General features: G+C 33.0%; 68 protein-coding genes, 1 pseudogene and 1 other annotated feature. Of the genes and pseudogenes, 61 read left to right on the top strand and 8 right to left on the bottom strand.

Annotated features, from left to right (window positions below; translation table 11 throughout):
* Positions 1 to 216 (bottom strand): transposase (locus BMZ74_RS04130; protein ID WP_177181358.1); only part of this gene is annotated, 216 nt, incomplete at its 3' end.
* Between the two features lie 141 nt (positions 217 to 357).
* Between BMZ74_RS04130 and BMZ74_RS04125 the strand changes: the two genes are divergently transcribed.
* The 30 genes and pseudogenes from BMZ74_RS04125 (at position 358) to melA (ending at position 34,887) form a co-directional block, all read left to right on the top strand.
* Entirely contained in the window at positions 358 to 879 is a 522-nt protein-coding gene (locus BMZ74_RS04125) for an extracellular solute-binding protein (RefSeq protein ID WP_089860142.1), read from the top strand.
* A 47-nt stretch (positions 880 to 926) separates the two neighbouring features.
* Complete coding sequence (locus BMZ74_RS04120; protein WP_089860139.1) at positions 927 to 1,829, top strand: carbohydrate ABC transporter permease; 903 nt, start codon at positions 927 to 929, stop codon at positions 1,827 to 1,829.
* Positions 1,819 to 2,640 (top strand): carbohydrate ABC transporter permease, encoded by an 822-nt coding sequence (locus BMZ74_RS04115; protein ID WP_089860136.1) that lies wholly within the window; start codon positions 1,819 to 1,821, stop codon positions 2,638 to 2,640. The genes BMZ74_RS04120 and BMZ74_RS04115 overlap by 11 nt, the downstream gene beginning before the upstream one ends.
* A gap of 22 nt (positions 2,641 to 2,662) precedes the next feature.
* Positions 2,663 to 4,144, top strand: a complete 1,482-nt coding sequence (locus tag BMZ74_RS04110; protein ID WP_089860133.1) for a glycoside hydrolase family 32 protein — start codon at positions 2,663 to 2,665, stop codon at positions 4,142 to 4,144.
* A gap of 120 nt (positions 4,145 to 4,264) precedes the next feature.
* A complete protein-coding gene (locus BMZ74_RS04105; RefSeq protein WP_089860130.1) occupies positions 4,265 to 5,221 on the top strand; it encodes a carbohydrate kinase family protein in 957 nt (318 codons plus the stop codon).
* 13 nt (positions 5,222 to 5,234) lie between these two features.
* Positions 5,235 to 6,326 (top strand): RNA polymerase factor sigma-54, encoded by a 1,092-nt coding sequence (locus BMZ74_RS04100; protein ID WP_089860127.1) that lies wholly within the window; start codon positions 5,235 to 5,237, stop codon positions 6,324 to 6,326.
* A gap of 64 nt (positions 6,327 to 6,390) precedes the next feature.
* Positions 6,391 to 6,605: a binding site (T-box leader), on the top strand.
* A 127-nt stretch (positions 6,606 to 6,732) separates the two neighbouring features.
* Positions 6,733 to 7,944, top strand: a complete 1,212-nt coding sequence (locus tag BMZ74_RS04095) for an argininosuccinate synthase (RefSeq protein ID WP_089860124.1) — start codon at positions 6,733 to 6,735, stop codon at positions 7,942 to 7,944.
* A 2-nt stretch (positions 7,945 to 7,946) separates the two neighbouring features.
* Positions 7,947 to 9,350 carry an argininosuccinate lyase gene (gene argH / locus BMZ74_RS04090; protein WP_089860121.1) on the top strand — a complete coding sequence of 468 codons (1,404 nt, stop codon included), beginning with the start codon at positions 7,947 to 7,949 and terminating at the stop codon, positions 9,348 to 9,350.
* 136 nt (positions 9,351 to 9,486) lie between these two features.
* Complete coding sequence (locus BMZ74_RS04085; RefSeq protein ID WP_089860118.1) at positions 9,487 to 10,236, top strand: M48 family metallopeptidase; 750 nt, start codon at positions 9,487 to 9,489, stop codon at positions 10,234 to 10,236.
* A 5-nt stretch (positions 10,237 to 10,241) separates the two neighbouring features.
* Positions 10,242 to 10,787, top strand: coding sequence for an ECF transporter S component (locus BMZ74_RS04080; protein WP_089860115.1), 546 nt, complete (start codon positions 10,242 to 10,244; stop codon positions 10,785 to 10,787).
* A gap of 94 nt (positions 10,788 to 10,881) precedes the next feature.
* Positions 10,882 to 11,742, top strand: coding sequence for a PfkB family carbohydrate kinase (locus BMZ74_RS04075; protein WP_089860112.1), 861 nt, complete (start codon positions 10,882 to 10,884; stop codon positions 11,740 to 11,742).
* Between the two features lie 25 nt (positions 11,743 to 11,767).
* Complete coding sequence (locus BMZ74_RS04070; RefSeq protein WP_089860108.1) at positions 11,768 to 12,823, top strand: HD-GYP domain-containing protein; 1,056 nt, start codon at positions 11,768 to 11,770, stop codon at positions 12,821 to 12,823.
* Between the two features lie 211 nt (positions 12,824 to 13,034).
* Positions 13,035 to 15,233, top strand: a complete 2,199-nt coding sequence (locus BMZ74_RS04065) for a cell division protein FtsA (RefSeq protein WP_089860104.1) — start codon at positions 13,035 to 13,037, stop codon at positions 15,231 to 15,233.
* An 81-nt stretch (positions 15,234 to 15,314) separates the two neighbouring features.
* A complete protein-coding gene (locus tag BMZ74_RS04060) occupies positions 15,315 to 16,292 on the top strand; it encodes a type I phosphomannose isomerase catalytic subunit (RefSeq protein WP_089860101.1) in 978 nt (325 codons plus the stop codon).
* Between the two features lie 68 nt (positions 16,293 to 16,360).
* A complete protein-coding gene (locus BMZ74_RS04055; RefSeq protein WP_089860097.1) occupies positions 16,361 to 16,996 on the top strand; it encodes a DUF2238 domain-containing protein in 636 nt (211 codons plus the stop codon).
* A 67-nt stretch (positions 16,997 to 17,063) separates the two neighbouring features.
* Positions 17,064 to 17,840 carry an IclR family transcriptional regulator gene (locus BMZ74_RS04050; protein WP_089860093.1) on the top strand — a complete coding sequence of 259 codons (777 nt, stop codon included), beginning with the start codon at positions 17,064 to 17,066 and terminating at the stop codon, positions 17,838 to 17,840.
* A gap of 160 nt (positions 17,841 to 18,000) precedes the next feature.
* On the top strand, positions 18,001 to 19,047 hold the full coding sequence (locus BMZ74_RS04045) for an acyl-CoA dehydratase activase-related protein (protein ID WP_089860090.1): 1,047 nt from the start codon (positions 18,001 to 18,003) through the stop codon (positions 19,045 to 19,047).
* A gap of 1 nt (position 19,048) precedes the next feature.
* Positions 19,049 to 20,131, top strand: coding sequence for an acyl-CoA dehydratase activase-related protein (locus BMZ74_RS04040; RefSeq protein WP_089860087.1), 1,083 nt, complete (start codon positions 19,049 to 19,051; stop codon positions 20,129 to 20,131).
* A pseudogene (locus BMZ74_RS04035) lies at positions 20,132 to 21,097 on the top strand (acyl-CoA dehydratase activase); the annotation flags it as partial.
* A 248-nt stretch (positions 21,098 to 21,345) separates the two neighbouring features.
* Entirely contained in the window at positions 21,346 to 22,740 is a 1,395-nt protein-coding gene (fumC, locus tag BMZ74_RS04030; RefSeq protein WP_089860081.1) for a class II fumarate hydratase, read from the top strand.
* A gap of 400 nt (positions 22,741 to 23,140) precedes the next feature.
* Positions 23,141 to 24,430: an HD-GYP domain-containing protein gene (locus tag BMZ74_RS04025; protein WP_089860078.1), complete on the top strand. Its 1,290-nt coding sequence runs from the start codon at positions 23,141 to 23,143 to the stop codon at positions 24,428 to 24,430.
* A 46-nt stretch (positions 24,431 to 24,476) separates the two neighbouring features.
* Positions 24,477 to 25,094, top strand: a complete 618-nt coding sequence (locus BMZ74_RS04020; protein WP_089860075.1) for a hypothetical protein — start codon at positions 24,477 to 24,479, stop codon at positions 25,092 to 25,094.
* A 155-nt stretch (positions 25,095 to 25,249) separates the two neighbouring features.
* Entirely contained in the window at positions 25,250 to 26,422 is a 1,173-nt protein-coding gene (locus BMZ74_RS04015; protein WP_089860071.1) for an FprA family A-type flavoprotein, read from the top strand.
* Between the two features lie 185 nt (positions 26,423 to 26,607).
* Positions 26,608 to 27,897, top strand: coding sequence for a nickel-dependent lactate racemase family protein (locus BMZ74_RS04010; RefSeq protein ID WP_089860068.1), 1,290 nt, complete (start codon positions 26,608 to 26,610; stop codon positions 27,895 to 27,897).
* Between the two features lie 195 nt (positions 27,898 to 28,092).
* Positions 28,093 to 29,133, top strand: coding sequence for a LacI family DNA-binding transcriptional regulator (locus BMZ74_RS04005; RefSeq protein WP_089860065.1), 1,041 nt, complete (start codon positions 28,093 to 28,095; stop codon positions 29,131 to 29,133).
* Between the two features lie 88 nt (positions 29,134 to 29,221).
* A complete protein-coding gene (locus BMZ74_RS04000; protein ID WP_089860062.1) occupies positions 29,222 to 29,512 on the top strand; it encodes a hypothetical protein in 291 nt (96 codons plus the stop codon).
* Entirely contained in the window at positions 29,478 to 31,277 is a 1,800-nt protein-coding gene (locus tag BMZ74_RS03995; RefSeq protein ID WP_089860059.1) for an ABC transporter substrate-binding protein, read from the top strand. Before BMZ74_RS04000 ends, BMZ74_RS03995 begins: the two co-directional genes overlap by 35 nt.
* 100 nt (positions 31,278 to 31,377) lie before the next feature.
* A complete protein-coding gene (locus BMZ74_RS03990; protein ID WP_089860056.1) occupies positions 31,378 to 32,373 on the top strand; it encodes an ABC transporter permease in 996 nt (331 codons plus the stop codon).
* Between the two features lie 26 nt (positions 32,374 to 32,399).
* Positions 32,400 to 33,503, top strand: coding sequence for an ABC transporter permease (locus BMZ74_RS03985; RefSeq protein WP_089860052.1), 1,104 nt, complete (start codon positions 32,400 to 32,402; stop codon positions 33,501 to 33,503).
* A gap of 40 nt (positions 33,504 to 33,543) precedes the next feature.
* A complete protein-coding gene (gene melA / locus BMZ74_RS03980) occupies positions 33,544 to 34,887 on the top strand; it encodes an alpha-glucosidase/alpha-galactosidase (RefSeq protein WP_089860049.1) in 1,344 nt (447 codons plus the stop codon).
* A gap of 111 nt (positions 34,888 to 34,998) precedes the next feature.
* Here the strand turns inward: melA and BMZ74_RS03975 are convergent, their stop codons facing one another.
* Positions 34,999 to 35,814: an aldo/keto reductase gene (locus tag BMZ74_RS03975; RefSeq protein WP_089860046.1), complete on the bottom strand. Its 816-nt coding sequence runs from the start codon at positions 35,812 to 35,814 to the stop codon at positions 34,999 to 35,001.
* Positions 35,815 to 36,065: 251 nt separating this feature from the next.
* Here BMZ74_RS03975 and argC point away from each other — a divergent pair, with 251 nt between their 5' ends.
* The 10 genes from argC (at position 36,066) to BMZ74_RS03925 (ending at position 46,720) form a co-directional block, all read left to right on the top strand.
* The gene (gene argC, locus BMZ74_RS03970; RefSeq protein WP_089860043.1) at positions 36,066 to 37,175 is read left to right on the top strand and encodes an N-acetyl-gamma-glutamyl-phosphate reductase; all 1,110 of its coding nucleotides are present in this window, start codon (positions 36,066 to 36,068) and stop codon (positions 37,173 to 37,175) included.
* 50 nt (positions 37,176 to 37,225) lie between these two features.
* Positions 37,226 to 38,095 (top strand): acetylglutamate kinase, encoded by an 870-nt coding sequence (gene argB / locus BMZ74_RS03965; protein ID WP_089860160.1) that lies wholly within the window; start codon positions 37,226 to 37,228, stop codon positions 38,093 to 38,095.
* Between the two features lie 64 nt (positions 38,096 to 38,159).
* Positions 38,160 to 39,353, top strand: a complete 1,194-nt coding sequence (locus tag BMZ74_RS03960) for an aspartate aminotransferase family protein (RefSeq protein ID WP_089860040.1) — start codon at positions 38,160 to 38,162, stop codon at positions 39,351 to 39,353.
* Positions 39,354 to 39,714: 361 nt separating this feature from the next.
* Positions 39,715 to 41,616 (top strand): SEC-C metal-binding domain-containing protein, encoded by a 1,902-nt coding sequence (locus BMZ74_RS03955; RefSeq protein WP_089860037.1) that lies wholly within the window; start codon positions 39,715 to 39,717, stop codon positions 41,614 to 41,616.
* 245 nt (positions 41,617 to 41,861) lie between these two features.
* Positions 41,862 to 42,344, top strand: a complete 483-nt coding sequence (locus BMZ74_RS03950) for an ECF transporter S component (protein ID WP_245750806.1) — start codon at positions 41,862 to 41,864, stop codon at positions 42,342 to 42,344.
* Positions 42,345 to 42,470: 126 nt separating this feature from the next.
* Entirely contained in the window at positions 42,471 to 43,208 is a 738-nt protein-coding gene (locus tag BMZ74_RS03945) for a hypothetical protein (protein ID WP_089860031.1), read from the top strand.
* Between the two features lie 5 nt (positions 43,209 to 43,213).
* Entirely contained in the window at positions 43,214 to 43,792 is a 579-nt protein-coding gene (locus tag BMZ74_RS03940; RefSeq protein ID WP_089860022.1) for a hypothetical protein, read from the top strand.
* A 202-nt stretch (positions 43,793 to 43,994) separates the two neighbouring features.
* On the top strand, positions 43,995 to 44,594 hold the full coding sequence (locus tag BMZ74_RS03935; RefSeq protein ID WP_089860019.1) for an HAD family hydrolase: 600 nt from the start codon (positions 43,995 to 43,997) through the stop codon (positions 44,592 to 44,594).
* A gap of 161 nt (positions 44,595 to 44,755) precedes the next feature.
* A complete protein-coding gene (locus BMZ74_RS03930) occupies positions 44,756 to 46,093 on the top strand; it encodes a mechanosensitive ion channel family protein (RefSeq protein ID WP_089860016.1) in 1,338 nt (445 codons plus the stop codon).
* A 78-nt stretch (positions 46,094 to 46,171) separates the two neighbouring features.
* Positions 46,172 to 46,720, top strand: coding sequence for a DJ-1 family glyoxalase III (locus tag BMZ74_RS03925; protein ID WP_089860013.1), 549 nt, complete (start codon positions 46,172 to 46,174; stop codon positions 46,718 to 46,720).
* 49 nt (positions 46,721 to 46,769) lie between these two features.
* Here BMZ74_RS03925 and glgP read toward each other — a convergent pair whose 3' ends face one another.
* Both glgP and BMZ74_RS03915 read right to left on the bottom strand, forming a co-directional pair.
* Positions 46,770 to 48,383 carry an alpha-glucan family phosphorylase gene (glgP, locus tag BMZ74_RS03920; protein WP_089860011.1) on the bottom strand — a complete coding sequence of 538 codons (1,614 nt, stop codon included), beginning with the start codon at positions 48,381 to 48,383 and terminating at the stop codon, positions 46,770 to 46,772.
* Positions 48,384 to 48,491: 108 nt separating this feature from the next.
* A complete protein-coding gene (locus BMZ74_RS03915; protein ID WP_089860008.1) occupies positions 48,492 to 49,343 on the bottom strand; it encodes a glycosyltransferase family protein in 852 nt (283 codons plus the stop codon).
* 321 nt (positions 49,344 to 49,664) lie between these two features.
* Between BMZ74_RS03915 and pulA the strand changes: the two genes are divergently transcribed.
* From pulA to gtfA, 6 genes are all read left to right on the top strand, one after another.
* Entirely contained in the window at positions 49,665 to 51,584 is a 1,920-nt protein-coding gene (gene pulA / locus BMZ74_RS03910; RefSeq protein ID WP_089860005.1) for a type I pullulanase, read from the top strand.
* 19 nt (positions 51,585 to 51,603) lie between these two features.
* Complete coding sequence (locus tag BMZ74_RS03905; RefSeq protein ID WP_089860002.1) at positions 51,604 to 52,581, top strand: helix-turn-helix domain-containing protein; 978 nt, start codon at positions 51,604 to 51,606, stop codon at positions 52,579 to 52,581.
* Between the two features lie 267 nt (positions 52,582 to 52,848).
* Positions 52,849 to 54,639: an ABC transporter ATP-binding protein gene (locus BMZ74_RS03900; RefSeq protein ID WP_089859999.1), complete on the top strand. Its 1,791-nt coding sequence runs from the start codon at positions 52,849 to 52,851 to the stop codon at positions 54,637 to 54,639.
* Positions 54,632 to 56,374, top strand: a complete 1,743-nt coding sequence (locus tag BMZ74_RS03895) for an ABC transporter ATP-binding protein (RefSeq protein WP_089859996.1) — start codon at positions 54,632 to 54,634, stop codon at positions 56,372 to 56,374. Before BMZ74_RS03900 ends, BMZ74_RS03895 begins: the two co-directional genes overlap by 8 nt.
* A 205-nt stretch (positions 56,375 to 56,579) precedes the next feature.
* Complete coding sequence (locus tag BMZ74_RS03890; RefSeq protein ID WP_089859993.1) at positions 56,580 to 58,481, top strand: DUF4914 family protein; 1,902 nt, start codon at positions 56,580 to 56,582, stop codon at positions 58,479 to 58,481.
* A gap of 25 nt (positions 58,482 to 58,506) precedes the next feature.
* Positions 58,507 to 59,958, top strand: a complete 1,452-nt coding sequence (gene gtfA / locus BMZ74_RS03885; protein ID WP_089859990.1) for a sucrose phosphorylase — start codon at positions 58,507 to 58,509, stop codon at positions 59,956 to 59,958.
* 143 nt (positions 59,959 to 60,101) lie between these two features.
* Here gtfA and glgD read toward each other — a convergent pair whose 3' ends face one another.
* From glgD to glgB, 3 genes are all read right to left on the bottom strand, one after another.
* The gene (glgD, locus tag BMZ74_RS03880; RefSeq protein WP_245750805.1) at positions 60,102 to 61,334 is read right to left on the bottom strand and encodes a glucose-1-phosphate adenylyltransferase subunit GlgD; all 1,233 of its coding nucleotides are present in this window, start codon (positions 61,332 to 61,334) and stop codon (positions 60,102 to 60,104) included.
* Positions 61,258 to 62,433 (bottom strand): glucose-1-phosphate adenylyltransferase, encoded by a 1,176-nt coding sequence (locus tag BMZ74_RS03875; RefSeq protein ID WP_089859987.1) that lies wholly within the window; start codon positions 62,431 to 62,433, stop codon positions 61,258 to 61,260. Before BMZ74_RS03875 ends, glgD begins: the two co-directional genes overlap by 77 nt.
* Before the next feature lie 69 nt (positions 62,434 to 62,502).
* Complete coding sequence (gene glgB / locus BMZ74_RS03870) at positions 62,503 to 64,419, bottom strand: 1,4-alpha-glucan branching protein GlgB (protein WP_089859984.1); 1,917 nt, start codon at positions 64,417 to 64,419, stop codon at positions 62,503 to 62,505.
* 258 nt (positions 64,420 to 64,677) lie between these two features.
* Between glgB and glgA the strand changes: the two genes are divergently transcribed.
* The 15 genes from glgA to BMZ74_RS03795 all read left to right on the top strand — a co-directional run bounded on the left by glgA (position 64,678) and on the right by BMZ74_RS03795 (position 80,592).
* Positions 64,678 to 66,480 carry a glycogen synthase GlgA gene (gene glgA / locus BMZ74_RS03865; RefSeq protein WP_177181357.1) on the top strand — a complete coding sequence of 601 codons (1,803 nt, stop codon included), beginning with the start codon at positions 64,678 to 64,680 and terminating at the stop codon, positions 66,478 to 66,480.
* A 295-nt stretch (positions 66,481 to 66,775) separates the two neighbouring features.
* Positions 66,776 to 67,999 (top strand): fucose isomerase, encoded by a 1,224-nt coding sequence (locus tag BMZ74_RS03860; RefSeq protein ID WP_089859981.1) that lies wholly within the window; start codon positions 66,776 to 66,778, stop codon positions 67,997 to 67,999.
* Positions 68,000 to 68,029: 30 nt separating this feature from the next.
* Positions 68,030 to 68,779, top strand: coding sequence for an ABC transporter ATP-binding protein (locus BMZ74_RS03855; RefSeq protein WP_089859978.1), 750 nt, complete (start codon positions 68,030 to 68,032; stop codon positions 68,777 to 68,779).
* Positions 68,779 to 69,717 carry a SufD family Fe-S cluster assembly protein gene (locus tag BMZ74_RS03850; protein WP_089859975.1) on the top strand — a complete coding sequence of 313 codons (939 nt, stop codon included), beginning with the start codon at positions 68,779 to 68,781 and terminating at the stop codon, positions 69,715 to 69,717. Before BMZ74_RS03855 ends, BMZ74_RS03850 begins: the two co-directional genes overlap by 1 nt.
* A 30-nt stretch (positions 69,718 to 69,747) precedes the next feature.
* Entirely contained in the window at positions 69,748 to 70,695 is a 948-nt protein-coding gene (locus BMZ74_RS03845; protein WP_245750804.1) for an ABC transporter substrate-binding protein, read from the top strand.
* A complete protein-coding gene (locus BMZ74_RS03840) occupies positions 70,676 to 71,428 on the top strand; it encodes an ABC transporter permease (RefSeq protein WP_089859972.1) in 753 nt (250 codons plus the stop codon). Before BMZ74_RS03845 ends, BMZ74_RS03840 begins: the two co-directional genes overlap by 20 nt.
* Positions 71,421 to 72,197 carry an ABC transporter ATP-binding protein gene (locus tag BMZ74_RS03835; RefSeq protein ID WP_089859969.1) on the top strand — a complete coding sequence of 259 codons (777 nt, stop codon included), beginning with the start codon at positions 71,421 to 71,423 and terminating at the stop codon, positions 72,195 to 72,197. The genes BMZ74_RS03840 and BMZ74_RS03835 overlap by 8 nt, the downstream gene beginning before the upstream one ends.
* Before the next feature lie 21 nt (positions 72,198 to 72,218).
* Complete coding sequence (locus BMZ74_RS03830) at positions 72,219 to 73,418, top strand: SAM-dependent methyltransferase (RefSeq protein ID WP_089859966.1); 1,200 nt, start codon at positions 72,219 to 72,221, stop codon at positions 73,416 to 73,418.
* A gap of 33 nt (positions 73,419 to 73,451) precedes the next feature.
* Positions 73,452 to 74,855 (top strand): dihydrolipoyl dehydrogenase, encoded by a 1,404-nt coding sequence (gene lpdA, locus BMZ74_RS03825; RefSeq protein WP_089859964.1) that lies wholly within the window; start codon positions 73,452 to 73,454, stop codon positions 74,853 to 74,855.
* A gap of 74 nt (positions 74,856 to 74,929) precedes the next feature.
* Positions 74,930 to 75,703: an IclR family transcriptional regulator gene (locus BMZ74_RS03820; RefSeq protein ID WP_089859961.1), complete on the top strand. Its 774-nt coding sequence runs from the start codon at positions 74,930 to 74,932 to the stop codon at positions 75,701 to 75,703.
* 170 nt (positions 75,704 to 75,873) lie between these two features.
* Positions 75,874 to 76,518 carry a bifunctional 4-hydroxy-2-oxoglutarate aldolase/2-dehydro-3-deoxy-phosphogluconate aldolase gene (locus tag BMZ74_RS03815; protein WP_089859956.1) on the top strand — a complete coding sequence of 215 codons (645 nt, stop codon included), beginning with the start codon at positions 75,874 to 75,876 and terminating at the stop codon, positions 76,516 to 76,518.
* 11 nt (positions 76,519 to 76,529) lie between these two features.
* Positions 76,530 to 77,528: a 2-dehydro-3-deoxygalactonokinase gene (locus BMZ74_RS03810; protein WP_089859953.1), complete on the top strand. Its 999-nt coding sequence runs from the start codon at positions 76,530 to 76,532 to the stop codon at positions 77,526 to 77,528.
* Between the two features lie 37 nt (positions 77,529 to 77,565).
* Positions 77,566 to 78,558, top strand: coding sequence for a tripartite tricarboxylate transporter substrate binding protein (locus BMZ74_RS03805; protein ID WP_218142044.1), 993 nt, complete (start codon positions 77,566 to 77,568; stop codon positions 78,556 to 78,558).
* Between the two features lie 71 nt (positions 78,559 to 78,629).
* Complete coding sequence (locus BMZ74_RS03800) at positions 78,630 to 79,073, top strand: tripartite tricarboxylate transporter TctB family protein (RefSeq protein ID WP_089859949.1); 444 nt, start codon at positions 78,630 to 78,632, stop codon at positions 79,071 to 79,073.
* A 40-nt stretch (positions 79,074 to 79,113) separates the two neighbouring features.
* On the top strand, positions 79,114 to 80,592 hold the full coding sequence (locus BMZ74_RS03795) for a tripartite tricarboxylate transporter permease (protein WP_089860145.1): 1,479 nt from the start codon (positions 79,114 to 79,116) through the stop codon (positions 80,590 to 80,592).
* 63 nt (positions 80,593 to 80,655) lie between these two features.
* Here BMZ74_RS03795 and BMZ74_RS14610 read toward each other — a convergent pair.
* Positions 80,656 to 80,938, bottom strand: a 283-nt coding sequence (locus BMZ74_RS14610; RefSeq protein ID WP_218142043.1) for a hypothetical protein, incomplete at its 5' end; no start/stop codon positions are given.

The following is an 80,938-nucleotide window of genomic DNA, read 5'->3' as shown; positions in this document are numbered from 1 at the left end:
ATTTTCAATGACACCGTATTTAGTCTGGAAGTTACGAGAATAATTACCATTGCGGTTGTTGCCAGAGTTTTTACCAGTAACTTCATATTTATCGTAATTTAGAAATTCGGTTAATTCAGACTTAAGCAATTTTTCGAGAAAATTTTTGATCAAATCATTAATCATGTCATCAAAATTCACTTGACCATTGTTGGGTTTTTCAGGTATACTTTTCATGAGGAGTCCTCCTAGTGGTTTGATTTTTTATTTTCGTCGATAAATATATTCAACCACTTAAAGAAGGATTCCTCTTTTTTTATTTTAAAAAAATATCGATATTTAATTTACACAACTTATTGTACATTACTTCCAGCTGTAATGAAACAATTTGGTGGCTCACAATTTTTTATGACTGGAAAAGTTGCTATGGCTCATTATGGCCGATATATGGTTCCTGCTTTTAGAAAAGCTAATTTTGATTGGGATGTACAAGAACAGCCGTTTGGGCCTAGTGGTAAAAGGGGAGTTCCATTTGGACTAGCAGCAATTAGTGCAGCTAAAAACACTGAATATCCAAAAGCTGCTTATAAGTTCATAAAATACTTTTCTTCCCCTAAAGCAGTAGCTGTTTTAAATGAATTAGGAAGTTCTATGCCTGTGTTAAAGTCGCTAACAGAAAAACCTGAATTTAAAAATCCAGAACTTGCTCCTCAAAATCAGCAGGCAATGATTGCTGAGATAAAATATTCTCATTTAATTCCATCTCCTCCAGGAAATAGCGAAATTATTAATGCATCAACTTCAGTACTAGATAAATTATTAGTTACTAATGATTTAACACCTCAAGAAGCAGCAGATGAGATTGCTAAGCAGATCGATAATATTCTTAAAAATAATTAAAATAATAGGGGTTCCAAATGGAGCCCCTAATTTCAGGAGTGATATGATTGCTTTTATATAAAAAGTTAGGTCAAAACGATCTTGAAAGAAAACAAGCAATTGCCGGGTATTTATTTATCTTACCAAATTTAATTGGATTTTTTATTTTTGTATTTGTGCCATTAATTGCTTCATTTATTTTAAGTTTTTTTAGTTGGGATCTAGTAAATGAACCTACATATGTTGGTTTAGAAAATTTTAAAATGATGTTTTCTAGACCATTGTTCTGCAAAACTTTGCTTAATACAATTTATTATACATTCGGTGTAGTCCCACTGACTATTATATTAGGCCTTTTTTTAGCTGTTTTAGTTAATAATACTAAGAAAAATTTCGTTTATAAATTTAGTTTTTTTATGCCTTATTTAATTCCTATGGTGGGAGCAGCTTTAATTTGGCAGTCTATTTATATGCCTAATTTTGGCATATTGGTTTATTTATTGGATAAAATTGGTATAAATTCTCCGCAATGGCTTTCTGATCCAAATTGGGCTATGCCAGCAATTATTATAATGAGTGTCTGGAAAAGTATAGGGTTTACTTTTATAGTATTACTTGCCGGGTTGCAAGGGATTCCAGCCCGATATTATGAAGCTGCCCGTATAGATGGGGCAAGTCCTATACAACAGTTTTTTAAAATTACTGTTCCATTATTAACTCCAACCATCTTCTTTGCAGTTGTAATTTCTATGATCGATTCTTTTAAAGTTTTTGATCAAGCCTTTATTTTAACTAAAGGGGGACCGGCAGATGCAACTAAAACTTTAGTTTATTATATTTATACACAGGGGTTTGAATATTTTAGAATGGGTTATGCAAGTTCAATTGGCTGGTTTTTATTAATTATTATTTTTACTATAACAGTCTTTCAATTTATTTATCAGAGGAAGTGGGTGTCTTATGACCTTTAATCTTAAAAAAATAATCAAACATTTAATTTTATTAATATTTTTATTTATTATGTTGGGACCTTTTTTATGGTTAATAAGTACGTCTTTAAAAGAATTTGGAGATGTTTTTAATTACCCTCCCGAAATAATACCAAAAACCATTTCCTGGCAAAATTTCGAGCGAGTTTTTACATCATTTTCTTTAGTTAGATATTTTTTAAATTCTATATTTGTCACTTTTGTTCGTACTCTTGGTACTTTATTAACTTCTTCTTTGGCTGCTTATGCATTTGCAAGACTAAAATTTCCTGGTCGAGATAAAATTTTCATTTTATATCTAGCCACATTAATGATTCCTTTTCAAGTTGTAATGATACCTCTTTTTATAATAATGAAATATTTTGGTTGGGTTGACAGCTATCAAGCATTAATTTTGCCAGGTGTTTTTAATGCTTTAGGAGTATTTTTGTTAAGACAGTTTTTTATCAGTTTGCCAAAAAGCCTTGAAGAATCGGCTTTTATTGATGGAGCTTCTTATTTTGTCATATTTAGCAGAATAATTTTACCTTTAGCTAAACCGGGTTTAGCTACCTTATCTGTTTTAAGTTTTTTATGGAGTTGGAATGATTTTCTCTGGCCATTGATAATTATTGATTCTGACACGATGAATACTATAACCTTAGCAATCTCTAAGTTTCAGGGGTATTATTTTACGGAATGGAATCTCTTAATGGCAGCTACTTTGATTGCTTTATTGCCAACAATTATAGTCTATATATGTGCTCAAAATTATTTTGTAGAAGGTATTGCAGCAAGTGGAACTAAATATTAAATATTATTTGAGGATGATTTGAATGACAGAAAAAACACTAAAAAATAGAGATTATTATAAAGAAAAATATAGACCACAAATTCATTTCTCTCCTGTAGAAAATTGGATGAATGATCCTAATGGCTTGGTTTACTACAAGGAGAAGTATCATCTTTTTTATCAGTATCATCCTTATAGTAATGTTTGGGGCCCTATGCACTGGGGACATGCTATTAGTACAGACCTTTTACACTGGCAGCATCTGCCAATTGCACTTGACCCCGATAAAAAAAATGGGATGGCATTTTCAGGAACTGCAGTAGTTGACTTTCACAATAGTAGCGGTTTTTTTAAAGATAAATCAGGATTAGTTTTAATTTACACAAGTACTCTTCCAGACTCTGCAGGTGGTCATCAACAACAGTGCATTGCTTACAGCCAAGATGATGGTCTAACCTGGCAAAAATATAAGTCTAACCCAGTAATCAAAAATAAAAGCAAAAAAGATTTTAGGGATCCAAAAGTATTCTGGCATCAGCAGACAAATAAGTGGATTATGGTTTTAGTAGCTGGTGACAGGGTTGAATTTTACAATTCATCAAACTTAAGGGAATGGAAATATTTAAGTGAATTTGGTCAAAATAGAGGTTCTCATGGTGGTGTCTGGGAATGTCCAGATTTTTTTCCTTTGCAATTAAAAAATCATAAATACTGGATTTTGAAGGTTGATGTACAGCAAGGAGCTTACGCTGGTGGCTCAGGTGGACAATATTTTATAGGAGAGTTTAATGGTTATGATTTTGTAGAAATTAATGATTTTAATCAGGTTAATTGGCTTGATTGTGGCCAAGATTTTTATGCAGCGCAGTCGTGGAATGAGCTGCCTGAAAATTCTGGAAGAAAAATTTGGCTTGCCTGGATGAGTAATTGGGATTATGCTAATCAAGTTCCCACAAATATCTGGAAAGGTGCAATGAGTATTCCGCGTTATTTAGAGCTTACTAAAGAAAAAAATATAATTAGTCTTGTACAAAAACCAGTTAAAGAGTTAGAAGATTTAAGGTGTAAAGAATATATATACAAAGATTTATCAGTTAAAAAAAAGGGGAATTTATATTTTCATAATTTAAAAAACCCTTTAGAAATAGATACCGCAATTTCTTTAGATGAAAATACTAAGTTTGATATTATTTTTGAGTTTAAGGGAAATAATTTAAACTTAAGTTATGATAATAATACTAGGCAACTTATCTTAGATAGAAAAGATTTATCTGATGGAATTAATTCTATATCTAAAACAAAACAAATTACAAATTTAGATAATAATAACCAGATTAAGCTTCATATCTTTATTGATTGGTCTTCAATTGAAATATTTATTAATGAAGGTAAAAAAGTTATTACTGCTTTAATTTTTCCAGAAAAAGTTAAACTTGATCTTAATTTTAAAAATGATGGAAATTCATTTTTGATAAATAATCTCAAAATTTATGAGTTAGAAAGTATTTGGAAAAATTCTTATTAATAAAATTACATAGTCAGGTCAATATGAATAAAACTCTAAAATGAATTTTTAAACAATGTTGATCTGACTTTATTTATGTTATAATAAAAAAAGAGATTAAATTTGATAAGGAGGTTAAATATGGCGAAAAATAAAACAGGTGTGATAACTTTAGGTGAAGCATTAATTGATTTTACTCCTCTAGATAAAGAGAACTTGGATTTTCGTAAAAACCCAGGAGGAGCCCCAGCTAATGTAGCCGTAGCATTAAGCAGATTGGGAGTTAAAACAACAATGATTGCTAAAGTAGGAGATGACGTCTTAGGCAGGTTTTTACAGCAGAAATTACAGTCTGAAAATGTTAATGTTGATAATTTTATTTTAACTGAAGAGGCCAAAACAGCAATTACTTTTGTAACTTTAACTGAGTCTGGTGAACGCAGTTTTGATTTTTACATAGAGCCAAGTGCTGATAGGTTTTTGCGGGAATCTGAAATTGATCAAGCAATCTTCACAGCAAATAAAATCTATCATTTTGGTTCGATTTCTTTAATTGATGAGCCGGCTAGATCAGCTACTAAAAAAGGAATTGAGCTTGCTCAAAAAAATGGGATGTTAATTTCCTATGATCCTAATTTGCGCGAAATGCTCTGGAATTCTTTAGCAGATGCTAAAAAAACTATTTTATCTGTTATGGATCAAATTGATATTTTAAAAGTTTCGGCTGAAGAATTAGAATTTTTAACTGGAGAATCTAAAATAGAGTCAGGAGCAAATATATTAACTCAAAAATACCAAATACCAGTAATTTTTATTACAGACGGTAGCCAGGGTGCTTATTATTATTATCAATCTGAGCTGGGATTTGTAGCTTCTTATCCAGCAGAAGCTGTTGATACTACTGGAGCTGGTGATGCTTTTATGTCAGCTGTGCTTTATTGTTTTAATAAAGCAAAACTTAGTTTAGATCAACTTAATAAATCATTTTTAAGAGATACCTTAAAATTTGCTAATTATTCTGGTTCATTGGCAGTTGCTGTTAGTGGAGCTATGTCTGCACTACCTATGCTGGCAGAAGTAGAAAAATTTAAAGCATAAAGGAGAATTTAAAATGGCTCTGGATTTTAAACTCGAATTAAGTCAGCAGCAGGAGTTAATTATGACCCCTGAGTTGCAAACTGCTATTGAAGTTTTACAATACAGCAGCCTTGAATTAAAGGAGTTTTTGGAAGCAGAAGAGGAAAAAAATCCTCTCTTAGAATTAGAATCTTTTACTGATAATAATTATTATAACTACAATCAAACTGGAGGAAATGATTTTGATTATGAAAATTTAGTTGCTGCTCAACCTGATCCCTGTCAATATCTTTCGGAACGTTTATTTGAAGTCCTGACTGAATCAGAAATTAAATTGGGAAATTTTATTGTTGGCTGTTTAAACCGTGAAGCTGAGTTAAGCTTTACTTTTGCAGAAATAGCTCAAATGTTTTCTGAACAGTTCAATCAGATTGAACAAGAAGAAGTAGAATTAGTTTATAATAAAGTTAAAGAGCTAGATTTAGAGTCAGCATTTAAAGTAAAAGAGAATATTTCTGAATATGTAATTCCAGATTTAATTGTAAAAAAAATTGCCGGGGAATTTATAGTAGAATTTAATCAGTCAGCTCTGCCTAATCTACAAATTAGTTCTTATTATTATAATCTCTGGCAGCAGACTAATGATTCTGAAACTATGAAATATCTTGAAAAAAAATATAAAGCAGCAGTCTGGTTAATTAAAAGCATTAAACAGCGCCAGCAGACAATTAAAAAAATAGCTGAAGCAATTGTTGCTGAACAATCTGCTTTTTTAGAGGCTGGTTTTAAATTTCTTTCAGTAATGACAATGAGTGATATAGCAGACTTAATCTCAATGCATGAATCAACAGTAAGTCGAGCCAGTACCAGTAAATATATTCAAACAGATCGTGGGACTTTCCCATTAAAATTTTTTTTCAATAGTGGGGTTGCAGGTATATCTGCTGTTAGTTTAAAAGCAATTATTGCTGAAGAAATAGCTGCTGAGAAAAGAGCTAACCCTTTAAGTGATAAACAGTTAGCTGGTCTTATAGCTGAAAATTATCAGCTTAACATTTCCCGGAGGACTGTAGCTAAATATCGTAACTCACTTGGTATAGCCGGATCTAGAAGCAGAAAAAAATAATTAAATTTTTGCTTGCATTACTTAAATAAATACTATATAATACTAAAAAATAAACGAATAAAAATAATTACCTGCGAACAGAAGAGTAAGAAACTGATAGTTGAAGCGAATCAGGGATGGTGAGAGCCTGATCTTAATCTTTTTCTGAAACGCATCTGGGAGGTTTTTCTCTGAAAATATTTACTTAGGAGAAAACGTAGAATTGCGTTAAATTACCTGAAAGTGGATAAATTTATTTATCAAGCAGAGTGGTACCGCAGTTATTAACCTGTCTCTATTAATAGAGACAGGTTTTTTTGATTTTTAGGAAATTATTGTTAAGGTTTTGTTAAATGCAGATTGACTTGTTTACTGGCGAGAATTTAAAAGAGAGAAGTTACAGAAAACTTGAGGAGGAATAATTAAAATGACAGACAAAAAAATTAACAAAATTTTGTTGGCGTATTCAGGTGGTCTTGATACATCAGTGGCGATTAAATGGCTGCAGGATAAATATGATGCTGAGATTATTACATATACGGCAGATCTTGGTCAGCAGCAGGATTGGAAAGCTGTTGAGCAAAAAGCTCTTGCAACAGGAGCGAGTAAAGCCTATATTGATGATATTCGAGCAGAATTTATCAATGAATATGTTTTCCCTGCTTTAAAAGTAAATGCTCTATATCAGGAAAAATATCCACTGGCAACAGCTCTGGCCCGCCCGTTAATTGCTAAAAGAATGGTTGAAATAGCTAAAAAAGAAGGCGTAGATGCACTGGCACATGGTTGTACTGGTAAAGGAAATGATCAGGTTCGTTTTGAAGTTTCTTTTAAAGCACTAGCACCTGAACTAGCGATTATTGCTCCCTTAAGAGATTGGGAATTTGTTTCCCGGGATGCAGAAATAGAATATGCAGCAGCTAATGATATACCAGTTAAAGCAACAAAAGATAGTCCCTATAGTATAGATCAAAATCTCTGGGGAATTAGTATTGAGTGTGGTATTTTAGAAGATCCCTGGGCTGAACCACCAGCTGATGCTTATCAGTGGACAAAAGCAGTTGATGAAACACCAGCTGCAGCAAAATATATTACAATTGATTTTGAAAAGGGAGTTCCTGTGGCATTAGATGGTAAACAGCTTGATTCTGTGACAATGGTAAATAAACTTAATCAATTCGGATCAGATTATGGAGTCGGCAGAATTGATATGCTGGAAGATCGTCTGGTAGGTATTAAGTCAAGAGAAATTTATGAAGCACCAGCTGCTGAAATATTAATTAAAGCTCATAAGGCTCTGGAAGATTTAACTCTTGACCGTGAAACTAAAAACTATAAAGCAGCAATGGCAGCAAAATATGCTGAAATGACTTATTATGGCCTCTGGTTCTCACCGTTGAGAAACGCTCTTGATGCTTTTATTGATCAATCTCAGCAGACTGTAACAGGTAGTATTAAAGTTAAACTATACAAAGGTAGCTGTACTCTTGCTGGTAGAAAGTCAGCTCATTCTCTCTATAATCATGGTCTGGCAACTTATGATGAAAGTGATAACTTTGATCACAAATCTGCACCAGGTTTTATAAATTTATGGGCTTTACCAGTTCAGGTTGCTAATCAACAACAGAGGGAAGAATAATAATGGTAAAAGCTAAATTATGGGGAGGTAGATTTGCTGCAGCTACTTCTGAATTAATGGATAAATTCAATGCATCTTTACCGTTTGATATTAAATTAATGCCCTATGATATTCAGGGCAGTCTGGCCCATGTAACTATGCTGGCTCAACAGAAAATAATTGAGCCAGCAGAAGCTGAAAAGATAAAAACAGGTTTACAGGCAGTTAAAGCCGATCTGGAAGCAGAATTAGCTGCTGGAAAACTTAATTTAAGCGAAGCAGAAGATATTCATAGTTTAGTTGAAGCTCGTTTAACTGCTAAAATTGGTCCGGTAGGTGGTAAATTACATACTGGTCGCAGTCGTAATGATCAGGTGGCTGTTGACCTTCGTCTTTATTTGCGTCAGCAGACAATAGATATTAGAGAACTATTATTAGATTTTATGCAGCAAATTCTAGTATTAGCAGATCAGTATAAAGAAACAATAATGCCTGGTTATACTCATCTGCAGAGAGCACAAGCGATTAGTTTTGGTCACCATTTAATGGCATATTATTTTAAATTGAAACGTGATTATGAGCGATTTGCTGATGCTTTAAAAAGGATAAATATTTCACCGCTTGGCTCAGGAGCTCTTGCAGGAAGCTCTTTTCCTCTTGATCGTAATTTTACTGCTGATCAGCTGGGGTTTAGTGGGATTACTGCTAATTCGCTTGATGGAGTAAGTGATCGCGACTTTGTGCTAGAATTTTTAGCTGTAGCAGCTAATGTGATGCTGCACTTAAGCCGATTAAGCGAAGAAATTATTCTCTGGAACTCAGCCGAGTTTTCTTTTATTGAATTGGCTGATCAATATACTACAGGTAGTTCAATTATGCCTCAGAAAAAAAATCCTGATCTAGCAGAATTAGTTAGGGGGAAAACGGGACGAGTTATTGGTAATTTAAACCAGATGATGATTACTATTAAAGGACTTCCCCTCGCTTATAATAAGGATTTACAAGAAGATAAAGAAGGTTTGTTTGATACTGTAGATACTTTAAAGATAATCTTAAAATTATATCCTGAAATGCTTAAAACAATGACTGTAAAAACTGAAGCAATGGTTAGAGCAGCAAAAACAGGATTTCTTAATGCAACTGAACTGGCAGATCTACTGGCAGAAAAAGGAATTCCTTTTCGAGAGGCTCACACAATAGTTGGTCAGGCAGTTATTGCAGCTGCTGAGCAAAATAAAGAATTAGAGGACTTAACTTTTGCTGAATGGGAAAATATATTGCCGGAAAAAATTAATTTTAGTCTGCCAGAGTTGCAGAATAGACTTGCTGTTAAAGCAGCTGTTAATTCTCATGCTACTGCAGGAGGACCGGCCTTTAAAGAAGTTAGCAAAGTCATTGCAAGAGAAAAATTATTTTTAGCAGATTAATTTAAAAACAGATTTATCAATAAATCTCATAAACTCCCCTATTTAGAAGCATTTTAATTCTAAATAGGGGTTTTATTTTTGCCCGAAAAGTATTACAATTAAGAGTAAATAGATTATTCGGCTGGGAGGTTTTAAAATGGAAAAGATTGCAGTTTGTCAGGTATCCTGGCGTAAATACTGTTTTATTTGTATTTTAAGCTTTGTTTTCAGCTTAGCTCTAATACAATCAGCTGCTGCTTTTTCAGATTATGAACAAAAAACTGCTGCTAATGTTTATCAGCAGCTCCAAAAAGAATATCAAATTAGAGATTTTCAAGATTCTTCGGCAGCAGAGCAGATTTTAACTAAGTTGACTAAAAATATAACTAATTCTGAATTTGAAAATGCAGAATTTAAACTACATTATGTTGATGATAAAATAATTAATGCCTATTATATTGGGGATGGCAACATAATGATTTTTGCCGGTCTTTTACAAGAATTAAATAATAACAATCAATTAGCAGGTATCATTGCTCACGAAATGGGTCATGCAGTTAACAAGCATTTATCCGAAGATATGAAGCATAATCTTGGTTTATCTTTACTCAATATATTATTTAATCACTTTACTGAGAATCAATACCAACAGATGACTAATATAACTCAGAATTTAATTGAAAATGGCTTTTCACGTGATCAGGAAAAAGAAGCAGATCTTTATGCAGTAGATTTAATGATGCGCTCAGGTTATAATCCAGATGGTTTAATAGAATTAATGCAGATTTTTAAAAGAAATAGTAATAATAGTAAATTACTTGAGTTTACTCAGACTCACCCTATTCCTGAAAGTAGGATAAAATATTTAGAAGACTATATTAAAGATAAGCAATCTAAACAGGAGTGAAAATAATGAATAATAGAACAAGAAAATTAGTCTGGGCCAGTTTTTTATTAATTTTAGGTCTGCTTTTGCCACGTATAGTTAATTTTGCTGGCAGTCAGACAATTGGCAATTTGCTATCACCAATGCATATTCCAGTCTTTTTAACTGGTCTAATCTTAGGACCATTTTATGGAGTTATAGTTGGTTTTTTTACCCCTTTGTTTAGCACTTTAATTTTTGCAAGGCCTCCTTTAGCACCACCAATTGCAATTTTAATGTCTTTTGAGCTGGCAGCTTTTGGCTTAACTGCTGGTTATCTTTATAATAAAAGAAAAATTAATATTTATTTAAGCTTAGTCTTTGCTATGCTGTTTGGCAGATTAGTTTATGGTCTTGCTCTTTTATCTATTGGTCCTATTTTTTCTTTTAGGCCTCCCTTTGTGCCATTTATGCAGGGAGTATTTCTGACTGGAATTCCCGGGATGATCATTCAGCTAATTATTATTCCTTTAATTATTAGTAAACTTAGCTTTGTTAAAGAATTTACTGAAACAAATAGATTAGAGGCTTAATCTTAAAATGATCTTAAATTAGTATAAAGTTAGCAACATTAAAATTCAGCAGTAATAACTGCTTAAAATTACTAAAGTGAGAGGAGTGGCTGATATGCAATATGATATTTTTGCAGTTGGTGACAATGTAGCAGATTATTATCCAGAGCAGAAAAGAATTTATGCAGGTGGTGGTGCCTACAATACAGCTGTAATTGGAAAGCGGCTTAATCTTAAAACTGCTTATTATGGTGCCTTTGGAACAGACGAAAATGCAAAATTTATGTATAATACTCTCAAAAAAGAAAAAGTAGCTTATCCAGTTAGTGATATCAGAAAAGGAAGAAATGCAGTTTCTATAGTAGAAAAAAATTCAGGGGAAGCAAATATTAAAGCTGTTGATAAAGGTGTTTATAAAAATCTTAGTCTTAATGAGAATGTATTAGATTTAATTAAAAAAAGTAAAATTGTTCATACAAATATCTATAGTTATTTTGAAGATTATCTGGCTAAACTTCATTATCAAACAAAATTGTCCTTTGATTTTTCTTATTTAAGAAATAAAGAGTATCTGGAGGAAATTCTTAAAAAGGTTGATATAGCTTTTTTTTCTGAAGCTAGACAAAAAGAGGATCAGACAGCTTTTATTGATTGGGCTTTACAGCAAGGACCAGAAGTAGTTGTTTTAACTAGGGGGGGGAATAGCGCACTTTTAAAAAGCGGTCAAATTGAGCTTGAAATTGAAACTCAAACAATAAAAACTGTCGATACTTTAGGAGCAGGAGATGCTTTTATAAGCGCTTTTTTAACTAGTTTGATTAGGGATTTTAAACCGGATGAGCCAGAAAAATATTATCAATTAGCTTTAAAAAAAGCTGAACAGATAGCAGCTAAATATTGTCAAATTAATGGTTCTCTTGGTATCTTTGCAGATAGGCAAGAAGATGTAATTATTTATAATAATATTCATGCTTAAATAATTTGGGGAAAGGATTTATAATATGCGCCTAGTTTTGACAGAAAATTTAAAAGAAGATATGAAACTTGCTAAGCCAATTTATGAAAAGGGAAGTATATTACTTAATAAAGAAGTAACTGATCTTTTTAAATATAAAGATAAATTACTTGAACTAGGAATTAAGCATCTTTATGTAGAAGATCGCTATTCTCATGATATTAAAGTGAATGATATAATAAAAGATACTACTAGACGGCAGGGTAAAAAAATAGTTAAAAAAACTTTTAATAAAATCAAAAAGGGTTTTATTGATTTAAATATAGGTGAGTTAAAAGCTGTTATAGAAGAAATAACTTCTGAATTAGTTAAAAATGAAGATATTTTGTTGAATCTAGTTAGTTTAAAAAGTGCTAGTGACTATACTTATGAACACTCAGTTAATGTTAGTATAGTTTGTATTTCACTCGGCAAGATGCTTGGCTATAGTGAATCTGAATTATTTAAATTAGGTATGGGAGGGATGTTGCATGATATTGGCAAAACCCTTATTCCAGAAGAAATTTTAAACAAGCCTGGTCCTCTAACAGATTATGAATATCAGCTGATGAAAAATCACCCTGAACTAGGTTTTAATTATCTACAACAGCTTGATACAGTAAGTCCTCTTTCAAGAATTGTGGTTTTTTCTCATCACGAGAGAGTAGATGGTTCTGGTTATCCCCGGGGATTAATGGGAAGTGAAATCCATGAATTTGCTCGAGTAGCAGCTATAGCAGATGTTTTTGATGCTTTAACCAGTGATCGAGTTTATCGTGATAAATGGCCTACCTATAAAGCGGCTGAGTATATTATGAATAATACAGAAAGATTTTTTGATTATCAGCTGGTAAAAAAATTTCTGCCGCAAATTTCTTTTTATCCGAATGGAGTAGAAGTCATTTTAAGTAATGGTTATCGGGGGATTGTTAAAAATCAAAACATTGGTTTTCCTACCCGCCCACTTATTTATTTAATTGAAGATGATCAAGGGAATGAAATAACTAAAGAGATGGATCTTCTAAAGCATATGAATATTGTAATTACTAAAGTAATTGTTTAAATAATGTTTAAAAATTAAATAGTTATAAAAAAACTACTGGTCTAAAAATATTTTTAGACCAGTAGTTTTTTAGCAATGAAAGTTTAATTATCAAGTTATTAAATTTTATTTTTTAAAGGGAAATTGCTTTTAATATAGAATAATATTAGCAGGTGGGCCAATAAATCTAGCTATGATTTTTAGAAAATGTTCATATAGGAGGATTTAAAAAATGACTGATGAGATTACTTTTGCTCTGGATATAGGTACAAGAACTATAGTTGGAGTTTTATTAGAAAGAAAGGAAAACGGTTATCGAATTGTTAACTCTGCAGTACGTGAGCATCAGACCAGAGCAATGTTAGATGGTCAGATACATAATGTCGGCAAAGTTGCAGAATCTGTGCAGGCAGTTAAAAATGAGCTAGAAGAAAAATCAGGCCTCAAACTAACAAAAGTAGCAATAGCTGCAGCTGGTCGTGCTTTAAAAACAGTTACCCAGCATTATGAGATAGAACTTGATAAAAGTAGATATATTGAAGAAGAGGACTTAAAAAAATTAGAATTAAGTGCTATTAAAAAAGCTCAGTTAAGTTTGCAAAAGATAGAAAATAGCACAACTAACAATGGGCAGTCGGATTCTCAGCTTGAATCTGGCTTAAGAACAAAAATAAATATCGATTATCACTTTGTAGGTTATACAGTTAGAAAGTATAAACTTGATAGTATGGAAATTGGGTATTTACTCGGTCAGCGAGGCAAAGTGATGGAAGTAGAATTAGTAGCAACCTTTTTACCTCGTATAGTTATTGATTCACTTTTTTCAGTGATTAATAGTGTAGAGCTTGAAGTCGAACATTTGACTTTGGAGCCAATTGCTGCTGCTCAGATAGTAATTCCAGAAGCAATGAGCAATTTTAATTTAGCTTTAGTTGATATTGGAGCTGGTACTTCTGATATTGCAATTACTAAAAGTGGTGCTATTTCTGGTTATGATATGGTTCCAATAGCCGGTGATGAGATAACAGAGACTATTTCCGAAAAATTTTTAATAGATTATAATCAGGCTGAAAAAGTTAAGTGTAATTTAACTGCTGAAGATATAACAGAGGTTAAAACTATTTTGGGAGAAAAAATCACTTTAAAGCAAGCAGAAATTATTGCAGCTGTAGAACCTCAATTGGAGATGCTGGCAGAATCAATTGCTGAAAGTATTTTGAAAATTAACAGTACACCACCACAGGCAGTAATTTTTATTGGGGGAGGTTCTTTAACTCCAGGTTTAAAAGAAAAATTTGCTGAAAAAATAGATATTATTGCCAGTCGAATTGGAATTCGCAAGCGAGAAGATCTTAATAATCTAGAAGGCGAAATAACTGGAGTTAACACAACTCAGACTCTTACTCCTCTCGGAATAGCAGTAACTACAATTGAAACTAAAAGTAAGGCAGTCTTTATTGAAGTTGAGGTTAATGGAACTATGATTAATTTGTTAACTTTATCAAAGCCAACTGTGGGTGATGCTTTGCTTGCTGCAGAGATTGAAGTTGATCAATTAACTCCCCGACCGGGAATGGGAATTACTGCAACAGTAAATGATGAATTAAAAACTGTTCCGGGGGAAATGGGAAGTCAGGCTAAAATACTAGTTAATGACCAGCCAGTTGGATTGGAAGAATTAGTAGACAATGGTGATCAAATTACTTTTCAGCCTGGCAGACCAGGTAGAAATGCAGCAGCAGAAATTAGAGATTTGATTCCAGATTCTGAACTTAAAGAATATACAGTTTATCTTAATGGGAGTAAAAATAAAGTTGGAACAAGGATCTTTCAAAATAATAAACTTGTTAATTTAGATGAATCAGTCAGTGATGGTGCAGAAATTACTTATACAGTACCTGAAACAATTAGAGAAGCTTTGGCTCAAATTATGGATTTACCAGCAGCTAGTTTTGCTAATCAAACAATTAAATTTAACTTTAATGGCCAGCAGGAAGAAATAGTGCTTTCAAATTATTTAGTTAAAAAGGCAGGGCAGCCAATTGACTTTGATAGTGAATTAGTCGATAACATAGAGTTAGAGATAAAAGAGAAAAGTAAAACAGCCTTCACTATTCGTGATTTATTACAAAAAAAAGGTAATCAAAATATAACTTTTTATTTTAATGGGAGTGAATTGACTATTCCAGATCAAATTTGGGAAGTAGAAGTTAATACTGAACAAGTAGAGCTTGATTATCAGATTAAAGCTGATGATCAAATTCAGGCTTTTTCACGAACTTTAACTGTAGCTGGGGTTTTTAATTATATTAACTATAATATTTCCGATAATTTAAAAGAAAAAATGAAAATTATGCTTAATGGAAAAGAAGTAAATTTAGCTGCTAAGATTAAAGCAAATGATAAATTAAAGGTTAAATTAAATGGCTAATTTTAGAATTAATAAAAATTGAAGATCTGGGTGATTAAAAACTTAAAAGCAAATTCTGAAATTTAATTTAGGAGGAATAAAATGTTTTATCCATTAAAGTTTAATCATTTATATATAGAAAAGATTTGGGGAGGAACAAGATTAAATAATTATCGTGATGATCTACCGCCTGGGAAAATTGGAGAAAGTTGGGACGTTTCTGCTCAATCTGAAAACCAAAGTGTTGTAAAAAATGGTAAATTGGCTGGTAAAACACTGGGTCAATTAGTAGAAATGTACCCAGTTCAGCTTTTAGGAGATGCAGTAACTGCAGAAGAATTCCCTTTGCTTTTAAAGATTATTGATGCTCAGGCACAGCTTTCTATTCAGGTTCATCCTGATGATGAATATGCAGCTAATTATCCCGGTGAGGCAGGTAAAACTGAAGCCTGGTATATTATAGATGCAGAAGAGGATGCTTACTTAATCATTGGAACAAGTGATTGTTCAGAAAGTGAGTTTAAAAAGGCAATTCAAAATGAAGAAATTAGTGAATATGTTAATAAAGTTAAAGTTAAAAAAGGGGATGTTTTTTTCATTAAAGCAGGTCTTTTACATGCGATTGGACCAGGAATAATGCTGGCTGAAATTCAGCAGAGTAGTGATACAACTTATCGAGTTTATGACTATGGTAGAGGAAGAGAACTTCATCTTGGTAAAGCAATGGATGTAATTGATTTTAAACTTCAGGCCCGGAAAAGACAGGGCTTAAAAATAGCTAATTCAGATTATGATTATAGTTATTACTGCTTAAATGATAAATTTGCTCTAGATATTCTTGATATTAGAACAGAGTATAAAGCCAGTGGTGATCGAGATAGATTTTATATTATGACAGTAGTTGAAGGTAAAGGTAAAATTAGCTGGGCTAATGGTGAACTAGATCTTTTGGAGACAGATAGTGTCTTAATACCTGCCTATGCAGATGAATTTACTATCTCAGGTGCTTTAAAAATAATGAAAAGCTATGTTCCTGATTTAGAAAAAAACCGAAAAAATATTCTGCAGGTAATAGAATAAATTCTGACTGGTTGCTTAACTATTTTGTGATATATTAAATAGCCTGTTCAACCAGGAGGAGATAAAAGATGGATTCTGATAAATTTCAAATTTATATTACTAGATTTTTCTTATTTCTATTAGTGACAGCTGTTATAGCAAATATAGTTGCTCAGAACTGGCTTAATTTATTTACGTCAGTTCTTGCTATTATTTTAATTTATTTACCTTCTTATTTGATTGATAATCATTATCTTTATTTACCAAATAGTCTGCAGTTAGTAATAATAATTTTTATTTTTGCTGCTCTTTATCTAGGGGAGCAGCATGACTTTTATTACCACTTCTGGTGGTGGGATAGCATGCTTCACTCTATTTCCGGGGTGGTTTTAGGTTTTATTGGTTTTGTTTTAGTTTATATTCTTAATCGTAATGAAAATATAGATGTTGTTTTAAGTCCAATTTTTATGGCTATCTTTGCTTTCTCTTTTGCTGTTGCTTGTGGTGTTTTCTGGGAAATTTTTGAATTTTGGATGGATAGACTTTTTGCAACTAATATGCAAAAGTCTGGTCTAGTTGATACAATGTTTGATTTAATGGAGGATTGTGGAGGCGCTTTTATAACATCAATTATTGGCTATTTTTATGCACGCGATAAGCGGCCTTCCAGATTTCAAGAATCTTTGAATGATATATTGGAAAAAAACAAAAGATTTTTTAATTAAAAAAACAGAAAAGATTTAAAATAATATTTGCAGATTATCTGTTAAGTAGGAGAAAGGATTTAGAAAAATGGCAGCTAAAGAACCGAATCAGCTTATCAAATCTCTTGATAGAGCAATTGATATTTTAGAAATTATTTTGCAGCAGGAAAATGGAATGGGTGTTACTGAGATTAGTCGAGAACTTGATCTTCATAAAAGTACAGTTTATAGACTGCTTGATACGCTTAAATTTAGAGGTTATTTAGAGAAAAATGAAGAAAATCATAAATATTTTGCCGGCATTAAGTTATTTGAATTAAGCAGTCTTGTTTTAAATGATATTGATAATAGAATGAGACTCCGACCATATTTAGAGGAATTGATGCAGGAAACTCAGGAAACAATTCATCTGGGAATACTTGATGAAGGAGAAATTATTTATTTAGATAAAGTTGAAAGTAATGCTACAATTAGAATGTATTCTCAAGTTGGGAAACGTGTCCCAGCACATTCTACTAGCCTTGGTAAAGCTATTTTGGCCTATTTACCAGTTGAAAAAGTTATTAATTTACTGCAGGAAAAAGGAATGCCAGCTAAAACTAAAAATACAATAACTGATCTTGAGCAGTTTATTGAGCATTTAAATAAAGTCAAAAAACAGGGATATGCAATTGATGATGAAGAATTAGAAGCTGATATTCGCTGTCTTGCTGGTCCAATTTTTAATCATCGAGGAGAAGTGATTGCTGCTTTTAGTGTTTCGGCTCCGATAACCAGAATGACAGAGCAGAGGATGGTTAAACTAGAAGAATTAGTGGTTAAATACTCTCAGAAAATGTCGCGTTCTTTGGGATTTAACGGTTAATCCTTACCTTGATCTTTCCTCAAGGCTTGAGATTGTCAATTAGGGTTATTTAACTCTGCTGACAGGATTTACATTGATTTGATTTATAATTACTTTTCATATAAAATACTTGTAAATTGATAATGATTTTTGATAAATAGTTGATTTTGGAGGATTTTTTATGGTCAAGAAAAAAATAGGAATACCACGCGCTTTATTATATTATTATTATTTTCCTTTCTGGCTTAAGCTTTTTGCAGAGCTGGGAGTTGAAGTAATTATTTCTGATAATACAGCCAGAGATTTACTTGATAAAGGGGTAAAAAAATCACTTTCAGAAATTTGTGTGCCTATGAAGATTTTAGTAGCACATGTTTTAAATCTAGATGAAAAAAATTGTGATTATATATTTTTACCACGTTTTAAATCAATTCGCAAAGGTGTAGTTTTATGTCCTAAATTTTTAGGGCTGCCGGATATGATTAGTCACTCTTTACCTGATCTAAAAGCAGAATTAATTGCTGATCAAATCGAGTCAAAAAATGATGATATTTCTGCATATGTTAATCATAAAAAGTTAGCTAAAAAACTTAAAATTAAAAAAAGTGAAATGAAAGCTGCTTTAAGAAAAGCAGCTAAATTTTGGTGGCGGTATCGTCAGCTTCTCTTTGCTGGATATTCGATTGATGACTTTTTAGGTGTAGAAAAAATTGAAGTTTTAGAGAAATTAATTACTAAATTTGAAAATAGCAAACAGCTTCCGCAGAGCAAACGCTCAGAACTAAAAACAGCTGGAAACGAGGAAGTTGTAGATATTGCTTTAATTGGTTATGTTTATAATGTTTATGATAAATATATAAATATGGATATAATTAATAAGCTGAAAGAAATGGGAGTCAGAGTTCATACATTTGAAATGGTAGCTCAGGAAATAATTGAGCAAGAACTGGCAAGGTTACGTAAACCAATGTTCTGGGAATTTACTAATAAATTATATGGAGCAGCGCGCCATTATTTTGCCAGTAAGAATATTGATGGAGTTATTCATCTTACTGCCTTTGGCTGTGGTCCAGATTCGATTCTTGGTCAGATTTTAGAAATTGAGTCAAAAGACTATGAAAAAGCTTTTATGACTTTAAGAATTGATGAACAGACTGGTGAAAGTCATATTATAACTAGAATAGAAGCATTTATTGATTTGCTAAGATTAAAAAAGGAGAGAAATTAAAATGAGATTGTCTTTCCCTTATATGGGTCCAACTATTGTCTATGCAAAATTGCTTGAACTTTTAGGACATGATGTTGTAATGCCCCCCAGGCCGAATAAAGAAATTATTGACCTGGGAGTTAAATATAGTCCAGAATTTGCTTGTTTCCCTTTTAAAGTTATAACTGGAACCTACTTAAAATTGATGGAACAGGGAGTTGATACCCTGGTTACCAGTGGTGGTCATGGACCATGTCGGGCAGGTTATTATGGTGAGGTTCATAAAAAGATTTTACATGAGCTCGGTTATGATGTGGAAATTATAGTTATTGACTCTGTTCGTGATGATTATAAATATTTTTATCAAATTGCCAAACGTTTAAAAGGCAATAATTCCTGGCTAAAGGTAGTTCAGGTATTAAAGATAGTTTATGAGTTGACAAAAGCTCTTGATGAAGTTGAAAAGAAAGTAGAAATTTTGCGTGCTTATTATGATAATACTGTAATAAATAAAATCTGGCTGCAGGCTCAGGAAGATTTTTATACAGTGAAGGATAACAGTGATATTAAAAAATATAAACAGCGCTATTTAAAAAAACTTGCTGCTTACAGTGATCAGATTCCAGCAGCAGAGGATAGACTTAAAATTGGTATTATTGGAGAAATTTTTGTTGTTTTAGAGCAGTCAATTAATAATCAAATTGAAGAAAAAGTTAATCGCTTTGGCTTTGAAGTTGAAAGATCACAGTATCTTTCTGACTGGATAAGAGAAAATATTTTACCTTTTACAGCAAATGATTTAAAAGAAATAGAGCATAAAGGCGAAGAATTTATTGAAATAAACATCGGTGGTCATGCCAAAGAAAATATTGGTCATGCAATTGATTTTAAAGAAAGAGGATTTGATGGAATTATCCATTTAAAACCATTTGCCTGTCTACCAGAACTCATTTCTCAAAGTGTAATGGATGATTTATCCAATAAGTATGACATACCAGTTTTGACAATTTCAATTGATGAACAAACTGCAGATGCTAATGTTTTAACAAGAGTAGAAGCTTTTTTAGATATGATCAAGGAAAAAAACTACAGGGAGGTTATGTAGATGGAAAATCTCTATCTGGGAGTAGATATAGGTTCAGTTAGTATTAATATTGTAGCTATTGATGAGCAAAATGAGTTAGTTTTTAAATTATATACCCGTAATTCAGGAAATCCAATTCAGCTGGTAAAGAAAGGTCTTGCAAAATTTAAACAGGAAGTTGAAATTGATCAATATAAAGTTGCCGGAGTTGGTGTCACTGGAAGTGGTAGACAATTAATTGCTTATGTGCTTGGAGCAGATACAATCAAAAATGAAATTACTGCCCATGCAAGAGCTTCTACATTTTACCATCCAGAAGCAGGAACTATTTTTGAAATAGGTGGTCAGGATTCGAAGTTAATTATAGTTGAGGATGGAATTGCTGTTGATTTTGCTATGAACACTGTCTGTGCAGCTGGTACTGGCTCATTTCTTGACCATCAAGCTGAGCGGCTTGGCATTAAAATTGAAGATTTTGGCGGAATGGCTTTAGAAGCTGAAAGAGATGTCAGGATTGCTGGTCGCTGTACGGTTTTTGCTGAATCAGATATGATATCCAAACAACAATATGGTTTTACCAAACCTGAAATAATTAAAGGCTTATCAGTGGCTTTAGTTAGAAATTATATGAATAATCTGGTTAGAAATAGAGTTTTAAAAGGAGAATATATTTTTCAGGGTGGAGTAGCTGCTAATATTGGAATTAAAGCTGCTTTTGAAGCTGAGATTGGTTCAGAAGTAATTGTTCCTCAGTATCATGATGTAATGGGAGCAATTGGAATTGCTATGCTGGCCAAACGTGATGTGAAGCGCAGCGGTCAGGAAAGTAATTTTAGAGGGTTTGATTTAACAGAAGAAGAGTTTGCTACTAAAAGTTTTGAGTGTGATGATTGTGCTAACAATTGTGAAGTAATTAAAGTTATTGCAGATGGTAGAACAATTGCTGTTACAGGTGATCGTTGTGGTAAGTGGACAGCTTCTTTAATTACTGATAGCAGTATTACTGCTAATTCTTCCAAAAGTGAAACAACTCAAACAGTGGTTAAAGATCAGGCTGCTGCTGAAGAAAAATTAGATCTTTATAAAACAGATCCTGAAGCAGAAAAGCAAGTTATGCAGGAATTAGAAGAACTAGAAAAAGATGATCAAACTGAAAAAGAAGATAATATTCTTGTTTAAAATGAATTTAATCAATAATTAATTAGTATAATTAGACCTAAAGATTGAGGTGGAAGATGAGTTATCGGATTGAAAAAGATAGTCTGGGCGAGGTAAAAGTACCTTTTGAGAGCCTTTATGGGGCTCAAACGGCTCGAGCTGTTGCCAACTTTCCAATTGGGAAGGAAAAGATGCCTGTAGAAGTGATTAGAGCATATGGAATTATTAAAAAAGCAGCAGCACTAGCTAATTGTGATCAGAACTTACTAAATGAAAATAAGCGAGATTATATCTTACAGGCAGCTGATGAATTAATCACCGGCAAATTAGATCAACATTTTCCAATTTCACTCTGGCAGACTGGTTCAGGTACTCAAACAAATATGAACGTTAATGAAGTACTGGCCAATCGAATTTCACAGCTGGCTGGAGAAAATCCAGGTAGTAAAAAGCCAGTTCATCCTAATGATGATGTTAACATGTCACAATCAAGTAATGATACTTTTCCTGCTGCAATGGCTATCTCAGCAGTAAAGAAAACAGAAGAGTTTTTACTGCCAGTTATGCAGGAACTTAAGCTGGAATTAATTTCTAAAAGTGAGCAATATGCTGAGTTACTTAAAGTTGGTAGAACTCATTTAATGGATGCTACTCCAATAACTCTGGGCCAAGAATTTGCTGCTTTTGCTGCTCAATTAGAGCAGATTATTGCAATGGTCAACGATAGTCTTAAATATTTAAAGCAACTGCCGCTTGGCGGTACAGCAGTTGGTAGTGGTCTAAACACTAAGGCTGGGTTTGACAAATTAGTTGTTAAATATATTAATTTGGAAACTGAAAATAATTATCAGCCTGCAGTTAATAAATCGGCTGCAATTGCTGCTCATGATAGTTTTGTCAATTTTAGTGGAGTTTTAAAAACAGCTGCTGCTTTTTTTATGAAATTGGCTAATGATACACGCTGGTTAGCTTCTGGTCCCCGGTGTGGTATTGGGGAATTAAATTTACCTAAAAATGAGCCAGGTAGTTCTATTATGCCAGGTAAAGTTAATCCAACGCAAGCAGAAGCCTTGTTTCAAGTAGCTGCTCAAGTAATGGCAAATGATACAGCAGTTAATATAGGTGGTGGCAGTGGCAATTTCCAGCTTAATGTAGCTAAACCACTTATAATTTATAATATTTTGCAATCAATTTCTTTGCTGGGTGATGCTGCAGATTCTTATCGGAAAAGATGCTTAACAGGAATAGAAGTCAATCAAGAACGTCTGGCAGCTTATCTAGAAAAAAACTTAATGTTGGTTACAGCTTTAAATCCTATAACTGGTTATGATAAGGCTGCTAAAATAGCTCAGTTTGCCTATCAAGAAAATACTTCTCTAAAAGAAGCAGCAGTTGAATTAGGATATTTAACAGCGGCTGAATTTGAAAAGTATGTTGAGCCTCAAAAAATGACCCAGCCTAATCTTGAATAAAATATTGTACTCTAAACGAAATCTTAATTAAGATTTCGTTTTTATTTTATCTTTATTAAATAAAAATCTATCTTAAAAGTTTAAATCTGATAATAATTGTATTTTTTGTTATTAAAAAGAGGATTTTGTCGGATTATATTGAATTATAATAAATAGTAATCTGGCAGTAGAAAAGTTTAGCTTAAAAATGAGCCTAGCTTACCTTCGTACTTGAGCTTAGTAGTAGTAAAGCGAAGGGGGCTAAATAAAATGAAAAAGATTTATGTAGCTGTTATCACAGCTTTAATTACTTTTGGAACAGCTATCTCTGTTCTGGCTGAATCAAGTCACTGGAGATAAGATTAAATTTATAAAAGCTGCTGTCAGATTATATTAATAGACTTTTTGAGGAGTTTAAGTAATGAGAAGAACGCTTAAAGCTTATTTGGCTTTTATTTATTTTTTTACTTTAACAGTTTTTATAATACTAAGCTATAAAAATTTATTTGATTTTAAATTCATTGAAATAACTTTTTTGTTATTTTCTTTATTGGTAATTAATAATATGAGTATGTTTTTTAATTCTATGACTGAAATTAACACTTCTATGAATTTGCCAGTAATAATTGTGGCTTTTTTTATTTTAAACCCTTTTTGGGCAGCTGTTATATCAGCTGTTGGTTCTGTTGAGTTTAAATTTAAAAAATATGGTTTTGTCTGGTATAAATTTTTATTTAATCGTTCAATATTTTTTCTAGCTGCGGCAGCAGGTTCTCTGGTCTTCAATTTTTCTTATGCTAAATTTAACTATCCTAAATTTCCATTTGTTTCAGTTGCTTTGGCAAGTCTAGTCTATTTTATAGTTAATAATTTTTTGGTTTATTTAGTAATTAGAGTTTCAGAAAGAGATGTCAATAATATTTCTCTGTTGAGTTATTTTAAAGAGCTGCCGAAGAACTTAATTACTTCTTATTTTTTAGGTCTAGCTTTATTAAGTGCTTATATTTATTTTGGGAAAATATTATTTTTGTTAGTAATTTTACTGCTGTTTGTAATTAAAGATTTTTTTTATTCCAGGCTGCAGCAGCTTAATTTTTATACTCAGATTATTGAAAGCTTTTTAAAAGTAATAGATTCGAAAGATCATTATACTGAAGGTCATTGTGAAAGAGTTGCTGGCTGTGCTTATCATCTCTGTCGAGAAATGGAGCTTTCTCGAGCTAGAGCAGAAAAAATTGTTAGTATTGCTAAAATACATGATATTGGGAAAATTTATGTTGATGATAATATTTTAACTAGTTCTGAAAATTTAACTGATAGTGAGTATGAAGAAATAAAAAGGCATTCTGAATATGGCTATCGGCTTTTAAAAGATATTGATATTTTAAAAGATGAATTAAAGATAATTTTATACCATCATGAGCGCTATGATGGTAAAGGTTATCCTGAAGGAATTAAAGCTGAGGCAATACCGATTGGGGCAAGAATTTTAAATGTATGTGATTCTTTTGATGTTATGCTGACTGGGCGCAGTTATAAACCGCCTATGACTAAATTAGAAATTATTACTGAGCTGGAAGAGTGTTCCGGTTCACAATTTGATCCTGAGATTGCCAGTAAAATGATTAAATTAATTAATGATGGTTATTTTGATGATAAATTTAAAAGTAAAGAAGTAATTAAAGAATTAGCATTATCTTTTGAGTATTAAACTTAGTAAGCTGATAATTATCTAGCAGGAAAGAAAGGAAGTATTAATGAAAATGGAGATCAAAGAGTTAATTGAGGAACTTGAAGGAGTTATTTCCTGTAATTTAATTGATACTGGCACAAAAGGAATTGAAGAAGTACATATTATTGCTGATAAAAAACGTGATCCTAAAAGAATTGTACGCGATGTAGAAACAGTTTGTCTTGTTAATAGTAATTTTAAAATTGATCATAAAAAAATTAGTATTGCACAGATTGAGCAGCAGACTACAGCAGATTTTTCTAATTTACAGGAAACCAGGATTGAACTTATCTCTATTTATCTGGAAAATAACCGCTCTTGCTGTAATATTAAAATGTTATTTAATCAGCAGGAATTTGTTGCAAGTTATACTGCTAATCGGGGTGAACCACAGGAAAAGTTAATCGCCCGCTCTGTTCTGGAAACAATTAATAATTATCTTAGCTTTGAGGGTTATTTAATTGCAGAAGATGTTTTTACAATTAATGGGAAAGAAGATTTGGTAATTGCTCAAGTAAATAATTATGATGCTAATAATCAGCTGTTAGAGAAACTAGTTGGAGCAGTTTATTTATCTACTGATAAAACTACTGCTATAGCCAAAGCGTGTCTAAAAGCTATTAATAGAAAATTTACTATTTAATTATAGACCTATTTAGCTAAATAAATTAATAGTTAATCGCTAATCCTTTCTTTATAAAAAGAGAGGATTTTCTTTTTGTGAAAACTTGACAAAATTACTATGAATTAATATAATTAGTTTAGTAATTAGTTATTAATTTAAAGGAGGATTTATCAATGTATAGAAAAATTAACGAAGCTATCTATAGTGTTGGTATTATTGACTGGCATCGCAAATTATTTGATGAGCTAATTCCTTTACCTGATGGAACAAGTTACAATTCTTATTTTATTCAGGGAGAAGATAAAAATGCAATTATTGATACAGTTGAACCAGACTTTGTTGATGATTTTCTAGCTAATTTAGCAGATCTTGGTATAGAAAAGATTGATTACATAATTTCTAATCATGCAGAACAGGATCATTCTGGTTCTATTCCTGATTTGCTGGCAGAGTTTCCAGAAGCAAAAATTCTCTGCAGTGAGAAGGCTAAGCCAATGCTGCTTGATTTATTAACAATAGAGCCTGCAGATTTAACAGTAGTAGCTGATGGTGATACTGTGAGTTTAGGTGGTAAAACATTAGAGTTTATTTATACTCCCTGGGTACACTGGCCAGAAACAATGTCTACCTATCTACAAGAGGAAAAAATATTATTCCCCTGTGATTTCTTTGGTTCACATCTAGCAACTAGTAATCTTTTTGTTGAAGATAAAGCACAAGTTTTCGAGGCAGCTAAAAGATATTATGCAGAAATAATGATGCCTTTCCGGATGATAATTAAGAAAAATTTAGCCAAGCTGGCAGATTATCAAATTGAAATGATAGCTCCCAGCCACGGTCCGATTTATGATCAGCCAGAAATGATAATTGATCTCTATCAAAGCTGGACTAGTGATCAGGTGAAAGCAGAGGTTGTAATTCCTTATGTATCAATGCATGGCAGTACAGATGATTTAATTAAATATTTAATCAGCAGTTTGATTGAAGCTGACATAAAAGTTAAGCCTTTTAATCTAGCTGAAGTTGACTTAGGAGATTTAGCCATTGCTTTAGTGGATGCAGCGACTGTTATTTTTGGATCTCCAACAGTTTTAACAGGGCCACATCCTTCGGCAGTTTATGCTGCTTATCTGGCTAATGTTTTAAAACCTAAAACTAGATTTGCTGGTATTATTGGTTCTTATGGTTGGGCAGGAAGAATGACAGATAAGTTGCTTGATTTAATGCCAAATTTAAAAGTAGATCTTTATGAGCCAATAATTGCTAAAGGACATGGTCAGGCAGAAGATTATCAGCAGATTGATGTTTTAGTTGAGCAAATTAAATCTGATTTAGATAATTTATAGAATATTTTTAATAAAATATAAAATTAAGAAATTAAATTTTCTAGCTTCTGTGGTTAACACAGAAGCTTTTTTGCTATATAATACTAGTTAACAATTATTTTAAGTTGATTTTTTACTTATAGCTTAAAATTTTTTAAGCTTAATTCAAAACTTATTTAAAAAAAATTTAGGAGAGGAATAATATCATGAAAAAATTTAGTATGAAGTATGGAAAAGACAAATTACATTTTACTATTCCTGAAGAAAACTTATTAGGAGTTTTAACAAGCGATGCTCCTCAAAATGAGCAGACAGAGGCAGAGATTATTAAAACAGCTTTAGCAAATCCAATTGGAAGCCGACGTTTAGCTGAGATCGTAAAACCAGGAGAACAAATCTGCATAGTCATTTCTGATATTACAAGATCATGGCAGCGCATGGGAGATTATTTACCTTATTTAGTTGAAGAATTGCAGCAGGCAGGAGTTAAAGCAGAAGATATTATGTTTTTATCCGCAACTGGCTCTCATCGTAAACAGACACAGGCTGAACATAATACTTTATTGGGAGAAAAATTAGCTGGTAAGTTTAAAGTAATTGATCATGTTGCTAAAGATGAAGCAAGTCTAGTTTATCTGGGGGAGACTAGTTATGGAACCCCAGTTAAAATAAATAAACTAGCAGCTGAAGCTGATCATATTATTTTAACAGGAGCAATAGTTTTCCACCTCTTAGCTGGCTGGGGAGGAGGTAAAAAATCTGTTTTACCTGGTATAGCAGGTTATGAAAGTATTATGGCCAATCATGCTATGTCATTAGGAGCAGAACCCGGCAGTGGTTCTAACCCCGAAATTAGAAGTGGTAAAATTAAAGGAAATCCAATTTATGCAGATATGTTAGAAGCAGCCAGAATGGCTGAACCATCTTTTTTATTAAATGTAATTATGGGTTCAGAAGGTGAATTTGCAGCAGCAGTTGCAGGGGATTTTTATCAAGCCCATGAAAAAGGCTGTCAAATTGTTGATCAACTTGATTCAGTTCCAATTGCAGAACAGGCAGATCTCGTGGTTGCAACTGCCGGTGGTTATCCTAAAGATATAAATTTTTATCAGACTATTAAAACTGTTATTAATGCAGAAGCAGCTTTAAAGAAAAATGGAGTTATGATTATTTTAAGTTATTGTAATGAAGGTTTTGGTAATGAAGCCATTCAGAAGATAATTCAAGATTATGATACTGTGTTAGAGCGAGAAGAAGAGCTGCGGCGGGATTATACAATTGCTAAATATGTTGGTTATTATGTAAGCGAAGTAGCCCAAAAATATAATTTTATTCTTGTTTCTTCGCTTGATCCGGCAAGTGTTGCCATGGCAAATATTAGAGTAGTTGATTCAATTGAAAAAGCATTTGCTTTAGCTAAAGAATTAAAAGGAGATAACTTATCTACTTATTTAATGCCCCATGGTGCTAATACTTTTCCGCGTTATAAAAAATAATATTTAGTTAAGTAAGCTCCCTCTTTAAAGAGGGAGCTTTTTTATTTGAATAAATAATAATTTTTATGAAAAACAAATGTAATAAAATGAAATAATATTAATTTATTTGCAGGTATTTGCAGAACAATAGAGAATAGTTAAAATATAATGAAAATAAATAATTATCAAAATATATTAAATGGATTGGTGAATTAAATGGGAATAACATTAAAAGATATAGCAGAGAAAGCAGATGTTTCTGTTGCAACTGTTTCTCGAGTAATGAATCCAGCCACTAAAAATTTAGTTAAATCAGCAACTGCTAAAAAAGTACTAGCTTGGGCAGATAAATTGAATTATCAAAATAACAATAATCCTAATCCAGATCAATATAGAATTGCTTATATTTTAAGTGAAGTTACCTCTAAGTTTAATCATCCTTATTTTTTAGAAATAATTGAAGAAATAGAACGATTATTAAAATTAAAAGGTCATAAAATAGTTTTTGCTGAAATTGAAGAAGATTTATTAAAAAATAAACGTCTTGATTATCTATTGCAGAGTAAACTTGATGGAGTAATCAGTATTTCAGATCATTTAGATGAAAAGTTATTTTTAAAATTAACTCAGCAGACTCCTAATTTAGTTTTTATTGGGAATAGATTTAATTCATATTCTCGAGACACTGTTTTAACTGATCGTAAAAAAGCTGCTTTCCAAGCTATTAAATTTTTAGTTCAGAAAGGCCATCAAAAAATTGGCTTTATCGGAGGCGATATTTTTCCTTATAGTATGAAAAAAACTGATCGTTATCTTGGATATCAGCAGGCTTTAAATAAGTTTAACTTAACTATAAAAAAACAATTCATAAAGAAAGCTAATTGGCAGGTAGAGAGTGGTTATCTTAAAATGATGGAAATAATTAAAAATAATAATCTTAATTCTAAAAATATCCATAGTGAAGTAACAGCTTTTTTTATTGCTAGTGATCAGCTGGCAATTGGGGCCTTAAAAGCTCTGCACGAAAAGAATATTACTGTTCCTGATGATATTTCAATTATATCTCACGATGATATAAAAATGGCTGCTTATGCTAACCCGCCTTTAACAACTATAGCTGTGCCAAAGCAAGATTTAGCTTTAATGGCAGTCAATTTACTTATTTTAAGAATTGAAAATAAAATTAAGTTACCGGTTCAGACTTTTTTACCAGTTGAGATTATCGAACGGGATAGTGTAAAAAACTTATCTGACTGAAAAGAACGTTTAAATTTATAGTTTAGGAGGTGAGGTCTTTAATTTAATTAGTTGATTTATAATAAAGCTTATTATAAGGAGGAGAAAAATGAAATTATTAAGTAAGAGAATAGTTGTTTTGCTAAGTTGTTTGCTGTTTTGTGTCTTTTCTTTAACAGTATTTGCTGAAGGTGAAAGAGATTTGCTGGGTAAACTAGAGCTCGGACAGGTTTTAAAGTTTGCAGAATTAGAGGGCTATCAGGAAGCACCTGAACTAGAAAAATTAGTTAAAGCTGGTAAACTACCACCAATAGCAGAAAGGATTCCTACTAAACCGCTGATTAGACAGGCAGCAACAATGCTTGATGGGCCCAGGTCAGTATGGTGGGGTCTGGCGTGATACTTTTGCTGTGCCAATTGATGGTTGGAATTGGGGAGCTGGCAATATTCAGGGATATTTTGGAATTCATCAAATTTTACATGAGTCACCGCTCCTTAGAGGAGAAATGTGGAAACTTAATAAACCAGAACCAATTCCAAATTTAGCCACTGACTGGGAATGGCAAGATGCTGGTCAAACTTTAGTGATGAATTTTATTACAGGGGCTAAGTGGTCGGATGGAGAAGCATTTACAACTGAAGATATAGCCTTTACTTATAATAATCTTATTTTAGATGAACAAATAACAAGTACTGCTACAGCTGCAGATTGGACATATGGAGGAGAAGTTACTAAGTTAGAAGTAGTTGATGCAGATACAGTTAAGTGGCATTTTGGAGCAGCTTATCCAATGAGTGTATTAAGCAATTTTGATCGTAATAATTTTCCTGTTAGTCCAAAACATGTTTATAGTAAATTTCATCCAGCTTATAATTCTGATGCCAGATATGAAAACTATCCTTCAGTAATACCAGCTCATGATCTTCCTATTGTTACCATGGGGCCCTGGGTACCAATTAAATATAGTCCTGGAGAGCAGCTGGTAATGGTCAGAAATCCTTATTACTGGCAGGTTGATGAAGCAGGTAATCAGCTGCCATATATTAGTGAAATTAGATTTATGGAAGCAGAAAGTGGAGCTATTAGAACTAATAATTTGGTTAGTGGTCAAGGTGACAGAACTAATCTAGAAAATCCAAGTACTTTTGCCATGGTAAGACAGGAATCTGTTAAAGAAGATTCGAATTTTGCAATGAGTTTTGGGCCTTTTACAGCAATTTATCGTCTTGAAATGAACTTAGCCAGACAATTTGGTGTTAGTACTAAACGTCAGGCAGAGCTGCGAGAATTATTTAGAAATAAGAAGTTCAGGCAGGCTTTAAGTTATGCAATTGATAAAGAAGCACTTGCTAATGGAGCATTTCCGGGTCCTTTAACGAAAGTTTATCATGGAGCTTATCCGGATGGCTCAATTTATCATCGAGAAGAAAATACTGTTGTCTATAATTATGATTTAGCAAAGGCTAAACAGCTATTAAAAGAATTAGGCTTTATCGATACTAATGATGATGGGATTTTAAACTGGCCGGAAGATAGTAAAATAGCTGGTGATGAGTTAATTATTGAGGTCAAAACAAATGAAGACTCAGCAGCATCAGTTCAAGCTGCGGAAGCCCTTATTCCAATGTTAAGAAAAGTAGGAATTAATCTGAGATTAAAGGTATTAAGTGGTACTAATAATACAGCCAAGACTAATTCTGGAGAATTTGATTTAAATGTTGCCAGAATTGACCAGGTAGGAACTCCTTATTATTTTATGGATCTAGTTGGTTCAGTTTCTGATATTACACCTGGATTTCACCAAAAAGGAGCTCAATCTCCCCGAGAACTACTACCTTTTGAAAAAGAAATTGCTGATCTATTACAAAAGCTGAGATTAAGCAGGACTGCAGATGAAAAAGCAGATTTACTTTATCAAATTGAAAAAATATATACAGAAAACATCTATACAATTGGTCTTTATCAGCTAAGACAGGGCCTGGCAATTAATAAGAGGTTCAAAAATATCCCCAGTGATTTACCACCTTATTTATATGATTATATGGTAAATGGCATGCCTTTACAGATTGTCTGGGTTCCCGAAGACCAGCAGTATGATAATTTATTCTTAGATGATATTCCACTGGCAGATTCCTATAGTCAGACTGAGTGGTTTAATAAATAAACGTTCTGGAGTTCTTAAAAGATTAAAATTTAAAATTGAGTTAAAGAGAGTAGATTTATTTAAACCTCTCTTTAACTCTTAATTAAAAGGAGGGTTAAAATTGTTTCAATATATTATCAGACGTTTATTTTATTTAATTCCAATGTTAATTATAGTTAGTTTTGTAAGTTTTGTTGTTATAAATTTGCCACCTGGAGATTATATGACAACAGTTCAAAATAGACTTGCAAATCAGTCTGGTATGTCACAGGACCAGGCCAGGGCAATGGCGGAAAGAATGAGGAGCCAGTATGGGCTTGATCAACCATTTTTATTTCAATACTTAAATTGGATTAAAAATATAGTTTTTAAAGGAGACTTTGGGTATTCTTTTCAGTATAATAGGCCAGTTAGCGAAGTTATTTGGAGCAGACTTGGCTATACATTTTTAATAGCCCTTTCGGCACACTTAATTTCAGTTTTAGTTGGGGTTGTAGTTGGAATTTATTCTGCAACTCATCAATATAGTTTAAGTGATAATATAGCTACTGTATTTGCTTTTATTGGTCTTTCTATTCCCAATTTCTTTTTTGCTATTGTGATAATGTATCTTTTATCTTTTAAATTAAATATGCATGTTGGTGGATTATTTTCCTCTGAATTTGTTTTTGCTCCCTGGAGTTTAGCAAAATTAATTAATTTTTTACAGCATTTTTGGGTACCAGTTTTTGTAGTGGGTATTGCTGGTACAGCACAGAATATGAGAATTATGCGGGGTAATTTGCTAGATGAACTACAAAAACAATATGTTAAAACAGCCCGGGCCAAAGGCTTAACAGATAAAGTTGTTATTTATAAACATGCGGTTAGAAATGCCATTCAACCTTTAGTTATGTATCTTGGCATGTCGCTTCCTTTTTTAATCCAGGGAGCAATTGTTTCCAGTATTGTATTGCAGTTGCCTACTACTGGCCCAGCATTTTACAATGCTCTCTTAAGTCAGGATATGTATCTAGCTGGTTCTTTTTTACTAATGTTAGCGGTAACTCTGGTAATTGGTAATTTACTGGCAGATGTTTTATTAGCACAGGTTGATCCCAGAGTTCGCTATGATTGAAAAACTGCTAATTAAGGAGGAAAGAAATGCAAAACGATAATTTTAAAAAACCCAAAATACTATCACATAGGCAGTTGATCTGGAGAAAATTCAAACGTAATAAGTTGGGGCTAATTGGAGCAATAATAGTAATCATATTAACCGTAATAAGCATTTTTGCCCCTTTTTTTAGCCCCTATAACTATACAGCAACAGACAGTGAAGCTGCTTATCGCAGTTATCAAGCAGTTCATTTTTTTGAACAAAATGGCAAATTCCATTTACAGCCTTTTGTTTATAGTATGAAACAAGAATTTGATGAACAGACCTGGGAAAGAGTTTATATACCAGATCGAACAAAAATTTATCCAATTAAATTATTTTATCGCGGCTGGGAATATAAACTTTTTGGGTTAATTAAAAGCGATTTGCACCTATTTGGGGTAGATAAACCAGCGGAGATTCATTTTTTTGGTACAGATGAACTTGGGCGAGATCTTTTAAGCAGGATTATTTTTGGGGGGAGAGTCTCAATTGCTATTGCGATTATTGGCTCAATGCTAACAGCTCTAATTGGTTCTATTGTGGGAGGAATATCTGGTTATTTTGCCGGAAAGGTTGATAATATTTTACAGCGTTTAATAGAACTGATTCGGATGTTTCCTACTTTACCATTAATGATGGCTTTAAGTGCTGCTATTCCTGTTACCTGGTCCCCAGTCCTTGTTTTAATAGCCGTTATGTTTATCATGATCATGGTGCGTTGGACTGATATGGCTCGTCAAATTAGAGGAAAAGTACTTTCCTATCGAGAACAGGAATATGTTGATGCTGCCCGGGCTGCTGGTGCAAATGATTTGTATATTATTATTAAACATGTATTAAGTAATTGTACTAGTCATATAATTGTGGTAACAACTCTAGCAATCCCACAACTTATTCTGGCTGAAAGTTCACTTAGTTTTTTAGGATTGGGTATTCAACCTCCCATGGTTAGTTGGGGAGTTTTATTAAGTAAAGCAACTAATCTCCAAACTATTGGACAATATCCCTGGATTATGACACCTGGAGTAGTTATTTTATTAACTATTTTAGCTTTTAATTTCTTGGGAGATGGTTTAAGAGACGCCGCAGATCCTTATGGTAGATAAATTATTTTAATTAAATAAAAATAAAAAGGAGTATGATAAAATGCGTAAAATAACATTCATTGGAGCAGGCAGCATTGTTTTTGCTAAAAATTTATTGGTAGATATTCTGGCTGTGCCAGAATTAAGAGACAGTACAATTTCATTGATGGATATTAACTCTGAACGGCTGGCTATGATAGAAAAGATTGCGAAACGCCTTATTACAGAAAACGACTTCCCAACTAAAATTGAAACAACTACTAATCGTAAAAAAGCTTTAAAAGATGCTAATTATGTAATTGCTATGATTCAGGTAGGTGGCCTAGAAGCCTATAAACTTGATATAGAGATACCAAATCGTTATGGAGTTAATCAGGCAGTAGGTGATACTCTTGGTCCAGGAGGTGTATTTAGAGGATTAAGAACTATTCCTGTTTACTTAAATATTGCCCGGGAGATGGAAGAATTATGTCCAGAAGCTTTATTTTTAAACTATGTAAATCCAATGGCCATTAATTGTTTAGCTTTAACTAAGGCAACTTCACTTAAAAATGTTGGGCTCTGTCATAGTGTTCAGGGAACTGCTTACGAAATGTCTCAATATCTAAATCTTCCTTATCAAGAAATTAATTATATTTCAGCTGGTATTAATCATATGGCCTGGTATTTAAAATTTGAGCATCAGGGAAAAGACCTTTATCCAGAATTGAAAAAGAAATATGATGATCCCGATATTTATCAACAAGATGTAACAAAATTTGAATTTTTAAAGCATTTTGGTTACTTTGTTACAGAATCAACTATTCACATGTCAGAATATGTACCTTACTTTAGAAAATCAAAAAGCTGGATTAGCAAAATTCATAAAATGCAGCGGGAAGATCCAGCAAATAGTTATGGAGGAGATATTGGCTGGACAACTGAGGATGAGTCTGGAGCATATTTACATGTATGTCAGGTTAGAAATAAAACTTATCAGGCAGATATGGAAAAACTAATTAATTCTAAAATTGAAATAAAACGAAGTAATGAATATGGTTCCAGGATAATTGAAGCAATCGAAACTGGTAGAGAAACTGTTATTCATGGCAATGTAAGCAATAATGATTATCAGATTAGCAATTTGCCAGCTGATTCTATTGTCGAAGTCCCCTGTCTAGTTAATAAAAATGGAATTCAGCCTACATCTGTTGGTAAGTTACCTACTCAATTAGCTGCTTTAAATAGAAGTAATATTAATGTGCAGCAGCTTGCTGTTGAAGGAGCTTTGACAGGAGATAAAGAAAAAATTTATCAAGCTATTATGATGGATCCTTTAACCGGAGCAGTTCTGACAATGGATAAAATTAGAGCTATGGTTGCTGAAATGTTTAGTGCTCAACAGAAATGGCTGCCTAATTTTTAAACTTTTACAATTTATAATATTAGAATAAAAGTAAATAGTTAAATAATAACTTTATTAATTTAGTAATAATTAAAAGGCAGTTCAGCTAATTAGCTGAACTGCTTTTTTTGGTTAATTAAATTCTGCAAAGTCAGGATTAATAACCCGATTATTATTATTGATTAGTTCCATTTCACGGGCTGCTTCGAGAGGAAGGTCCCAATCAAAAACTTCTAAATTATTAGCTAAGTGTTTTTGAGAGCTTGCTTTTGGAATTACTACAATGTCTTTTTCTAAAAGCCATTTTAAAGTTAGTTGAGCAGGACTTTTGTCATATTTATCAGCTAAATTTTTAATTACACTGTTATGCAGTGCTTCTCCCCGGGCCAGTGGACTATAAGCCGTTAAAATAATATCATTTTTAAAACAAAATTTAAGTAATTCCTTTTGATATAAAGTAGGATGAAATTCAACCTGATTATCAGTAATTAGTTCAGGAGCAATACTAAGTGCTTTTTTAAGATGATTAATAGTAAAATTACTAACACCAGTATTTTTTGCCTGACCAGCTGCTTTAACTTCCTGGAGTGCTTTAAGAGTTTCAGTTAAAGGGATATCACTGTTGGGCCAGTGAATTAAAAGCATATCCAGGTAGTCAAGTTCAAGTTCACTTAAAATTTTCTCAACCGCCTGCTTAAAATCGTTATAAGCTAGATCAGTCCACCAGACTTTGGAAGTAATAAAAAGTTCTTGCCGGGGAATAGTACTTTCTTTAATTGCCCGGGCAATAGCAGTTTGATTTCCATAAGCAGCTGCTGTATCAAGATGACGATAACCTAATTCTAGAGCAGTTTTAACAGTTTCAGTACACTGATCAGACTTAAGTCCAGAAGTTCCAAGACCAAGAGCAGGTATTTCAGAGCCATTTTTTAATTTTAAATTCTTCATTAGCAAACAAACACCCTTTCTATTTACTTTATTATTGATAAATTCAATTAACTTAAGCATAATACAGTTAAAATTAACTTAACAATTAAATATTTAACAATTATAAATATTTATTAGTAAAAACTTGACTTTTATTTTAAAAAAAGCTTGAATAGATTACTTTAATACGGTAAAATAAGCAAAAGCTTGTAACTAAATATAAGAGAGCTTATTAAATATTTAAAGCAGCTTAGTTTTGAGGAGATGAGTAGATGATAAAAGCAAGTATTATTGGAGCTACTGGTTATGTAGGGATTGAATTAATTAGATTATTACAGAAACATCCGCGGGTTGAATTAAATGAATTAGTTTCTAATAGCAGAGCAGGTAGTAAATTAATTGATGTTTATCCTCAATTTAGAGGTTCACAAGTTGCAGATTATTATTTAAAAGATTTGTCAGAATTTGAAGTAAAAGATAATGATATTATTTTTACAGCTTTGCCTCATGGTGTTTCACAAAATATTGTAGCTGAACTGTTTGACCAGGGGGTTAAAATTATTGATTTAAGTGGGGATTTTCGCTACCATGATACTGATCTTTATACAGAGTGGTATGGTATTGAACATAACTTTTCTGAATTAGCCTGTAAAGCAGTCTATGGTTTAAGTGAATTTAATCGTAGTGCAATTAAAAAAGCAAGTCTAGTTGCTAATCCAGGTTGTTATGTAACTGCTTCTTTATTGGCCTTGCTGCCCTTAGTTAATTTTAGTAAAGCTGATTTAAGTTCAATTATTATTGATGCTAAATCAGGGGTTAGTGGAGCTGGTAAAAGTTTAAAACAAGATCTGCTTTTTACAGAAAGCTATAATACTATGAAGGCCTATAGTCCAGGAACACATCGCCACAGCTCAGAGATTGAATATATTTTAAATAGATTTTTAGAACAAAGTTACTTCCAGTCTGAATTTGGCAGTGAATTTTTAGCTTTACATAATTTTAATTCAGCTAATAATCAAAAAGCAACAGTATTATTTACCCCTCATTTGGTACCTGTTAAACGGGGGATTTTCGCTACAATTTATCTTAAGCTTAATGCAGAAAGCTCAAAAGAAGAATTAACTGAGCTTTATAATAGTTTTTATGAGACAGAAAAATTTATTCAGCTTATACCAGATTCATTACCGGAGCTAAAGTATGTAGCAGGTTCTAATTATGTTCAACTTGGATTTAGATATAACAAACGGACGGATCAGGTAATAATACTTTCTGCTCTCGATAATATGCTTAAAGGAGCGGCAGGTCAAGCTGTACAGAATATGAATATTATGTTTAATCTGGCAGAGGAAACTGGCCTCGAAGCAACAGCTTTATTTCCTTAAATTAGACTTAAAAAGCAGCTATAAATTTTAGTTTGAAGGGGGTGAAAAAAATAGAAGAATTAATTAAGAAAGCAAATGTTCTAATTGAAGCCTTACCATATTTTAAAGACTTTTTTGGTAAAACTTTTGTCATAAAATATGGTGGCAGTATTATGGCAAATGCTGAGCTGAAAAAGAAATTAATTGAAGATATAACTTTGCTTAAATATGTCGGGATAAATCCGGTGATTGTTCATGGAGGAGGTCCGGCAATTAATCAGACTCTAGCCAGACTTAATATTAAAGCTAATTTTATTGATGGTTTAAGAGTAACAGATCAGGAGACAATGGAAATTGTTGAAATGGTTCTTTCAGCCAAAATTAATAAAGAAATTGTAGCCTCAATTAATCAGATGGAGGCAAGGGCAGTTGGAATTTCTGGTAAAGATGGTAATTTAATTAAAGCTCGTCTAAAAAAATATGATGATCCAGCTAAAGATTTAGGTTTAGTTGGTGAAGTTAAAGAGATTAATCCAGAATTGATTAAAAAGTTAATAGCCGATGATTACATACCAGTCATTGCGCCTGTTGGAGTAAATGAAACTGGAGATAGTGTTAATATTAATGCTGATGATGTTGCTGGACAGATTGCTGCTGCTCTGGCAGCAGAAAAATTAATTTATTTAACAGATGTAAATGGAATTTTAGCAGATCCAGCAGACAAAAGCAGTCGAGTATCTCAGCTTAATTTTCAGGAAATTAAACAGTTGATTGAAAATGGCAAGATTGTTGGGGGGATGCTGCCTAAAGTTGAGGGCTGTATTAGGGCTGTCAGCAATGGTGTAGCGAGAACTCATATATTAAATGGACTTATTTCTCATCCGATTTTACTGGAAATATTTACAGATCAGGGTATTGGTACAATGATTGTGCAGGAATAGCTTTAATTTAGCAGTTTGAATATTATTTAATTAGTGAGAAGTTTAAGAAGGGAGAAGTGGTAAAATGAAAGTTGAGGAGATTTTAGCAGCTGATAATAAATACTTTATGCCAGTTTATAATGGTAGATTTCCACTTTATGTAGATTATGGTAGGGGAAGTAAACTTTATAGTAAAGATGGTAAAAGTTATTACGATTTTTTAGCTGGAATTGGAGTTAACTTTTTAGGCTATGATAATAAACGTTTTAATCAAGCACTTAAAGATCAAATAGATAAAATTATTCATTGTTCTAATAATTATTATATTGAACCACAGGCAGAATTAGAGCAAAAACTCTGTGAGAATTCTTGCTGTGATCAGGTGTTTTTTGCTAATAGTGGTTCAGAGGCAAATGAAGGTGCTTTTAAATTAGCTCGTAAATATTTCAAAAAAAAGGGAAGTAATAAGTTTGAAATAATTACAGCTGATAAATCATTTCATGGTAGAACTCTGGCAGCTGTGACTGCAACAGGCCAGGAAAAATATAAAAAACCATTTAGTCCCTTACCACCTGGCTTTAAAACAGCAGCATTTAATGACTTAACTGCATTAAAAAGTATTATCAGTGAAAGTACTGCTGCTATTATGCTTGAGCCTGTTCAGGGAGAAGGTGGAGTTTATCCTGCGACTCAGGCTTATCTTTCTGGAGTAAGAGAAATTTGTGATCAAGAAGATATTTTGCTTATTTTTGACGAAGTACAGTGTGGAATGGGAAGAACTGGTGAATTATTTGCTTATCAAAATTATGGAGTACAACCAGATATTATTACAATTGCTAAAGCTTTAGGTGGAGGAGTACCTATTGGTGCCTTTTTAGCTCGTAAAGAAGTAGCAGCTGCTTTTGATCCGGGTGATCATGGGACAACTTTTGGTGGTAATCCTTTAGCTACAAGAGCTGGTTCGGAAGTAATGGACATTATGCTGGAAGATGGTTTTTTAGCTGAAGTTAAATCTAAAGGAGCTTATTTTAAGACAGAGCTTGATAAATTAGTTGCTCAGAGTGATAAATTAATTGAAAGCCGGGGACTTGGTTTAATGCTTGCCCTTGAAATGACAGCTGATCTTTCTGCTCAAGAAATTACTAATCAGCTTTTTGAACGTGGCTTTCTGATTAATGCTGTTAAGGAACATACTCTGCGCTTTTTGCCACCTTATATAATTAAAAAGTCAGAAATAGATTTATTGTTAGAAAATCTTAGTGATTTAATAATTGCCTAAATATTAACTTAGCATTAGTAATTGTCAAATTTTCTTTTTTATTTTGACCAATAATATAGCATCATTTTTTTATAATTTTACTAATCTTTTCTCTGACCAGCATTAGAGTATTTAAATAATTATTTTATTTCAGTTATTTTACTCAGTTTGGGAATTCAATTTTTGCTGGCTAAGTTAGAACTAGATAACCTGGCTTTCTATTTGCAGGCATTATTTTTTAACTTTAATTTCAATCTCTAGTCTGCTATAATAATAGATGCGTATTGATCCAAGATATAATAAGCTCCAGCAGAAATTTTGTCTGATGGGGCTTTCTTATTGGCAATATTATTAATAAATTTGAACGAGGAAGGTTGATAAAATGGATAGCTTAAAAAGACTCAAAGCCAGTATCAGCAGACGTCAGGATGCTGAGCAGCTTAAAAGCTATAGTATTGGTAGAAATGAAATCTGTCCCTGTGGAAGTGGTAAAAAATTCAAAAAATGCTGTGGACTTAATAATCCGAAACAGAGTATTGAAGATTATTTTACTGCAATTAAAACTGCTAATAGTGAAGAAGAAGTTATTGCAATTTTAAAAGAAGCAGTTAAGTCATATCCAGTTGAACATAGATTTTTGCTGCCGCTAATTGTTTATACTCTCCAGAATAATCAGTACCAGGAAGCTGTTAAATATTTAAGTCATGCCTGGCAGTTAATGGGAACAGATCTTGATGAGGCCTTTATTTCTCCTTTAGTTAACATTTTATTAGAAAAAGAAGAGGCAGAAAAGGCGGAACAAATTGTGAGAGAAGCTCTAACAGCTAAAGGCGAAAGTATTCCGCTGCTAATTGCTCTGGCGGAAGTTTATAAGCAAAAAAATCAGCTGCAGCGCTTAAATGATACTATTGAGAGGGCAATGCAGATTGAGGCAGATAATGCCCAGTTATTAGTCTTTAGATTGGAAACACTAATGGATTTTGATGATGTAGTTAGTGCTCTGAGTTTATTTAAAAAACATTATGACAAATTAAAAGAATATAAAAATATGCGGGTAATCTCATTTTTAATTGATTTTGTTAATGAAAGATTTAATCTGGATGTTAATCAAAAAATTACTCAACAGCAAGCACTGGCACAAGCAGCAGAAGTATTTAATGTTTTTCAACAGTTAGATAATTTAAAAGTAAAATCTAATGCTGAAACAGCTGAAAAACTATTAGCTGAAATTAAAAATCTTGCCCCGGCTAATTCTAAATTGGCTCTTGATATTTTAGCCCGCTATCTGGCTGCAGAATTATATAATGGTTTTGCAGATTATGCTGCTGAATTAGAAACAGTTCAGATGAAAAATCCTTCATATTTACGACTTTTATTTCTGGCTGATCTACAGCAGGGTAAGCTCGAGTCTGCAGAGACCAAGATTAAAGCTGCTTTCAAATTAGCACAACAGCAAGAAGCTGATCATTTTCATGACTGGCAGATAGCAGCAGATTATTTACGCTTTTTGCTTGAGCATGGCCCAGAAAAAGAAATTGCAGAATTTATAACAGAGTTGGCTTCCTTAATTGAAGATCAGGATAATCTGCTTGCTAATTTAATGATGCTGGTTGAAAATGCTGAAGGAAGAGATTATCAGAAGCATTTGTTAAGAAAATTAATCAGCTTAAAAGAAGAACAATTATTGGCTAAAATAACCTTAAAAGATATTTATAATAACTTACTATTTATCAGTCTAGCTGCATTAGATGGTGAGGAAACAATTTATGAAAACGGTAATCAAATAACAACAGCAACTTTAGCCGGGATTATTGATGAAGTTGAGGCAGCAGCTGTTGAAACCCCAGCGGTTGAGTATGCTAAACTGCGTTTATTAAAATATCAAGCAGAACTTGATCCAGCCGTTAAAGCTGATTTGTTAGGCCAGATTAAGCAAGCTGAAATAACTAGCTATTTTGATACAGTAGCTTATTATGAAGCAATACTGCGCTTTGGAGATCCAGCCCCAATTTTAACTGAGATTCCCCATGGTAAATATTTAGATGATGAATATCTTGACTTTTATCGCCTGGTAGCAGCTTTAAAACTTAAATATTACGAAATAGGAACTGAATTATTTCATCGTCAGTTATTACGAGAAAGCAAACAAAATAAAGTAATCAGTTTTTTAGTTAGACTATTACGTTATTTTACAGCTGAAAATTTGGAAGAACATTTAAGAAAAATGCAGGTTAATGAGGTCATTATAAATTATCTGCGCAATTTAAATACTAATCGAGACTAAAAAATTTAGTTAAATAATTGAGCTATAATCAATTTTTTTAGTTAAAAATAATTTTTTTGCTTTAAATACTTGCTCTACAATAAGATAATTATTATAATAATTATATAACAGTTGGGACGGAACCTTAATTGAGAGCTGTACCCATTAGACTGTTAAATATAATTGGGTGATCCACCTGGATCAAATGACCGGGATGGGAGGAAAATAAAATAAAACTTAAAACAAGACAAATTGTAATTGCTGGTATGTTAGGTGCTATTTCTATTATTCTGGGGGCCACTGGACTTGGCTTAATTCCAGTTCCAACTCCGGCTGGACATGTAACTATTTTACATCTGCCAGCTATTTTAGGGGGAGTTATTGAAGGTCCTGCAGTTGCTTTGTTAATTGGTTTGATTTTTGGAGTTTTTAGCTTTTTAAGAGCAACTAATCCTCTTTTTGCAGATCCTCTAATTGCTATTTTACCACGTTTATTAATTGGAATTGCTGCTTATTTTGTTTATCATTCTAGTAACAGGATAAATCGCAGTTTTTCTTTAATAATGGCTGGACTTATCGGAACAATCGTTAATACAGCAGGTGTTTTAGGTCTGGCAGTTTTAAGAGGATATTTACCTGCTAAGGCTGCTTTAGCAGTTGCGCTTACACATGGTATTCCAGAAGCAATAGTAGCAGCAGTTTTTACACTTATTTTAGGGAAGGCATTACTTAATTACAAAAAAAAATAAATCTAAATAAAAAGAAGGCCTGCAGGTCTTCTTTTTTGACTTAATTCCTCATCTTAATGTATAATATAGTATATAAAGTTTGAACTTTGATTTTGTTTTTAGCAAGGCTTGAGAGGAGGAGTTAAAATGAGTGATAAGCAGAGAATTAAAGAAGTACTTAAAAACACAGAAATTTTATTGGAACCTGATGATTTAATTTCTACTGATCATGCTACAACTCTCCACTATTTTGTACTCAGCGAGCCATATTATCTGGAAGAATTTCCGGAAGAAGGTCCAGAAACCAAGGTACGAGAAGGAAAAATCACCTGGGAAAAGCCCAAGCTTTTAACTCCGGATTATATGATAAATATGAGTGGATTTAGTGGTGAAGCCAGAAAGGCTATGCAAATGATTGCTCGAGAAAATCCTGATCTGGCTGGTTTATTATACAAAATGAATTATCGTAAACAATCGATTAGTACTTTTACTATTGCTAGAGAGATAGCAGCAGCTGAAGCTCAGATAAGAGATAATATTAGTGATGATGAACAGAGTCTGACTGTTATTATTAAAGGTATAGATGAGCTCTGGGATGTTTCCTTAATGAAATTTATTCAGAGTTTAATGCTAAAAAGTGCTTATAAATCTCAACTGCCTTATTATGAAGATAAAGGCTATTTAAGTACTGATGAAAAAGGATATTCAGTAGTAACCAGAAACCTCGAAGGTTTACCGATTGCTGCTAGTGAAGAAATAGAAAAGATGTTTGCCCGGGTGAGCTCCGGGACAGAAGATCCAGCTAAATTAAAGCAGGAACTTGACCGTTGGGGAGTTTTTAATATTTATCAGGATAGATTTTTTGATTTGTTTAGGGAGGACTGATATTTATGAAAAGTGCTTATGAAATTGCAATGGAAAGAGCTGATAAAGTATATGCCGGTGAATCAGGTAAAGAAAATTCGCTGGAAATAAGAGATCAGCTGAAGGAAACAATGGCATCTTTTTTTAAAGCTGAAATTGATGCAGAAGATATCTGGCATAAATTAAAAGATGAACGTCCAGCTGTCTTGAGAGAAGCTCAGCTAATGTTAATTGAGTCAATTGGACTTCGTAATTCTACAGAGCAGATTAAACGCCGTCAGCAGGCTGTTGTAGCAATTGAGTCATTAAAAGAAGACTCTCGTAGTAGCTTTTTTGAACAATCATTTACTCAGGCACAGAGTTTACAGCAGCAGTATCAAAGTCAAAAAGAACAGCTGGACCAACAGGTAAAACAACATCTGGAAAATGCTCAGAATCAGAATCAATTAGGAGCTAGTCGAGGTCAGGGTCAGGCCGCTGGGCAGGGGCAGATGAATGCTCAGCTGAAACAGCAGCTGGCTCAACAAATTTCTGAATTTCAACAGAGTTATACAGAAAGATTTAATCAGCTGATTGAGGATATGAAAACTGAATTAAATGCTTAAGTTAACATAATTGCTTGTAATCCGATCTTATTTATAAGATCGGATTTTTGTTTTTTTAGTAAATTATAACTAATTATTTTTTATTAAAACAGGATAATTTTATTTAAACTAGAATTTTATTAAGTAAGTAGTTAAACTTAGAATAACTATTAAATAAATCTAATGTTTTCGAGTTAATAAAATAAAAATTGAGGTGAGTTTAGTGATTAAAAACATAATATTTGATTTAGGGAGAGTTCTGTTAGAATATAATCCAGACCAGTATTTGATTGACTTAGGTTATACTGAGGAGCAGCGGCAAAAGTTATTATCTGCAGTATTTAAAACTAAAGAATGGCTGCTGCTTGATCGCGGTACAATTACTGAGCCAGAAGCAATTAGAATCTGGAAGCAGCGTAATCCTGACCTAAAAGCTGATATTGAACAGGTTATGGATAATTGGGAATCAATTTTGACTATTAAAACAGACACACTTAATTTAGTTGAAGAATTAGCAGCTGATTATCAGCTTTTTGTAATTTCTAATTTTCATTTGAAAGCTTATCACTATCTTAAAGAGAAGCATGATTTTTTTACTAATTTTGATGGCATAGTTATTTCAGCAGAAATAAATTCAATTAAACCTGAATTGGAAATTTATCAATATTTACTTGCTACTTATAATTTAAATCCAGCTGAATGTATTTTTATAGATGATTCAGCGCAAAATATTGCTGCAGCAGAAGAAGTGGGAATTAAAGCCATTCAATTTACTAATGCTGCTGCTTTGCGAACAGCCCTTAATTTATATTTGAAAAAATAGCAAAAAAATGAAATTGAATTAGCTAAAATAATTTCCTAGATAAATATAATAATAGAAAAGTATATTTAGATTTAATAATTTGCAAAAAAAACTCAAAGTACTATAATTATATTAAAGATAATTAAATTTAATTGTTTAAAATATTAGACTGAGGTGGAGTTATGTTTGAATCAATTAGTCTGGCAGAGTACTATCAGATTTTTTTAGATATAATAAATAATCAGCTGCTTGTACTGACAAACCTAATTGAAATAATTATTTTTATTTTAATGGGAGCGGCAGCTTATTTTTTAAGTAAATTTCTTTACAAAAATTTGGATTCTTTACTTGAAAAAATAAAATCTATTAATTTCTTAAAACGAAAAAGAATTCTTGATCAGCTGTTATTTCCTTTATTATTAATAATTTTGATTGCTTTTTATCATATTTTGGCTGTCACTTTTAATTTACCCAATGTAATTATTAGTATTTTTGGTAATCTGGTTACTGCCTGGCTTGTTGTCAAAGTAATTGCTTTATTTTTTCCCCGTAATCGTATGTTTAGATTTTTATCCGCCTTAATTTGGGTAATTGCTGCTTTACGAATTTTGGGGATTTATCAGGCTACCATTAATTTTCTTGATAGTCTGGCTTTTCAGAGTGGAAAATTAAGAATTTCTCTTTTGTTAATCAGTAAAACTGTCATTATTTTTAGTATTTTATTCTGGCTAGCTGGCAAATTAAGCCGGCTTGTGACTGCTAGAATTGATAATAGTGAAAACTTAACCCCTTCAGTTAAAGTTTTACTGACCAAAATAACTAAAATATTATTTTTTATTTCAGCAGCATTATTTACTTTAAGTTCAGTTGGAATTGACTTAAGTGCTTTTGCTTTTCTTGGTGGTGCAATTGGAGTTGGTTTGGGTTTTGGTCTGCAGAAGATAGTTTCAAATTTTATTAGTGGGGTAATAATTTTAGCAGATAAATCGATTAAACCTGGGGATGTTGTTGAAATTGCAGGAGTTTATGGCTGGGTTAAAAAATTAGATACTCGTTTTGTCTCTATTGTAACTAGATCTGGTAAAGAGTATCTTATTCCAAATGAATATTTTATTACTAAGGAAGTAATTAATTGGTCATATAGTGATGAGCTTGTCAGAGTAGATGCCCAGGTAGGTGTTGCTTATAATAGTGATTTAAGACAGGTTCAAAAACTAATCATGCAGGCTGTTGAAGATAAAACACGAATTCTAGATAATCCTGAGCCAGCTTGTTTACTAACTGATTTTGGAGATAGTGCAGTTAATTTTGAACTGCGATTCTGGATTAATGATCCGCGGAATGGAATTAAAAATATCCGCAGTGAAGTTTTATTTTCAATTTGGGATAATTTTAAAGAAAATCAAATTGAAATTCCTTTTCCACAGCGAGATTATCACTTAAAGTCACTGCCAGCTCAATTAAAAGATAAAATTACTTTGAGCAGCAATTCAAATTCTAATTCTACTGCAGAGGATTAAAAAATGTTTTAAATTTAATTTAGATTAATTTAATAAAATTTACTTATCAGAAATTATTTATGAAGGAGGAGTTAAACTATGGATACTATTTTGATTCCAATAGCAGCAGGTTTTGAAGAAACAGAAGCTGTTGCTAATATTGATATTTTCAGAAGAGCTGGTTTAAAGGTAGTTACAGCTGGAGTAGGAGATAAAGTAATTACTGGTGATCATGGGATTAGACTTGAGACAGATACTAAATTAAGCGAAGTTGATGCTGCTGATTTTTCGGCTGTAGTTTTACCGGGAGGAGTTCCGGGAGCCAATAACTTACGTGATAGCAGTAAATTGCTGTCTGTTATTCGAACAATAGCTGAAAATGGTGGGCTTTGTGCTGCAATTTGTGCAGCCCCAATAGTTTTAGAAGCAGCTGGAGTTTTAGAAGGCAAGCAGGCTACTAGTTATCCAGGCTTTGGTGAACAGATGCCTTCTGCTAATTATCAGGAAGATCGTGTTGTTGTGGATGGTAATTTGATTACAGGTCGCGGTCCAGGAGTTTCTTTTGAGTTTGCTTTAACTGTAGTTGAGTATCTTTTAGATAAAGAACAGCGGCATGATTTAGAAGCAGCAATGTTGATTAAAAATTAATAAAAAAGCCGGCCTCCTTGATAAGGGAAGCCGGTTTTTTGAATTTTTTTTAACTTTTATTATACATTTCATCATAATAGCGGCTTAACATTCTATGAGCAGAAAATCTTTCAGCTGTTGTTTTAATACTTTCCAGCATCATATCCTGCCAGCGGTCTTGATTACCATAGAAAGTGGGTACTACTTCATTAAATAGAACCCGATAAAGAGCATAAAGATCACTTTCATCCTGACCTTCGCCAACGTAGCCATCACCAAACTGCCAGCCATTAATACCATGTTCACAACCTTCCACCCACCAGCCATCGAGTATACTTAAATTTAAGCCACCATTCATAGCAGCTTTCATGCCTGATGTTCCACTGGCTTCCAGTGGTTTACGTGGATTATTTAACCAGATATCAACTCCTCTGGTCATATAACGGGCAATTTCCATATTATAATCTGCCAGAAAGACTACACTATTGGGAAATTGTTTTGCTTTAGCAACCAGATCAGCAACTATATTTTTGCCGTTATCGTCTGTAGGATGTGCTTTACCAGAAAAAACGAGCTGAATTTCTCCAGAGGCGAGATAAGAATCGATAATATCACTTTTCTGGAAGATTAAATTAGGTCGCTTATAAGCTGTTGCTCTTCTAGCAAAACCAATAATTAGTTTTTCCGGATTTAATTGAGCTCCATTTTTTTCTGCTATATAATTGACTAATTCTTTTTTCATTTCTTGGTGAGCGGCATAGATTGCTGATTTGTCATTTTGATTTGATTTAATTCTTTCATCCACCCAGGTACCTCGATGAACCCCATTAGTAATTGAAATAATAGGAGATTTCCCCTTGACACTGCTCCACATTTCACGAGCTGTCTGACCGTGCAATTTAGCAACTCCATTTGATATTCTAGCCAGTCGTAGCCCGGCTACAGTCATACTAAAAGGACTGTCACCAATAGCTTCCATTTGTTCTCTGCTTAAACCATTAAAAGCACTCATCTTTTCCAGACTATCTAGACTATGGGATTCATTACCTTCTTTGACTGGTGTATGGGTTGTAAAAACAATATTTTCTTTAACTTTTTCCCAGGCTGTTTCAAAATTACTGCCTGCTGTCATTTTTTCTTTAATTAATTCTGTCCCAGCTAAAGCAGCATGACCTTCATTAAAATGATAGATATCAATTTTAAGTCCTAATTTACGAATTGCCTTCACTCCACCAATTCCAAGAACAATTTCTTGAGCAATTCTTTTTTCATTAAAACCGTCATAAAGACCATCAGTAATTGTTTTAAGCTCACCATTTTCAGCTAAATTAGCATCTAGTAGATATAGAGTTGCATTAGCAAATTTATCCACTTTCCAAATTTTTAGTTTTACTTCTTGATTTTGAATAATAACTTTTATAGTTTCACCCGTATCAACTGCATGTTGGTAAATATCTTCATTAACCGGATGTTGGCTTTCAGGTCTGCCTTCTGTATTGATAACCTGTTTGGAGTATCCTCTCCGCCAGAGTAAACCAATACCAGTTACGGGATAAGAATATTCTTTGGCTGCTTTGAGAATATCCCCGGCTAGAATTCCGAGCCCACCTGCATAAATTCTCAGCTTCTCATTTAATCCATATTCCATACAAAAATAGGCTGTATGGGGCTTCTGATTATTCATTAAAACCACTCCTTATTATAATTTTAGTTACTTATGTCTGGTTATTTACTCTGGATACAAATTTTAGCAACTTCTTTAAATTAATTATATCAAATTTTAAAAAAATGTCTATTTTTTAAGCAGCAGAGTTCTAAATGTTTCTTTTAACTGATGCTCATTATCACTATCAGGTAATAAATAATAATCAGGAATTGATAAATTTACAGTTGGATTCAGGGGATGATTTAGTCCATCTGTTAAAGCTGTAATAAGCAATTTAGCTTTTGAATCAGTTAAATTACCCGAAGTTATTTCTGGGGGAGTAAGCTGTAAATTAAATAGTTTATTATTCTTGATTACATCCTGATAACATTCATGTTGGTAAGAATTAAGCTGTTCTTTGTTTAAACTAATTACTTGACTGCTGTAATTTAAAGCCAACCTTTTAGCAATTATTTTTTTAGCTAATTTACTATTTTGGCTTATCTGCTGACAATTTTTATTATTTAATTCTAATTCAGCCAATTTATTGTCAGCTGGAGTTAAAGCTAAAAAGCAGAATGAAATTGCTAGCTTTTCCCTTAACAGCACCCCTGCTAATCCTGCTGCAGCTGAGTAAGTTAAGAAGAGATCAGGAAATTCACCTTCTTCATCATAAAATTCTGCAATAGCAGCAGCATATTCTTTAAGATGAGGCCAGAGATTTTTTTCAGTTAAATAATTATCTCCCGCAAAAGGTAGTTTTATCTGCCTTAGCCTTAAAGAATCGGGATAATTGCTGACAAATTTTTTGGGAGCAGCCCCAGACTGAAAACTGTGATCTCTAGTTATCAGATCAATTTTTAGATCATACTTAATTAAACTTTTACTTAAATTTTCCAGGAAAACCATTGATTTATCTTGATTTTCATTATTTTCTGTTTTGCTTTGCTTAAACTTATTCTGAGGGTAGAGAACGGCAAGTCGCTTAATATTTTTCATTAATAAAAGCCTCCTTTGATTTAATTAGTAAAGCTAATTAAATTATGGCGATACTTTTGCAAAAATGTAAAAATTATTAAGGTTTTAGAGTAAGAAAATTATAGCTAAACTTTAAACATACTAGATTTAATTATTAGTTGGTAATAATTAGTTTAGTTATTATAAGTTTACTTACATTTTATATAGTTCTACATAGAAATAAAATAACCTGTTTTTTAAGCTAATTAAATCCTACTCTGGAGCAGGAATAGTAAGCTTAATAAAGAATTAGATAATAACCAATTAATCTTAGCAGAATAAATTTCTGGAGATGATTATTTTATGTTAACTAAAAATGCTCCTTTTAAAACAACCGAATCAGTTTATGCTGGTCATGATCTGGGATTTACTTTTTATGAGAGTGGAGTCAATTATCGTATCTGGTCTCCGCCAGCTCAAAAAGCCTGGCTGGAAATTTATGCTGATCCAGGAGGGGCTAAAAAATTATCTGAATATAAAATGACAAGGGCAGCTGCTGATACCTGGTTGGTTAAATTACCGTTAAGTATAATTGGTAAGTATTATCGTCTGCGGCTGCAATTTTCAAATTATGAAATAGATTTTGTTGATCCCTGGGCCAGAGCTGTTGGAACAGATAGCGAATATGGTTATATAATTGATCCAGGTGAAATTTATCCTCCCAGCTGGACAACTGACCAAAAAGTTGAATTAAATAATCCAGTTGATGCAGTTATTTATGAATTACATGTTAAAGACTTTTCTATATCACCAGAAAGTGGTATGCGACATAAAGGAAAATATAATGCTTTTACAGAAAGACATACTGTCAATAAAGAAGGAATGCTGACTGGGCTTGCTCATCTAAAAGAACTAGGTATTACTCATGTTCATTTATTACCAGTTTTTGATTTTGCTTCAGTTAATGATCGTGATGCTGCAGATTATAATTGGGGCTATGATCCCCTCTATTATATGGTACCTGAAGGGTCTTATTCTTCAAATCCAGCTAATGAAAGCCGAATTTATGAATTTAAAAAAATGGTTAAAACACTGCATAGTTATGGAATAGGAGTGGTAATGGATGTTGTTTATAACCACACCTACCATACCCAAAATTCTCCTTTTCAAAAATTATATCCAGATTACTTTTATCGTTTTACCGAAGATGGTAAGTTTGCTAATGCTTCTGGTTGTGGTAATGAATTAGCAACTGAAAAGCCAATGCTGCGTAAATTTATTATTGATTCATTACTTTATTGGAGCAGAGAATATCATATAGATGGTTTTCGTTTTGATTTAATGGCTGCTATTGATCGGAAAACTTTATTGCTAGCTGAAGAAAAATTGCGGCAGCAAAATCCTTCAGTTCTTTTATATGGTGAACCATGGTCTGCACTTAATCCTCAGTTATATCGGCATCAGCAGATTCAGAAGGGAGATCAAAAAGGAACTGGAATTGGAGTTTTTAATGATAATTTTCGTAATGCACTTAAAGGCGATAATGATGGGACAGGACGTGGGTTTATCCAGGGTAAGATTGGACTAGAACAGCAAATTGATGAAAATATAATTGCTGGGCTTGGCTTGCAGGAACGACGCCTGGCTGGTTTTACTGTTCAGCCAGCTGAAAGTATTAATTATGTAGAAGCACATGATAATCTCACTCTCTGGGATAAGTTAGCTCGGTCCTGTCCCGGTGCTGATGAGGATTTAAGAAAAAAGATGCAGAAGCTAGCTATGGTTATTTTGTTAACTTCACAGGGAGTTCCTTTTCTCCTGGCTGGAACAGAATTTTTAAGAACAAAATTTGGTGATAAAAATAGTTTTAACTCAGGTCCTGAGATTAATGCTTTAAAATGGAAAAGGAAAACAACTTTTTATGACCACTTTAATTATGTAAAGGGCTTAATCAATTTACGTAGTCATCATCCAGCTTTTCGCATGAAAACAGCTGAGCAGATAAAAGCCAATATTAAGTTTATCAATTCACCCTTAGCTACTGTTGGTTATGGAATTTATAATTACGCTAATGGTGATGCCTGGGAAAAAATTCATGTTTTGTTAAATCCATCTCGAGAGTGGAAACAATTTTATTTAGCAGAAGAAAGAACCTGGGCTATAGTAGTTGATGATAAGCAGGCTGGGGCAGAGCCAATTAGATTTTTTCAGGCTAATGAAGTTGTCGTTCCACCAGTAACAGCTATGGTTCTTTATTCTGCTGATATGGTGACAGGTTATTAATCTAAACGGGGAGATATAAATGGAAAACAGTATAACTGAAAGCTATTATAAATTTATTCAAGAAAAATATAACTGCCAGACATCAGAAGAATTATTAGGCAAAAAATATTCACTTCCAGAAGCATTTGGTAAGGGTAATTTTACTATGATGCAGATCGAGGAGGGAATTGATCTTGCTCGCAGTGAAGCTGATGGAATTGAATTCAATTTTAATAATAAAAAACTTACTCAAGGAATTTTGGAACTTGGTTACTGCTATAGTGGTGAACTCATTATTTCTACTTCTCCTGGCTCAAAACAATATAAACTTAAAGCAGGGGATAGCTTTATTTATAAAATGCTTAATAAAGTTAATTCTTTTAAATTTGAGTATAATAATTTAAAAGCAATTTCAATCCATTTAAATTTTGCTTTGCTTAAGGAGAATATTAATCAAAGCTGGAGCCAGCAGTTAGTTAACGAATGGCAGCAAAATATGGCAGAAATTTTCACTAATGATATCTTATTAATTAATAAATCAACTTATCAATTACAGCAGCTAGCTGAAGAAATTGATAAAATTTCTGTTAAAAATATGCTCGATTATTTACGACTTAAAGTAAAGACAATTGAATTTATAACTGATTTTTTGCAAGAAAAGTTAAGATTGAAAGCCAATAAAACTGAAGAGGTAGACTATAAACAAGTTGCTAAAGCTAAAGCAATAATTAAGGCTGATCTAGAGAATGTGCCTTCAGTTGATGATTTAGCAGCTAGTCTAAAAGTTAGCAATTATATTCTACAGAAAAATTTTAAGCAAATAACTGGTGATACAGTTTATAAATATGTGCAGCAGGTTAGAGTAAAAGAAGCAGAATATTTATTAAAAAATACAGATAAGTCTATCTTAGAGATTACCCATCAAGTTGGCTATCATAATCCCAGTAAATTTGCCAGTTTATTTAAAAAATATTATCAGCTTACACCTTTAAAATATCGTAAATTGGTTTTGAATTAAATATTGATTGCTAAATAATAATTAGATTATTGCTGATTAAGCTAAAATATTATTTTGAAATGCTCTATTAAGACTAAAGGTAGCAACTGCTTTTAGTTTTTGGAGCATTTTTTATTGTTTTGGAGTAGAAAATGATAATCATTATCACTTATAATACATTTACATATTTATAACTTAACTATCATAATTATCTAGCTGCAGCTTAGTTAAAATAGTTAAATAACTCAATTATTAGATTAACTCAAATTTTATAAGGATGGTGGAGAAATGTATTCACAAGCAAAATCTACTTTGGCAAAACTGCTTAAATTTGCCGGTAATTATAAATACTTAATTATAATAGCCTGCTTTTTTTCAGCACTTAGTTCTATTTTATCGCTTTTTCCGTTTATCGCAATCTGGTTTGCAATTAGAGATATCTTTGCTGTTTTACCAAATTTAACTCAGGCAGCAGGGACTTTAAAATACGGCTGGTTAGCAATGGGATCAGCTGTTTTGAGTATAATTTTTTATTATATTTCTTTACTAAGCTCTCATTTAGCTGCTTTTAGAGTTGAAAAGAATATGCGTCAGCAAGCAATGCATAAGCTAATTAGTTTACCACTTAGTTTTTTTAAACAAAATAATAGTGGTAAACTTCGTAAAATAATTGACGATAATTCCAGCTTAACTCATGGTTTTCTGGCACATCAGTTATCAGATTTTGCCGGAGCAGTTATTATGCCGCTGGCAATTGTAGCAGTGCTTTTTTTAGTTGATTGGCGTTTAGGGATGGTATGTTTAATTCCACTTGTTGTTAGCCTGTTATTTTTAAAACAGATGATGGCTGAGAATACTGCTGAATTTATGAATAAATATCTTGATGCACTTGAAGATTTAAATTCAGCTGCAGTTGAATATGTAAGAGGAATTCCGATTGTAAAGGTTTTTCAACAGAATGTTTACTCTTTTAAAGATCTTCATAATTCAATTAAGCGTTATCAAGATTTTGCTTCTGAATTTGCTTTAAGCTGTCGGATACCTATGCTTAACTTTTCACTGGCCATTAATGCACCTTCTTTATTATTAATTCCAGTTGGTTTGCTTTTAATACTTAATACTTCTAATTATCAATCTTTTTTGCTTGATTTAATCTTTTATCTTTTATTTGCTCCAATATGTGTAACTATGATGACTAAAATAATGTCTGCCAGTGAAAATATTATGGTGGCCCGGGAAGCAATTAATAGGATTGAAAACCTTATGCAGACTAATACTTTACTAGAAGAAAAGACTAAAAAGCAAACTAATCGAAATGATATTAAATTTGAAAATGTTATTTTTTCATATCCAAATTCTAGTAAACCTGTGATTAATAAATTAAGTTTTAACATTCCGGCTGGTAAAACTTTTGCTTTAGTTGGACCTTCGGGAGGAGGAAAAAGTACTTTAGCAAGTTTAATTCCTAGATTCTGGGATGTAGATTCCGGACAGATTAAAATTGGTGGAATTAATGTTAAATCATTTGCTGAAGAAGACTTAATGAGTAAGATTGCTTTTGTGTTTCAAGATAATAAGCTGTTTAAAGGTAGTATTAAAGAAAATATAACTATGGGTAAACCAACAGCTACTCATAAAGAAATCAAACGAGCTATTCAGCTTGCTCAGTGCAGTGATATTATTGCTAAAATGCCCGCTGGACTAGATACTATATTAGGAACAGCTGGTGTTTATCTTTCTGGCGGTGAACAGCAGCGGATTACTCTGGCCCGGGCCATCTTGAAAGATGCTCCCATTGTTATCCTGGATGAAGCAACTGCTTTTGCCGATCCAGAAAATGAATATCAGATTCAGCAGGCTTTTGAAGCTTTAGTTAAAGATAAGACTGTTTTAATGATTGCCCATCGTTTATCTTCAATTAAAAATGTAGATTCAATCTTAGTTATTCAGGCAGGTCAGCTTGTTGAACAAGGAACTCATAATGAATTATTACAAAAAGATGGTATTTATAAAACTATGTGGCAGGAGTATCAGACATCGATTGCCTGGCAAGTTGGAGAGGAGAAAAAATATGCTTAATTATCTGCAAAATAAGTTTGCTTTAAGTCAGCAAGGAGCGAAGGGGCTACTTAAAGGTAGTATTTACAGTGCATTGATTAATTTAACTTTAATGCTACCAGTAGGTATTTCGATTTTATTATTAAGCCGTTTATTAGAACCTTTACTGACTGATAAAAGTAATTCGCCTGTTTTATTAAAATATAGTTTATTAGTTATTTTAGCTGGAGGAATCATTTATTTTGTCCATTATCTGCAATATTCTTGTGTTTATTTAACTACCTATCAGGAAAGTGCCAATATTAGAATTAAATTAGCTGAAAAACTAAGACAGCTGCCTCTGGCTTTTTTTGGTAGTCGGGATTTATCTGACTTAACCAATACTATTATGGGAGATTGTACAACTATAGAGCACGCTTTTTCTCATGCAATTCCGCAATTTTTAGGTTCACTGATTTCTACTTTAATTATAATAATTGCACTTTTAATTATGAATTGGCAGTTAGGTTTATCAGTACTCTGGGTTGTTCCGATTGCTTTTCTAATGATTTTTGCTTCTAAAAAATTACAAAAAAGCTCTGAATTAAAACATTATCAGCAAAAAAGAATTTGTGCAGAAAAAATTCAGGAAGGACTGGAAAATATTCAGGATATAAAATCATATTCGTTGTCTGCTGATTATTTAGCAGATCTAGACCAAAAATTGGCTGCAGCAGAACAGGCACAAATTAAGTCAGAATTAACAATGGGAGCTTTTGTAACTGGCTCTCAGGCTATATTAAGATTAGGATTGGCTACTGTTATCTTGGTAGGAAGCAGATTACTTATTAGTAACCAGGTAGATTTATTAACTTATCTTATTTTTCTAATTACTGCAGCTCGCTTATATGATCCGCTTGCTGCTAATTTGACTAATATTGCCGAAATTTTTAATGTTGAAATACCAATTCAGCGGATGCAGGAGCTGGAGAAGCAGCCGGTTCAAACTGGAAAAAAAGATTATCAATTAGCTGATTATGAGATTAAAGTTGAAAATTTAACTTTTGCTTATCAGTCTGAACAGCCAGTTTTAAAAGATGTTTCTTTTACAGCTAGACAGGGTGAAGTGACTGCCTTAATTGGCCCATCTGGAAGTGGGAAGAGTACAATGGCCAAGCTTGTTGCGCGCTTCTGGGACCCAGATCAGGGTAAGATTTTATTAGGGGGAGAGAATATAGCTCATTTAGACCCTGAAGCTTTATTAGCAAATTATACAATTGTTTTTCAGGATGTAACTTTATTTAATGATACTATTTTAGAAAATATCAGATTGGGAAATTCTGCTGCTACTAATGAAGAAGTAATAGCAGCTGCTAAAATTGCTAATTGTGATGACTTTATTAGTAGGCTACCGGAGGGTTACCAGACTATAATTGGAGAAAATGGCTCAACTTTATCTGGAGGTGAAAGACAGCGGATTTCAATAGCGAGAGCATTTTTAAAAGATGCGCCAGTTGTATTGTTGGACGAAGCCACCGCTTCACTTGATGCTGAAAATGAAACTAAAGTTCAGACTGCACTTGCCGAATTAATTAAGAACAAAACTGTGCTTGTAGTTGCACATCGTTTAAGAACAATTGAAAGTGCTGATCAGATTATCGTACTTGCTGAAGGTCAAATTGTTGAGCAGGGAAGTCCAACTGAATTATCTAAACAGTCCGGGATGTATAGTCATTTGCTTGAACTACAAAAGCAGAGTCAAAATTGGTCTTTATAAATTCTTTTAATAGCTTTGATTGTGCACTTTAATCCTTAATTTATTACTGTTAGAAAAGCCCTTAAGAGCTTAATTGTCTATTCTTTGTACCTTGTAGCCCAGAAAAGATTGTGATAAAATAATTAAGGTAAGCAGTTTAAATTAGTTCTAATTAACTGCTGCAAAATATTAATCTAGTAGAGAGAAGGGAGCAAGTTAGGAAAAGATGATTAAAGACTCGAATTTAAAAAATGTTGATTTGCCGGCTGAGGTTGAGGAATTATTAGCTGAGTGTCCTAATTATGTAATTGCTCATAATGAAAACGAATTAGTTGATTTATCAGTTAAAGATGCTAAAAATGGCTGCCAGGAAGTTAAGTATAATATTCCAGAACGTGGTCAGGTTGTAGAAGCAGTTGTCTGTAAAGTTAGAAATGGAATTTCTGCTAATTATCCTGAGGCCTATATGAGGCGTAGGGATCCAGACTGTATGCTAATTGCAGATGAAAAGCCAACTGATAAACAGCGTTATGAAGAAAGATTTGGTGAAAAATTTACTGATAAAATGAGAGGAGAGACTTTAGATTGGCTTAAAAAGCAAGAGTTGGCAGTGTTCTTTTTTGAAACTGGACCAGCTGGTCTTGGTGTTAAAGCTATGGCAATAGTTCCTTTAAATGCTGCTTTTTTTGCTTTTGGTCTCGCTTTATTACAGGGTATAATTGATACAAGAGAGCTTAAGGAAACATTTAAACCTACTTCTTTTATTTATATTGCACCACCTTTTCGTCATACTCATTTTGCTGGTAAGCAGGTAGTAGTTCACCGGAGATTAGATGATTGTTATGAAATGTTTGCCTATAATCTCTATCCAGGTCCTAGTGCTAAAAAGGGAGTTTATGGAATGCTGATTAATCAGGGTGAAAAAGAAGAGTGGGTAACCCTACACTGTTCTGCTGTTCAAGTAGTAACTCCCTATGGGAATACAGTAAATATTTCTCATGAGGGTGCCAGTGGTGGTGGGAAAAGTGAAATGTTGGCAGATATGCCAAGACAGAGAAGTGGGCGCTTGTTATTTGGTCAGAATCTATTAACCAAGGAGAAGTTTAGGTTAACTTTGCCTCAGGGATGTGGTCTCCGTCCAATGACAGATGATATGGCTATTTGTCATAATTCTTTACAAAAAGATAATGGTAAACTAACTTTAATGGATGCAGAGAATTCCTGGTTTGTTAGAGTTGATCATGTTGATAAATATGGAACAGAACCCAATTTGGAATCTATTTCAGCTGTGCCTGAAAAACCTTTATTATTTTTAAATATTGATGCAGCACCAAATAGTACCGCCTTGATCTGGGAACATATTGAAGATGAACCGGGTAAACCCTGTCCTAATCCCCGGGTGACTATTCCTCGTGATATTATTTCAGATGTTTTAAAAGAGCCGCTTTCAATTGATGTCAGAAGTTTTGGTGTCCGGGTACCACCATGTACAAAAGAAAATCCCAGCTATGGTATTTTGGGACTGTTTCATGTTTTACCGCCTGCCCTGGCCTGGCTCTGGCGTCTGGTAGCCCCTCGTGGTTATGGTAATCCCAGTATTATTACTGATGACAGTATGAGTTCGGAAGGAGTCGGTTCTTACTGGCCGTTTGCGACTGGTAAAAAAGTTGATCAGGCTAATTTACTTTTACAGCAAATTGTTGATACTCCAAAAGTAAAATATATATTAATACCTAATCAGCACATTGGAGCCTGGAAGGTTAGTTTTATGCCAGAATGGATTACAAGAGAATACTTAGCTAGACGGGGAGGAGCCTGGTTTACAGAAGAACAGTTAAAACCGGCCCGACTGCCGTTATTAGGCTATGCTTTGCAAGAATTACTAGTTGAAGGTCAGCATATTGAAAAAGAATTTCTCCAGGTACATAGACAGCCAGAAGTAGGAGAAGCTGCTTATGATGCAGGAGCTAAAATATTAACTGATTTCTTCAAAAAATGTATTGAACAATATTTGGAACCAGATCTTGATCCAGTTGGGAGAAAGATTATTGAAACCTGTCTTAATGATGGGGATCTAACTGAGTATTGTGATTTAATTACTGGAGATCCGATTATTAGACAAATTTAAGTATAGATTTTAAGGAGTGGTTACTTTGGCTGTTAAAAATGAAGTTATGCTGATTACCTATGCAGATAGTCTGGGCAGTAATCTGGCAGAGTTAAAAGAAATTATTGATCAATATTTTGCAGAGGCGGTAGGTGGAGTTCATATTCTGCCTTTTTTTCCTTCTTCTGCTGATCGTGGTTTTGCTCCTTTGACCTATCGAGAAGTTGATTCTGATTTTGGTAACTGGGAAGATATTAGTTCCCTGGCAGATAATTATTACTTGATGTTTGATTTTATGGTTAACCATATTTCACAGCAATCTGAGTTTTTTCAGGATTTCAAGCAAAACAAAGATCAGTCAAAGTATGCTGATTTTTTTATCCGTTATCAGGATTTTTGGGAAAATGGTGAGCCAACTGAGCAGGAAGTTGATTTGATTTATAAGCGCAAACCACGTGCTCCCTATCTTGAAGTTGAATTTGCTGATGGTAGTACAGAAAAGGTCTGGTGTACTTTTGCAGAAGAACAGGTAGATTTAAATATGGAGTCCCGGGTAGTTAAAGAATTTATTCGCAACAGTTTAAGTTTTCTGGCAGAACATGGTGCTTCTATAATTAGATTAGATGCTTTTGCCTATGCAATTAAAAAGGCTGGTACTAGTTGTTTTTTTATTGAACCAGAAATCTGGCAATTATTAGATTATTGTCAGGCTGTACTGGCAGAATATAATGTTGAAATTTTGCCTGAAATTCACGAACATCATTCAATTCAGCTTAAGATAGCTGAGCAGAATCATTTTGTTTATGATTTTGCTTTACCTATGCTGCTTTTACATTCTATTTATAGCTCAACAGCTAAAAATTTAACAGCCTGGTTAAGAAAATGTCCAGCTCATCAATTTACAACTCTGGATACTCACGATGGGATTGGAGTTGTTGATGTAAAAGATTTAATGAGTGATGCTGAGATTGAAGAGACTCGAGAAATGCTTTATCAGCAGGGATCTAATGTTAAGAAAGTTTACAGCAGTGCAGCTTATGATAACCTTGATATTTATCAAATTAATTGTACTTATTATTCCGCGCTTGGAAATAATGACCAGGCTTATTTGCTGGCCCGGGCTGTACAATTTTTTGCTCCTGGTATTCCTCAGGTTTATTATGTTGGTCTGTTGGCTGGTAAAAATGATATAGAACTGCTAGAAAAAACAAAAGTGGGGCGTAATATTAATCGTCATTATTATTCAAAAGCTGAGGTTGCAGCTGAAATTAAGCGACCGGTAGTGCAAAAGTTAAAGCGGTTAATGGAATTTAGAAATAGTTATCCAGCTTTTGCAGGAGATTATGAAATTGCTGCTTTAGAGGCAGAATCACAGCTCAAGATTATCTGGCAAAAAGCAGCAGCTGTAACAACTCTGTCAGTTGACTTCAAAGATAATAGCTTTGCTATTGAGTATTTTGATCTAGCTGAAGAAGAAATGAAACTATTAGAAATCTAATTAATTTTTTTAGCTATTTATTTAAAATTTAATTAAATTATTAATATCTTAAAAAGAGAGCCTTTTCAGGCTCTCTTTTTATTTAAAAATAAAATTTAATTATTAACTTTAAATTATAAATTGGGTAATAAACTGTAAAGCGATTAGATACTAGTGTTTTTAGCAACTATCATCGGTAAATTAATATCTCCCTTCAGTGATTTATTGGCGGTTATTTTAACATCTTTGTCTAGAATGACATTTTCTAGATGGGCATTTTTACCTAATTCAGATTTTTGCATAATAATTGAATTTTTAACAACTGCTCCTCTAGCAACCTTGACGCCCCGGAATAACACACTGTTCTCAACAGCACCTTCAATTAAACAGCCATTTGCAGCTAAAATATTTTGGGCCCGGGCACCATTCTTATAAGCTGTTGGAGCTTCATCTTTTGGCTTAGTATAAATAGGGCCATTTTTAAGAAAAATGTCTTGCCAGACACTCGGTTTTAAAATCTCAAGATTACTTTTATAATAGCCATTGATTGAATTAATTATAGTTGCATATGAGTGGAAAGGATAGCCATATACTTTTAGACTATCTAAATTTCCAATAATCGCATTTTTAACAAAATCCCATTTTCCTTTTGAAACACAGCTGTCAATAATAGCAAGCAGCAGGTCTTTTTTCATAATATATCTCTGTAAAGAAACTTTTTTATAATCTTTTTGATGGGGATCAACCTGCATATCAATTACTCTATCATTATCATCAGTATTGATTACAGAGTATTGAGTATTAGGACGAAAATTATTAATTTTTTTATACATAATTGTAATATCATTATTGTTTTCAAGATGATAATTAAAAGCATCTCTATAATCAATATTTGCAGCTACATTGGGACTAGTTATAATGACATATTCTTGATTACTTTTCTCTATATATTCAAGATTACTGTAAAAATTTTGTAAATCTCCTTTATAAGGAGTATTAGCTTGATAAATATGCGAAGGAGGTAGTAGAAAAAGGCCATTTTTTTTACGATCTAGATCCCAGGCTTTACCAAAACCAATATGATCCATTAAAGATCTATATTTAGTCTGCAGAAGAATCCCAACATTTGTTACTCCGGAGTTAACCAGATTTGAGAGCGGGAAATCAATTAAGCGATATCTTGCTGCAAATGGTACTGAAGCTAATGATCTGTGTGAAGTTAACTGTTCTAAAAACGATTCATTGAGAGCATTATTAATTATAGCCATCACATTATTCATATTTCTGCCACCTTTGCGATAAACAGGAGTCATCATCATTTTAGCCCACCACCATTCCTGCTTTAATATTTGAATTAGCCGGGATAATTTCGTCATCACCAATAACTGTAATTTCATTATTGGCAGCCTCCTGGCCAATTTGAGCAGCTTTTTCTACAATTACATTGCTGCCTATAATAGCATTTTTAATCTTGGCTCCACTTGCAATTCTTGTATTTGGTAGAATAACTGAATTCTCAACTACTGCATCTCTACCAATTTTAACTCCAAAAAATAAAACAGAATCTATGATCTTTCCCATAACCTGAGTTCCTTTGTTAATTAAAGAATTATTGACTTGAGCAGATTCAGCAAGATATTGGGGAGGACGATTAGGATTCACACTATAAATCATCCAGTTTCGACTTTGCAGTTCTAACTCAGGTTTTTCACCTAATAAATCCATATGAGCCTGCCAGTAACTCTCGATTGTTCCAACATCTTTCCAATAATCCTCAAATTTATAGGCATAAAAATTAATTTTATCATCCATCATAGTAGGTATTATATTATGACCGAAATCACCAGCAGAATCATTATTTGCCTCAGCTTCTGCAATTAAATATTTACGAAGTTGTTCCCAATTAAAAATATAAATTCCCATTGAGGCAAGATTATTTTTAGCCTGCTCTGGTTTTTCCTGAAACTCGATTATTTTCTGGTCTTCGTTAGTATTCATAATACCAAAACGATTAGTATCTGCCCAGGGAACCTCCAGTACTCCAATAGTAACTTCAGAATTTTTGCTTTTATGATAGGCCAGCATTTCGGAGTAGTCCATGCGATAAATGTGATCACCAGACAAGATTAAAACATATTCGGGATCATTGAGATCAATAAATTCTATATTTTGATAAATAGCATCTGCTGTTCCTTTATACCAGGAGCCACCACCTTCCTTAACATAAGGGGGAAGGACAGTAACTCCACCATCATTGCGATCAAGATCCCAGGAACTTCCACTGCCAATGTAGCTATTTAAAATAAGAGGCTTGTATTGAGTCAAAACTCCAACTGTTGTAATGCCAGAATTTGAACAATTACTTAAGGGAAAATCAATTAATCTATATTCACCACCAAAGGGAACTGCTGGTTTAGCAATATTTTTGGTTAGAACTCCAAGACGGGTCCCTTTACCACCAGCCAGTAACATAGCCATTATTTCTTCTTTTGGCATTTTGATTACCTCCTTTATTTATAGTGGAATAATAACTTTTATCTTATAATTCAGATTAAAGCAAAACCTTTAATTTTTATTATCAGGATTATATTTTAAATAAATACCTGCCAGAGGAGGCAGATTAGTACTAATTGAATATTCAAAACCATGCCAGGCTGTTTTTTCGGCCTTGAGGCGGGCAAATGTCTGATAATCAGAACCACCAAAAATAGGTTGATCACTATTTAAAATTAATTCATATTCACCAGGACCAGGAACACCAATGCGATAATTATCTCTAGGTACAGGTGTAAAGTTTAAAATTACTATTATTTGCTGTAATTTGTTTTCAGAACTTCTAATAAAGCTTATTACGCTTTGTTGGTAGTCGTCAGCTTCTATCCATTGAAAACCATCCTGATAATGATCAAGCTGCCAGAGCGCTTTTTCTTTTAGATAAAGCTGATTTAATTCTTTAACAAAATCCTGGATTAAGCTATGCTTTTCATAGTCAAGCAGCAGCCAGTCCAATTCCTGTTTGTAATTCCACTCTATAAATTGGCCAAATTCACCTCCCATAAAAATTAAATTTTTACCAGGATGAGCATACATGTAACTATAAAGCAGCCTTAAATTAGCAAATTTTTGCCAATAGTCACCGGGCATTTTATCAAGTAGTGATTTTTTACCATGCACTACTTCATCATGAGAAAGTGGTAAAATATAATTTTCACTCAGGCTGTACATACTAGAAAAAGTGAGTTTGTTATGTTCCCATTTTCTATAAATAGGGTCATTAGCTAAATAGGCTAGTGTATCATTCATCCAGCCCATATTCCATTTAAAATTAAAACCAAGCCCACCTTCATGGACAGGAGCTGTTACAAGCGGCCAGGCACTAGATTCCTCAGCAATCATCAAAACTCCAGGAAAACGAGCAAATAATTCTGTGTTAAGTTCTTTAATAAAAGCTATTGCTTCCAAATTCTCAAAACCACCAAATTGATTAGCAGCCCACTGACCATCCTCTTTTTCATAATTTAAATAAAGCATATTACTGACTGCATCGACTCTAAGTCCATCGATATGAAAAGTACCTAGCCAGTAATTTGCACTGGAAATCAAAAAGCTCCAGACTTCGTTTTGGGCAAAATCAAAGTTTAGAGTATCCCACTGAATATTTTCTGCCCGACGGGGATCACTACTTTCAAAAAGAGGTGTACCATCAAAGAGCCTTAGTCCATGATCGTCTTTACAGAAATGACTTGGTACCCAATCCATAATAATTCCAATTCCATTTTGATGTAATTTATTAACTAGGTACATAAAATCTGCTGGATTTCCATAGCGGGAAGTAAGCGCAAAATAACCAGTTGTTTGATATCCCCAGGAACCTGGAAAAGGATATTCAGTTAACGGCATTACTTCTATATGAGTAAAAGCAAGTTTTTTTAGATAGGGAATTAGCTGATCAGCAATTTCACGATAATTTAACAGTTTATCATCTTTTTTTCGCCAGGAGCCCAGATGAATTTCATAGATACTGATTGGTTTTTTGAGCTGATTATCTTTTTTTCTCTGTTGCAACCAATTTTTATCCTGCCAGTTAAAATCAGGCAATTGATAGATTTGAGAAGCAGTGTGAGGACTTTTTTCTTGCCTTTTTGCATAAGGATCTGCTTTAATTCTTTCCTGTTTCTGATGACCTAACAGCCAGTATTTATAATACATTTCTGGTTTTGCTTCTGGAATAAAGATAGTCCAGATTCCAGAGTCTTTAATTTTAGTCATTGGATTTTTATTTTTATTCCAATTATTAAAGTCCCCAATTACACTAACTTTTTCTGCTGCGGGAGCCCATAAGTTAAAACGAATTCCAGTTTGACCATCTATTTGGGCAAGATGGGAACCTAAAAAATTATAACTTTCATAATGTCTTCCCTGATGAAAAAGATAACGATCATAATCACTGGGGTATTTAGATGCTGATTTATTTTTTTTCATTAAATTCACCCCTCCTGAATTGCTGATTGTTTATTACTTTAAATTAAGTCAGAAATTGAACTGATTTTGTGATAATTTAAAAAATTCTTGTATTATATTTATTCTCTATTTACTTAGATTTTCCTTTAAAAAATCGGTTAATATTGGTAGTTTTCCCCAATTGGCTTAAAAATATCTTAGTTGACATCAGAGTTCAGTTTTAATAAACTATTGTTAAGTGAATCAAAGTTGAATTGAAGTTTGCCAGGAGGTGGCTCCATGCAAAAAAAATTGAAAATTCTATTTGTTGCTTCAGAAGCTGATCCTTTTATAAAAACTGGTGGCTTAGCTGATGTAGCAGGTTCGTTACCCCAGGCTTTAAGAGAAGCAGGTCATGACGTAAGACTTGTAATTCCTCAGTATAGCCAGATTCCAGCTGTTTATAAAGAAAAAATGCAGTCTGTCTGTCATTTTAGAACTCAGTTAGCCTGGCGAGATACTTATCTTGGGGTTAATCAACTGACAGAATCGGGAGTACCAGTTTATTTTATTGATAATAAATATTATTTTGATCGTGATTCTATCTATGAAAATGAAGATCGGCATGAACAGTTTGCTTTCTTTTGCCAGGCAGTACTTGACATGTTACCAGTGCTTAATTTTAAACCTGATATTATTCATCTTAATGATTGGCAGACAGGCCCTTTACCACTCTTGTTGGCTGATCATTATCGTCAGCAAAATTTTTATCGTGATATTAAAACAGTATTTACAATTCATAATCTTCGCTATCAGGGTCAGTTTTCCGGTCACATTGCAGCTGATGTATTGGGAGTTGCTCCGGAACATTGGGCAAGTGGTAAAATAAGGCATAATGGCTTATTAAATTATATGAAAACAGCTATCATGTATGCAGATCAATTAACTACTGTTAGTGAAACTTATGCCCAAGAGATCCAGACTGCTTATTTTGGAGAAGGGCTTGATTATGCTCTGCGAATGAGAGGCGATGATTTAACAGGAATTATTAATGGCCTTAGTTATAGTAAATTTAATCCAGAAACTGATTCAAAGATAGCTGTGCCATATTCTGCAGCTGATGTAACCAAAAAATTAGCTAATAAAGTTCATCTGCAGCAAAAATTGGGTTTAGAAGTAGATGTGGAAAGACCAATTATTGGATTTATTTCTCGTCTGGTTGAACAAAAAGGAATTGAGTTAATTAAAGCTGTTTTTCCCCAGATTATGGAAAGTGGAGCTCAGCTAGTTGTTTTAGGGACTGGTCAGCCTGAGTATGAGAAATTCTTTTTAAATCAGCAGCAGTATTATCCTGATAGTCTATCAGTTACCATTAACTATAATTCAAATTTAGCTAGTCAGATTTATGCAGGAATTGATCTTTTCTTAATGCCTTCTCGTTTTGAGCCATGTGGTTTGAGTCAGTTAATAAGTTTTCGCTATGGAGTTTTACCAATTGTAAGAGAAACAGGTGGCTTAAATGATACTGTGCTTTCTTATAATGAAGCAACTGGTGCTGGAACAGGTTTTAGCTTTAGTAATTATAATGCTCATGATATGCTGCACACAATTGAACGCGCAATTAATTTTTATCAGGATGAAGACCTCTGGCATGATCTGGTACAGCGAGTAATGAAACTTGATTATAGTTGGCATAACTCAGCCCAAAAGTATCTTTCTTTATATAAAAATTTAATGGATAGTCTTTCAGCAAAGAAAAGTTCTACTGTTTCAAAAAAAATTAGTAGATTTAGTAAAAACAAAACAGCAATTAAAGTTTTTAAACCGGAACCAGCTCCTCTTAGTAATAAAAATTCTCTACCAGAGAAGACTAATTTAAAGAGGACTAAAAAGAAGAAAGAATCTGGTCAGCTAGTTAATATAAATTTAGCTACAGCTGCGGAATTTGCTTTACTGCCGGGGATTGGAGATTTTTATGCAGAAAGAATAGTTGCTTATCGATCAGCTAGCAGTAATGGTTTTAATAAAAAAACAGATTTAAAAAAGGTTAAGGGAATTGGAAAGAAAAAATATAAGCAAATTTCTGATTTGATAACTCTTTAATTTGGCGACTAAATAAATAAACTTTAAGGCCGCCCATTCTGGTGGCTTTTTTCTTTTGTAGTTTGTTTTTATAATTTACTTTGCTAAAACTATTCTTATTAACTTAGTTTGCTAAGTTGACTTTTATTAATTATAATATAGTTTAGGATATATTTTAAGTTGACAAATTAAATTATAAATAGCTTAAATTATTTGTTAAATAATTTTTTTAATTAAAAAATAAATCGAAAAATAACCTGATAATTTAGCTAATTAGAAGTTCTTAAGAAATAATATTTTTAAGTGGAGGTAAAAAATGAAAATTGCGTTAGTATCAATTAAATCAGCTGTTCATTCTGAAGCCAGGCTCAACCAAACTCTGGCTGCTAAATATCAGCAGCTTGAGGATGAGTTTGAGGTGGAAGAGGTAACAGTAGCTGAACTGCCAGAATATAATTTCAGTCAAGTTGACCTGACTATTAATTTTATTAAGTCAGGTGGTTCTGAACAAATATTAGCTGATAATTTAGCCTATTTACCTAGTCCAGTTTATTTGCTGGCTACAGAACTGCATAATTCACTGCCAGCTGCTTTAGAGATTTTAAGCTTTTTAAATAGTGAAGGTGTTCCAGCTAAAATTTTACATGGCTCAATGCCAAAGGTAATAAAAGAAATTAAACAATTAGCCGAGTATAAAAGAGCTAGAGAAAAAATAGCTAATGATCGAATTGGAATAATTGGTCAGCCATCTGATTGGTTAATTGGTAGTCAGGTTGATTATGAACATGCAACCCATCATTGGGGGACAGAATTTATAGAAATCGAACTGACGGAAGTTTATCAAGCTTTAGAAAAAGTTGAGCTAAATAAGGCTGAGCAAATTGCAGTCAATTTTAAAGAGCAGGCAGTTAAACAGCTGGATAGCAGTTCTGAGGATTTAATTGCTGCAGCTAAAATTTATTTAGCTTTGAAAATAGTAATTAAAAATAATCAGCTAACTGCTCTGACAGTTCGCTGTTTTGATTTAGTAGAAAAAATAAAGACTACTGGCTGCCTTGCCTTATCATTACTTAATAATGAAGGGATTATGGCAGGTTGTGAAGGAGATGTTCCAGCTCTATTTTCTATGCTTTTTGCTTATCATTTAACTGGTGAGTTATCTTTTATGGCTAATCCAGCCGCAATTGATAGTGAAAAAGCAGAAATTTTATTTGCTCATTGTACAATTGCTACAGATTTAAGCCAGGAATATATAATTAGAGATCATTTTGAAACTGGTCTGGGAATTGGAATTCAGGGTATTTTAGCTGAAGGACCAGTTACAGTTTTTAAAATTGGTGGAGCTGGTCTGGAGCAGTATTTTGTAGCTGAAGGAATGATTTTAGCTAATCAAGATTCTGCTAATGCTTGTCGTACTCAGTTAAAAGTATCTTTACCACAAAGTGAAGAATATTTTTTAAATGAGGCAATTGGGAATCATCATCTAATTATTCCGGGCCATCATGCTGCTAAAATAAATGAATTTTTAGGACAGGAATAAATTATATTAAGTTAAATTGGGGGATTTTTTATGTCAAAACTACTGGAAATTAAGGATCTACATCTTAAGATAAATGAAGCAGAAATTTTAAGGGGAATGGAATTTTCTCTGGCCAAAGGGGAAGTTTTTGCTTTAATAGGTCCGAATGGCTGTGGCAAATCTACTTTTGCCTATACTTTAATGGGACTTAATAATTATCAACCTCAATCAGGTGAGATGATCTTTAAAGGTGAAAAAATTAATGATTTAAAGATTAATCAAAGAGCTCAGCGGGGAATTACTCTGGCCTGGCAGGAACCAGCGCGTTATCAGGGGGTTACTGTAAGAGAATTTTTATCATTGGGACTTAAAAGCAGGGATAAAGAAGTTACAGAAAATAAACTCAGAGAAGCACTGGATCAGGTTGCAATTAATCCAGCTCAGTATTTAGATCGTTTTGTTGACCGCAGTTTAAGCGGAGGCGAAAGGAAACGTATTGAACTGGCTTCTTTAATCTTGATGGAACCAGAATGCATTATTTTAGATGAACCTGATTCTGGAGTTGATATTGTAGCTCTAAATAATATTGCTAATGTAATTAACTATTTCAAAAAATCAGGTAGTGGAATTTTATTGATCACTCATTCAGAAGAAATGTTAGAATATGCTGATCGGGCTGCACTTGTTTGTGCTGGTGAAATAATTAGAGAAGGTGCGCCATCTGCAATTAGCGATTATTTTAAATCATTTTGTTTTCCCTGTGCTAAAGCAGAAGATTGCGAAAAGGAGGCAGCCAGCTAATGAATGATTATCAAATGATGGTAGATGCTTATAAGTCAGCTGGAGGAGAAGATATTTTTGCTGATAGTGAAGTTGCTCATCTGGTTTTAGAAAGAGATCAGGTATTAGGTAAACATGGTGTAGAGGGTCTGAAAGTAGAGGCAGACAAAATTAGTCCTGGAGCTGTAAAGGTTAAAATTACTGTAAAAGCAGGTTATAAAATTAAAAATCCAGTCCATATGTGTTTTGGAGTTTTACCTAAAGAAGGGCGTCAGCAGATAGACATGGTAGTTAAAATAGAAAAAAATGCTGCTGTAGAAGTAAGAGCAGATTGTGTTTTCCCAAATGCTGTTCAGGTTCAACATATTATGGATGCAGTAATTGAAATAGAAGAAGGGGGCAGCTATATTTATAAAGAACATCATTTTCATGGTGATCATGGTGGAGTTGAAGTGATTGCTAAATCTGATATTAATCTAGCTGCCCGGGGCCAGCTGGTAACTAAATTTGATCTACTTAAAGGTAGAGTAGGTAAGATTGATTTTGATTATGAAGCAGTTATTGCAGAAGCTGCTACTGTAGAAATGCTAGCTAGAATCAGTGCCCAGGCAGATGATCAGGTTAAAATTAGAGAAGCTGCTCATCTTCAGGGCAAAGATGCAAGAGGAATATTAGATTCTAAAATTGCTCTAAAAGAAAATGCAAGAGCAGATATTTATAATGAGTTAACAGCAGACGCTGCTGGGGCAATGGGGCATGTTGACTGTACAGAAATCATTAAAGATCAGGCAATTGCTAGAGCAGTTCCAATTGTTGATGTGCGTCATCCAGAAGCAAAGATAACTCACGAAGCTGCTATTGGAAGTGTTGATAGTACACAGCTGCAAACTCTGATGGCCCGGGGGCTTGATGAAGAAGCTGCTGCTGATGTAATTATTCAAGGTTTATTAAATGATTAGTAAATTTTAAATTAAAGGAGGAAAAAAAGTTTGAAACTAGCACGCAAAATAATAATTATTACTTTGATTTTTTTAATTGGATTTAGTTTTGGGCAAACTGCTGCTGCACTTGATGTTAAAATACAAACTCCTTCTATTCCGGCAGCACTGCCTTTTTTATGGATGCAGCAGGAGAACAATTTACCAGCTGCTTTGAATTTAGATGTTCAGCTTTCGTCTGAGCATCAACGAGGTATATCACTGCTGGCCCAAAATGAAATTAATTTTTTAATTACTGGTAGTAATGTAGGCGCTAATGCTTATAATCGAGGAGTTAAGCTTAAATTATTAAATGTTAACACCTGGGGGATTGATTACTTACTTAGTAATGGCCTTGAGATAAATACCTGGCAGGATTTAGAAGGTAAGTCGCTTGCTTTACCTTTAAAAGGTGGTCCATTAGACTTTTTGGCTCGTTATCTATTAAAAAATAATGGAGCTGATCTGACAAAAGTTAATTTTGTTTATCGGGCTCTGCCTGGCAGTGCTAAATTGTTTATGGCTGGTAAATTAGATGCTATATTTTTGCCGGAACCTTTAGTTACTGTTAGTCTGGCTAAAAATAAACAGGCGAAGCTGGTTATGGATATCCAGCAAGAATGGGCCAGGCTAAATAATGATGAGCGGATTCCTTTTGTTGCACTTTTTGTTAATAGTGATTTTGCAGCAGAAAATCCACAATTTACTGCAATTATTAATAGTTATTATAAAAAAGGAATTATCTGGGTTAATCAGCATCCAGATGCAGCAGCAAAGCTGGCTGCAGAGAACTTTTCTCTACCGGAGTCTATTTTAAAAAAATCTCTCACTAGAGTTAATTTAAATATTTATCCTGCCGCTGAAAGTAAAAATTTAACTGATTTTTATTTCTCCAAAATGTTAAACTTTAATCCTGAGTTATTGGGTGGCAGTTTACCGGATGAAGAATTTTATTATTAAGCCTTTCTGGCTGTTGTTAGCTTTTTTAATATTTATTTGGATTAAAGCAGCCAGCAGGGTAAATAGTCTTGTTCTTCCTTCAGTTCAGGAAGTAGCTCAGGCTTTAAAGCAGCTAGCCAGCTCTGGAGTTTTATGGCAGAGCTTTTTAATTACTATTGAGAGGACATTAGCTGCATATTTATTAGCTGTTCTTTTTGGCATTATACTTGCCTTATTACTTTATAGATTCAAATTACTAGAGCAAACTTTGCGGCCCTTTTTAACAATCATTCAGGCTACTCCACCAGTTGTCTGGGCCTCGCTGGCAGTAGTCTGGTTTGGTGTAGCTGATAATTTGACTCCAATTTTTTTGATTTTTATAGTTTCCTTGCCAGTTATTTTTGTAAATCTATATCAGGGATTAACAGATATTGATGAAGAATTGGTGGAGATGGCCCGGGCCTATTCAACTCCAGAAATTAGAATAATTAAAGCTATTTATTTACCATCATTATTGCCAGCTCTTGTATCTGCTTTAAGTATAGCCTTTGCTTTTGCCTGGAAGGCCTCCGTTTTTGCTGAATTTATTGCTTCTTCTAGCGGAATTGGTTATCAGCTAAGTCTTGCTAATTCAATGCTGGCTACAGATCGTTTATTTGCCTGGACAATTATTTTGATTTTATTTATGCTTTTTGTTGAATATTATTTATTAGAAAAACTTAAAGCTAGAGTTGGCAGGTGGAAAAATGTTTAAAGATCAAATTTCTAAACCAATAATTGAATTAAGGAGTATTTCAAAAAGTTATGGCAAACTAGCTGTTTTAAAAGAAGTTGATCTTAAGATTTATCAGAGAGAAGTAACTTGTCTGTTGGGACATTCTGGTAGTGGAAAAACAACTTTAATGAGGATTGCTTCTAGCTTAGCAAGACCTGATTTTGGCCAGGTCATTAAAAATGGTGACCCCCGTTTTGCTTATGTTTTTCAATCACCAAGACTTCTGCCCTGGCAGACTGCAGAAGAAAATTTGCTTTTTGTACAAAAAAATTATGGTTTGAGCAAAGAAAAGAAGTTAAGAGATTTACTTTTTGAAATAGCTGATTTAGCAGGATTTAGAAAAGCTTTTCCTGCCCAATTATCAGGAGGGATGCAGCAAAGACTGGAATTGATTAGAGCTTTTGCAGTTAAACCAGATCTTGTTTTTTTAGATGAGCCCTTTAAATCACTTGATTTACAAACTAAATTTAATTTGCGACAGCTATTAGATGTTATTCAGCAGCAGAGTAAGACCACTCTCTTTTTAATTACTCACGACCCAGAAGCTGCCCTTTTGCTGGCAGATAGAATTTATTTTTTAGCTAAAGAGCAGGGTATTACTAAAGAAATAGTTATTAACATACCACGTTCTAGCCGCAAAATATCTAGTCCCCAAATTTCTACTTACTTAGAAGAGATAATCGATGAATTTACAGACCTTGTTGACCAAACAAATTATCAATTAGATAATTTAAAAGAATTGTTTTAAGTTCAATTAAGGAGGTAAAAAATGTTAACTAAGAAGATTTTAAATGCAATTTTTAAAAGGGTAAAAGGTGAGAAATTTGCAGTCGAGTATTGGGATGGAGAGGAGCAGACTTTTAATAAAGACTTGTCAGATGAGGTAGCTTTTAAGTTAACTTTTAAGGAAAAGCTTGATCTTAATGAGATTAGAAAAAGTCCTCAGCTAAAAATGGCTGAAGCATATATGGATGGCCAAATAGAATTTGCGGGATCTTTGCCTAGTTTAATTGAAACAGCAGGTAATAATATGTTGGCTTTGAAAGAAGAAATTGGTAAGTATAAAATAGCTAAAATTTTACCATTCCAAAAATCATCATCACCTGCTGAAGAAGAAGCAGGAGTTCGTAAACACTATGATATTGGTAATGACTTTTTTAAACTGTGGCAGGATGAAACAATGACTTATTCTTGTGCTTATTTTAAAACCAAGCAGGATACTTTAAAACAGGCACAGCTGCAAAAGATTGATCATGTATTAAAAAAATTGAATTTACAGCCAGGTGAAAAACTACTTGACATTGGCTGTGGCTGGGGAGCACTGGCAATTAGAGCAGCAGAGCAGTATGGAGTAGAAGTAATGGGAGTTACTTTGAGCAAGGAGCAGGAGATCGAAGCTAAAAAAAGAGTAGCTGCTAGAGACTTGAAAGCAAAAATTGAAATTAGAAGGCAGGATTATCGAGAATTGGCCCGGGAAGATCTTAAATTTGACAAGATTGTTAGTGTAGGTATGTTCGAACATGTTGGCAAAGAAAATATTCCTGAATATTTTGCGAATGTTAATCTGTTATTAAAGCAGGGTGGTTTGTCTTTAGTTCATTCGATAACTCACTTAAAAGAACAGCCTGCCCATCCCTGGCTGCAAAAGTATATTTTCCCCTGGGGTTATATTCCTTCTTTACGAGAAATAGTCTGGGAATTACCTGAACATTCCTTTCATCTTTTAGATGCAGAAGACATAGGATATCATTATTCATTAACTGCTGAAAAATGGCTTGCGAATTTTGAGGAAGTAACTGATCAGGTTAGAGAAAAATTTGATGAGCACTTTGTCAGGATGTGGCGGACATTTTTAATGGGAGTAGTGTTTACTTTTCGTTATGCAGAAACATCTGTTCATCAAGTATTATTTTCAAAAGGTAAAAATGTTGAATTTCCTTTAACCAGAGAGTACATCTATCGTGACTAAATTTATAAATGGATAATATAAAGGGGTTTATAAATGGAAGAAAAAAGCTATCAGCTTGCTATTATAGGTAGTGGACCTGGAGGCTATACAGCCGCTCTCCAGGCTGCTAAGCATGGCCTTAAAACAGTTTTAATTGAGAAAGATTCTCTAGGAGGTACTTGCCTAAATTGGGGCTGTATCCCAACAAAGGCCTATGTTCGGTCAGCTCAAGTTTTTACTGAGGCCCAGTCTGCTGCTGATTATGGAGTTAAAGTTAAAACAGCAGAGCTTGATTTCCCTGCTGTTCTAGCCCGCAAAGATAAAATTGTGCAAAGGTTAGTCAAAGGAATTGATTATTTACTCAAGAAAGCTGAAGTAGAGAGAATTAATGGTGAAGCCAGTTTTATTACAGCAGAAAAAATAAAAGTTAAAACTGCTGCAGAAACAGTTCAAATTAGAGCAGATAAAATTATTATTGCTACTGGTTCTCAGCCTGTTATTCCCAGCATATGTGGTTCAGATTTGCCTGGTATATTAAATAGTAAATCATTACTTAGCCTAACTAAATTACCAGATTCTTTGCTAATTATTGGTGGGGGAGTTATTGGGCTAGAATTTGCCTTCATTTTTAGCCAATTTGGAGTTGAAGTTACAGTTTTAGAGTATCTTGATCAGCTTCTGCCTGATTTTGATTCTGAGATAAGTACCGAGCTGAACAGAGCAGCCCGACGTAGAAAAATAAAAGTTAAAACTGGAGCTTTAGTTACTAAAATTGTTAAATCAGCTAGTGGTTATCAAATTAGTTATCAAGATAAAAAAGAGCGCGTTCAGACTAAACAGGCTGAACAAGTTTTGCTTGCTGTAGGACGAAAACCATATTTAGCTGGATTAGCTCCTGAGAAGGCAGGAATTGAGCTAACAAAATCTGGTGCAATTAAAGTAAACAATAAAATGGAAAGTAATATAAGTGGTATTTATGCAGTTGGAGATGTAACTGGCAAAAATATGTTGGCTCATGTTGCTGCAGAGCAGGCTTTAGTAGCTGTAGCTAATCTTAGCAACAATGATCAGCTAAAAACTATGAATTATCAGGCTGTTCCTGCAGCAGTATTTACTGAACCGGAAGTTGCTGCTGTCGGCTTAACTGAAAGCCAGGCCCAGGCCAGAAATATTGCTTATCAAGTTGGAACTTTTCCTTTTGCGGCCAGTGGTAAGGTAATGGCAATGGGATCACGCGAAGGTAAAATTAAGATTTTAGCTGAAGCAAGTACTGGCAAAATTATTGGTGCTTCTATAATTGGAATTGCAGCCAGTGATTTAATAGCTGAACTAACTCTGGCGGTTAAAGAAGGTTTAACTTTTCAGACTATCGCAGCAACAATTCATGCCCATCCAACTACTGCTGAAGTAATCCATGAAGCAGCTCTTGAACTTGGTTTAGGAGCTATTCATGCTTAAATATATAATAAATTAGTTATTAAAAAACTGATTTTATATTTTAACTAAAATGGCATATTGTGGAGGAATAATTTATGAAAGAAAATAAAAAATCAGTTCAATCAGTGGATAGAGCTTTAAAAATTATTGAAATAGTAAAAGATAGACCAAATGGAATAGGAGTTACAGAATTATCTGATATATTAAACGTTTCTAAAAGTACAGTTCATAGATTATTGATGTCATTATATAAAGCAGATTTTATTCAGCAGAATTCAGAAAACAAAAAATATTTTTTAGGATTAAGATTTATAGAATTGGGAGAGATTGTTTCTAGAAAATTGGACATTCAGGAGCTTGTGCATCCATTTTTACAGGAGCTTGGTGAAGTTACTGATGAAACAGCACATTTAGCTATCAAAAATAGAAATCAAATATTTTATATTGATAAAATAGAGAGTTCAAAAACAATAAGGATGTTCTCTAATATTGGAAAACGTGCTCCAATGTACTGTACAGGGATTGGAAAAGCTGTATTAGCTTTTCTGCCTGAAAATGAAATTAAGCAAGTATTAGCTGAAACAGAATTGATAAAATATACAGATAATACTTTAACAACTAAAGCAGAAATTTTACAGGAATTAGAGGAAATTAGGGATAGAGGTTATGCAATTGATAATGAAGAGCATGAGTTAAAAATAAAATGTGCTGCAGCTCCAATTCTAAATTATAAGAAAGAAGTAGTTGCTGGTATTAGTGTAGCCAGTCCGGTAATGCGATTAGATGAAGAAAAATTCAAAATAATAATTAATGAAGTTCTTAAAGCAAGTAAAAAAGCTTCTGAAAAGCTAGGATATGTCGCAGAATAACTACGTTTTGAGATAAACAAAATAAATACTTAATTTGTTAAGGTAATTCCCAATAAAATGGGAATTATCTTTTTTTTTTGAAAATTTACTTGACATATAGAAAAAAAGAAATTAAAATTAATATATAGAAAAGGAACGTAGTTCCGTAATAAGGAAAAGGAGGAAAGTTAATGGAGAATGTAGCTAAAAAAATCAAAAAAGAAAAAGTAATAGCAATAATTAGAACTAATTATCCTGAGAAAATAGATCAGATTATGGATAGTCTTTATCAGGGGGGGATTAAAATTGTTGAAGTTAGTTTAACTACTAATAATGCCTATAAACTAATTAAAGATATCAGAAAAAAATTCCCCAATATGAGTATAGGAGCAGGGACTGTTTTAGACAAAGATAGCGTAAAAAAAGCATCTCTTTGTGGAGCAAGTTTTTTATTATCACCAATTTTAAATAAAACTGCTCTTAAATATGCGATTGAGAACGATATAGTACTAATTCCGGGAGTATTTAGTCCGAGCGAAGCAATGGAAGCACATAATTTAGGCGCTGAAATAATAAAATTATTTCCTGCAAGGAATTTACATCCCAGCTATATTTCGGACTTAAAAGCACCTCTACCCAATTTAGAAATTATGGCGGTAGGAGGAATTTCATTAGAAAATGCTGCTGAATTTTTACAAAAAGGAAGCTGTTGTCTGGGCATAGGAAGTTCGCTTGTTGATGATAAACTAGTTAAAACAGAAAATTTTTTAGAAATAAAAAATCGCAGTAAAAAGTTTGTTGAATTAGCCAAAAAAGTAAATAATAAAAGCAATTAGAGGGGTAAACAATGAATATAATATTTATTGATTCTGGAACTACTAATTCGAGAATTAGATTGGGAAAATTAGAAGAACAGGTTATTTTAGATTCTATAAAAGTTAATATTGGGGTAAGAAACACTGCTATAGATGGTAACAACTATAAATTGATAACAGCTTTAAGAGAAGCTATTCTAAAAATTATAGCTAAAAATAATTTATCTAGTTCAGAAATAGATTATCTTATAGCCTCTGGTATGATAACTTCTAATTTAGGAATATATGAAGTCCCTCACATTAGTAGTCCAGCATCTGTTGAGGATTTTTCTCAAGCAGCAGTTATGAAAAAAATATCTGATTTTTTTGATATTAAGTGTATTTTAATTCCAGGTATGAAAAATTCAGTAAAAGCAAATAATGATATTGTTTCACAAATTAATAATTATGACATAATGAGAGGGGAAGAAGTAGAGGCAATTGGTTTATTAGATCAACTGCCAAGAAATGGTAAAGGGATATTGATTTTACCTGGTTCACACACAAAATATATTCTAGTTGATGAACAAAAAAGATTAACTAAGTGTTTTTCAACTTTAGGTGGAGAAGCACTGCTTGCAATTCAGAAAGAGTCAATATTGTCTAATTCTTTGTCACAAGAATTGATAACTAGTCTTGATCTAGAAAATTTGATTAAGGGCTATCAAGCAGCAGAAAAATATGGGGTGACACGAGGACTTTATCAGGTAAGGTTATTAGAAATTTTTAGTGATTTGAATAAAAATAAATTAGCAAACTATTATACAGGAGTTATAATGCATGAAGATATTAAATTTTTAGTGGAAAATATACTTAAAGAAAATGTCTTAGAGTGGATAATGATTGGAGGTGCTAATCCATTAAAAAAAGTGTTTTTTTGTTTATTAAAATATTTAAAGATTGATTTAAGTTTAATTGAGGCTAGTGATCGACAGGGCGAATATTCTACTGTTATTGGTTCTAGAATTATAGCAGCAAATTTAATAGAATAATATCTACATAATCTATTTAAAAAGGGGAGTAATTAGAGTGAAAAAATTTAAAGGTAAAATAGTTTTTTTATTAATCATAATTTTAACTATGTTTTTGGTAGCAGGATGTAATAGTGAAAAGGATAGTTCCGGTGATACCAGTAATTATCCTAATCAAAGCATTAAAATAATTGTTCCATCTTCTGCTGGCGGGGGAACTGACTCTACAACCAGATCTTTAGCAGCACAAGCTGAAAAAAAGCTTGGCCAATCAATTGGTATTTTAAACAAGCCTGGTGCAAGTGGTTCAGTTGGAATGACAGAAGGGGCTAATGCAAAACCAGATGGCTACACTTTGACCATGGTATTTGTTGAATTAACAATGTATAAACATTTAGGTTTGTCACCTTTAACACCAGATGAATTTAAACCAGTTGCTATGATTAATTTTGATCCCGCGGCTCTTACAGTACGATCAGATGCTCCTTATAATACATTAGAAGAATTTATTGATTATGCCAGAGAACATCCAGGAGAAATAAGTGTTGGTAATGCTGGAACTGGATCAATCTGGCATATAGCAGCAGTAAATCTTGCCCAGAGCGCAAATATTAAATTAAATCATGTTCCATATGATGGAGCTGCCCCTGCTGTAACTGCTCTTGTAGGAGGCCACATTGATGCAGTTACTGTAAGTCCAGCTGAAGTAAAAGCCCAATTAGATGCTGGCAACTTAAAAACATTAGCAGTTATGGCTGAGCAACGTTCTGCTCTAATCCCTGAAGTTCCTACTTTTAAAGAATCTGGAATAAAGGCTGAAAGTATAGGTACTTGGCGCGGTATAGTTGTGCCTAAAGCTACACCTGATAAGAAGGTTGCTATTTTAGAGGAAGCATTTTTGGCTGCAGCTAAAGAAAAAGAATTTCAAGATTTTATGAAAAATAATGGCTTAGGAATACAACTTAAAAATTCACAAGAATTTAAAAAGTTTATTACTAAAAATGAGGAATTTTTTGGTGAAATGATAGCTGAGCTCGGTTTAGGTCAATAAGTTTAATCGATATAAAATTAAATATTGGGATTGGTATTACCAATCCCAATCTACATATTAAGGAGGATAATATGAAAAAAGGAAATATTATTGCAAGTATTATTGTAATCATTACATCCTTATTTTTTTATTTTAATACTATGAATTTTAAAAAACTTGATAATCAAATCATTGGAGCTAGTTTTATGCCCAGATTCTATACTACACTTTTAGTTATACTTAGTATTATTTTAATAATTAAAAATTTAAGTGGTAGTGAAAATAAAGTTGAAAATTCTAAAAAATATTTTAGATATTCAATAATTACAATGTTATTTATACTAACTTATCTTATTATAATTCCAGTTGTTGGCTTTTATTCATCAACTATTTTATTAGTGTTTACTTTATTATATTTTGCTAAATTAAAAAATAAAGTTTTATTAGTTAGTATACCGATTGGAACAAGTATTTTTATTTTTTTATTTTTTCAATTAGCGTTAAATGTAATAATGCCAACCGGTTTAATTTTTTAATTAGGAGCTGATATAATTGAACTTATTAATTCAAGGCTTAATGAATATATTAGATTTGCAGGTTATTTTAGTTTTATTAATTGGGATTATCAGTGGAATAGCGATTGGATCATTGCCTGGACTTACTGCAACTATGGGAGTAGCTCTAGTATTACCAATAACTTTTGGCATGAATCCTATAACAGGTATTCTATTATTAATTGGAGTTTATTTTGGTTCAGTATATGGGGGATCATTAACTGCTATTTTAATAAATACTCCAGGAACACCAGCTTCAGCTGCTACTGCGATGGATGGCTATGAAATGTCAAAAAAAGGATTGGCTCATAAAGCATTAACTATTTCCACTTTGTCATCAACAATTGGAGGTATCTTAAGTGTTATTGTTTTGATTTTAGTAGCTCCTCAGCTGGCCAATTTTGCTTTGAAATTTAGTGCTCCTGAGAGTTTTGCACTGGCTGTTTTTGGAATCTCAATTATCTCAAGTATTGCTGGTAAATCGATGACTAAAGGACTTATGGCTGGTGTTTTAGGACTGCTGGTTGCTACTATAGGTATTGATCCAATGGGAGGTTTTCCTAGATTTACTTTTGGCAGTATAAATCTTGCCAGTGGTGTAAATTTAATTCCAGTAATGATTGGATTATTTGCTGCTTCGGAAGCTTTTAAATCAATGGAAGATATTTTTGCTAAGCAAAATTTGGCAATAAAAGTAGAAAAGGTACGTCTTAAGTGGTCAGAATTTAAAACACTAATAGTAACTATTATAAGATCAGCTGGTATTGGAACTTTTATTGGAATGATACCTGGGGCAGGAGGAGATATTACTTCTTTTATTGCTTATAATGAGGCAAAAAGATTTTCAAAAAATAAAGAAGAATTTGGTAAGGGAGCAATGAAGGGAGTTGCTGCTCCAGAAGCTGCCAATAATAGTGTTACTGGTGGAGCTATGATACCATTATTGACTTTAGGTATACCAGGTGATGCAGTAACAGCTGTTTTATTGGGAGCCTTAATGGTACAAGGCTTACAGCCTGGTCCACTTTTATTTACTAATAATGGCCCGATAGTTTATACTTTATTTATTGGCATGTTGTTGGCGAATTTATTTATTTTAATCATTGGTTTGTTAGGAATTAAATATTTTATTAAAATTTTGTCTGTTCCAAAAGCCATTTTATCACCGCTTATTTTGGTATTATGTGTAGTAGGTTCTTATGCATTAAATAACAATTATTTTGATGTAATGGTTATGTTCTTAGCAGGAGTAATTGGTTATTTTATGGTCAAATTAGAATTTCCAGTATCTCCAGTGATTTTAGGATTAATTCTTGGGCCAATAATGGAGAGTAATTTCAGAAGATCTTTATTAATGTCACAAGGCAATTTAGCTGTTTTTTATACACGACCAATAACATTAGTTTTATTAATTTTTGCGCTAGTAACTTTATTAGGACCAATAATATCTAAATTAATTAAAATTAGCAAAGGAAAGGAAATTATAAATGAAAATAATTAAGTAAGCGAATTTCATAAAAATAAGCCTTGATATAACAAAGATTTTAATGATATAAAAAGGGCTTCACCCCATCTTGTCGAATTTAATAGTAGCACCCATAAAATACGAAAGAAGGTGAAGCCCTATTAATAATATTCGACAAGAGTGTCTCTTTCCCTTTGAAGAATTACTTAATTTATCGGAAACAGACAAATTAATTTGTATTTTAGATCCTATCGATCTTAAACCTTTAGTTGAAAAGATAAAACCTAAGTCTAATAAAGGACCAACTGGATATAATCCAGAAGCTATTTTAAGAGCTTTTCTGGTCCAACAGATTGAAAAGATTCCCACCAGAGCAGACTTA

Origin of the sequence: Halanaerobium salsuginis (assembly GCF_900114545.1) — a bacterium.
Lineage (GTDB): Bacteria > Bacillota > Halanaerobiia > Halanaerobiales > Halanaerobiaceae > Halanaerobium > Halanaerobium salsuginis.
This window is presented reverse-complemented; position numbering and strand designations above follow the sequence as displayed.

Coding starts and splice junctions, on each gene's coding strand:
- glgP (WP_089860011.1), bottom strand. CDS start 48,383: ATGAATAATCAGAAGCCCCATACAGCCTATTTTTGTATGGAATATGGA.
- BMZ74_RS04110 (WP_089860133.1), top strand. CDS start 2,663: ATGACAGAAAAAACACTAAAAAATAGAGATTATTATAAAGAAAAATAT.
- glgA (WP_177181357.1), top strand. CDS start 64,678: ATGCAAAAAAAATTGAAAATTCTATTTGTTGCTTCAGAAGCTGATCCT.
- BMZ74_RS03995 (WP_089860059.1), top strand. CDS start 29,478: ATGGGCCCAGGTCAGTATGGTGGGGTCTGGCGTGATACTTTTGCTGTG.
- BMZ74_RS03915 (WP_089860008.1), bottom strand. CDS start 49,343: ATGAAAAATATTAAGCGACTTGCCGTTCTCTACCCTCAGAATAAGTTT.
- BMZ74_RS03800 (WP_089859949.1), top strand. CDS start 78,630: ATGAAAAAAGGAAATATTATTGCAAGTATTATTGTAATCATTACATCC.
- BMZ74_RS03975 (WP_089860046.1), bottom strand. CDS start 35,814: ATGAAGAATTTAAAATTAAAAAATGGCTCTGAAATACCTGCTCTTGGT.
- BMZ74_RS04015 (WP_089860071.1), top strand. CDS start 25,250: ATGTATAGAAAAATTAACGAAGCTATCTATAGTGTTGGTATTATTGAC.
- BMZ74_RS03985 (WP_089860052.1), top strand. CDS start 32,400: ATGCAAAACGATAATTTTAAAAAACCCAAAATACTATCACATAGGCAG.
- glgB (WP_089859984.1), bottom strand. CDS start 64,419: ATGAAAAAAAATAAATCAGCATCTAAATACCCCAGTGATTATGATCGT.
- BMZ74_RS04115 (WP_089860136.1), top strand. CDS start 1,819: ATGACCTTTAATCTTAAAAAAATAATCAAACATTTAATTTTATTAATA.
- BMZ74_RS03795 (WP_089860145.1), top strand. CDS start 79,114: ATGAATATATTAGATTTGCAGGTTATTTTAGTTTTATTAATTGGGATT.
- BMZ74_RS03900 (WP_089859999.1), top strand. CDS start 52,849: ATGTATTCACAAGCAAAATCTACTTTGGCAAAACTGCTTAAATTTGCC.
- BMZ74_RS04070 (WP_089860108.1), top strand. CDS start 11,768: ATGCGCCTAGTTTTGACAGAAAATTTAAAAGAAGATATGAAACTTGCT.
- BMZ74_RS03830 (WP_089859966.1), top strand. CDS start 72,219: ATGTTAACTAAGAAGATTTTAAATGCAATTTTTAAAAGGGTAAAAGGT.
- melA (WP_089860049.1), top strand. CDS start 33,544: ATGCGTAAAATAACATTCATTGGAGCAGGCAGCATTGTTTTTGCTAAA.
- BMZ74_RS04125 (WP_089860142.1), top strand. CDS start 358: ATGAAACAATTTGGTGGCTCACAATTTTTTATGACTGGAAAAGTTGCT.
- BMZ74_RS04010 (WP_089860068.1), top strand. CDS start 26,608: ATGAAAAAATTTAGTATGAAGTATGGAAAAGACAAATTACATTTTACT.
- BMZ74_RS03840 (WP_089859972.1), top strand. CDS start 70,676: ATGAAGAATTTTATTATTAAGCCTTTCTGGCTGTTGTTAGCTTTTTTA.
- pulA (WP_089860005.1), top strand. CDS start 49,665: ATGTTAACTAAAAATGCTCCTTTTAAAACAACCGAATCAGTTTATGCT.
- BMZ74_RS04055 (WP_089860097.1), top strand. CDS start 16,361: ATGGATTCTGATAAATTTCAAATTTATATTACTAGATTTTTCTTATTT.
- BMZ74_RS03950 (WP_245750806.1), top strand. CDS start 41,862: ATGTTAGGTGCTATTTCTATTATTCTGGGGGCCACTGGACTTGGCTTA.
- BMZ74_RS03925 (WP_089860013.1), top strand. CDS start 46,172: ATGGATACTATTTTGATTCCAATAGCAGCAGGTTTTGAAGAAACAGAA.
- BMZ74_RS04020 (WP_089860075.1), top strand. CDS start 24,477: ATGAAAATGGAGATCAAAGAGTTAATTGAGGAACTTGAAGGAGTTATT.
- BMZ74_RS04075 (WP_089860112.1), top strand. CDS start 10,882: ATGCAATATGATATTTTTGCAGTTGGTGACAATGTAGCAGATTATTAT.
- BMZ74_RS04040 (WP_089860087.1), top strand. CDS start 19,049: ATGAGATTGTCTTTCCCTTATATGGGTCCAACTATTGTCTATGCAAAA.
- glgD (WP_245750805.1), bottom strand. CDS start 61,334: ATGAAATTACAGTTATTGGTGATGACGAAATTATCCCGGCTAATTCAA.
- BMZ74_RS03850 (WP_089859975.1), top strand. CDS start 68,779: ATGAATGATTATCAAATGATGGTAGATGCTTATAAGTCAGCTGGAGGA.
- BMZ74_RS03940 (WP_089860022.1), top strand. CDS start 43,214: ATGAAAAGTGCTTATGAAATTGCAATGGAAAGAGCTGATAAAGTATAT.
- BMZ74_RS03905 (WP_089860002.1), top strand. CDS start 51,604: ATGGAAAACAGTATAACTGAAAGCTATTATAAATTTATTCAAGAAAAA.
- BMZ74_RS03895 (WP_089859996.1), top strand. CDS start 54,632: ATGCTTAATTATCTGCAAAATAAGTTTGCTTTAAGTCAGCAAGGAGCG.
- BMZ74_RS04085 (WP_089860118.1), top strand. CDS start 9,487: ATGGAAAAGATTGCAGTTTGTCAGGTATCCTGGCGTAAATACTGTTTT.
- BMZ74_RS04045 (WP_089860090.1), top strand. CDS start 18,001: ATGGTCAAGAAAAAAATAGGAATACCACGCGCTTTATTATATTATTAT.
- BMZ74_RS03855 (WP_089859978.1), top strand. CDS start 68,030: ATGTCAAAACTACTGGAAATTAAGGATCTACATCTTAAGATAAATGAA.
- BMZ74_RS03945 (WP_089860031.1), top strand. CDS start 42,471: ATGAGTGATAAGCAGAGAATTAAAGAAGTACTTAAAAACACAGAAATT.
- BMZ74_RS03875 (WP_089859987.1), bottom strand. CDS start 62,433: ATGCCAAAAGAAGAAATAATGGCTATGTTACTGGCTGGTGGTAAAGGG.
- argH (WP_089860121.1), top strand. CDS start 7,947: ATGGTAAAAGCTAAATTATGGGGAGGTAGATTTGCTGCAGCTACTTCT.
- BMZ74_RS03860 (WP_089859981.1), top strand. CDS start 66,776: ATGAAAATTGCGTTAGTATCAATTAAATCAGCTGTTCATTCTGAAGCC.
- fumC (WP_089860081.1), top strand. CDS start 21,346: ATGAGTTATCGGATTGAAAAAGATAGTCTGGGCGAGGTAAAAGTACCT.
- lpdA (WP_089859964.1), top strand. CDS start 73,452: ATGGAAGAAAAAAGCTATCAGCTTGCTATTATAGGTAGTGGACCTGGA.
- argC (WP_089860043.1), top strand. CDS start 36,066: ATGATAAAAGCAAGTATTATTGGAGCTACTGGTTATGTAGGGATTGAA.
- BMZ74_RS04000 (WP_089860062.1), top strand. CDS start 29,222: ATGAAATTATTAAGTAAGAGAATAGTTGTTTTGCTAAGTTGTTTGCTG.
- BMZ74_RS04025 (WP_089860078.1), top strand. CDS start 23,141: ATGAGAAGAACGCTTAAAGCTTATTTGGCTTTTATTTATTTTTTTACT.
- BMZ74_RS03955 (WP_089860037.1), top strand. CDS start 39,715: ATGGATAGCTTAAAAAGACTCAAAGCCAGTATCAGCAGACGTCAGGAT.
- BMZ74_RS03810 (WP_089859953.1), top strand. CDS start 76,530: ATGAATATAATATTTATTGATTCTGGAACTACTAATTCGAGAATTAGA.
- BMZ74_RS03930 (WP_089860016.1), top strand. CDS start 44,756: ATGTTTGAATCAATTAGTCTGGCAGAGTACTATCAGATTTTTTTAGAT.
- BMZ74_RS04095 (WP_089860124.1), top strand. CDS start 6,733: ATGACAGACAAAAAAATTAACAAAATTTTGTTGGCGTATTCAGGTGGT.
- BMZ74_RS03815 (WP_089859956.1), top strand. CDS start 75,874: ATGGAGAATGTAGCTAAAAAAATCAAAAAAGAAAAAGTAATAGCAATA.
- BMZ74_RS04065 (WP_089860104.1), top strand. CDS start 13,035: ATGACTGATGAGATTACTTTTGCTCTGGATATAGGTACAAGAACTATA.
- BMZ74_RS03890 (WP_089859993.1), top strand. CDS start 56,580: ATGATTAAAGACTCGAATTTAAAAAATGTTGATTTGCCGGCTGAGGTT.
- BMZ74_RS04100 (WP_089860127.1), top strand. CDS start 5,235: ATGGCTCTGGATTTTAAACTCGAATTAAGTCAGCAGCAGGAGTTAATT.
- BMZ74_RS03960 (WP_089860040.1), top strand. CDS start 38,160: ATGAAAGTTGAGGAGATTTTAGCAGCTGATAATAAATACTTTATGCCA.
- BMZ74_RS04060 (WP_089860101.1), top strand. CDS start 15,315: ATGTTTTATCCATTAAAGTTTAATCATTTATATATAGAAAAGATTTGG.
- BMZ74_RS04005 (WP_089860065.1), top strand. CDS start 28,093: ATGGGAATAACATTAAAAGATATAGCAGAGAAAGCAGATGTTTCTGTT.
- BMZ74_RS03835 (WP_089859969.1), top strand. CDS start 71,421: ATGTTTAAAGATCAAATTTCTAAACCAATAATTGAATTAAGGAGTATT.
- BMZ74_RS03820 (WP_089859961.1), top strand. CDS start 74,930: ATGAAAGAAAATAAAAAATCAGTTCAATCAGTGGATAGAGCTTTAAAA.
- BMZ74_RS04050 (WP_089860093.1), top strand. CDS start 17,064: ATGGCAGCTAAAGAACCGAATCAGCTTATCAAATCTCTTGATAGAGCA.
- BMZ74_RS04080 (WP_089860115.1), top strand. CDS start 10,242: ATGAATAATAGAACAAGAAAATTAGTCTGGGCCAGTTTTTTATTAATT.
- BMZ74_RS04105 (WP_089860130.1), top strand. CDS start 4,265: ATGGCGAAAAATAAAACAGGTGTGATAACTTTAGGTGAAGCATTAATT.